Origin of the sequence: Leptospira selangorensis (assembly GCF_004769405.1) — a bacterium.
Lineage (GTDB): Bacteria > Spirochaetota > Leptospiria > Leptospirales > Leptospiraceae > Leptospira_B > Leptospira_B selangorensis.
In genome coordinates, this window is sequence record NZ_RQES01000005.1 from 519,044 (window position 1) to 634,386 (window position 115,343).

118 protein-coding genes and 3 tRNA genes (2 of these 121 running past the window's edge) are annotated in these 115,343 nt (G+C 39.9%); 74 read left to right on the forward strand and 47 right to left on the reverse strand.

Translation table 11 applies throughout. The features are described 5' to 3' along the window. Positions 1-862, forward strand: partial view of a nitrilase-related carbon-nitrogen hydrolase gene (locus tag EHO58_RS03985; RefSeq protein WP_135678722.1) — the 3' portion only. It extends 269 nt beyond the left edge of the window; 862 of the gene's 1,131 nt are visible here — the last part of the coding sequence; its start codon lies beyond the left edge, outside the window; its stop codon occupies positions 860-862. On the opposite strand, the gene EHO58_RS03990 is transcribed toward EHO58_RS03985, so the two are convergent. The 5 genes from EHO58_RS03990 to EHO58_RS04010 form a co-directional block, all read right to left on the reverse strand. After that, positions 859-1,275 carry a response regulator gene (locus EHO58_RS03990; RefSeq protein WP_135627633.1) on the reverse strand — a complete coding sequence of 139 codons (417 nt, stop codon included), beginning with the start codon at positions 1,273-1,275 and terminating at the stop codon, positions 859-861. The genes EHO58_RS03985 and EHO58_RS03990 overlap by 4 nt on opposite strands. Then, on the reverse strand, positions 1,272-3,179 hold the full coding sequence (locus EHO58_RS03995; protein WP_135678724.1) for an ABC transporter ATP-binding protein: 1,908 nt from the start codon (positions 3,177-3,179) through the stop codon (positions 1,272-1,274). Before EHO58_RS03995 ends, EHO58_RS03990 begins: the two co-directional genes overlap by 4 nt. A 6-nt stretch (positions 3,180-3,185) precedes the next feature. After that, positions 3,186-3,764 (reverse strand): anthranilate synthase component II, encoded by a 579-nt coding sequence (locus tag EHO58_RS04000; protein ID WP_135627631.1) that lies wholly within the window; start codon positions 3,762-3,764, stop codon positions 3,186-3,188. Further along, complete coding sequence (gene trpE / locus EHO58_RS04005; RefSeq protein ID WP_208653459.1) at positions 3,761-5,185, reverse strand: anthranilate synthase component I; 1,425 nt, start codon at positions 5,183-5,185, stop codon at positions 3,761-3,763. Before trpE ends, EHO58_RS04000 begins: the two co-directional genes overlap by 4 nt. An 86-nt stretch (positions 5,186-5,271) precedes the next feature. Next, positions 5,272-6,435 (reverse strand): acyl-CoA dehydrogenase family protein, encoded by a 1,164-nt coding sequence (locus tag EHO58_RS04010; RefSeq protein ID WP_135678726.1) that lies wholly within the window; start codon positions 6,433-6,435, stop codon positions 5,272-5,274. Between the two features lie 444 nt (positions 6,436-6,879). Here EHO58_RS04010 and EHO58_RS19505 point away from each other — a divergent pair, with 444 nt between their 5' ends. Continuing rightward, complete coding sequence (locus EHO58_RS19505) at positions 6,880-7,053, forward strand: hypothetical protein (RefSeq protein WP_167483178.1); 174 nt, start codon at positions 6,880-6,882, stop codon at positions 7,051-7,053. Positions 7,054-7,394: 341 nt separating this feature from the next. Then, a complete protein-coding gene (locus tag EHO58_RS04015; RefSeq protein WP_135678728.1) occupies positions 7,395-7,604 on the forward strand; it encodes a hypothetical protein in 210 nt (69 codons plus the stop codon). An 89-nt stretch (positions 7,605-7,693) separates the two neighbouring features. On the opposite strand, the gene EHO58_RS04020 is transcribed toward EHO58_RS04015, so the two are convergent. Further along, on the reverse strand, positions 7,694-8,542 hold the full coding sequence (locus EHO58_RS04020) for a patatin-like phospholipase family protein (RefSeq protein WP_135627627.1): 849 nt from the start codon (positions 8,540-8,542) through the stop codon (positions 7,694-7,696). 123 nt (positions 8,543-8,665) lie between these two features. Between EHO58_RS04020 and cutA the strand changes: the two genes are divergently transcribed. Together cutA and EHO58_RS04030 are read left to right on the forward strand one after the other, a co-directional pair. Further along, positions 8,666-8,983 carry a divalent-cation tolerance protein CutA gene (gene cutA, locus EHO58_RS04025; protein ID WP_135627626.1) on the forward strand — a complete coding sequence of 106 codons (318 nt, stop codon included), beginning with the start codon at positions 8,666-8,668 and terminating at the stop codon, positions 8,981-8,983. A gap of 94 nt (positions 8,984-9,077) precedes the next feature. Then, positions 9,078-9,692, forward strand: coding sequence for a hypothetical protein (locus EHO58_RS04030; RefSeq protein ID WP_135627625.1), 615 nt, complete (start codon positions 9,078-9,080; stop codon positions 9,690-9,692). A 48-nt stretch (positions 9,693-9,740) separates the two neighbouring features. Here EHO58_RS04030 and EHO58_RS04035 read toward each other — a convergent pair whose 3' ends face one another. Next, positions 9,741-11,438, reverse strand: a complete 1,698-nt coding sequence (locus EHO58_RS04035) for an alpha/beta fold hydrolase (RefSeq protein WP_135679105.1) — start codon at positions 11,436-11,438, stop codon at positions 9,741-9,743. A gap of 207 nt (positions 11,439-11,645) precedes the next feature. Further along, a complete protein-coding gene (locus EHO58_RS04040; protein ID WP_135628455.1) occupies positions 11,646-12,680 on the reverse strand; it encodes a helix-turn-helix domain-containing protein in 1,035 nt (344 codons plus the stop codon). Positions 12,681-12,879: 199 nt separating this feature from the next. Between EHO58_RS04040 and EHO58_RS04045 the strand changes: the two genes are divergently transcribed. Beyond that, positions 12,880-14,205 (forward strand): OmpA family protein, encoded by a 1,326-nt coding sequence (locus EHO58_RS04045; RefSeq protein WP_425269425.1) that lies wholly within the window; start codon positions 12,880-12,882, stop codon positions 14,203-14,205. Between the two features lie 34 nt (positions 14,206-14,239). On the opposite strand, the gene EHO58_RS04050 is transcribed toward EHO58_RS04045, so the two are convergent. Together EHO58_RS04050 and EHO58_RS04055 are read right to left on the reverse strand one after the other, a co-directional pair. Beyond that, positions 14,240-14,467, reverse strand: a complete 228-nt coding sequence (locus EHO58_RS04050) for a hypothetical protein (RefSeq protein ID WP_135627623.1) — start codon at positions 14,465-14,467, stop codon at positions 14,240-14,242. Between the two features lie 112 nt (positions 14,468-14,579). Continuing rightward, on the reverse strand, positions 14,580-16,979 hold the full coding sequence (locus EHO58_RS04055) for a sulfatase family protein (RefSeq protein ID WP_135678730.1): 2,400 nt from the start codon (positions 16,977-16,979) through the stop codon (positions 14,580-14,582). Between the two features lie 245 nt (positions 16,980-17,224). Between EHO58_RS04055 and EHO58_RS04060 the strand changes: the two genes are divergently transcribed. The 3 genes from EHO58_RS04060 (at position 17,225) to EHO58_RS04070 (ending at position 18,583) form a co-directional block, all read left to right on the forward strand. Then, positions 17,225-17,677 carry an FAS1-like dehydratase domain-containing protein gene (locus tag EHO58_RS04060; RefSeq protein WP_100708333.1) on the forward strand — a complete coding sequence of 151 codons (453 nt, stop codon included), beginning with the start codon at positions 17,225-17,227 and terminating at the stop codon, positions 17,675-17,677. Between the two features lie 13 nt (positions 17,678-17,690). Continuing rightward, positions 17,691-18,107, forward strand: coding sequence for a MaoC family dehydratase (locus EHO58_RS04065; protein ID WP_100708332.1), 417 nt, complete (start codon positions 17,691-17,693; stop codon positions 18,105-18,107). A gap of 119 nt (positions 18,108-18,226) precedes the next feature. Continuing rightward, the gene (locus EHO58_RS04070; RefSeq protein WP_135678732.1) at positions 18,227-18,583 is read left to right on the forward strand and encodes a hypothetical protein; all 357 of its coding nucleotides are present in this window, start codon (positions 18,227-18,229) and stop codon (positions 18,581-18,583) included. Positions 18,584-18,588: 5 nt separating this feature from the next. Here EHO58_RS04070 and EHO58_RS04075 read toward each other — a convergent pair whose 3' ends face one another. Continuing rightward, positions 18,589-20,682: a PP2C family protein-serine/threonine phosphatase gene (locus tag EHO58_RS04075; RefSeq protein WP_135627620.1), complete on the reverse strand. Its 2,094-nt coding sequence runs from the start codon at positions 20,680-20,682 to the stop codon at positions 18,589-18,591. A gap of 354 nt (positions 20,683-21,036) precedes the next feature. On the opposite strand from EHO58_RS04075, the gene EHO58_RS04080 reads away from it, so the two are divergent. The 3 genes from EHO58_RS04080 to EHO58_RS04090 all read left to right on the forward strand — a co-directional run bounded on the left by EHO58_RS04080 (position 21,037) and on the right by EHO58_RS04090 (position 23,498). After that, on the forward strand, positions 21,037-21,822 hold the full coding sequence (locus EHO58_RS04080; protein ID WP_135627619.1) for a tetratricopeptide repeat protein: 786 nt from the start codon (positions 21,037-21,039) through the stop codon (positions 21,820-21,822). An 11-nt stretch (positions 21,823-21,833) separates the two neighbouring features. After that, positions 21,834-22,442, forward strand: a complete 609-nt coding sequence (locus EHO58_RS04085) for a DUF2062 domain-containing protein (protein WP_135678734.1) — start codon at positions 21,834-21,836, stop codon at positions 22,440-22,442. A 123-nt stretch (positions 22,443-22,565) separates the two neighbouring features. Next, the gene (locus tag EHO58_RS04090) at positions 22,566-23,498 is read left to right on the forward strand and encodes a DUF2167 domain-containing protein (RefSeq protein ID WP_135678736.1); all 933 of its coding nucleotides are present in this window, start codon (positions 22,566-22,568) and stop codon (positions 23,496-23,498) included. Here EHO58_RS04090 and EHO58_RS04095 read toward each other — a convergent pair. After that, entirely contained in the window at positions 23,495-24,532 is a 1,038-nt protein-coding gene (locus EHO58_RS04095; protein WP_135678738.1) for a 2-dehydropantoate 2-reductase, read from the reverse strand. The two genes, EHO58_RS04090 and EHO58_RS04095, sit on opposite strands and share 4 nt — an antisense overlap. A gap of 123 nt (positions 24,533-24,655) precedes the next feature. Continuing rightward, on the reverse strand, positions 24,656-25,579 hold the full coding sequence (locus EHO58_RS04100) for a lipase family alpha/beta hydrolase (protein WP_135678740.1): 924 nt from the start codon (positions 25,577-25,579) through the stop codon (positions 24,656-24,658). 726 nt (positions 25,580-26,305) lie between these two features. Between EHO58_RS04100 and EHO58_RS04105 the strand changes: the two genes are divergently transcribed. Further along, positions 26,306-28,102, forward strand: coding sequence for an N-acyl-D-amino-acid deacylase family protein (locus tag EHO58_RS04105; protein WP_135678742.1), 1,797 nt, complete (start codon positions 26,306-26,308; stop codon positions 28,100-28,102). Positions 28,103-28,129: 27 nt separating this feature from the next. Here the strand turns inward: EHO58_RS04105 and EHO58_RS04110 are convergent, their stop codons facing one another. From EHO58_RS04110 to EHO58_RS04125, 4 genes are all read right to left on the reverse strand, one after another. After that, on the reverse strand, positions 28,130-29,143 hold the full coding sequence (locus EHO58_RS04110; protein WP_135678744.1) for a zinc-dependent alcohol dehydrogenase family protein: 1,014 nt from the start codon (positions 29,141-29,143) through the stop codon (positions 28,130-28,132). A 71-nt stretch (positions 29,144-29,214) separates the two neighbouring features. Then, positions 29,215-30,462 carry a crotonyl-CoA carboxylase/reductase gene (ccrA, locus tag EHO58_RS04115; RefSeq protein ID WP_135627613.1) on the reverse strand — a complete coding sequence of 416 codons (1,248 nt, stop codon included), beginning with the start codon at positions 30,460-30,462 and terminating at the stop codon, positions 29,215-29,217. Between the two features lie 68 nt (positions 30,463-30,530). After that, positions 30,531-31,124: a TetR/AcrR family transcriptional regulator gene (locus EHO58_RS04120; RefSeq protein ID WP_135678746.1), complete on the reverse strand. Its 594-nt coding sequence runs from the start codon at positions 31,122-31,124 to the stop codon at positions 30,531-30,533. Between the two features lie 229 nt (positions 31,125-31,353). After that, entirely contained in the window at positions 31,354-32,046 is a 693-nt protein-coding gene (locus EHO58_RS04125; protein ID WP_135627611.1) for a hypothetical protein, read from the reverse strand. A gap of 149 nt (positions 32,047-32,195) precedes the next feature. On the opposite strand from EHO58_RS04125, the gene EHO58_RS04130 reads away from it, so the two are divergent. Then, positions 32,196-32,882, forward strand: coding sequence for an OmpA/MotB family protein (locus EHO58_RS04130; RefSeq protein WP_208728680.1), 687 nt, complete (start codon positions 32,196-32,198; stop codon positions 32,880-32,882). A 97-nt stretch (positions 32,883-32,979) separates the two neighbouring features. After that, a complete protein-coding gene (locus tag EHO58_RS04135; RefSeq protein WP_135627609.1) occupies positions 32,980-34,626 on the forward strand; it encodes an ATP-binding cassette domain-containing protein in 1,647 nt (548 codons plus the stop codon). Between the two features lie 2 nt (positions 34,627-34,628). Here the strand turns inward: EHO58_RS04135 and EHO58_RS04140 are convergent, their stop codons facing one another. From EHO58_RS04140 to EHO58_RS04160, 5 genes are all read right to left on the reverse strand, one after another. Further along, a complete protein-coding gene (locus EHO58_RS04140) occupies positions 34,629-35,189 on the reverse strand; it encodes an LA_3696 family protein (protein WP_135627608.1) in 561 nt (186 codons plus the stop codon). Positions 35,190-35,308: 119 nt separating this feature from the next. Beyond that, positions 35,309-35,896 carry an RdgB/HAM1 family non-canonical purine NTP pyrophosphatase gene (gene rdgB / locus EHO58_RS04145; protein ID WP_135678748.1) on the reverse strand — a complete coding sequence of 196 codons (588 nt, stop codon included), beginning with the start codon at positions 35,894-35,896 and terminating at the stop codon, positions 35,309-35,311. After that, a complete protein-coding gene (locus EHO58_RS04150) occupies positions 35,893-36,231 on the reverse strand; it encodes an STAS domain-containing protein (protein ID WP_010514772.1) in 339 nt (112 codons plus the stop codon). Before EHO58_RS04150 ends, rdgB begins: the two co-directional genes overlap by 4 nt. Positions 36,232-36,424: 193 nt before the next feature. Then, a complete protein-coding gene (locus EHO58_RS04155; RefSeq protein WP_135678750.1) occupies positions 36,425-37,672 on the reverse strand; it encodes an acyltransferase family protein in 1,248 nt (415 codons plus the stop codon). Further along, entirely contained in the window at positions 37,669-39,168 is a 1,500-nt protein-coding gene (locus EHO58_RS04160; protein WP_135678752.1) for a hypothetical protein, read from the reverse strand. Before EHO58_RS04160 ends, EHO58_RS04155 begins: the two co-directional genes overlap by 4 nt. Before the next feature lie 244 nt (positions 39,169-39,412). Between EHO58_RS04160 and EHO58_RS04165 the strand changes: the two genes are divergently transcribed. From EHO58_RS04165 to EHO58_RS04190, 6 genes are all read left to right on the forward strand, one after another. Continuing rightward, positions 39,413-42,550, forward strand: a complete 3,138-nt coding sequence (locus tag EHO58_RS04165; protein WP_135678754.1) for a SpoIIE family protein phosphatase — start codon at positions 39,413-39,415, stop codon at positions 42,548-42,550. A gap of 178 nt (positions 42,551-42,728) precedes the next feature. Next, a complete protein-coding gene (locus tag EHO58_RS04170; protein WP_135678756.1) occupies positions 42,729-44,519 on the forward strand; it encodes an ATP-binding protein in 1,791 nt (596 codons plus the stop codon). A 6-nt stretch (positions 44,520-44,525) separates the two neighbouring features. Next, complete coding sequence (locus EHO58_RS04175; RefSeq protein ID WP_135627602.1) at positions 44,526-44,969, forward strand: response regulator; 444 nt, start codon at positions 44,526-44,528, stop codon at positions 44,967-44,969. Between the two features lies 1 nt (position 44,970). Continuing rightward, positions 44,971-46,104 (forward strand): hybrid histidine kinase/response regulator LvrB, encoded by a 1,134-nt coding sequence (gene lvrB / locus EHO58_RS04180; protein ID WP_135627601.1) that lies wholly within the window; start codon positions 44,971-44,973, stop codon positions 46,102-46,104. Positions 46,105-46,172: 68 nt separating this feature from the next. Then, positions 46,173-46,520, forward strand: coding sequence for a CsaA family protein (locus tag EHO58_RS04185; RefSeq protein ID WP_244241054.1), 348 nt, complete (start codon positions 46,173-46,175; stop codon positions 46,518-46,520). Positions 46,521-46,677: 157 nt separating this feature from the next. Continuing rightward, positions 46,678-47,910 carry an esterase/lipase family protein gene (locus EHO58_RS04190; protein WP_135678758.1) on the forward strand — a complete coding sequence of 411 codons (1,233 nt, stop codon included), beginning with the start codon at positions 46,678-46,680 and terminating at the stop codon, positions 47,908-47,910. Positions 47,911-47,915: 5 nt separating this feature from the next. Here the strand turns inward: EHO58_RS04190 and EHO58_RS04195 are convergent, their stop codons facing one another. Beyond that, on the reverse strand, positions 47,916-48,371 hold the full coding sequence (locus EHO58_RS04195) for a DUF1801 domain-containing protein (protein WP_244241055.1): 456 nt from the start codon (positions 48,369-48,371) through the stop codon (positions 47,916-47,918). A 318-nt stretch (positions 48,372-48,689) separates the two neighbouring features. On the opposite strand from EHO58_RS04195, the gene EHO58_RS04200 reads away from it, so the two are divergent. The 12 genes from EHO58_RS04200 (at position 48,690) to EHO58_RS04255 (ending at position 58,173) form a co-directional block, all read left to right on the forward strand. Beyond that, positions 48,690-49,967 (forward strand): phosphoinositide-specific phospholipase C-related protein, encoded by a 1,278-nt coding sequence (locus EHO58_RS04200; RefSeq protein WP_244241056.1) that lies wholly within the window; start codon positions 48,690-48,692, stop codon positions 49,965-49,967. Positions 49,968-50,163: 196 nt separating this feature from the next. After that, positions 50,164-50,835, forward strand: coding sequence for a response regulator (locus EHO58_RS04205; RefSeq protein WP_135627597.1), 672 nt, complete (start codon positions 50,164-50,166; stop codon positions 50,833-50,835). Between the two features lie 57 nt (positions 50,836-50,892). Next, positions 50,893-51,345, forward strand: coding sequence for a Spy/CpxP family protein refolding chaperone (locus EHO58_RS04210; protein ID WP_208728686.1), 453 nt, complete (start codon positions 50,893-50,895; stop codon positions 51,343-51,345). Positions 51,346-51,369: 24 nt separating this feature from the next. Beyond that, positions 51,370-51,927: an RNA polymerase sigma factor gene (locus EHO58_RS04215; protein WP_135627596.1), complete on the forward strand. Its 558-nt coding sequence runs from the start codon at positions 51,370-51,372 to the stop codon at positions 51,925-51,927. Next, positions 51,912-52,214 carry a hypothetical protein gene (locus EHO58_RS04220; protein ID WP_135678762.1) on the forward strand — a complete coding sequence of 101 codons (303 nt, stop codon included), beginning with the start codon at positions 51,912-51,914 and terminating at the stop codon, positions 52,212-52,214. Before EHO58_RS04215 ends, EHO58_RS04220 begins: the two co-directional genes overlap by 16 nt. Positions 52,215-52,375: 161 nt before the next feature. Then, on the forward strand, positions 52,376-52,729 hold the full coding sequence (locus EHO58_RS04225; protein WP_135678764.1) for a single-stranded DNA-binding protein: 354 nt from the start codon (positions 52,376-52,378) through the stop codon (positions 52,727-52,729). Between the two features lie 87 nt (positions 52,730-52,816). Continuing rightward, positions 52,817-53,362, forward strand: coding sequence for a phosphoribosyl-AMP cyclohydrolase (locus EHO58_RS04230; RefSeq protein ID WP_135678766.1), 546 nt, complete (start codon positions 52,817-52,819; stop codon positions 53,360-53,362). 52 nt (positions 53,363-53,414) lie between these two features. Then, positions 53,415-54,434, forward strand: coding sequence for an endolytic transglycosylase MltG (gene mltG, locus EHO58_RS04235; RefSeq protein ID WP_135678768.1), 1,020 nt, complete (start codon positions 53,415-53,417; stop codon positions 54,432-54,434). A 12-nt stretch (positions 54,435-54,446) separates the two neighbouring features. Next, positions 54,447-54,707: a hypothetical protein gene (locus EHO58_RS04240; RefSeq protein WP_135627592.1), complete on the forward strand. Its 261-nt coding sequence runs from the start codon at positions 54,447-54,449 to the stop codon at positions 54,705-54,707. A 69-nt stretch (positions 54,708-54,776) separates the two neighbouring features. Then, positions 54,777-55,655 carry an ankyrin repeat domain-containing protein gene (locus tag EHO58_RS04245; protein ID WP_135627591.1) on the forward strand — a complete coding sequence of 293 codons (879 nt, stop codon included), beginning with the start codon at positions 54,777-54,779 and terminating at the stop codon, positions 55,653-55,655. 240 nt (positions 55,656-55,895) lie between these two features. After that, positions 55,896-56,321 carry a hypothetical protein gene (locus EHO58_RS04250; RefSeq protein WP_135678770.1) on the forward strand — a complete coding sequence of 142 codons (426 nt, stop codon included), beginning with the start codon at positions 55,896-55,898 and terminating at the stop codon, positions 56,319-56,321. Positions 56,322-56,502: 181 nt separating this feature from the next. Next, positions 56,503-58,173, forward strand: coding sequence for an acyl-CoA dehydrogenase family protein (locus tag EHO58_RS04255; protein WP_135679113.1), 1,671 nt, complete (start codon positions 56,503-56,505; stop codon positions 58,171-58,173). 58 nt (positions 58,174-58,231) lie between these two features. On the opposite strand, the gene EHO58_RS04260 is transcribed toward EHO58_RS04255, so the two are convergent. Then, positions 58,232-58,843 carry a hypothetical protein gene (locus EHO58_RS04260; RefSeq protein WP_167483180.1) on the reverse strand — a complete coding sequence of 204 codons (612 nt, stop codon included), beginning with the start codon at positions 58,841-58,843 and terminating at the stop codon, positions 58,232-58,234. Between the two features lie 108 nt (positions 58,844-58,951). Beyond that, positions 58,952-60,808 (reverse strand): dihydroxy-acid dehydratase, encoded by a 1,857-nt coding sequence (gene ilvD / locus EHO58_RS04265; protein WP_135678774.1) that lies wholly within the window; start codon positions 60,806-60,808, stop codon positions 58,952-58,954. A gap of 96 nt (positions 60,809-60,904) precedes the next feature. Between ilvD and eat the strand changes: the two genes are divergently transcribed. The 5 genes from eat (at position 60,905) to EHO58_RS04290 (ending at position 65,405) form a co-directional block, all read left to right on the forward strand. Beyond that, complete coding sequence (gene eat, locus EHO58_RS04270; protein WP_135678775.1) at positions 60,905-62,215, forward strand: ethanolamine permease; 1,311 nt, start codon at positions 60,905-60,907, stop codon at positions 62,213-62,215. An 84-nt stretch (positions 62,216-62,299) separates the two neighbouring features. Next, a complete protein-coding gene (locus EHO58_RS04275) occupies positions 62,300-63,694 on the forward strand; it encodes an ethanolamine ammonia-lyase subunit EutB (RefSeq protein WP_135678777.1) in 1,395 nt (464 codons plus the stop codon). Next, complete coding sequence (eutC, locus tag EHO58_RS04280) at positions 63,691-64,473, forward strand: ethanolamine ammonia-lyase subunit EutC (protein ID WP_135678779.1); 783 nt, start codon at positions 63,691-63,693, stop codon at positions 64,471-64,473. Before EHO58_RS04275 ends, eutC begins: the two co-directional genes overlap by 4 nt. A gap of 88 nt (positions 64,474-64,561) precedes the next feature. Then, positions 64,562-64,792: a hypothetical protein gene (locus tag EHO58_RS04285; RefSeq protein WP_135678781.1), complete on the forward strand. Its 231-nt coding sequence runs from the start codon at positions 64,562-64,564 to the stop codon at positions 64,790-64,792. 157 nt (positions 64,793-64,949) lie between these two features. Beyond that, positions 64,950-65,405 (forward strand): TIGR04452 family lipoprotein, encoded by a 456-nt coding sequence (locus EHO58_RS04290; protein ID WP_135678783.1) that lies wholly within the window; start codon positions 64,950-64,952, stop codon positions 65,403-65,405. 2 nt (positions 65,406-65,407) lie between these two features. Here the strand turns inward: EHO58_RS04290 and EHO58_RS04295 are convergent, their stop codons facing one another. Further along, a complete protein-coding gene (locus tag EHO58_RS04295; RefSeq protein WP_135678785.1) occupies positions 65,408-66,346 on the reverse strand; it encodes a hypothetical protein in 939 nt (312 codons plus the stop codon). A gap of 21 nt (positions 66,347-66,367) precedes the next feature. Beyond that, complete coding sequence (locus EHO58_RS04300) at positions 66,368-66,874, reverse strand: tellurite resistance TerB family protein (protein WP_135627581.1); 507 nt, start codon at positions 66,872-66,874, stop codon at positions 66,368-66,370. 116 nt (positions 66,875-66,990) lie between these two features. Here EHO58_RS04300 and metG point away from each other — a divergent pair, with 116 nt between their 5' ends. The 4 genes from metG (at position 66,991) to EHO58_RS04320 (ending at position 75,311) form a co-directional block, all read left to right on the forward strand. Further along, positions 66,991-69,024 carry a methionine--tRNA ligase gene (metG, locus tag EHO58_RS04305; RefSeq protein WP_135678787.1) on the forward strand — a complete coding sequence of 678 codons (2,034 nt, stop codon included), beginning with the start codon at positions 66,991-66,993 and terminating at the stop codon, positions 69,022-69,024. A gap of 30 nt (positions 69,025-69,054) precedes the next feature. Continuing rightward, the gene (locus EHO58_RS04310; protein WP_135678790.1) at positions 69,055-71,688 is read left to right on the forward strand and encodes a [protein-PII] uridylyltransferase family protein; all 2,634 of its coding nucleotides are present in this window, start codon (positions 69,055-69,057) and stop codon (positions 71,686-71,688) included. A gap of 14 nt (positions 71,689-71,702) precedes the next feature. Beyond that, on the forward strand, positions 71,703-73,424 hold the full coding sequence (locus EHO58_RS04315; RefSeq protein WP_135678792.1) for an alpha-glucosidase: 1,722 nt from the start codon (positions 71,703-71,705) through the stop codon (positions 73,422-73,424). Between the two features lie 159 nt (positions 73,425-73,583). Then, entirely contained in the window at positions 73,584-75,311 is a 1,728-nt protein-coding gene (locus EHO58_RS04320; protein WP_135678794.1) for an acyl-CoA dehydrogenase family protein, read from the forward strand. Between the two features lie 155 nt (positions 75,312-75,466). On the opposite strand, the gene trxA is transcribed toward EHO58_RS04320, so the two are convergent. After that, positions 75,467-75,772 (reverse strand): thioredoxin, encoded by a 306-nt coding sequence (trxA, locus tag EHO58_RS04325; RefSeq protein WP_086447225.1) that lies wholly within the window; start codon positions 75,770-75,772, stop codon positions 75,467-75,469. A gap of 147 nt (positions 75,773-75,919) precedes the next feature. After that, entirely contained in the window at positions 75,920-76,831 is a 912-nt protein-coding gene (locus EHO58_RS04330) for a TIGR01777 family oxidoreductase (protein WP_135628452.1), read from the reverse strand. A gap of 135 nt (positions 76,832-76,966) precedes the next feature. Here EHO58_RS04330 and EHO58_RS04335 point away from each other — a divergent pair, with 135 nt between their 5' ends. The 3 genes from EHO58_RS04335 to EHO58_RS04345 all read left to right on the forward strand — a co-directional run bounded on the left by EHO58_RS04335 (position 76,967) and on the right by EHO58_RS04345 (position 79,369). Then, positions 76,967-77,563, forward strand: a complete 597-nt coding sequence (locus EHO58_RS04335; protein ID WP_244241057.1) for a hypothetical protein — start codon at positions 76,967-76,969, stop codon at positions 77,561-77,563. Positions 77,564-77,578: 15 nt separating this feature from the next. Next, positions 77,579-78,382 carry a CPBP family intramembrane glutamic endopeptidase gene (locus tag EHO58_RS04340; RefSeq protein WP_135678798.1) on the forward strand — a complete coding sequence of 268 codons (804 nt, stop codon included), beginning with the start codon at positions 77,579-77,581 and terminating at the stop codon, positions 78,380-78,382. A gap of 81 nt (positions 78,383-78,463) precedes the next feature. Continuing rightward, a complete protein-coding gene (locus EHO58_RS04345; protein WP_135678800.1) occupies positions 78,464-79,369 on the forward strand; it encodes a bifunctional helix-turn-helix transcriptional regulator/GNAT family N-acetyltransferase in 906 nt (301 codons plus the stop codon). 68 nt (positions 79,370-79,437) lie between these two features. On the opposite strand, the gene EHO58_RS04350 is transcribed toward EHO58_RS04345, so the two are convergent. From EHO58_RS04350 to sppA, 7 genes are all read right to left on the reverse strand, one after another. Continuing rightward, positions 79,438-79,513 (reverse strand) — tRNA-His (locus EHO58_RS04350). Positions 79,514-79,519: 6 nt separating this feature from the next. Continuing rightward, positions 79,520-79,596 (reverse strand) — tRNA-Arg (locus EHO58_RS04355). 19 nt (positions 79,597-79,615) lie between these two features. Then, positions 79,616-79,687, reverse strand: a tRNA-Pro gene (locus tag EHO58_RS04360). Positions 79,688-79,722: 35 nt separating this feature from the next. Continuing rightward, entirely contained in the window at positions 79,723-80,436 is a 714-nt protein-coding gene (locus tag EHO58_RS04365; RefSeq protein ID WP_135678802.1) for a tetratricopeptide repeat protein, read from the reverse strand. Beyond that, the gene (gene surE / locus EHO58_RS04370) at positions 80,437-81,189 is read right to left on the reverse strand and encodes a 5'/3'-nucleotidase SurE (RefSeq protein WP_135678804.1); all 753 of its coding nucleotides are present in this window, start codon (positions 81,187-81,189) and stop codon (positions 80,437-80,439) included. 8 nt (positions 81,190-81,197) lie between these two features. Next, positions 81,198-81,800: a hypothetical protein gene (locus EHO58_RS04375; protein WP_135627571.1), complete on the reverse strand. Its 603-nt coding sequence runs from the start codon at positions 81,798-81,800 to the stop codon at positions 81,198-81,200. A gap of 4 nt (positions 81,801-81,804) precedes the next feature. After that, positions 81,805-82,770: a signal peptide peptidase SppA gene (gene sppA / locus EHO58_RS04380; RefSeq protein WP_135627570.1), complete on the reverse strand. Its 966-nt coding sequence runs from the start codon at positions 82,768-82,770 to the stop codon at positions 81,805-81,807. A gap of 136 nt (positions 82,771-82,906) precedes the next feature. On the opposite strand from sppA, the gene EHO58_RS04385 reads away from it, so the two are divergent. From EHO58_RS04385 to ompL47, 6 genes are all read left to right on the forward strand, one after another. Beyond that, entirely contained in the window at positions 82,907-83,626 is a 720-nt protein-coding gene (locus tag EHO58_RS04385) for a hypothetical protein (protein ID WP_135678806.1), read from the forward strand. Between the two features lie 238 nt (positions 83,627-83,864). After that, positions 83,865-84,488 carry a hypothetical protein gene (locus EHO58_RS04390; RefSeq protein ID WP_244241058.1) on the forward strand — a complete coding sequence of 208 codons (624 nt, stop codon included), beginning with the start codon at positions 83,865-83,867 and terminating at the stop codon, positions 84,486-84,488. 144 nt (positions 84,489-84,632) lie between these two features. Then, positions 84,633-85,094 (forward strand): SAM-dependent methyltransferase, encoded by a 462-nt coding sequence (locus tag EHO58_RS04395; protein ID WP_135678810.1) that lies wholly within the window; start codon positions 84,633-84,635, stop codon positions 85,092-85,094. 51 nt (positions 85,095-85,145) lie between these two features. Then, positions 85,146-86,321, forward strand: a complete 1,176-nt coding sequence (locus EHO58_RS04400; protein WP_135678812.1) for an Acg family FMN-binding oxidoreductase — start codon at positions 85,146-85,148, stop codon at positions 86,319-86,321. A 36-nt stretch (positions 86,322-86,357) separates the two neighbouring features. Next, a complete protein-coding gene (locus EHO58_RS04405) occupies positions 86,358-86,876 on the forward strand; it encodes a hypothetical protein (protein ID WP_135678814.1) in 519 nt (172 codons plus the stop codon). 96 nt (positions 86,877-86,972) lie between these two features. Beyond that, positions 86,973-88,010: a multi-beta-barrel domain surface protein OmpL47 gene (ompL47, locus tag EHO58_RS04410; protein WP_135678816.1), complete on the forward strand. Its 1,038-nt coding sequence runs from the start codon at positions 86,973-86,975 to the stop codon at positions 88,008-88,010. 91 nt (positions 88,011-88,101) lie between these two features. Here the strand turns inward: ompL47 and EHO58_RS04415 are convergent, their stop codons facing one another. Together EHO58_RS04415 and EHO58_RS04420 are read right to left on the reverse strand one after the other, a co-directional pair. Next, positions 88,102-89,340 carry a hypothetical protein gene (locus EHO58_RS04415; RefSeq protein WP_135678819.1) on the reverse strand — a complete coding sequence of 413 codons (1,239 nt, stop codon included), beginning with the start codon at positions 89,338-89,340 and terminating at the stop codon, positions 88,102-88,104. Beyond that, positions 89,337-90,236 (reverse strand): FecR family protein, encoded by a 900-nt coding sequence (locus EHO58_RS04420; protein ID WP_135678821.1) that lies wholly within the window; start codon positions 90,234-90,236, stop codon positions 89,337-89,339. Before EHO58_RS04420 ends, EHO58_RS04415 begins: the two co-directional genes overlap by 4 nt. A gap of 173 nt (positions 90,237-90,409) precedes the next feature. On the opposite strand from EHO58_RS04420, the gene EHO58_RS04425 reads away from it, so the two are divergent. The 10 genes from EHO58_RS04425 to EHO58_RS04470 all read left to right on the forward strand — a co-directional run bounded on the left by EHO58_RS04425 (position 90,410) and on the right by EHO58_RS04470 (position 97,464). Then, positions 90,410-91,108, forward strand: coding sequence for a hypothetical protein (locus EHO58_RS04425; protein ID WP_135678823.1), 699 nt, complete (start codon positions 90,410-90,412; stop codon positions 91,106-91,108). Positions 91,109-91,194: 86 nt separating this feature from the next. Next, positions 91,195-92,013, forward strand: a complete 819-nt coding sequence (locus EHO58_RS04430) for a hypothetical protein (RefSeq protein WP_244241059.1) — start codon at positions 91,195-91,197, stop codon at positions 92,011-92,013. A gap of 456 nt (positions 92,014-92,469) precedes the next feature. After that, positions 92,470-93,030, forward strand: a complete 561-nt coding sequence (locus tag EHO58_RS04435; protein WP_135678828.1) for an acyl-CoA thioesterase — start codon at positions 92,470-92,472, stop codon at positions 93,028-93,030. Further along, positions 93,012-93,524, forward strand: coding sequence for a MarR family winged helix-turn-helix transcriptional regulator (locus tag EHO58_RS04440; protein ID WP_135627558.1), 513 nt, complete (start codon positions 93,012-93,014; stop codon positions 93,522-93,524). The genes EHO58_RS04435 and EHO58_RS04440 overlap by 19 nt, the downstream gene beginning before the upstream one ends. 69 nt (positions 93,525-93,593) lie before the next feature. Then, complete coding sequence (locus EHO58_RS04445; protein ID WP_135678830.1) at positions 93,594-93,992, forward strand: MORN repeat-containing protein; 399 nt, start codon at positions 93,594-93,596, stop codon at positions 93,990-93,992. After that, complete coding sequence (gene bla / locus EHO58_RS04450; protein WP_135678832.1) at positions 93,989-94,699, forward strand: subclass B1 metallo-beta-lactamase; 711 nt, start codon at positions 93,989-93,991, stop codon at positions 94,697-94,699. The genes EHO58_RS04445 and bla overlap by 4 nt, the downstream gene beginning before the upstream one ends. A 66-nt stretch (positions 94,700-94,765) precedes the next feature. Further along, positions 94,766-95,356: a glutathione S-transferase family protein gene (locus tag EHO58_RS04455; RefSeq protein ID WP_135678834.1), complete on the forward strand. Its 591-nt coding sequence runs from the start codon at positions 94,766-94,768 to the stop codon at positions 95,354-95,356. 138 nt (positions 95,357-95,494) lie between these two features. Then, positions 95,495-96,022 (forward strand): hypothetical protein, encoded by a 528-nt coding sequence (locus EHO58_RS04460; protein ID WP_135678836.1) that lies wholly within the window; start codon positions 95,495-95,497, stop codon positions 96,020-96,022. A gap of 10 nt (positions 96,023-96,032) precedes the next feature. Then, the gene (locus EHO58_RS04465; protein WP_135627553.1) at positions 96,033-96,626 is read left to right on the forward strand and encodes an RDD family protein; all 594 of its coding nucleotides are present in this window, start codon (positions 96,033-96,035) and stop codon (positions 96,624-96,626) included. A gap of 79 nt (positions 96,627-96,705) precedes the next feature. After that, positions 96,706-97,464: an amidohydrolase family protein gene (locus EHO58_RS04470; RefSeq protein WP_135678838.1), complete on the forward strand. Its 759-nt coding sequence runs from the start codon at positions 96,706-96,708 to the stop codon at positions 97,462-97,464. A 1-nt stretch (position 97,465) separates the two neighbouring features. On the opposite strand, the gene EHO58_RS04475 is transcribed toward EHO58_RS04470, so the two are convergent. Then, positions 97,466-98,281: an SDR family NAD(P)-dependent oxidoreductase gene (locus EHO58_RS04475; protein WP_135678840.1), complete on the reverse strand. Its 816-nt coding sequence runs from the start codon at positions 98,279-98,281 to the stop codon at positions 97,466-97,468. 115 nt (positions 98,282-98,396) lie between these two features. On the opposite strand from EHO58_RS04475, the gene EHO58_RS04480 reads away from it, so the two are divergent. The 6 genes from EHO58_RS04480 to EHO58_RS04505 all read left to right on the forward strand — a co-directional run bounded on the left by EHO58_RS04480 (position 98,397) and on the right by EHO58_RS04505 (position 103,458). Further along, a complete protein-coding gene (locus EHO58_RS04480; protein ID WP_135678843.1) occupies positions 98,397-99,029 on the forward strand; it encodes a low molecular weight phosphatase family protein in 633 nt (210 codons plus the stop codon). Positions 99,030-99,103: 74 nt separating this feature from the next. Then, the gene (gene map, locus EHO58_RS04485) at positions 99,104-99,850 is read left to right on the forward strand and encodes a type I methionyl aminopeptidase (RefSeq protein ID WP_135678844.1); all 747 of its coding nucleotides are present in this window, start codon (positions 99,104-99,106) and stop codon (positions 99,848-99,850) included. Positions 99,851-99,858: 8 nt separating this feature from the next. After that, complete coding sequence (locus EHO58_RS04490) at positions 99,859-100,389, forward strand: hypothetical protein (protein ID WP_135627548.1); 531 nt, start codon at positions 99,859-99,861, stop codon at positions 100,387-100,389. 3 nt (positions 100,390-100,392) lie between these two features. After that, positions 100,393-101,229: a bile acid:sodium symporter gene (locus tag EHO58_RS04495; protein WP_135678846.1), complete on the forward strand. Its 837-nt coding sequence runs from the start codon at positions 100,393-100,395 to the stop codon at positions 101,227-101,229. Then, positions 101,199-102,356 (forward strand): metallophosphoesterase, encoded by a 1,158-nt coding sequence (locus tag EHO58_RS04500; protein WP_244241060.1) that lies wholly within the window; start codon positions 101,199-101,201, stop codon positions 102,354-102,356. Before EHO58_RS04495 ends, EHO58_RS04500 begins: the two co-directional genes overlap by 31 nt. Before the next feature lie 28 nt (positions 102,357-102,384). Continuing rightward, entirely contained in the window at positions 102,385-103,458 is a 1,074-nt protein-coding gene (locus EHO58_RS04505; protein WP_135678847.1) for a lipoprotein LipL41, read from the forward strand. 18 nt (positions 103,459-103,476) lie between these two features. Here EHO58_RS04505 and EHO58_RS04510 read toward each other — a convergent pair whose 3' ends face one another. The 5 genes from EHO58_RS04510 to EHO58_RS04530 form a co-directional block, all read right to left on the reverse strand. Further along, positions 103,477-103,836, reverse strand: coding sequence for an LIC11213 family lipoprotein (locus tag EHO58_RS04510; protein WP_135627544.1), 360 nt, complete (start codon positions 103,834-103,836; stop codon positions 103,477-103,479). Positions 103,837-103,903: 67 nt separating this feature from the next. After that, the gene (locus tag EHO58_RS04515; RefSeq protein WP_135678849.1) at positions 103,904-105,847 is read right to left on the reverse strand and encodes a PhoX family protein; all 1,944 of its coding nucleotides are present in this window, start codon (positions 105,845-105,847) and stop codon (positions 103,904-103,906) included. A 279-nt stretch (positions 105,848-106,126) separates the two neighbouring features. Next, positions 106,127-107,314 (reverse strand): cell division protein FtsZ, encoded by a 1,188-nt coding sequence (gene ftsZ / locus EHO58_RS04520; protein WP_135678850.1) that lies wholly within the window; start codon positions 107,312-107,314, stop codon positions 106,127-106,129. 10 nt (positions 107,315-107,324) lie between these two features. Further along, positions 107,325-108,551 carry a cell division protein FtsA gene (ftsA, locus tag EHO58_RS04525; protein WP_135614208.1) on the reverse strand — a complete coding sequence of 409 codons (1,227 nt, stop codon included), beginning with the start codon at positions 108,549-108,551 and terminating at the stop codon, positions 107,325-107,327. Positions 108,552-108,555: 4 nt separating this feature from the next. Next, complete coding sequence (locus EHO58_RS04530; protein ID WP_135627541.1) at positions 108,556-109,299, reverse strand: cell division protein FtsQ/DivIB; 744 nt, start codon at positions 109,297-109,299, stop codon at positions 108,556-108,558. Between the two features lie 136 nt (positions 109,300-109,435). Here EHO58_RS04530 and EHO58_RS04535 point away from each other — a divergent pair, with 136 nt between their 5' ends. From EHO58_RS04535 to kdsB, 7 genes are all read left to right on the forward strand, one after another. Next, positions 109,436-110,239: an MlaD family protein gene (locus EHO58_RS04535; RefSeq protein WP_100722750.1), complete on the forward strand. Its 804-nt coding sequence runs from the start codon at positions 109,436-109,438 to the stop codon at positions 110,237-110,239. A 64-nt stretch (positions 110,240-110,303) separates the two neighbouring features. Then, complete coding sequence (locus EHO58_RS04540) at positions 110,304-111,407, forward strand: glycosyltransferase (protein WP_167483181.1); 1,104 nt, start codon at positions 110,304-110,306, stop codon at positions 111,405-111,407. Beyond that, entirely contained in the window at positions 111,404-111,628 is a 225-nt protein-coding gene (locus EHO58_RS04545) for a flagellar FlbD family protein (RefSeq protein WP_100706477.1), read from the forward strand. The genes EHO58_RS04540 and EHO58_RS04545 overlap by 4 nt, the downstream gene beginning before the upstream one ends. A 6-nt stretch (positions 111,629-111,634) precedes the next feature. Then, positions 111,635-112,417 carry a motility protein A gene (locus EHO58_RS04550; RefSeq protein ID WP_100722752.1) on the forward strand — a complete coding sequence of 261 codons (783 nt, stop codon included), beginning with the start codon at positions 111,635-111,637 and terminating at the stop codon, positions 112,415-112,417. 21 nt (positions 112,418-112,438) lie between these two features. Continuing rightward, positions 112,439-113,266 (forward strand): flagellar motor protein MotB, encoded by an 828-nt coding sequence (gene motB / locus EHO58_RS04555; protein ID WP_135627539.1) that lies wholly within the window; start codon positions 112,439-112,441, stop codon positions 113,264-113,266. A 21-nt stretch (positions 113,267-113,287) separates the two neighbouring features. After that, entirely contained in the window at positions 113,288-113,812 is a 525-nt protein-coding gene (locus EHO58_RS04560) for a flagellar basal body-associated FliL family protein (protein WP_008591739.1), read from the forward strand. After that, positions 113,812-114,555 (forward strand): 3-deoxy-manno-octulosonate cytidylyltransferase, encoded by a 744-nt coding sequence (gene kdsB / locus EHO58_RS04565; RefSeq protein ID WP_135678852.1) that lies wholly within the window; start codon positions 113,812-113,814, stop codon positions 114,553-114,555. Before EHO58_RS04560 ends, kdsB begins: the two co-directional genes overlap by 1 nt. Here kdsB and EHO58_RS04570 read toward each other — a convergent pair. The 3 genes from EHO58_RS04570 to EHO58_RS04580 all read right to left on the reverse strand — a co-directional run. Then, positions 114,552-114,890 carry an STAS domain-containing protein gene (locus EHO58_RS04570; protein ID WP_020769614.1) on the reverse strand — a complete coding sequence of 113 codons (339 nt, stop codon included), beginning with the start codon at positions 114,888-114,890 and terminating at the stop codon, positions 114,552-114,554. The two genes, kdsB and EHO58_RS04570, sit on opposite strands and share 4 nt — an antisense overlap. Before the next feature lie 89 nt (positions 114,891-114,979). After that, on the reverse strand, positions 114,980-115,192 hold the full coding sequence (locus EHO58_RS04575; RefSeq protein WP_086447183.1) for a hypothetical protein: 213 nt from the start codon (positions 115,190-115,192) through the stop codon (positions 114,980-114,982). Positions 115,193-115,284: 92 nt separating this feature from the next. Then, a protein-coding gene (locus EHO58_RS04580) for a c-type cytochrome (RefSeq protein ID WP_135678853.1) crosses the window boundary here: on the reverse strand, positions 115,285-115,343 show its 3' end. It continues 355 nt past the right edge of the window; only the last 59 of its 414 coding nucleotides appear in the window; its start codon lies beyond the right edge, outside the window; it ends in the stop codon at positions 115,285-115,287.

A 115,343-nucleotide genomic window follows, 5' to 3' on the forward strand; every position in this document is an offset into this window, starting at 1 on the left:
CGTTTTCCCCGAATATTATGGTACTTGGCTGGTTGTCTCAGGAGAGAAATCATCTTTATATACTTCTCCTGACTTGAAATCCGGAATGATATATTTCATTCTTCGAAATCCTTTTTCATTTTTATATTATCTTCTTATTTCTAAGGAGAATGATAAGGTGCAGGCGGCTATATTTAAGATCAAAGCTCACGAGATGAAAAAGATCTATGAGAGTATCTTCTCTGCTCTTGCTCAAAAATACCAGGTAACTATTTTAGCCGGCTCTATCGTTTTGCCTTCTCCTTCTGTTCAGAATGGAAAAATAGTTTTAGGTCCTTCTTCTTTATTTAATACGAGCTTTGTGTTCGGAAAGGACGGTTCTGTTTTAGGAGAACCGATTCGCAAAAAGTTTTTAACGGAAGAAGAGAAACCGTTCTTAGATTCTAATTTGAAACCGGGGACAGTTATAGATACGCCTGCAGGTAAAATGGGAGTTTTAGTTTGCGCGGACTCTTGGTATCCTGAATCTTATTCGAATCTGAAAGAATCTGGCGCGGATTTTATCGCAGTTCCTTCCTATATAAATCGAGGAGAGGTTTCGGTTTGGGACCAGGCTTGGGCAGGATATAATGGAGAAAAAAATCCTTCCGATGTGGATCCAAAAGATATCGGGAAGATCACGGAAGGGCAGGCCTGGAAAAAATACGCGTTGGAAACTAGAGCTGCCAGATCCGGATTTAAGAACGGTATTAATGTTTTTTTACAGGGAAAACTTTGGGATCTGGAATCGGACGGCCAAGCTTTTATTTTGAGGAATGGAAAGCCTGAAAACGTTTCGGTTCCCGAACATAATAAAAATAGAATATATAATCTTTGGTTTTAGGACTTCAGTTTGTTTAAAAAATCCGAGGAGACTCCGCTTGTAGGCAAAAGTATAACTTCTCCTTTTTTTAAAGGAACTTTTGGGACCATATATTCTACTCCCGCAAACCAAGGAAGAAAATATTTACTTATAGCCATTACACCGGAAACATCAAAGCCAGTCGTGGCGATTACCTTTATTCCTGGGAATCCATCTTGGTAGATCTTGCGGATCATCCAAAGTCCGGATGTTTGGGTTTCCATCGTGATATCGGTAATAACCGCTTTAAGTTTTTGTTTATTCGCAAGATAAAGATCCCAACCTTGGGAAGCATCAATAGCGCGAAGAACTTCGCATCCGTTTTCCTGCAGATAAGTTTTTAAATTATTCGCATAACGATCATTATCATCTACTACGAGAACTAATGGTTTCAAGGCAGCATCCCCGCTCCGGCGTATTGGTTGTCCGTAAGTTTTCTATAAAGACCGTTCATTTCCATTAGAGAAGTATGATTTCCTTCTTCTATGATCCTTCCGTTGTCCATAACAAGTATGCGCGGAATATCTTTGATTGTGGAAAGTCTATGAGCTATCACGAATGTAGTGCGGTTCGCAAATAATCTGCGGAATGCATCGCTGACTAATCTTTCCGACTCGGCATCTAATGCGGAAGTAGCCTCGTCCAAGATCATTATTTCAGGATCTCTTAATAGAGCTCTTGCGATCACAAGTCTTTGTCTTTGTCCGCCTGAAAGATTTAGACCTCTTACTCCCAAGATACTATCGTATCCGTTATCCATTTGTTTGATGAAGTCATGAGCATGAGCAAGTCTCGCGGCTCGGATCACATCTTTGCGAGTAGCTCCCGGTTTCCCGTAAGCGATATTATCTGCTACTTTTCCATGAAATAGAAAAATGTCTTGGGTTACGATCCCAATCTTATTACGAAGGTCTGCAAGAGATAGGTCTTTGATATTCTGCCCATCGAACTCAATTGATCCGACACTTGGATCAAAGAATCTAGGAATTAAGTCCATCAATGTGGACTTCCCACAACCGCTTGCACCGACGATCGCGACTGTTTCCCCTACTTTCACGTTTAAATTAATATCTTTCAGGACTTCCGCATTTGTTCCCGGATACGCGAAGTTGAGTCCTTTGAATTGGATGGAGTTTGTGACTCTTTCTACTTTTACCTTTTGTTCTTCGCTATGATCTTCCGTTTCTAGATCAATGATCTCGAAGATCCTTCTTCCTGCGATGATTGCTTGGGAAATTTTTCCCACCATTTGTGATAATTGTGTTAAAGGGCGTAGAAGGAAAAGGAGGGTGAGTAGGAACACCATGAACTGCCCAACTGTGAATGGAGAGCCTACATTTCCTGCGAGAATGTATCTCGCGCCTAATGCGAAAAATCCAAGAGCTACTAAGGAAGAAGTTAATTCTACCAAGCTTGGTGCGATTTGAAGATAATATTGTCCCTTAAAATTCCTGCGATAAACGTTCTGGTTGATCTTCTGGAATTTTTCTTTCTCGTACTTCTCCGTATTAAAAACACGGATCACTTTGATCCCGGAAATCATCTCCTGTAAATTTGCGTTTAGATCCGCTAGTTTTTCTTGGAATCTTTCCGTAGATCTTGTGATCTTTTTTGTGAACAATGTCACTGGCAGGATGATCAAAGGAACTGTTCCACATGCTATAAGAAGAAGTTCCGTATTCAGATAAAGTAATACTAGAAGGTGAGTGATCACATAGAAAAAGTTGATGGTAGCATCTCTAAAATTAGAAGAGATCACAGCTGCCACAACTTCCACATCGTTGATGATCCTACTCATCAAAAGCCCCGTTTTTTCCTTAAAGAAAAAGGTAAGAGGGAGCATTTGATTTTTTTCGAATAATTCCTGTCGTATATCCCGAACGGCCCAATAGCCTGCGGTCGCAAGACAATACACTGAGGCAAGATATGTGATTAGTTTAAGTCCATATAAAGGAAGGATCAAAAGACAGACTGCCCAGACCACTTCCTTAGGTTCCATATACTTGGTGCGTCCGTTAGACCATCTTTTAACGTCGATAAGAACTTTCTTAGCCCTTTCTACCGGGTTTAAACGGATCTCAAGATTGGATTCTTCTTTAGCGATGATCTCTTGTTCTGCTTCCGTGAATTCAAATTGAAAGCGGGTGTTCGGATCCGCCGCCATAGTATCGAAAAGAGGAATGATAGAAGTTAAAGAGACTGCGTTTAGAACTGCGGTAAGGAGGGCAAACGCAATGCCTAATGAAAATCTGTACTTATAGCGTACTGAATAACTCATTAAACGGAAGAAAATTTTCATTTGGTTTTATACTTCTGAAACGATTCGAGAAAAGTTTCTCACCAGTTCCAATCCGTTTTGGGTCATGATGGACTCCGGATGGAATTGAACTCCATATAAATGAGGTTTTGTTTTATGACGTACTCCCATGATAATCCCATCTTCCGTTTTAGAGGAAACTTCTAAAACATCGGGAAGACTTTCAGGTTGGATCACAAGAGAATGATATCTGGTAGCTAAAAATGGAGAAGGCAAGGACTTATAAATGTCCTTACCATCATGTTCTATCAGGCTTACTTTACCGTGCATAATAGTCGGAGCGTTTACGATCTTTCCGCCATGGACAAGACCGATGGCTTGGTGACCTAAACATACACCTAAGATCGGTAATTGTCCCGCCAGTTCTTTTAAAATATCAATACAAACCCCTGAATCTTCGGGACGTCCCGGACCTGGACTTAAAATAATCCCTTTGGGAGCTAATCTTTTGATCTCGCTTAGGTCTATCTTATCGTTTCGGAAAACTTCTACCTGATTGCCGATCTGCGAAAAATACTGATACAGATTGTATGTAAAAGAATCGTAATTGTCTACGAGAAGGATCATCTATTCCATTCTCCTTTCAATCCGTTTCTTGCGAAGTCCACCGCACGGAGTAATGCGGCCATTTTGTTTTTGGTCTCTTCTAGTTCGCCTTCAGGAGAAGAATCGTAAACCACTCCGCCACCTGCCTGCACGAATGCTTTCTCTCCATAAAAAGAGATGGTGCGGATCACGATCGCCATATCGGTATCTCCTTGGTAGGAAATATAACCTAAGGCTCCTGAATAAATACCTCTTCTAGTCCTTTCCAGTTCGTCTATGATTTCCATAGCTCTGATCTTAGGTGCACCTGAAACTGTTCCTGCAGGAAGAGTAGCGCGGAGAAGATCATAAACCGATTTTTCTTCTTCCAAAATTCCGGAACATTGGCTCACGATATGCATAACGTGGGAATATTTCTCTATAATTTTAAAATCTTCTACTCGAACGCTTCCCGCTTCGCAAACCCTACCCAAGTCGTTTCTTCCCAGGTCTACGAGCATGATATGTTCTGCGATCTCTTTAGGATCCGCTAAAAGATTCTCTTCCAAAAGTTTATCCGCTTCCGGATTAGCTCCTCTCGGTCTTGTTCCTGCAATCGGTCTTAAGTAAGTCTTTCTATCCTTACATTTCACCATGATCTCAGGAGAAGATCCGACCAAGGAAATATCATCCAACTTTAGGAAATACATATAAGGACTCGGATTTACAGTTCTTAATCCACGATATACTTGAAAAGGAGGGACACCTGGTCGGAATTCCAGCTTTCTAGAAGGAACTACTTGGAATATATCTCCTGCGTAAATATATTCCTTCGCTTTCTGGACAGCTTTTTTATAATCTTCGTCAGGAATATTAGGAGTGTATTCTAATTTCTCTTTGGACTCTAACGGATGTTTGACCCAACCAGGAAGTTCTCCTTCTCTGATCTCTTTTTCAATCGCATCAATTCTTTCTAATGTAGCTTCGTAACAAGCTTTTGGATCTTCGTATTCGGAAAGACGAGCATTTACAACGATCCTCAAAAGACGATCCACATGATCGACCACAAGAACCTCGTCATATAATGCGAAGTATGCGTCAGGAGCCGGTTCATCTTCCGGTTTAGTATCCGGAATATTTTCATAATAACGGACTGCGCCAAAGGAAAGAAAACCTACTGCTCCTCCTTGGAAAGAAGGAAGTCTATGATCCGGAACGTATTTGTCATCTCCCATGGAATATTCCAATAGGAATAACGGATCGTATGTGATTATCTCCGTCTCAGGTTCTTTTCTTTTGGAAACATAGAATAGACCATTCTTACCATAGAGCAGCCTATAAGGATCTTTTCCTAAGAAAGAATTCCTACCGACATTCTCTCCACCTTCTACTGATTCTAGAAGAAAAGAATGTTTGGCCTCAGTGCCTCCCCATTTTGCAAAAAGAGACACCGGGGTTTCCAAATCCAAGAAGACTTGTTTGAAAACCGGGACCAGATTCCCGGATTTTGTTTTCTCCAGGAATTCTTCGTATGTTAAGGAAAATTCCTTCAGAGGTTCGGTCCTTCTATCCCTTTACCTTCTGTTAGGTAGCGAGAGATGATCAATCTTTGGATTTGAGAAGTACCTTCGTAAATTTGGAAAATTTTAGCGTCTCTCATCAGTTTTTCAACCGGGTATTCAGAGTTAAAGCCGTAACCGCCTAATACTTGTACTGCGTCAGTCGTAATTCTCATACAAGCATCTGCGCAAAAAGCTTTAGCGATAGAGGCTTGGTAAGTATTTCTGTAACCGTTGTCGATTAACCAAGCTGCTTGGTGGCAAAGAAGTCTTCCTGCTTCTATATCTCTCGCCATCTCTGCGATCATAAAGGAAATAGCTTGGTTCTCTACGATAGGTTTACCGAAAGCAGTTCTAGTTTTAGCATATTCTAATGCATGTTCCATAGCTGCTCTTGCAACGCCAACTGCCCCGATCGCAACACCTGGGCGAGTATGATCGAATGCTCCCATCGCGATCTTAAATCCATCACCTTCTTGACCGATCATTTGGCTTTTGTGGACTTTCACTTCTTCGAAAGTGATCCCTCTGGTGTCGGAACATTTTTGTCCCATGTTCAATTCTTTTTTTCCAACGACTACACCCGGACTTTTGGAACTAACTATAAATCCTGTGATACCTTTATGACCCGCAGCAGGATCAGTTTTAGTAAGAACGAAGAACCAATCCGCATAACCTGCGTTAGTGATCCACATCTTGGAACCGTTAATGATATATTCGTCTCCAACTTTTCTTGCAGTAGTACGAATACCTGCAACGTCGGAACCTGCGCCTGGTTCCGTAACTGCATAAGCACAGAGTTGGAATTGTTCAGTCATAGGCTGAACCCATTTTTTTAGGACTTCGTCACTTGCTCCGATAAGAACCGGTGCTAATGCAAGGTTATTTGCAAGGATGGCAGTTGCCATCGCAGAACAACCCCAAAACAATTCTTCTCCGATGATAACGTCATCTAATTCGTGCATTCCGGCTCCGTTATATTTTTCCGGAATATGGATATTCATTAAGCCGATTTCCCAGGCCTTTTTCAAGATCTGAAGAGGGTATTCTCCCGTTTTATCATGATGTTCCGCTTTTGGGCGGATCTCATTTTTTGCAAAATCTCTGGCAAGACCTCTAAGCGCTTTTTGATCGTCTGAAAGAGCGAAATCCATTATAACTATAACCTTAATTGGAATGAGGGTAATCAGCGGGAGACGCGATGTATGAACCCTGGGAACAGGTTCTAAGCGGAAGGGTACCGAGTCAAGAACGTACGATTGGATTAGAAGAGACGAGAAAAATCCGGAAATCGTTTAAATGCCGGGAAAAGGGCACCGGCTTCAGGGGTTGATTTTGGAAATAAATTTCCAACGAAGATTTACTTAGGGAAAGACTCTCTTCCTCTGAGACCCAAATGGGTTTTAATTTAGTTCCAGGTTGGAGGTTTCAAATCCTTCTTTTAAATATGTTTTATAAAAAAAGAAGAAGGCTAGATTAGCGAAATTTTATATAAACTTTTGAATTTTGATTGTGGGCGATCTGAACTTTTCCGGATTATCTTTAACCTCGGCCCCGGGATTTTTACCCAGGCCAAAACAATCAAAAGGATAATTTCCATGAAAAAACTAGTATTAGCGCTTACTACTCTTGCTCTTGTTGCTGCGTTTGCTCTAAGCGCAGAAGAGAAAAAAGAGGCTCCTAAAAAAGAGGAAGCAAAGAAAGAAGCTCATAAGGCTGACCACAAAACTGAGACAAAAAAAGAAGCACACAAGGCTGACGCAAAAAAATAATTCCGAAAGGATTTATAACGTCGGCACTGGATATAAGAGTGCAGCGACAAAAAGGGCCTCCCGTAAAGGAGGCCCTTTTTATTTTCAATATAGCTAGAAGAACTATGTATCAATCGGCTTTCAAAAAAGGATCCGGCTAGGTTTAAGCCGCACCGGATATAAGAGTGAAGCGACGATAGGAGTCCAAAGACTCCTGTTTCTTATTCATAAGATCATCCCCTCATTGTCAGCTATTTTTTCCCATTGAGGCCCTTATGCGCTTTCGAGTCGGCCATGCGTAATTGCGGAATTTTTATCTGTTATAACATAATTTTTGCTTGTAAAACAGACAGGCCTCTGGTATGGTCTTTTGCACACCGGAAGCGAAAACGGAAGGTGTAATTAAGGAAAAGGAAGAATTCCAGATGAAAAAACTAGTATTAGCAATCACCACTTTGTCTCTTGTAGCAGCTTTTGCTTTAAGCGCGGAAGAAAAGAAAGAAGCTCCTAAAAAAGAAGAAACAAAGAAAGAAGCTCCAAAAGCTGATCCTAAAAAAGACGCAAAGAAATAATATAAGAGCGGAAAGAACATTTCCGAACTTCGATTATTCTCTAGATCATTTCTCCGGGCCGTCCGAATCTCATCGGGCGGCTTTTGCATTTAGGCCCCTAATATTTGGGATTTCATAAAATGAGCGGACCTTCTTCCTAACTCTAAAGCTAATCTTCCGTTTTCCATTTTGTTCGGATGAAGATAAGGGGTATTGGTCACCACTCTGATAATTTTTTTGCCATACTTCTTAGCTAATAATTCTTTAAGATCTCTTGTTTCACTCGCGATTACACTTACGCAAGAATCGAAAGCCCTCATCAGTATTTTATCCGAAACAGGTTTGCGGTTTTCAATATCATGGATAACGATCCTTTTGATACTTGGATCCAATATAAATTCTTTGATCGGTTCCGCATCCGCAACTCCGCCGTCTAAAAATTCCTCTCCTTTTAGGTTTGGAATTTCGAATAGAATGGGGAACGTCATGGAGGCCATGATCATATCTACGATATTACCTTCGGATTTTAATTCTCGGATACCTTTGGTCAGATTAGAGACCGCGATCCCCATCTTGATAGGCATTTCGGAAATATCCTTACCTCCCAAATAAGGTTCTAATAAGGCCCTGATCTTTTTTCCGGAAAGAATGCCTGAATAATTTTTAAGACCTTTTCTAAACGGTTTTAGGAACTGGCTGAAGAAGTTCCCGTCCCAGAAATCGCTTTTCTGCAAAGTAAGAATGAATCTTGTGATTTCTTCCGGAGGAATTCCCGCTGAAATTAAGGAGCCGATCAAAGCTCCCGAGCTAGAACCAGCGATTGCCGCAGGTTTAAAACCGATCTCTTTTAAACCGAGAGAAAAACCTGAATGTGCATAGAAGCCGAAAAACGCTGAGTTCAATGCCAGCGCGTCATACGATTTTTTAAAGATAAGATTCGGCGATTTTTTGGAAGCCATTGCGAATTTCTTAATTCGGAGGGTAACTTTGTCCAGGATTTTACCTCAACTTTTAGGACTTTCGTTTTGCGAATTCGGAAGAATCATCTTGAAACAATTCAATTCTGGGAGTATCACTATGGTATGAGCTATCGAACTTTTTACGTCACCACGAAGAACGAGACCGAGGCTTTAGAGATCGCGGAAACTTTAGTAAACGAGAGACTGGTTGCCTGCGCCAATTTGATCCCAGGAATGAAATCCATTTATAGATGGCATGGAAGATTGGAGCATAATCAGGAAACGGTTCTTTTGTTAAAAACCAAAGATTCTGAGGCGGAAAAAGTCGTAGCAAGAATTTCGGAACTACATAGTTACACTGTCCCATGTATTGTTTCCTGGGAAATTAAAGAGGCGAATGAAAAGTATTTACGTTGGATAGATTCGGAAATCGGAAAATAATTCTTTCCCTTTAAACATTCTTTCCATACATTCGGATATTTTTATCGAGTCTCTTGGTTTGAAATTCCGACAGATTCGTGACTGAGGCGGATGAATGGAAGAAAAAGCGGAAAAGTTTTGGACCTGGTTTTCCCAAAACAGCCGGTATTATACTAAACTAGATGACCTGGATGATAAAGAAAGAGATCGCCTTTTGGACGATCTAATGGATCGACTCCAGGAAGTGAATTCCGAGTTTTTTTTCGAGATCGGTGGGGGAGATGAAAGTCCTCACGAATTCACAGTTGTCACAGCAGGAGACGAGGATCTGTACGCAGATGCGGAAAGATTTGTAGACCTCGCTCCCGAAATTTCAGGCTGGGACGTATATTCCGTCGACCAATACCAAGAAAAAGGCACAGTCATATTTCACGAAGGTCTGGAATTAGACTCGGAAGAGATCTGGTTTTTACCTTTAGAGAACACAAGTCTTCCCAAAAGTTTCGGAGTTCGGATCTGTTTCCCTGATTTCCCGAATGTAGAATCGAGTCCTCATCTTAAAAAAGCAGTCGGCCTACTATTAGAAGCACTTCTCGGCGAAGATACTTATACTAAAGAAATAGGATATTACGAGATTGGAATGCTTCCCGACGATCCGGAAGAGGAAGGATTTATAGAACTAGTCGAATTGCCTGACTATATCCAGTGGAGAAAGGAAAGAGAGGCATAAAAAAAGGCGGGCAAGCCCGCCGCTAAAGAGGGGAATGGAAATCCGAAATTAATTCTCCGATTGGATCACTAAGGTGGACTGTGGGGTTTTGGAGTGTTTCACATCCAGACCATAAATCAGCACAGTAGGCACCGAATATTGTGAATCGAAAGTATCGATTGCAATCGCGATCTTATTTCCTGCAGGAACATCATACGCTACCGCATTTAGGTCGATAGACATATCTTTTGTTTCATACCATCCCGCATCAAAAATAGTCCCGGTACCATGAGTAATCAAAGTAGCGGTTCCATATTTATCTACATCGTAGAAGTAAACGTTCACGTTAGCCTTTCCTAGGCTGGAAGAAATTCTTCCGTTCCAGAACATTTTACCTCTGATCTTTACTGTAGAACTTAGATTAGAAGATTGGTAAACGATACCATTCACTCTGCTTACTAAACCTAAATTGGTTGTTACAGGAATATCTGCGTGAGAAGCAAGAATATCCGCAAGTAAAGGAAATCCAGTGCTTGCAACAGTATCCGCTCCGGAAAGAATTCCAGTGTTAGTGACAGTAGTGTTTTGGCTGGTTCCGATTTCTCCGTTAGTGAATAGACCTCTAGGTTTCAGATAAAAAGTTTTATCGGAAACAGTAGGAGAAGGCCAAGAAGGAAGAGTTACTCTAGGTCCGGCAAAACGTTTTTGGAAAGTAACCTGAGGTTTGTCCATGATCCCATTATTGACACCTTTCAACCAATAATCGAACCAATCGTATGCGTTATCCCAAACTGTACCGGAAAAACCGAGGATACCACCGATTTCCGCGGAAGCATGAATTCCTTCGTTCATTAAAAGTTTTTTAGGAACAGTGATCTTAGCATAATAATCTAAAACCGCATTCGGGTTAAATAAGTAATCCTCGAAGTTATTCGAGATCATTACGGACTTACCTGCAGAAGCATTCAATTGTCCTACAAAAGTTTCTGGAGAACGATCTGCTGCCCATGTGGTCACAGAATCGATATCCGTATGTTGTAGAAGTTTTCCGAAATTCTGAGCGATGATCGGATCAGGTCTTCCGGTAATATAACTAGAAGCAACAAGCAATAATCCCCAGATCAATCTAGGAGTATCGTTGCCATAAAGAGAACGTTTGAGATTTCCCCAACCACTCATTGCAACAGCAGTTTTAATTCTAGGTTCAGTGCTCACACCTGCTAAAGAAATTCCGGCACCATAAGATATACCTGAAATACCGATATTTGCAGAATCGGTTTGGGTGTTTGCAAGTAACCAATCGATAATTTTGCTAAGATCTGCCCTATCTTTTGGACCAGCAGTATCAATGAGTCCTCCGGAAGCTCCGAAACCTCTTGTGCTATAAGAGAGAACAATATATCCCTTTTTAGCGAGTTTCGCAGCAGGAACCAGATACTCATACTTGTTCAATGCCCAGCTATTAACGAAAATTACTGTTGGGTATTTTCCGGTAGGGGAAGGGGTAGAAGGTGTGAAAAGACTAGCTTCTAACACAACTCCGTCGTTTGCAGTTACCTTAATGGTATTGTCGAAAGTGAAACTTCCGTCGCTCTCTTGCGCGAATGCATTTTGGATCTGACCGCTTGAATCTTCTAACTCGGAAACACCTTTGTTTCCGGAAGTTTGAGCCAGGCTTGGATCTAAGGAAGCTAAGAGGGCCGCAGCTTCCGCATTTTGAGAAGAATCACTTTTACAAGAGTAAAAAGATCCTCCTACGATCATCATTAGTATGCAAAATCGCATAACTAACGTTCGGTATATTTTTCTCATCACTATTCTCCATACGCTTTTTCAGTCTTTGACTTTTAGCTAATTTATGAAGAGGGAGTATAAGACAGTTATCAGTGAGGGTCGTCTTGGATTCGAATCTTGGACAAATTAAAAGGTCTTAATTTTTTATTTAAACAAATTTAGAAGAAAACGTTCGTTCAATTAAGAGACTTTAGATTTTCGCAGATACTCTCTAGGGGAAACACCCTGTATGGATTTGAATGCAAGATTGAAAGTCGCCTTTGAATTGAAGCCGGATCTGTATGCGACCGAGAGAATATTGGCTCCTTCTTCTTTTTGTAATATACGAACTGCTTCTGCTACTCTGAAACCGTTTACAAACTTTGCAAAGTTAGTTCCTTTTCTTTGATTCAGAAATTCCGAAAGTTGATATGGTTTGATATCTAACTGATTGGATAGTATAGAAAGAGAAAGATCTTCTTGTAGATAGATTTTTTCTTTTGACATCAAACTTTCTAAACGGTTTTCCAGATCGTTTGTGTCCACACCTTCTAATCTGGAATTACGATATGCATCTCTCATAGAAGGTCCCATCTCGCTAAAAACTTCCGGAGAATAAATTTGAGCCAGATAACCTGCGACCGCGTAGATTACAGTGCTTAGAACAGAAATGAATAATAAATTAATATCTCTGATTAAATAAGAAATAACAAGGACAGAAGTTACACTTCCGCTTCCGATTATAACGAAAAGAAGTATCCTAGCACCAGCATCTTTTTTCAGTCTTTCCAATTGGAAAGCTGCTCTTGTTTGCCAAACGATAGAAGAATAAAATACTAAATTTGCAGAATATGCACCTAACAGTAGGATATCCGGCCAACTTGTAGATCCTTTTTCGAAATAATCTATAGGATGACTTAGAAAGATTTGAGGTAAAACTAAATGCAAGATAGGAAATAAGATAAGAAGAAGTATTCCGGGAAGATAAAAGCTTCTTTCGAAGGCTGTGAACTTCTCCTCTCGAACCGTAACAGAATACAAACTGTACATTCCTGGCCCTAAAAACCAAGCTAATGGAATATGAAGATGATTTAAAAACGAAGGTTCGAAATAAATCCCCTTCAAAAGAAAATAAACATAAAGGAATTGGATAGAAACACAAAAAGATAATAAAGATAAGATCTTTAAACCGGCAGATTTTTCCGGTCGGAGTAGGCATGCCACAGATAGAAGCATACAAAACAACACTCCGAAGAATACGATCTCATGGAAATGAGGAACCACGAACTAATTGGATGAATTTTTATCGCCTACTTGTCAAGTTCTTACGTTTGGAATTGAAGCCCCCAAATCACTTTTCAGGAGGAAAACTTGGGCCGTTTTAGTCTAAATATCCTGGAAAGAGGCCTGTTTTTTAGGATTCCTTTCTAAGTTTTTGGGGAAATTTTTCGAAACTATTAGTATGGCATTCAGAGGGCTCCTCATTCTATTCTTCTTAATACCCTCTTATATATTTTCCGAAACTCCAGTATTGTTCAGATGGAAAATGAAATCCGGAGATGATCTGGAATTAAACGAATACCATAGAGTAAAGGCCAGACAAGGTCTTAGAGTTATTAATAGAGAAGATAAAAATCGAATTTTGTTAAAGGCCACTGCCTGTAAAAAGGAAGGCTGCGATTTTTCGGCTATATTCGATACCTATATTAAATTTCCTGAATTAGATCCTGCCTTTTATAAAGACAAAACTTTTAAGAGTAAATTTAACATTTCGGAATTGGGCCAATATACCGTTCCTCCTGAATATAGTATGCCCAATCTAAGATCATTGCCTAGTTTTTCCGCGAAAGAAGTAGGTGTGGGAGAAGAATGGACCAAACCTGCCTCTGAAAGTTTTCAGTTCCCTACAGCCAGGATAGAGATCCCAGTCCAAGCAAAGTATATTTACCAAGGCAAAGGAGGCTGGGAATATGCAGGTAAAAAAGGGAACGCGGATCTGATAGAATATAATTATAATTTAATGAAGGAATCCGATCCGATCGCTCAGAATATTCCTTACAAAATTTACGGTTTTGCAAAAGGAAAAGTATTTTTTGATTCCGAACAAGGTGTTCCTCAATATAAGTATGTCCAACTTGCTTATACATTCGTTTTTCCGAATGGGATTGCACAAGAAATGTCTTTCGAGATCCACGGAGTGTATTCTAAACAAAACTCTGTTACGGAAAACGATAAGGATAAAATTGCAGAAGAAGTCAAAAGGATCCTGGGACCTTTCCCGGAAGGAACTTCTTATCCCAAAAAGAAACCTACAGGTAAAAAGGGGAATGGTTTAGAATGGCCTGAATGGGAAGGAAATCCGGAAGAAGAAATTGCAGATCGTGCACCGGTGGAGATCAGAAAATCGAATGAGGGGGTTGTACTTTCTTTAGATAACCTTCTTTTTGATTATAATAAATCCGAATTAAAACCGGAAGCCAAAAAGGTTTTAGAAAGGATCGCAGACGTTCTTAAAAAATATCCTGACAGAGAAATTCGGATCGGCGGACATACGGATGATAAAGGAAGCCAAGAGTATAATCTCAAACTTTCTCAAGATAGAGCCTTATCGGTTCTGCAAGAGTTAAGAGATTCTCATGGAATAGAAGAAACTAGAATGTCTTATAGAGGTTATGGAAAGTCTCAACCCGTGACTGAAAATTCCACGGAATCTGGCAGAGCTAAAAACCGAAGAGTCGATATCACTATCGTTTTAGAATAATATCGGTTTTTGCCCTTCTGCAAAAAGTTTAGAATTAAAAGTAACCTTCACTTTCGCATTCGTTAAAATGATTATTTTCCATTAAGCAGGAAAGAAGGATGCTATTATAGGATTCTGTTCCGGGTTCGTGAGCGCCTACTGCTTGGCACACTGCATCTCTCATAACTTTTCTTCTGTCTTGACAACGTTCTACAGGATTAGTTCCGCAGGATATGAAACCGAATATTAGAATAAGACAAAATACAAGATTTCTAACTTTCATTCTTTTCACCTATTTCTGTTTGGATTAGCAAGCGGATAACATAACGAAGGATATGGAAAAAGCAAGGAGTTTTGGCAAAAACGAGCGGAGAAACTTTTATATAAAACGGATTCTATTCATGGATATAACCCCAGCTTTCCAAAACTTTTCGGACTTCTTTTCCTAACGCAGCTTGCTCTGAAGATTCCGAATTTCCAGAAAGTCCAGCATCGTTATAAAAATAAGGTATTTTAGAAGTTTTAAATTCATAAGGAAGTTTTGCAGAAGCCACTGATTCTGGAGAATCTCTATAAATTTTAGAACTCGCATCCGATAAAATTCCCCATTTTCCGGATTTATAATCTTCCGGTTTTCCATCTTTGGAAATGGACAAACGAAATCCGAAAACAGGTTCTACTGTATAAAAGGAGAGGATACTTTCTTTACCAGGGGTTTGTTTTACGGTTAGAGATGCGGACTTCGTTTCTAATCTATTTTCAGTAACTGGAGTATCAGATTGTATTTTATAAATTCCGGCTTGGATACCGATCTCTATCCTACGTATACATTCTTTTTCACATGCAGGTAATCTGAGTTTAAAAACATTTTTCTTTAAGCTGTGAGAATCTAAATCCTGTCTTGCTTTCGTGAGAAGTGTAGAATTACTTTCGGAGAGATTTTGTAATTCTCCGGGATCTGAAACCAAGGAATAAAATTCCTCAGACATCTTATGAGGTTCTCCTTCTTTGGTTCTTCTTACAAAATCATAACCAGGATATCTTCGAATCAGTTTGTATTCTTTGGTTCGAATGGATTCTGAAAATCTTCCTTCGGTATATATAAAGTTTTCGGATTGCGGACCTTCTTCTCCATATATGGCTCTGGAATAATCATTTCCATCGCAGGAACTCGGATCACAAGGTAAACCTAATGCTCCTGCTAAAGTAGGGAAAAGAGAAAGTAAAGAAACCTGATCGGAGAAAATTCTTTTTTCAATATTCGATTTTTCCGAGACGGGAGGATGAATGATCCAAGGAACTTTAATTTCTTCGTCGTAATGTGTTTCTCCGTGTGCATGTAAATTTTCTGCCACGAAATGATGATGATAATAATGTTCCATGGATTGTAATTCTCCATGGTCTGCAACTACTGCGATCCAGGATTTATCGAAGGCTCCTGTCTTTTTAGCCTCTTCTAAAATTTTACCTATGACCTCGTCCGTATATAAGATCTCAGCCATATATTTTCTTACGTAAGGATCATAACTGTTCCAGATCTTTGGATCAGTTTTTTTTGCCAGAATATCCATATACTTTCTTTCAGGAAGATAAGGATAATGAGGGGTATTGATATTTATATGAAGGAAAAATCTTCTGTTTTTGTTCTCTTTTAAGAACTTTATGGATTCTGCAAGTATTAGCTCAGTATCGTCTTTGTCTTTTCCAGGTTGAAATAATTTATGAAATCCTAGATCGACTCCCACGCCAGTATAATCCAGGAGGAAAACATTATTCATAAGGCTTGCAGTTAGGTAACCTTTGGATCTGAGATGATTCGGTAATGTTTCCGGTTTTTTGGAATAGAATATTTTTCTATGAAGGTTGGTGGAATAAAACCAAGCATTTCCAAGACCTAATTCGGATGTGATCTTAGAAGTGAAAAAAGAAATCATACTTGGCTTGGTCCAATTCCCGTTAGAGAAAGCATTTTCAAAAACGATAGAATCGGAAGCGAGCTCGTCCAGATAAGGACTGGTAGGGATGGGAGAACCGCCAAATCCTAAACGATCCGGCCTCAGAGCATCCACCACGATCAATATTACATTCTCTTTAGGTCCCCAAAGTTTTGGATCAGCCACAGAAGCGTATAATGTAGGTTGTCCTACAAATAAAAGATCGTTCTGATTTTTAGGGATCCATTCAAAGTTCCAAGTAGTAGCAGGTTCTTCTTCTAAAGATTTAGAAATGGATTCTTGGACCTTGATCTTATGATCGACCCATTCTCTTCCTTGGCTTTGTATATCTTCGGAGAATACGATAGCATCTCCTAACTTCACGATCAATTTTCCGGAACTTGGAACATTCTCCCCCGAGGAAGAAAGTGCTGTAGTGGAAAAATCCAAAACAACATTTTGTAGATCATAAAGTTTTGCTCCTGGGATAATAAACTCCGAGGAAATATCACATCCGCCATTTTGGAATAGGAGCAAACTATCTCTGGATTCATTTAGAAGAGTCTGTTTATCTTTTAAGATAGTAAGCTGAGTGTTTCTCCATTTTTCATTTAGAGGAAGTTCCGAATAACGGGATGGATTTTTTTTATAATGATAAGAGATCTTTTTAATGGCTTCTTCTGAATTTCCTCTACATACACTTCCGGATTTTTTTAAAGAACGAAGTCCGTCCCAAACAGGGATTATTGTCTCTTCTTCTTTTGAAAACGATCCTGGAAAAATTTGCCTACAATCCTGTAAAAGATAACAAAGCAGGATCGGGATCAATATCCTAGAAAGTTTGGGACCAAAAGAAATCATGAGGAACAAGGACAGAATTTTACTTGAGGGGTCCGCTTACAACACTTATAGTCCGCCCGCGGGCTTCAGGAGCGAAGCGACTATCATTCCGGATGAACACCATTCAGTGAACAGTTGTTTGAGCGAACAGAACGTTCGTTACTAAAAATTCAATGGACCTGTGAGATCGGTGTCTAAAAAATAGGGCCATATAAACGATCTTCGATCCTTCGAAGGTTTTTAAACCAATCCAAAGGAAAAGGATTATGGCAGAAAAAGGCATTTCAAAAGACCTGATCGGCACAAAACTCGACTCCTACGAATTCGACGTAGAAAGAGGAAAGATAAAAGAGTTTTGTCTAGCGATCGGCGAAAGCAATCCGATATACTTCGATTTAGAAGCGGCAAAAAAAGCGGGATATGAGGACATTCCAGCTCCTCCTACATTTCCCACTGTGATCCAATTTTGGGGATATCCTAAAATTTGGAAAGATATGGAGAACATGGGAGTTGATACTTCCAGGATCTTACATTTAAAAGAAAAATATAATTATGTTAAAACTCTTTATCCTGGTAAGGTTTCTTCTCAGGGAGAATGTGTTAACGTAACTGTCGGTAAAATGGATACTATGACTTTCCGCACTACAATTCGTAATGCGAAAGGTGAAACTGTGATCGAAGCAGAGATGTCTATTTTTATCCGTAAACCGGAACAGTGATAGGAGGATTAAGATGAGTAAGATTGAATTCGACAAGTACGAAGTAGGACAAGAGCTCCCTCCTTTAAAAGTGGATACTATCACGCATGCGCATCTAGTGCGTTATGCGGGAGCGAGCGGTGATTTTAATCCGATCCATAACGATCCGGATTTCGCTCGTAAGACTGGATTGGATGGAACCATCGCGCACGGTATGTTCGTCATGGCTCAGATCGGAAGACTTTGCACTTCTTGGGCAGACCAAAAACAGATCAAAGAATTCGGAGTCACTTTCAAAGCGATGACCAAGCCTGGACAAAAACTAACTTGTTCCGGTAAGATTAAACGTAAGAAAGAAGAAAACGGAGAAAAACTACTTACAGTAGCTGTAGAGGCTTCTGATGAGTCCGGAGAAGTAAAAGCTTCCGGAGAATTAGTGGTTATCTGCTAATCTTTTCGTTCACCCGAATAATAAAAAGCCTCCGGTCTCGGGGGCTTTTTTTATGTCTGAGGAAAATTTAACTTAAAAATGGATTGTTCTTCCTTTCGATTTGGATATGCCTATTGCCCATGATAAACTCAGGTAAAAGTGTACAATATTTCGGGATATTTTTATTGATCGAAGGATTTCTTTTGATCACAGTTCCGAATTTTTTCTTAGGTCTTTTCTTATTAAGTGCAAGTGATGTTTGGGTGAGAGTAGTGGGGCTGACTCTTATCATATTAGGATATTTTTATTTTAAAATGGGACAAGGGAATATTCGTCCTTTCTTAAAATTAACCACTCATTCGAGAACGTTTCAGTTTATAGTCTTGGTTATCTTTGTATTGCTTGGTTGGATCCATCCTATGATCTTATTGCCGAGTGGGTTTGAATTTTTATGCGGGGTTTGGACCTTCTCCCTTTTAAAAAAGGAAAGGGCATAAATCTTTTAAGCAGGATATTCGGGAGTTTCTCTGGATTCGATCGCGATGATAGTGATATCATCGTATCTTTGTTCGTCTCCCCTGGATTTTTCTTCCATTACTACTAATTCTTCTAATAGTTTTTGGAGGCTTACATTTGAAAGTGTGGAAGCCCTGGACGCAATTGTCTCGACGGTGCTCCATCTATTTTCCTTTCTTCTGTTCTCGATGAGTCCATCAGAGAAAAGTAATAAACGGCTTCCTGTAGGAAACTTATAGGTTGAGAATTCGATCTCTAAGTCATCAAATAGTCCTAATATAGGCCCTGTTTTATGGAGTAATTCGTAATTTCCGCCCGGTGAAAGTAAAACCTGGTCCGGATGTCCGGCGGAAGCATATAGAACTTCTTTTTTTTCCAAATAGATATCAGCTACAAAACAAGGGAAGATACTTTCTAAGGTATCGAACTTTCTTAAAAACCTTCCATTCAATTCTTTTAATACAAGAGTAGGGCAGGCTAATTTTTTTAACTCTTCGTATTCGGTTTTTAAAGCCATGGTCATAAGACTTGCTTGCACCCCATGACCGACCGCATCCGCCAATAATACTCGAACTTGGCCGGGATTGATCTCCGAAATATCTAAAAAGTCTCCACCCACTTTTTCTAAAGGTTTGTATACGTAATCGAAACGAATTCCTTTGATCTCTCTTTCCGGAGGAGTGAGTATTTTTCTTTGTACGTTCTGGGCGATCTCCAACTCTCTATTGATCTGTTGGAGAGTATCGTTTAGAGTTCTGGTCCTATCTTCCACCTTTTGAACCAACTTTTCTTTCATTTCGAAAAGTTCTAAGTTCATAGTTTGTAGATCTTCGGTGAGAAGTTTTGCTTCTTTATATTTGGAAGAACGATCCGAAGCGATTACCAAAGATTGTAAGAAAACGAAAAGTACGAGTGCAATATGCGAAACCTGATGAGAAGACACTTTTAGAATATAAGTATAGAATAGATCGATCGCTACTCCTAAGAATAGTATCCCCGAACCGTATAAGATATAAGAAGAGTTATTCTCTTTATCAAAGTCTATCCCGAAGATTACATAGATAACATAACCGATCGTGACACCTATAAATAAATGGAAATAGGCAACCTTGCTACTATTAAATTCCAAAGAGCCGAATAAGGTCATTAGAATGAATAGAGAGATGATTGCTAAAGAAATTCTAATATATAGTTTAGATGCGTAAACGGAAAAGGTTTCATAGAAGAATAGCAGATATAATCCGGTGGCACACATCATGGAAATCTGTTCTATCATCTGTATTCCGTTCTGGTTGATAGAAGGGAAAAATTCCATTAGAAGTCTAGTATTCGTAACCAGAGTCCTAATACCGATCGCCATACTCATAAATCCGAAATACAAAGGAGCCTTGCTGGATCTTAAATACAAATACAGAGAGATATGATAGAGCCCCATAATCACTAAACTGGAGAATGCAAAAATATCTGTGAAGATTGTCCTTGTTCTCGTGGACAACATTACTTCGGAAGGACCTAATTTAATAGGAGAGCTGATCCCACCTTGTCTTGCGAAATTATTCGTAACAAAAATTGAAACTTCTATCTGACTGGAACTCGGAACAAAAGAAAAAGATCTGGGTTGAACCCTTGCTACGCTTGATTGAGTAGAAGTAGATGGACCTCCGGATTCTCCTTGGAACTCTCCATCCAAGTATAATCTATAGGAACTCCAAACGGTGCCTAAGCCTAGAGTAAGAACCTTCCCTACCCAAACGTCCGGTAAAAGGATCTTGAGCCTATAGGTTGCATACCCTAGTCTTTCATAAGATGGATGTAATTCGGTTTCTCTATTCCAAGAACCTGGAACAGTCATATTCCCGTGAAAGGATTCTAAAATTTTTCCCGGCTCTTGGCTCCAGAAAAATTCCCATTCTCCGGAAAGATCTACCGGGCCGGAGCTTGCACTTTGGATGCCTCTAAGATCGATTACACCTTTATAGGCGCGTAAGTTTTCTTCCTTATGCCATGGGGTGAGGGACAAAAGGAAAATGAGGAAGCCGATGGGTCCTAATAAAAAGAATAAGTATTTTGCCGTATGCATTGAGCAGGAAGGTTGGGACCATCCTCCATCGGTTTATATTTTCTCGTCAATCTTTCTCCGACTAACAAGAGTATTCGGGAGAATTTTTGGAAAATAAATAATTTCCAAACTCGACTCCGGAATATTTGACCTTCTACTTTTTGCTTGGATTCCGTAAATACGAAAGAGCGTCCCAAAGTGTAAATTCGGGGAACTTCAAAGGCTATTAGAGGAAAAAAATCGAAGAATTATACGTCCAATCCAGGCGTTTTTTGGAAAAAAGAAGTATTTTGGCAAATAGACTTAAAAACCGGAAATTCATGTTGCCATGTCGATCCTTTGGAAGAGCATGAAAAAGACCGATACGAATCAGATATGGACCGTTTTCATTTTTTTAGAAACTATTCTATTTTAGCTAGCGTTACACTTGTATTGGCTTCTTATTCAGCTTGTTCAGGGGAGAAGGATGAGCCTTCCATTCTGGAAATCAGAGATTTATTGGACTCTGGTCATTTAACAGAATCCGTTCAGAAGGCTAAGGATAAGGCACTTATTACGGGAAAAATGGACCAAGTCCATTATTTGAGGGGATGGATCCATTATTTACGCAAAGAAGATTCTTCTGCGGAGAAGGAATATAAACTTTGTTTAAAGGAAAATAAAAACTCTATCGATTGCCTTAGAGGTCTTGCTCAAATCGAAAAACATAAACAAAATTATGAAAAGGCAGAAACAAGATACAAACAGGCCTTAGTAATTGCTCAGGCAAGTAAAGACCAAGAATACAGTTCTATGTTACTTACTGATCTTGGAAATTTAGCTCTTTCTCAAGATGAAAGGGAAGAAGCAATGGATTGGTATAATAAATCCATCCAAGTAAAACCGGAAGGTTCCGCTTATTACGGACTTGGTTTTGTACATCTATTGAATCGAGACAAGCTTGCTTCTATCCAATCCCTAAAAAAAGGATTAGGAATCGAATATAGAGATCTAATTATCAAAGCGGAAACCTATTATCTTCTGGCAAAGTTACAAAATGATTTCGAAAAAAATCCTCAGGCAGCTAGCGAGTCGGCAAAAAAAGCCTTCGAATTATTTCCTGCAATGGAGAAATACTCAAAATCCTGGGAACATTATTCCAAACTTTCCAGTTCTAAATAAAACAGGACCCAATGAATTTTCTCAGAACGATCTGGCGTGTCATCCATAAACAAATTATCTTACCTTTCCAAGAATCTTATGCCCCTATTCACGAAGTTTGTTTAGGTACTACTATCGGTCTGATCTGGTCTATGACTCCTCTTGTGGGAGTTCAAATGTATTTGGGATTAGGGACCTGGTTGGTACTTCGATTATTCCGAATTCGTTTTTATCTTCCTATTGCAATTGCAATGATTTGGATTACTAATCCGGTCACTCTTCCGTTTTTCTATTCTCTATTCTACTGGATAGGAAAACAAGTTCTACTATTACTTGGGATTCCTTTCCAGCAGATAAGTTTCGACACGTTATTGGCCATCTCCAAAGAATCGGAATCTATGGATTTGATCAGCGGGCTTTATCATTGGACAATTTTCTTATTCGATAAGATGGGGCTTCCTATGTTCGTAGGTGGATTTGCTTTCGGAATTCCTCTGGCCCTACTCGGTTATCCGATCACCTACCGTTTGCTAAATTCTTATAGATCCAGAAGAGCTCATGAAGAAGGTATCAGCCTACAGGAATGGGAACTAAAACACGTTAGAAAAGATGTGGGATTGTTCGCGGCCAAAACACCTTAGGGTCCGCCTTGTAACCTTCGTTCCCTTCCATATATTTTTTCCGATTTAAACATAATTAGTTGTCCGAATTTCTTTCGGATCAGCATAGTATTTGTTACTCGAATTCAATCCGGGAGAATATATATGATTCGTCGATCCTTGGCCTTTTTCTTTTTTATGGCCATCTTATGGAGCCTTCCCGTTTCTGCTCAAAAATTTGAAACAGATGCGGATTTAGCTAAATGGATTAAATCCTTAAAGTATGAAACTAATCTAGTTCCTCTTTCAAATAAGGATGGAAAACTGATCGCAAACATTCAAGTCCCGAAGGGTTATAAATATCTAAATCCAAAAGATAGTAAGATTGTATTGGAAGATGTTTGGGGAAATCCACCTAGCGATCCGGGACTCGGAATTTTATTCATCGCCAACGAAACACCTTTGGATCTCGGATCTTATGCGATTACTATCGACTATGTGGAAGAAGGTCACGTAGATGATGAGGACTCAAAAGAGATCAAATACGACGAATTACTATCCGAGTTGCAAGAATCCGCAAAAGAAGAAAGTGAGCAAAGAAAAAAAGACGGATATTCCGGATTGGAATTAGTAGGTTGGGCTTCTTCTCCTTATTATGATTCCGCAGCTAAAAAATTGCATTGGGCGAAAGAATATAAATTCGAAGGAACTGAAACAAATACTCTCAATTATAATATTCGAGTTTTAGGAAGGACCGGTTATCTATTACTCAATGTACTCGGAGACATTAACGTTTTGAAAAGAGTAGAAGGGGATGTGGGCAGAATACTCAAGAGTGTGGAATTCTCCGAAGGAAATCGTTATGCCGATTACGATTCTAAAATAGACAACTTAGCTGCTTATGGGATCGGAGGTTTGATCGCGGGAGGACTTCTGAAAAAAGCAGGATTGTTTGCAATGATCGGGGGATTTTTACTTAAAGGTGCAAAATTACTGATCCCGGCTGCGATCGGTTTATTCTATGCAATCAGAAGATTCGTTTTCGGAAAAGGGAAACCGGAAGATACTGCTTCCGGACCGGGTGATAAAGAAACCTAAACAACTCCTAAAAGATTAGAAAGCGTTTCCGCATCGTATTTAGATTTGCCGGAACCGCTTTCTGCTTCTGAGATCAAAGAAACAATCTTACGATTGATTGGTGCCTTGTGACCGATCTCATCCGCTAAATTTACAATCTCTCCGTTCAAATAAGAAATTTCAGTAGTTCTTCCATGATGTAGGTCTTCCCACATTGAGGATCTTGCTTCCGGATCAATTTTGACCATGGAAGAAGCCACTCTGAAAAATAGAAAATCAGGCAAACCTAAAATGATTGGCGCAAGCCAAGGGATCATTTTTCCGGCACTTGCGGGTTGGATCCCGGAAAGTTTAAGTATTTCTAAACCTTCTAAGATCATAGAGGCTAAAATTTTTCTGTATGTTCTTTGGGATAATTCTTCTCTGAGAGGAACACCGGCGAGTGCATTTAAACTATTATTCAAGTTGAAAAGTAGTTTTCCCCAAAGCACACCTTCCATGTTTTTATGTACGATAGAAGGTAAACCTGCCTTTCTAAGACAAGAATGGATCTTGTTCCCAAATTCGTTTGATTTGATTACAAGTTCTCCACTTGTTCCCTGGTGAAACTGTCCCTTTCCTTTTGCAACCACATTGAATGGAACCATACCCGGTAAATTCCTGTCGTTTAACTCAGGTAATACGGAGGCTAACTCTTTTGAGTTTCGAACCCCATTCTGAAAACTAACTACTATAATTTTGGATAATTCTTCCGGTGAAAAAAGAGAACGAATGGATTTGCCCGCTTCTATCGTATCTTTACTTTTGACTGTGATCAAAAATACGTTAGAGTCTTTGGCTTCTTTTATATCCGTAACATAACGAACTTGGCTTGGAGCGAGTGTGAAAGAATTTCCTTTATAGTCGCTGATCCCCAAACCGAATAATTGGATCTCTTGTTTTAATCTTTCTCTACCTACAAATACTACAGGATATCCTGCTTTTACCAGGTATGCTCCGATGTACGTTCCGATACTTCCGGAACCTATGATTGCAAATTTGGGGAAAAAACTCATAAGCGGAAAGAATGAAGAATATTAGAAAAATACCAACTAGAAAATCGATATTCTGTACTTAGATTTGGGCATAAAAAAAGCCGGGAGATTAACCCCGGCTTTTTTCAGACTCAACGTTCGAAATTATTGGTTAGATTTCGCGTTGGAAGCCATTTTCAGGAAGTAACCTTCTACATCGTACCAAGGTTTTCCGGAATTCAAAGTGTTGGAAGCTTGTAAGTGATCCACACCGGTAACGAAAAGTCCGTAATCTGGTCCACCGTTGAAAGTTCCCCATTTCAAAGAAGTATAAGGAACGAGTCCGTCACAAGTTCCACCTTGTCCATTGAACAATCCACCAGCAACACATGCAGGTTGAATGATCCCCATAAGAGGGTGTTGGATCAGGTCAGGAATAGTGATGTAAGATCCGTAAGAGAAATACTTAACGGAAGAAACGTTTGGAGTGCGGGTGTTGAAAGCAGCAGTTCCGCTGGTAGTTAAGGAACCGAGTGCCGCAAGAGCGTCTTGGTTTCCGCCACCATATACTAATTGAACCACAGCTCCTAAGATACCGCTAACGAAAGGTTTGATCCAATCAGGAAGAACAGTAGTTACGATATCTGCTATTGGAGATCCTCTGTGAGGAGTATTCAAAGTAGTTAAAGTAGAAACTTTAGAAGAAAGTCCTAGATTGGAGATAGCATAGCGGCTATCTAATCCACCTTGGGAGTGTCCAAGGATATGCACTTTGCTAAAGCCGTTTGCAGCTATATAAACAAGAACTTTGTCTTTTAGCTGAACACCACGAGTCTCATTAGATTGAGCCGCAGTTTTAGTAGGAGCATATACTGTTGCACCTTGGGATGTCAGATAGGAATCCATTCCGCCCCAATAGTTAACGATGCTGATGATGCCGGATGAATCAGTTCCCCAACCGAAAAGTCCGTGGGAAAGAACGATTGGATATGATCCAGCTAATGGTTTGGAGGAAGATCCTCCCCCTGAAGCGAACAACGTGCCGCTACACAAAAATAGGAGTAATACCGCTAATCCTAATTTACGCATTTGAGTTTACCTCTTCACTATTCTCTTGCTGTCTATATGGTCTCAGATTGAGATTCGCTTAGTTTTAACTTGTTCGCTTTTTTATCTGTATCACTCGGTACAAAACCGAGCTTTTGAACATTAATTCCAGAGGCAAAGCTGTCAAGATAAAACGTTCGAAAAAAGTGATGATAAAATAACGTTTGATATGGAACTAATTTCTTTTTATAACGGTCGGTTTTTTATGGATATTCCTTTAGGGATGGATTATGGGCAGAAGGTCCCAAGTTGAAAAACCGGCCTTTTTAAGTATGACTAACGTGTTTTAGATAGAAGGTCTATTGGTTTGGAAATTTTTTTCTGACTACTCCGTATTTTTCCGAATAACCGGTCCAGAGCTGCACATAATTATCCGCGTTATTTGACTGACTTTTTGAGCATGTTCTAATTTTGGCTACTGGATTTTCCAAGGAGCATCGGAGAATATCCGGTGCTTGGTAGTAACTCAAAAGATCAATATTCGTATCGTCCTGCGGTAAGTTAGTCTTCGGGCGCATGAACGAAGGTTCGCATATTCACCAATACCAAAGTGAAGTGCCACAAGATAGATAGCATCTTACATATAATTTTTCTTCCTCCATGAACAATTGTTCATCTATATTCAAAAAATTTGAAAAAGATTGACTATGGGTTATTATACACTTTTGTAGCGAAGCTCTAAGAGATAGAATAGAGAAGAGGAATCATATGAAGTACGATGTTCTGATCAAAAATGGAAGAATATTCGATGGAGAAGGAAAAGAATCCTTTATAGGAGATATAGCAGTCTTGGACGGAAAGATTGCTCAGATCTCCAAATCAATTCCAGGCGACGCAAAAAAGATCTACGATGCAAAGGGACTTTGGGTCACTCCAGGATTTATAGATTTTCACACACACTATGATGCAGAGGTGGAAGCTTCTCCGGGACTAAAAGAATCTGTGATGCACGGAGTAACAACTATTACAATGGGAAGTTGTTCTCTTAGTCTTTGTATCGGATCGGCGGAAGATCTTGCAGACATGTTCAGTAGGGTAGAAGCCATTCCGAGAGAACAGGTGCTTCCTCTATTACAAAAAAAGAAAACTTGGAATTCGATGAAAGAATATGCGGATCATTTGAATTCTCTTCCTTTGGGTCCGAATGTTTCTACATTCTTGGGACATTCTGCTATTCGATCTTATTCTATGGGATTAGAAAGGTCTCTTTCTTATGGCGTGAAACCTACGGAGCAAGAGATGTTGCAAATGGAAAAACTTCTGCAAGAGGCGATTGATTGTGGATACCTAGGGCTTTCTATCAATACTCTTACTTGGGATAAGATGGATGGTAGTCGTTTTAGAAGTAAACCGCTTCCTTCTACATTTGCTAAATGGTCCGAGATTAGTAGATTAAATAAGATCGTTCGGAGAGAAGATAGGATCTTCCAAGGAGTCCCGAACGTTTCTACCAAATATAATGTTCTATTATTCTTTAAGGAAAGTTTGGGGATTTTTAGAAAGAAACTGAAAACCACGATCATTTCCCTTATGGATCCAAGATCCAATCGTTCTATTTATAGGCTTGTTGCGTTTCTAACTCGGATTGTGAATACAATTCTGAAAGGAGACGTACGTTTGCAGGCTGTTCCTGCCGTATTCGATCTTTATGCGGATGGAGTAGACGTAGTAGTTTTCGAAGAATTTGGCGCGGGAACTGCGGCCATACATTTAGCTGACCTTGCAGAACGAAGGAAACTTCTCCTGGATAAAGGATATAGAAAATGGTTCCGAAGACAATGGACGAATTGGTTTCTGCCTAGAGTATTTCATAGAGACTTCAACGAATCTAAAATTGTAGAATGCCCCGACCAAAAACTAGTCGGTAGATCTTTCTCTGAATTAGCTAAAGAAAGAAAACAACATGTGGTCGAAACGTTTTTGGATCTATGTGCGGAGTATGGGAATGATATCCGCTGGTATACAGTAATCGGAAATGATCGAAAAGGCCCTTTAAAATATATAGTCAGTCATCCTGATGTGTTGATCGGATTCTCCGATGCGGGCGCTCATTTAAGGGGAATGGCACATTATAATTTTCCATTACGCTTTTTGAAATTAGTCAGAGATGCGGAACTGGAAGGAAAACCTTTTCTTTCTGCGGAGAAAGCAGTTTGGAGAGTTACGGGAGAGATTGCAGATTGGTTCGGTTTGGACACAGGCAAATTGAAAGTAGGCGCCCAAGCGGATCTAGTTCTTTTAAATCCGAACGGTTTGAATGAAAAAGTAGAAACCATCCAGGAAACTCCAATGCCCGAATTTGGTGGAATGGTTCGTTTAGTTCGCAGAAACGAAGAAGCAATTCGTGCAGTGTTGATTAATGGGAAAATTGCAGTGGAGAATGGGATCGTTCTTCCTGAGATCGGAAAAGAAAACGGTTTCGGAAGATTTATGGCCTATAAGGAAAAAGATTATCTTTATAATTCTAAAAAGGAATCTAAACGAGTGCCTGCGTCGGTAGCCTAACCTGCTAAATTATAAAGGCGGAAGATATTAAGGAATTCTAACTACGATCTTTCCGAAATGTTTTCCGTCTTTAAGATATTCTAATGCATCTTTGAATTCGGAAAGCTCGTAGACTTTATCTACTACAGGTTTTAGTTTCCATTCTTCAATCGCCTTGTTCATAGCAAGGAAACCTTCTCTATGACCTACTACGATCCCTTGGACTTTGATTTGGTTCATAACTAATGGAAGAAGGTTCAGATCCTTGATTGCTCCTGCTAAAATCCCGATCAAATGGATTGTCCCGAAAAGTTTGACTGCTTTGATGGATTGCTCCAAGGTTCCAGCTCCACCTACCTCAACGATATGATCTGCGCCTTCTCCGCCTGTGAGTTCTCTGATCTTTTCTCCCCAAGAGGTAATATTTCTATAATTGATCAGATGGTAAGCGCCTAAGGATTTTCCTCTTTCCAATTTTTCATCCGAGGAAGAAGTAAGATAAACGGTAGCTCCAACTGCTTTAGCAAATTGTAATGCAAATAAGGAGACTCCGCCGGTTCCTTGTATAACTACTGATTCTCCTTTTTTGAGTTGGTTCTCCACAAAAAAAGAAGACCAAGCAGTAAGTCCCGCGCAAGGAAGAGTAGCGGCTTCTTCAAAGCTAAGATGAGAAGGCATCGGAACTACGCCACTAGCCGGAAGAATTGCGTACTGTCTTAAGGTCCCGTCTAAAGGGCCGCCTAGTGTAGTTCTAAGTTCTTTTTTATTAGCGTGTCCTGATAACCAGTAGGGAGCAAATGTAGCATTGATCTTGTCTCCAGTCTTGATACCTGTGACATTCTCTCCTATATCTACAATTTCTCCCGAGCCATCACTGCAAGGAACCATTGGTACCGGAAAATTCGGATTGTACTTTCCTTGGACAACAAGATAGTCCCTGAAATTTAAGGAAGCCGCTCTAAAACGGACTAAAACTTCTCCCGGGCCCGGTTTGCCTGGGTCCGGTAAATCGATTAAGGAGAGATTTTCTTTTCCGAAAGAGGAAAGTTGGACCGCTTTCATTTGATTATACTTTTATAATGTAGTTCGGAGGGTAGAAGGACTCCTGGGATCAGGAGCCCTTCTGCGGTAGATTATTTTCTACCGAGTCCTAATTTGTCAGCACCTACAAGGATACTCATGTTTCCTGCAGGGTGTTTGTTTTCTTTCATCAATTGGTGAGCTTGCGCAGTTTCATGGAACTGGAAGGTTTGAGAAAGAACTGGATCCACTTTTTTATCGATCACTAATTGATTGATACCAATTGAGTTCTCGTCATTTGCAAAGTGAGAACCTTGGAGACGTTTTTGGCGCATCCAAAGATATCTTAAGTCAACAGTTGCATTATAACCTGTGGTTCCAGCACAGATAACTACCATTCCTCCAGTTTCACAAACGAATACTGAAGTCGGGATGGTGGTTTCACCTGGATGTTCGAATACGATCTTAGGATTGTTTCCTTTTCCTGCGATGTCCCAGATAGCCTTTCCGAATTCTCTGGCTTGTTTGGTCCATTCTACAAATACTTCAGGCTTATTAATATCTGAAGTTAGAGCGCCCCAATGTTTGAAGTTATTTCTGTTAATAACTCCTGCAGCGCCAAGATTCTTACAGAACTCGATCTTATCATCGGAAGAAACTACTGCGATTGGAATTCCACCGGCAGCTTTTACGATCTGGATCGCCATAGCTCCGAGTCCACCCGCTCCTCCCCAGATAAGAACTACGTCTCCTGGTTTTACATCATTCGGTTTCCAATGGTGAAGCATTCTATATGCAGTCGCTCCAACGAGCATGTAAGCAGCTGCTTCTTCCCAAGAAAGATGTTTTGGTTTAGGAAGACATTGGTGGTCTTGGACTTTACAGAACTGTGCGAAAGATCCCCAGTTTGTTTCATATGCCCAAATCAATTGGGAAGGTGCAAACATAGGATCTTTTCCTTCTTTTACCCAAGGATCATTCTTGTCCCAGATACCGCAGTGTAGGACTACTTCATCTCCTACTTTCACGTTCTTAACTTCGGAACCTACTTTATATACGATCCCGGATGCGTCTGAACCACCGATATGGAATTTTTCAGGTTCGCCTTTTTTGTTTCTCGCGCCGATCACATCGACCGGAAATCCAAGACCAGCCCATACGTTATTATAATTAATTCCGGCTGCCATAACTGCAACCAGCACTTCGTCAGGTTTAATTTCAGGAACGTCGATCTCTTCGGGTTGGATAGACTTTATCGGGTCTCCAAAACGCTCTGGTCGGATGACCTGTGCATGCATTTTTTTAGGGACCACTCCTAATGGAGGGAGTTGGCCGATTGGTACGATTTCAGGTGCGCTCATGGGGACCAGAAAACCTAACCGACCGAGGCTTACGAGAAAAAAAAGAGTCCTAAACTTAGCTTTCGGGCTTAAGTAAGAAGGATATGATCGATCCTTTCTTCCAAACCTCTGACCCTATCCTCAAAAAAACGCTCCGAGGAGATAGAAAGTATCAAACTATGCAGCAGGTCCACGAGAAGGGAAAGCTTTAGTTCCGCATTTTTGGCTGGAGGATTACGATCTACGGCCGCATCCAATAACTTTCTATACTGAGCACCATAATGATTCGTATATTCTTGGACCAGATTTTCGGGTGCAGAATATACTAAGCTGAATGGAAGTTTGGCCCTATCAGGAAACTGTCTCGCGATATCCGAAATTGCTCGGAATACTGAGACAACTTCTTCTCTTAAACCTTTGTCTTTTACCAATCTGCTTCGGATATCGTTCAATATCATCAAATGAGTGGCGACCAATGCTTTTCTGAAAAGGTTCTCTTTGGAATGGAAGTGATGGTAAATGCTAGGCTGCTCCAACCCGCATTCTCTGCTGATCTCTCTCAGAGAAGTTCCATGGAAACCTTTGCGAGCAAAAGCTATCGCAGCGCCTTCTAAAATTCTCTCTCGAGAATTTCTGAAAACTCCGTTTGTGGGGTAGACAGGGCTACCGTCCTTCTTTTTCACCGATCCGACCTCTTTTAGGAGGATTCATTCGGCGATATTATTTTTTTGTTTGAAGATCGAAGATCTCGAAATCGCCGGATGATCTATCCTTTAGGATAGAAATTTCACTATATTAGCGAAGATATAACAAACGCCAGAATTCCGCAATTCATTAACTTAATGGCATTAGTTATTTAAGTCAAACTTGCCTGAATGATCGTCTTACCTGATTGTAATCAAGTTCAAAGGATCAGAACTCTTTTTTAAAAACTTCGAAGTAGTTGTTCAACTCACTCGTACCAGGAAGCCTTCCTTCTGCTCCTGGTTGTTTTTTACCGGGAGAACCAGGTTGGTTCAGGTTTTGATCTTTTTCTTCTCGCCCGAATGCAGCTGCGGGAGTGTATAATTGGCTGCCGAATAATAGTTCGAAGTTCGCTACGTTAGACTCTGATTCATCTAATCTGATCTCTACTAAGAAATGATTTTCTCCGAATCTTGCTTCCCATTCATATACGAAAGAAGGTTCTACAAATCCTGTGAATAATGGAGATAATTTTCTGTCTTCGCTATCCGATTGGAAGATATGTACCATAACGGATTGGTCCGGATTTTCATGAGCGAGGCCCACTCCTAATTTGCGGACGATTTTTCTGTCCTTACCTTCCGGGAATTGAAGTTTGAAAGATACTGTGTTCCCTTTGAATACCGAACCGGTAAAATGTGATTTTCGATCTACGACATATCCTCTGTCTTTTAGAGAAACTTTAACTTCTTCTACTAACTTTTTGAATGTTGGAGGTCCTCCTGCTATGGACTCTTTAGAGTTAGTGGGGGGATTTGTAGTAGAAGTTTGGGAATACAAGGCGGATTGGATAATTAAGAATAAAAACAAAATTAAGGGAAAGAATCCCAGTCGGGGAAGTTCTAATAGAAAGGATCGCATGATTACTAACAGACTAACTCGGATCGAACTTTCTCGCCAGGTTTTTTCGAAAATATTTCGGAAAATAGACGAGAATCTCTCGGGAAAAGTCAGAAAAAAACGATAAATTAATTATGCGCCCTTGTTCTAAGACAAAACTCGGAGGAATCATGAAAACGAATCTGGGTATTCTCACCTTAGCTATTGTTTCGATTTCCATTCTATCTAATTGCGTTTCCCAATCCAAGTATGACGCCTTACAAGCAATGTACGATCAGAAAGCAAAGGATCTTTCAAATTTAGAAAAAGATAAGTCTTCTCTCCAAAGATCCGTAGAGGATATGAAAAGGATCCAGGAAGAAACAGAAAGAAGGATCGCTGATTATAGGAGCCTATTAGAAAGTTTTAAAGGAATGATCGATTCCGGAAAACTTAAGATCAGGATCGTTGATGGAAGAATGGTAGTGATACTTTCTTCCGATATATTATTCCCTCCCGGCTCTTCAAGTTTATCATCCAAAGGAACGGATGCAATTAAAGAAGTCACAGGGATCTTATCTTCTCTTCATGGAAGGAGATTCCAAGTAGAAGGCCATACGGACGATGTTCCTACCGGTATCAAAGGATATTCTAACTGGGAACTTGCATCTGCAAGAGCTTTGACTGTATTGCATACGATGGTGAAATCCGGAATGCCGGAAGAAAGGATCAGTGCAGCTTCTATGGGATCTTCTCGTCCTTCTGTCCCGAATACAAGCGTGGAGAATAGAACCGCGAATCGAAGGATAGAAATTGTAATTGTTCCTGACTTATCTAATTTACCTGGAATTGAAGAATTACGTAAATTGAGCGAATAGACCAAGCCTAGGATTCGCTTGGCGAATTCTAGCACCTTATAAACTATGGTCCTATCCCCTCTTTTAATAAGATCCCTTCGGTGTTTAGGTAGGTTGTATGATCAGCGTTTCGGGTTTATCTCTGAATTTCGGAAAGAAAATTCTTTTTGAAAACGTTACTGTTAAGTTTAAGGAAAGCTGCAGATACGGTCTGATCGGAGCCAACGGTTCCGGTAAATCCACCTTCATGAAAATCCTTGCTGGAATGGAACAGGCTGCTGCCGGTTCCGTTGCTATTGACGTAGGAGTCAAAGTAGGTTACTTAAAACAGGACCATTACGAATACGAAAACGAAACAGTATTGAATACTGTGATGATGGGGAATAAAGAACTTTGGACAATCGCCAAAGAAAGAGACGAAATTTATTCCAAACCTGAAATGTCCGATGAGGACGGGATCCGAGTTTCCGAATTAGAGGAAGCTTTCGGAGAAATGGGTGGATATGAAGCCGAGAGTGTCGCTGGAGAATTATTAGAAGGTTTAGGAATTCCTACAAACATCCATGGCCAGACACTTTCTTTTTTAACGGGCGGTTTTAAACTTAGAGTATTACTTGCTCAAGTCCTATTCCAAAAACCGGATGTTTTACTTTTAGATGAGCCTACCAACCACTTGGATATCAAGACGATTCACTGGTTGGAATCCTTCCTATTGAACTATAAGGGAGTAGTTATCGTAATCTCCCACGACCGTCACTTCATTAACTCGGTTGCTTCTCATATTTGCGACTTAGATTATCAAACGATGACCGTTTATCCTGGAAACTATGACGAGTATATGGAAGCTTCTCAGGCCGCGAGAGAAAGAGCCCAGTCGGATAATAAAAGATCAAAAGAAAAAATTGCAGAATTACAAGAATTCGTAAGTAGATTCAGCGCAAACGCTGCAAAATCTAAACAAGCTACTTCTCGCCAAAAGATGATAGAGAAGATTAAAGATAATATGACGGAGATCAGACCTTCTTCCAGATTATTTCCGTATATAGTTTTCAAAATGAAACGAGTTCTCGGTAAAGACGTAATTCTTGCGGATAATATCTCCAAAGCTTACGAAGACAGAACTATCTTTAAAGATTTTACGATCAATATCACCAAAGGGGAGAAGATCGCGATCATCGGAACAAACGGTGTCGGAAAAACTACTCTTTTAAAAACTCTGATGAAACAGATTGACCCTGATGCAGGAGCGGTTGCATTCGGAGATTCCGTTGAGTCTTCTATCTTTCCTCAGGACCATAGAGAAGGGATCGGTGAAGACGCTGACTCCATTATAGAATGGTTATACAGATACGCACCTCCAGGCACCGAGATGGAAGAGATCCGAGCTATTTTAGGAAGAATGCTCTTCAGCGGAGACATGGCCAAAAAACCAACCCAGGTACTTTCCGGAGGAGAAAAATCCAGGATCATTTTAGGAAAGATGATCATGGCTCAGGACAATCTTCTGGCTTTGGACGAACCTACAAACCACTTGGATTTGGAATCCATCGAGTCCTTGAACTATGCATTAACCAAGTTCGAAGGGACCATCTTATTCGTTTCTCACGATAGAGAGTTCATAAGTTCGATTGCGACCCGAGTTTTGGAAGTCACCACAGAAGGTATCAGAGATTTCAAAGGAACTTACGAAGAGTTCTTAGAAAGAGAAGGCCAAGAATTCTACAAACGTCTGGCAGGCGGACCTGTTCTTACAGAAGCCGAGTAAGATCAGATATATTTATCCAGAAGTTTCATTAGTATTGGCATAAAAACGGTTATAGAAACCCCAGTTGCTAAGATCCATTTTGTTTGAGTGGATATCAACTGGTGGATTTTAGCGATTTCTTTATAAATTCCTAAAAATCCGGAATGCATTTCTTCTTTTAATTCCAGTTTCATTTCCGTCATTTCTGTTCTGAGTTCGAATTTACAAATTGCGATCTCGGACTTGATCTCTGATCTGACTGCGGCAAATTCCGATCTAACTTCCGTTTTAAATCCTTCGAATTCAGAACGGAAGATTGCAAGTTCCGTTTTAACATTTGTAAGTTCGCCTTTTAAACTAGTAGAAGTCTGGCCAGTATTATTTTTAAATTCAGACAGCTCAGTTTTAATCTTTCCGACTTCTTCAGTAAGTCTTTTCTCGAATTGGTTACTTGATTCTTCCAAAAGTATCTTGCTCCCTAAATTCCAATTGAAATTTACAAAATCTAAAAACTCATCCCTTCCTTTCGGACCTAAAACGTCCTCTAATCTGGCCGGAACTTTCTTATAGATTGGTACCTTCATTTTAACCTCCGACGGTTGTTTGGCAACTCGTTCTTTAGTTTCAGGTACTTATTCAACCTTAATGCTTGCGTTTTTTGTTAAAAATTTCCGGAATATCTATTCGGAATCTATATTCATTTTTATGAATATGTTTTTAGATACTTTACTAACTTATCTAAGGCTTTCTTTCGGTGAGAAACTGAATTCTTTTTCTCATCTGAGACTTGGGAAAAATGAGCGGAGAAGGGAGGGTAATAAAAAATAGGATCGTATCCGAATCCATTTCCACTAGTATCATAAGTATCGGAGATCAATCCGGGGCATTCTCCTTCGAAAGTAAATTCTCCTTCCGAAGTGACTAACGCGATCACACATACATACTTCGCGTTTCGGTTTTTTTCTCCTTTCATTTTTTCCAGTAGAAGTCTGGCTCTTCCCTCGTCGTCTAAACCTTCTCCGCCAAAACGAGCCGAATAAACTCCAGGTTCTCCACCTAGGGCTTCTACACAAATTCCGGAATCGTCCGCTAAGGAAGAAAGTTTAGAAAGAGAGAATAATTCCCTGGCTTTGAGAAGTGCATTGTCGGTAAAAGTTTTACCGGTTTCTTCCGGACCGAAATCGATCCCTAACTCCTTTGGGGTGGATAATGTAAACCCTAAAGGAGAAAGGATGGCTCGAATTTCGCGAACTTTATGGGAATTGTTGGAGGCTAAAGAAAGGGATTTCAATTTCCCAATTTGAACTCGTCAAAAGCATCTTCGATTGTAGGAAGAACTTTGAACACTTTGTCCAACATTGTGATCTCGAATAATTGGAGAAGATCATCGTCGTTCACTACGATGATGATATCACCTTCTGCTGAGTTGAACTTTTTTTTGTAGGAGACTAGGATCCCCAACGCAGTTGAGCAAATATGACTTACCTCTGTAAGATCGATTATGATCTTAGGAGAAGGTTCGAAATTATGGTCGCTCAGGTTGCGGTCCAGTTCCTCGCTGTCGGATTGCAGAATGGATCCGGAAATTTTAATGATGTGGATGTCGCCTTGAACCGTTATTTCCATGTGGGTAACGAACCTTGTGTGCATATTCGATTTTTTTATAGCAAGCAAAAAACGGCCTTTCACGAACTTCTTTGCACCCTTCTTCCCGAATAATTTTAGAAAAAGAAGAGAATGAGACTTTTTTGGGTAATTTCTCCCGAAAAAACTTCGTTTATGTCCTATTACTTGAGATATCTCAAGTCACTGTTCTAATTTACGATTGAGAAACCTTCTGCAATTGCTCGCTGAAAACTTGAGAGGTCATCTTGACTTTGTACTTTGCGATCAGTTTATCTTTGAGAATCGTAAACGGTTTTTCAGTGATTAGATGATAAAAATACGCGAAGAAGAAAACCGCAAGTCCGACCGGAATAGTATAAAGCAAGAATTCATGCTGTTCTAATTTTTTATCTGCAAAAAGTAATCTTCTGGAAAGAGGTGTCATCACAACGATATGGATAATATAAGCACAGTATGATAATTTTGCAAAAGGAGAGAATCCTTTCCAGGAGAGGAATTTTCCGATCGGATCTCCTTTTCTCATGGAGAGAATAAAAATTCCAATCCACAGTAATGCAAAACTTGGGAACCGGATGATCTGATGAAATCCCATCTTGAATTCGTCCACTAATGCTGTATAAGTAAGAAGTCCGATCCAAAGTCCCGCATGTAAATAATTCGCCCAAGGTCCTAACTGAAGAGCCTTTTCGACCCATGATTTATGAAAATTGAATATATATGCGAATATAATCCCATAGAGAACCGAATCTATATGTCCATGAAATGGATAATAGATATTTGCATTATATAGATCTACAGATGTGGATCCGCTTGTCTTTAAGATCACCGTATACATGAAAATTGCACGGTAGATCAAAGGGATAGCAGTAAGAATGATCAAAAATCCTAATCTAAAACGTTTAGGAACATATCTAAAAATAACTAAAAGAAAGATTGGGAAAGCAATATAGAATTGTTCCTCTAAAGAAAGAGACCAGCCATGGAACATGGTTCCTTTGAAATAATCGGAAAGATATAAAAAGTCGAACCAGATCTTACTTTTAGCTGCTTCGATTTGGCTTGCGAATTCAGGAGGGGTGCTTTTCAAAATAATCGGGATAAATATGAAATATTGCAGTATTAGGAAAATATAAAACGGAGGAAAAATTCTTAAAGATCTTTTTAAATAGAAAAACTTCCAGTTAATCGTGCCTTTGGATTCTAATTCGGCGAACAAAGGACTTGCGATCAGAAATCCGCTCAACGGGAAGAATAGATCTAAACAAACGGATCCATTATTTAAGAAGTTTCTTAAGTAGGGGTCTATGTCCGGAATAAAGGTATAAACAGTGCGGTACATATGCCCGTAGATCAGCATAAAAAAACCCAAGGTTCTTGCCCCGTTAAAAGGTGCGATTTCCCTTTCGTCAGGTCTAAAAATTCCCAGGAAATATTCTTTCATTCAATGATCCTTACTACTGTGGATTTATAGTGGAAAGAGTTCTTGTTTAGAATTTGAAACTCTTCACTTTCTTTTTCCGGTGTTTCTAATGTGATCGTAATTGCAGGTTCCGAATCGCCACATCGGAAAGATTTTGGAACTAAAAAATGCCATTCTTCATTTAAGCAGGAATTATATCCTTCTCTTGTTAATCTGAGAAGAATTCCCAAACTAAGATCTCCTTGTCCGAAATCTTTCGGATCGGATTTCCAACGAATTCTATATTTGGCCTCTTTTTGAGGTGAGATAGCGGCTATAAATTTCTCCGGTCTATCATCGTATTCGAATTCCGTGTTTTTGCCGTAAATTGCAATACATAGGAATATTATAGAAATGAAATAGATTTGGAAGTTTCTGGTGTTCGGAAATTCAAATTTGGATAGAATGATCTTTAGGTTCAGATAATAAAGAAGGCCCGCTAAAACATAAGTGAACCAATAGATATGGGAGATCTGCCCCCCTTTCATCTTGAATGCACCGAATAGTGTAATGAAAAACGCCCAAATCAATATTCTGAGCAAAGATCTATCAAATTCTTGTAATTTATCTTTCCAGAAACTAGGAATTCCGAATAATAATCCCACAATCAAAAGTGCAGGGATCTGCTTTGGAATACTTAAAGGAGAAACATAATAAGAGAGAACATATTGTAAAGTAGGGCCTAATTTATGAAAGGTAGAATTCTTAAGTGCTAATCCTATAATTTTACTTAAGTTTCCCGGAGAGTTTGTGAATTGTTCAACTAACGGTGGGATCCAACAAATGATCGTGAATATGGCTGCAAGAAGGAGGCTAACTACGAATTCCTTTGTTTTGTATTGAGAAAGTCCTTTGTTCTTATAAAAATAAAAACATCCGACTGCAAACATCGGAACTATAAAGGAAATCCCAACGATCTGGTTTTGAACGATTATATTGGCACAAACTATAAACCAGAAAAAATTCCGGATAGAACCGTTTGAAAAATCAGTTAAAGAAAGGATCAATACTAAGGTTGGTAAAAGAACTACTCCCGGTCCCCAGATATTTGAAAATGCATTCGGTAAAAGAGGAGTTAATCCTAAGACCAAAGATGCAAATAATAGAACTGTAGATCTGTTCTCCTGTAATTTCGAATAAAGAATTCTTAAACCGATCAGAAGGAAAAAAAGATTATAAAGAACGATCCCGATTGAATGTGCTCCATGAGGAGACTTCACGAAGAAAAATATTTTTTCTGCAATTGCCAGATAATAGAATACGATTGGTCCGGGATGATTTACTAAAAAGCGAGAGTATGCTCCTAAACTTTCTTCGAATTTTCCCGCCTTCCAGATTTGAAGAGCATTGGCGGCATAATCTCCAGTTTCTTGATAAGGTTGGCTAAAAAATCCTGGGTTCGCTAGTAAATATGCTAAGCAGAATACGATCGGGAAAAGTATATAAAGTGAAAGTTTGTTGTTAGGAGAGGTTTGCATGAATCGGAGAAAAATGGTTGGCCGATATTTCCAGTAAGCTTCTGTTTTTCGATTCCTGGGTCAAGTAGATTCCTTTTTAGAACGTGCTTTATGCAAAGAAGGAAAGCTTATAAAGAACCTTAAATAATTTATGTTAGAATTCCGACAAATCTAAGAAGTCCAACAAAATTTTGGAAATAAATTACGCTTGATCCGAGTCGGATCGTTACTCTAAGCTTCCGGGACTTACTTTCTATACCAATCAATGGATCCGTTATTTTTTAACTTCTACTCTTTCGGTTCGATCTTAATCGTTCTGTACTTCTTCTATGCCGGCTTCTTCTTCCTTACGATTAAAGAGAGAAGTATGGCCGCCTTTCATTTGGGAGTCTGTGCCTTAACCACAGTTTTCCATAATATAGGATATTTCTGGGGCTTTATTTCTTTCGAAGAGAGCACAATTTTTCATAGGGTCATCGCAGTTGCGGGACCATTGATGAGTTTTACCCAATTAGTTGGATTTTTCATCTATTTCCCTGAGCCTAGGAAGAAAGGGATCTTACCAGGTTTGATCTTCTATTGGCTTCTTTATCTAGGAGTATTAGTAGTCACAGGATATTATGTTTTCATTTGTTGGGACGCTCCTAGATCTTTTGTTCCCGGAAGTCATTATTGGGATTATGAGGTCCATGTATTTTACAGTTACTTCATATACATAATTTTATTTTATGAAGTATGCTATCTGGTGATCGGTATTTGGAAGGCGATCATAGAAACCGGAAAAGAGAGAAGGTCCGTAATTTATATTCTTCTCAGCTATGCCGTGATCACAGTAGTTCCTGGAATTTTAAACGCACTTAGTCGAAACGGAACAGTTGCGCGAGCTACATACCAACAGTCCTTTAATCTTGGAATGGTTACCGGAATGTTCTTGATCATGATCGTGTATGTGAACGCCACTAAAGAAAGAACCACGATCTTGAATCGGATCATCGGAGTCTCTTTAGCTACATTCTTCGTATGTTATCAATTGGTGGGTTATTCTATCCTAAATGGATATGAGAGAACTTACGATGATATGAAAAGAAGAGATAGCTCTATTGCGGTTCAGGAACAGAGGGATCCTCAAGGTTTGGCATATATAGTTTCTTATGATCCGGAAAAGAATGAGTTCCGATCGGAAAGAGGAAATAAAGATCCTAGATTTAAAAAAGAGGACGAGTTAGAAGTCCGTTTCTTTAGGGAAAAACAAAAGATCTCTAATATAGGAAGTTTGCCTGCAAAAGAAAGATTAGAAAGAACGGAAAAAATTCTGGAAACTTCTCCGAATGACTTTAAAGCCTATGCTGCAGGTATTCGCGCCTTTCTAAAGTCAAAGAATGATGAAACGATAAAAGATTCGGATATGGAGGGTTATTTCCGAGGAATATACGGAAAACTGAATATTATCCGAAATAAATACTCCAGGCTTCCTGATCGCAAAAAACAAAAATCTATCGAAGGATTGCTTGTTTCTACTGATATAGGATTGTCCGAGACCCTGGCTTATGTAAAACAATCCGCAATTCATGCTGTAAATTCGGATAAATCCGCCGAGCAAGTATCTAAGATCGTACTTAATTCTCTTGCCCCGATTCATTTTGCGGGAGAAAGGATCTATCGAGGCACTAGGATCTATTCTCCTTCTGATCCTAAGCCTGTAATGTATCTTTCCTATTATTTTGCTCCGAACCTAAGCGGAAAAATATACGAGGTAGGATTCGAATATAAGGACTATAGAATATTCCACCATGATCCAAGTTTTATCTTAGTCGCGTCTATGGTCCTGACATTCTTTGTTATTGTTATAGGATTTAGGTTTTTCTTCCAAAATGCGATCGTAGTTCCTATGGATGAAGTGGTCGTGGGATTAACCGAAGTAAACTCAGGGAATTTAGAATATAGGCTGACTCCTAGAGTAGAGGACGAGATCGGATTTATTGCTAGATCATTCAATAAAATGGCAAGAAGTATCCAAGCTGCCAGAAAAAGACTCGAGCAATACGCAGACGAATTGGAAGAGAAGGTAAAAGATAGAACCAAAGAATTAGAAAAGACTTTGGAAGAAGTGAAAGAACTCAAACAACAACAGGACGGAGATTATTTCCTTACCTCACTTCTAATCAAACCTTTAGGGGCAAACAAGGCTTCCTCTGAAAACGTCAAAGTAGACTTCTTAATAGAACAAAAGAAAAAATTCAGCTTCAGAAGATTTAACGACGAGATCGGTGGAGACATGAATATCTCTAACCAGATCACGCTCAGGGGCCAACGTTATATAGTGTTCTTAAATGCGGACGCAATGGGAAAATCTATGCAAGGAGCAGGGGGAGCCTTGGTTTTAGGAGCCGTTTGCGAATCCATCATAGAAAGAACTAGGATTGTAGGATCTATGAAAGAACAGTCTCCGGAAAGGTGGCTTAAAAACGCATTTATAGAATTGCATAAGGTATTCGAAAGTTTTGAAGGTTCGATGCTCGTATCTTCGGTGATCGGGTTAATAGATGAAGACTCTGGAACATTATATTATATTAATGCAGAGCATCCTTGGACAGCGCTTTATAGAGATGGGAAAGCGGACTTTATAGAACAAGATCTTATGTTCAGAAAATTGGGAACCACTGGAATGGATGGAAAAATTTCGGTGAAAACATTCCAATTATTACCTGGCGATGTGATAATTGCAGGCTCGGACGGGAGAGACGATATTCTCATTGGAAACGACGAAGAAGGTGCAAGGATCATCAACGATAATGAAAAACTTTTCTTAAAGTTGATAGAAGAAGGAAACGGAGAACTTTCTAATATATATGAATCTATAAAAAAAGTAGGTTCCCTGACGGATGACTTATCTTTAGTCCGAATCTCTTTCAAAGAAGAAGGAGGGATAGAAAGGACCCAAGAGAAGGAAAAGATCAGACAACTTCTTCGAAAAGCCAAAGAGAAATCTCAAGATAAGAATATCAAAGAAGCATTATCTTTCTTAGAAGAAGCTGACTCACTAGACAATCGTCTACCTGAAGTAAAAAAAGGATTACTTAAGTATCATATTCGATTAAAGAATTATGCCAAGGCCGCACAATTTGCAGAAGAATATTTGAATATTCGTCCGGTGGATAAAGAAATACTATTTATTGCTTCTTACGTAGCAAGAAGAGCCAGACAATTCCAAAAAGCTCAAGATTTCGGCGAAAGATTACTCTTAAGAGAACCTGATCATGTTAGAAATTTGATCAATTTGACTAGGATCTCAATCGCTTTAAGAAATTATGAAAGAGCAAAACATCTTTTGAGAGAAGCTCAAAGACTGGAGCCGGAGAATTCTCAGGTTTTAAAGATCAGACAAGCATTAGATAAAATATAATTCTTTCTATCTAATGTGACTTAATCAAGAGACTAAAAGACTAAAATCGGTTTAGGAAATTAATTTTGTCCAAACTATGTAAATATCTTGCAAAATGGGGTCAAAAAATTTAAAATACGCGGATAAAACATGAAATAGATTAAAAGATTATAAACTTTTAATCTATGTTTTCCTTATCATGCTCTCATATGATTCTAAACTAAGATTCGGAATTGTCGGAATAGGTTTTTTAGGCCTATTGATCGGCGTTTCTTCTTGGGTTAGCAATAGGAATCTAACCCAATCTAAAGACTGGGAATCTCATACTTTTGGTGTTCTTTCCAGATTGGAAAGTTTAGCTTCTTCCGTAAAAGAAACCAAGATCCGATTTTTGCTCTTTTTATCATCTGGAAAAAAAGAAGACCTGGAATATTATAAAACTGAAAAGCAGAATTTGTTCTTTAAGCTAGGTGAACTTAAATATATCACCAGAGACAATTCTATCCAACAAAGTGGCCTCTTAGAGTTGGAAAAATTACTTACTAAACGAGACGAGCTGGTCCAGAAAATAGGCCATTCTAATTTCAAAAACAAAGAAACAGAAATTGAAAATGCGATATTAGAGAATGAGATCGATCGCCAAATAGACAAGCTGAAGGAAAAAGAACTCTCACTGCTTTCGGAAAGAGCCTACGATTCTAAAATAAAAGAGAGGATTACGGATTGGGTCCTATTCTTATCGATCTCCTTTAATATACTCATCTTAGCTGTACTTTATAGATTCTTGAGGAAGGAGTCTGATCGCAGAATAGATGCGGAGAATATACTTTTTGACAAGAATAATCTTCTGGAGCATACACTTTCCGAAAAGGAAAAGTTTTATAAAGAAATTTTAATGATCAAGTCCGCTTTGGATTGTGCTTCCAGCAATATCATGATTGCTGACAACGATCTTAATGTTGTCTACACGAATCGTTCCATAGTGAGCATGTTCCAAGCGGCAAAGGAGAATATTCGTAACCAATATCCGAATTTTACTCCTGAGGCATTGATTGGATCATGTATAGACTCCTTTCATATTGCTCCCGAAAAACAGAGGCATATACTTTCTACATTTACCGATACGTATAAAAGTTCCGTTTCCATTGGCGGAAGACAGTTTAATCTAAGTGCCGATCCCGTGATCGATTCTTCCGGAGAAAGATTGGGGAGTGTGGTGGAATGGTTGGATGTGACTGAAAGGAATTTGAAAGAATTTCAGATAAATCAATTGAACCAAGATCTTGAAGATAATATTCGAAAATTAGAATATGCAAATCGGGAATTGGAGGCATTCAGTTATTCCGTGTCTCATGATCTACGGGCTCCTATCCGTGGAATAGACGGATTTACAAAGATCATGTTGGAAGATTATTCCCCAGTTCTAGAGCCTGAAGCTTTGAGACTTTTGAATGTTATAGCTTCCAATTCTAAATTTATGGGCCAGTTGATAGATGACCTGCTGGCATTCTATCGTGTCTCCAAATTGGAACCGAAATCGGATTCAATAAATATGAAACATATGGTTTCCGATTCGATAGAGATCATTAATCAGGAATACGGATCCAGAAGCCCGATAGTGGAAATCTCGGAACTTCCTCCGGTGAGAGGGGACGCTTCCATGCTAAAACAGGTTTGGTTGAATCTAATTTCAAACGCATATAAATATTCTTCCAAATCACAAAACCCTTTCGTGGAGATAGGATTTTTAAGCGGAGAAGGGAATCGTACATTCTTTGTAAAAGATAATGGAGTTGGTTTCGACGATCAATATTCCCATAAACTTTTTAAAGTATTTCAAAGATTACATTCCAACGAGGAATTTACCGGAACAGGAATTGGGCTTGCGATCGTAGATAGGATTGTCCAAAGACATGGCGGAAAAGTTTGGGCAGAAGGAAAAACGGGACAAGGCGCCACATTTTATTTTACAATACCGAACAAGGAATAGAGAAGAATGAATCAATCGGGAAACTATGATATACTTTATGCGGAGGATAATCCGAACGATGCAGAACTTACTTTGAGAGGTTTCAGAAAAAATAATTTAGTAAATCAAGTCTTTCATGTTAAAGACGGAGAGGAAGCTCTAGAGTTTTTATTCTGCAGAGGAAGATACGAAGGCAGAGAATCGGGTGGGAAACCTTTATTCGTATTATTGGATCTTAAAATGCCGAAAGTGGACGGCCTCGAGGTGCTGAGAGAGATCAAGTCCGACGAAAAATTGAGAACGGTTCCAGTGGTAATGTTAACCTCTTCTGCGGAAGAGAAAGATATAGTAGAAAGTTATAAACTAGGCGTAAACAGTTATATAATTAAGCCTGTAGAATTTGAAAAATTAATCGTAACAGTATCTGAAATAGGACAATATTGGTGTATATTAAATAAATCGGTGCATTAACATGAAGACGCTAAAGTTCCTTTTTTTAGAAGATTCTTCTACCGATCTAGAGCTAATCCAAAGGGAGTTAAAAAGAGCAGGCGTGGAATATATTCCTGTCCATGTTCAAGATAGAGAAGAATATCTAAGGGCGATCGAAGACGAGAAGCCTGACTTTATTTTTTCGGACTACTCACTTCCTAATTTTGATGGATTATCCGCATTAACCATCGCAAAAGAACAATGCCCTACTACTCCTTTTATATTCGTTTCCGGAACGTACGGAGAAGATGCAGCCATCCAAACTCTGACTAGAGGAGCAACCGATTATGTTCTTAAGGACAGATTGGTAAAACTTGTCCCAGCATTAAGAAGAGCCATCCGAGAAATAGAAGAACATAAAGCTTTAAGAAGGGCGGAACAAGAGAAGTTTGAAATAGAAGAACAACTCAGACAAAGCCAAAAAGTAGAAGCGATGGGGTTTTTGGCCGGAGCAATGGCCCATGAGATCAATAATCCGATCATGGCTATCATAGATTATGCTCAATTGATCTCTAAAGGGGAAATGGATATAGATAAGGCTCAAAAGATCGCTTCTAAGATCAAACAAGAAGGGGAAAGAATTTCCGTAATGGTAAAGGATCTACTTAGATTTGCCAGACAGGAAAAAGCTGCCTTCGAACCTGTGAGCGTTTTTGCATTAATATCTAAGACTCGTTCTATCGCAGAACAAAGATTAAAGATGAGCCGCATCCAATTGGAGTTGGATATACATACTAATCTTCCTTCCGTAATGTGTAAAGAAGGGCAGATACTTCAGGTACTTTTGAATTTGATCAATAATGGAATAGATGCGTTGAACCAACGTTATCCGGAATACGATGAAAACAAAAGGATGATCATCTCGGCCAAACCTGAAGAGATCGGCGGTAAGTCCTGGGTCAGGATTGCTGTGGAAGATTTGGGTTCGGGAATTCCTCAGGAAATCGGTAAATCCATCTTTAATACATTCTTTACTACTAAAGGAGCAGATAAGGGAACCGGTTTAGGACTTTCTGTCAGTCTTGGGATTGTGAAAGAGCATGGGGGATTTCTTTCTTTCGAAAGTTCTACCAACGAATACACCAGGTTTTTCCTGGATTTACCTGCAGTCTAACAACGATTTTTGGATCTTCTTTGTAATTTTTTTGTCAAATAATTATCTGCGAGTGGTTATACTAGATAATGGAATCGACTGAATATACAAACTTAGTTTCGGAAAAACCTTTTGCCGATCTAGACCTAAGAGTCGGTAAAGTAATAGGTTTTGAATTGCTTCTCGATCATGGGGAAAAGGCATATAGATTGATCTTGGATTTCGGCGAGAATTCCGGTGTCCGCAAATCGAGCGAACCCATACTCTCTCTCGGGGAAGAGAAAGATTTCTTGGGTAAACAAACACTTTGCGTGATGGACTATCCTTCCGCTCATGTTGCAAGAATGAGAGCTCAAGCTTTATTCTTAGGCTTTGTAGAAGAAGAGGAAGAGTTCAGCAAGTCTGACGCAATCAGCTTCGTTCAACTCGCTTGTTAATCTAATCTTAAAAATTCAGAAGCCTCGACTCTCAGGCTTCTGAATATATAATTTCTTCTATCTTTCTCCCTTGACGGCCCGCGGTTTTTACGTATAGTGAGGCGGCGCTATCCAGTTAAGAATTTAAAATATGCCATACAAACCAACAGAACCCAGCATGAAGTTGGGAAAATTCGCAGTTTCATTTGCAAGGGATACTTCTCTCGGGGTTTTATCCGGAGTTAAATCCGCACTCACAGGTTCATTCGAATGGTGTGCAAAAAGTTTATCCGAAATTTCGGAAACACCTACAGTAAATGGGACTCGCCTCGGAGAATTTCTGAAGGACGCGGGAAAATCTTTGGGAGAAGCAGGAAATAAAACGGAGGAAGGTCTATCCAAAGCATTCGAGTCCACTGCACAAGCAATGCATACCGCACTAGAAGCATTGAGTGAAACAGAATCTTTGATACAAAGAAAGGTATTCGAAAATATTTCCGTTTCCAGTGTAGTGGGGGAATCTTTCGCAGGAATGATCACCACTTCTGAGATCCAAGCATCTTTTCGTTTAGAGGGAAAAGATGTAAGCCCTGAAGAAGTATTGGCGGATTGGAAAAAATCAGGATCTAAAAAACCGATCCTTTGTGTGCCCGGTCTATTTTGTGACGAAGGTCTTTGGATTAAGAACGGAGAACCCTCCTTCTCCGAAATTTTAATAAAAGAAAATTATTATCCTTTTTATCTTAGATTCAATCCTGGAGCTCATCTGTCCGAGAACGGCGCCAAACTTTTGGAATTGGTGAGAAAGGTTCTGGAAGATCCGGATTTAAAGAATCAAAAATTCGATGTCGTGACCTATAGCCAGGGCGGACTCGTTTTTAGAAGCGCTCTTTATTCTTCTCAAAAAGAAGGAAATCCGCTTTCTTCCAATATTAAAAAAGTATTATTTATCAGTTCTCCTGACGGAGGTTCCTATATCGAAAAAGTAGGATTCTGGTTGGGACTCGGAGCCGAAGCTCTGCCTGTATTTCCGGTGCAATTAGTCGGTTATATTGGAAATCAGAGAAGTGAAGCAATGAAGGATCTTTCTCACGGGATTATACGGGAAGAAGATTGGAAAGAAGGATCACATCTAGGCAGATACGGAAAAGATAAATATTTCGGAGAACTAGACGAGATAGATGCCTATCAGATTTATAGTTTTGTTTCGGAAGAAGAAGGAGACTGGTCTTCTTGGATCGGTGATGGTATCGTAGAAAAACCAAGTCTTACTTTGTTTAGTGATTCAGTATTTCGTAAGAAGTCCAATCCTGAAAACAGGGTTAAGATCTTAAAAGGATTATCTCATTACCAGATCATGCCTTCCGCCGAGTTAAGAGAATACTTCTTAAAGATCTTTCTCGGAAAGTAAGGACTTTATTTTACCCAGCCCTTCTTCTTATAATCTTCGTATCCTAATTTTAAGGCATCTTTGATTTGAGAGAGAAGGATTGGGTCCTTCTTCTTTATATAAAAACAACTTTTGCCTTTTAAACATTTCAGAAGTTCTTGAGGCAAAACTTTTTTCAATTCTGGCTCCGAATACACAGGCATAAAATAAAATCCCACATATCCTTTTTGAACGAGTGCGCCAACGAAATAAACTTCCGGCTTTTTTTTGCCGTTTACCTCGATCTCCATCTCACTTACCAAGCCGTATTGGCCTTTTGAATCTCCTCTTTCTTTGATACTTCCCTTTATATAGGGTTTCATTAGCTTTTTTATCTCATTAAAAATCGGAACTAGTTCTGGTTGTCCCGGGGATTTGTCTTCGTATTTGATCCCACGTTTAGGGGAAGAGTTATTCTTTGTGGACTTCTTCTTGGCTGGCATATCTCGCATTTTGGGGACTTTCTTCCAATGAAACAAGTTGTTTTCATTCTATTTATTCGGAGAAAAACGAAACCGTACGCTTAAATATGAGTTATGGATCGAACTTGTGTTGAAAATATATTAAATAAATATAATATATGAGTGACTGCTCACTTAACTCTGTTTGTTTGTGTTCCCACTAATTCATTATTATATTTTAAATAACGATCGTTCTTCATAAAAAGAAACATATATAAGCCACTTATAAGAAGAAGCTTGTTACGAGTTAAGCCCTCGAAATATTATGCTTTCACAGAAGTAAAAAAGGTGAATGGAAATATGAAGAGAAAATTAATCATGCTTACCGTTTTGTTCATAAGCTTGTCTTCGACTAGTTTATTTGCAAGTAGGGGAGCAGTAACTGAAAGTCCAATCGATATATTCGAAAAGTCTGCGGAAGCAAAATCACTCGCGGTGCAAAGACAAGTGCAAGTAGCGGCAAACCTACCGGTGCATAAGGCTTTGTTTTACGGCACACATAACTCCTATAATAGCAAAGCGTATGCAGGACCTTTCTTTTCTTACGCTTTCCCGAACCAACAGGTCTCTCTTACGGACCAGTTGAGATTGGGAGCTAGGTTTATAGAATTGGATATTCATTATTATCTAAGCACAAATTTCAAAAACGATTTCCTGCTTTGCCATGCTCAATCCAACGATCTAGGATGTAACGTATTCGATCGTCCTGCGAGCAAAGGATTAGAAGAGATCCGTAACTGGATTTCCTCTCCTCAAAACAGGAACGAAGTTTTAGTCCTTTATTTTGAGGATTATCTGGACGGAAGACAGGATGAGTTCTTAGGGATTGTAAGAAGTTATTTAGATCCTTATCTATACAGATACAGCGGTTCTTGCGGAGATATTCCGAATGCTGCAAACATGCCTAAACTCAAAGATATGGTTTCTTCTAACAGAAGGATCTTGATGATGAGTAACGGTTGTTATGACGGAGCTTGGAATCAATACTCAAAAAGGATCTTTTTCGGAAGTAATACGATCAGCCCTAAAGCTTTCCAAGGATATCCTAGCTGTAACTGGTCCAGAAGTGTATACGATAACACCATGACTCGCGTTTTCAACGATAGCACCAACTACTTTGGCGTTTATGATGGCGTGAAAGAAAGTGGAGTATTCACAAACGATAATATTGCTCAGATGTTGGCTTGCGGGATCAGCGTATTCGGGATCGATCAATTCAGTCCTGATTTCGCAAAACAAGGACTTTGGTCTTGGGATAATGCGGAGCCTAACGATTATGGTGGAGCGGAAGATTGTTTACAGATCGTCGGAAGCGGCCGTTGGAATGATAATAAATGTTCCAATAGCTATCGTTATGCTTGTAAAGACGGAAGCGGAAACTGGGCAATCACAGATGCTTCCGGGAATTGGGCAAACGGAAAGAGCGCTTGTTCTGCAAGAGGCTGGAACTTCTCCTCACCTGTAACTCCATATGAGAACAAAAAACTCCAAGAGGCAAAAAATGCTAAGGGAGTTTCAGAAGTATGGGCAAACCTTACGGACCAGTATTCAGAAGGATATTGGGAAGCCGGAAGATAATCTAATATACTTTCAGTTTGAATATAAAAGCGGGATCTTCGAGAAATCGGGGGTCCCGTTTTTTTATTTTTGGCCAAGTTCACCGAAATTTTATCGTCGACTAAACATTATAAAAACGGATGATTTACGAAGAATAAAAGTTTTAACCGGCCTTTTTAAGGGCCTCGGTGCTTAATTAAGGAAATATTTCAGATTTATGGTCCAATCTTTCTTTAAGATCTTATTTGCCGAAGATAACGAAAGTTCTGCAGAATTACTCATTCATTTTTTGGAAAGGTTCAATTTCGAAGTGGACCATGTGGTGGATGGAATGGCCGCGGAGCTCAAATTAAGAAAAACGAAATACGATTTTATCCTATTGGATAATATGATGCCTGTGCTTTCCGGAGTCCGCCTGGCAAGTAAGGTCCCGGACCTGAACAAAAATACCCCGATTGTATTCCTAACTGCAAGTAACGAAAAAGAAGATGTAATGGCTGCGGCTCATAGCAAACAACTTGTGGGTTATATCCTTAAACCTTTCGATCCGGATAAACTTCTGCAAAAGATAGTCTCCGTTCTTAAGATCCCGGATGATATGATCGTGGATAAAAAGAAATACCCATTCTCCATTGAAAGGACCCAAAACGTATCTTACGGAAATGGAGTGAAACTCATAGGTTGTCCTTTCCAAAAAAATGCGGAGAAGATTGCCCAAGAGATCGCATTTGTTCTCAAAGAACTCCCCGGAGTCCGTAAGTTCTTCATCGAAGTGGGAGAAGAATTCTATTATCACAAAAAAGCCCAGGAGCTCCTGGCTTCTCTCGTGACCCGTCTGGCTTCTAAATACGAGATCAAGGAAGAAGATATTCTCATACTTTCTTCTTAATTTTTTTGGAACCGACTTTTTAGGCTCCGGTCCCAGGAGCATAAAGAGGAGAAATGAATGTTTCGCAAAATTACGAAAATAACCGCGATTTTGTTGGTGCTGGGGACTACCGCCCTACTGACTCAGGGTTGCCATCATAAATGGATGTCCCATGAGAAAAGAGCCAATTATATCGTCAAAAAACTTAAATCAGAATTGGATCTAACTGATACACAAGCTGCGACCCTTGATAAAATTAAAGAGGACGTGCTTGCAAAACGTAAAGAGCTAAAGATGGGCGGACACTTCTTCCCTAAGGAAGCAGTAGAAGAACTTCGTGCAGACAAATTGAATCCTGAAAAATGGAACAAGTTGGGCGAAGAAAGAGAGAAAAAGATCGCAGCTCTTAGAGTATTTTTCACCAAAAAGGCAGTGGAATTCCACGCGGTATTAACTCCCGAACAAAGAGGGAAACTGGCGGATCTAATCCTTAAGTTCCAGAGTAAATTCGATAAGGAAGACGAGGATTAATTTCCAAAGTCTTTCGGAGGTAAAATGGGAGAGGCAGAATTTTCCCGCTTCGTAGAAGAAACCAGGGAGATCGTCTTAGCGGCGGTCTCCCGTTACTTGTATGAACGCTTTGCATATGCGATAGACGATGTCGCACAGGAAACATATCTTCGCGCTTATAAGGCATTACAAAAAGGTCAATTTAGAGGAGACTCAAAATTGACCACTTGGTTGTACACTATCGCCAGAAATGAATCCATTCGTATGAATGAAAATCTGATGAGAGAAGAAACCAAAGCAGAGAAGGCTGGAAAAAGATCGGAAGAAGATTCCAGAAGTTTCGCTTTTGATAAAGAACTTCCCGAGGATAGAGAAGATCTTCCTACTTGGGAAAAAGCAAAACTTTGGATCGGAAATCTACCGGAAGCGTATAGAAGTGTGATCCAATATTATCTTTCCGGATATTCCGAAAAAGAGATCGCTGAAGTTCTGGGAGTTCCAGCTGGAACGGTAAAATCCAGAGCGGCTAGAGGAAAGGAAATGTTACGAAGAATGCAGAACTCCGAAAAAAGAGAAGGAGGAGAAGTATGGGGAAAATATTGAAAGATTGTCTACCAATGAAGGAAGAGATCGAAAAAAGAAAATTAGATCCGAACTGGTCTAAAAATTTAGCTTCTTGTGTGATCGACAGATACACAAAAGAAGAAAGTTCTAAAAAATTAGTCCAGTTCCCGATCAGAAATGTATTAGCGGTAGCGGCCGCACTCCTCTTGGGCATTTCTATCGGCTGGTATTCTTTTGCCGGACAATTCAACACAGAAGATGAATATTATCTTGGTGTTTCTTCTATTTTAGAAGGCGACTCTTACCTTACCACTCTGGAAGAATAAACAGATCGGGCCCAAGTTTTTGGGCCCGTCATTCTCTCTATCCAAAACGAATCTCGCGGAATCAAAATTCCGGGAGAAGGTCCGCTAAATCCAAAAAAATCACGAGCACAGTAAACATTCTACTACACGTAGCTCCTATATTCCCTAGGAGGAAAATGTTTATGAAAAATTTATCACTCACGGTTCTGGACGGTTTTTTAACCGGTGATCCGGAATTAAAGAGGACCCAGGCCGGAAAGTCAGTCACGAATTTTACTGTGGCAGTGAACCATAATTACAAAAGAACGGAAGGAGAAGAGTCCGAGGTCTCTTACGTGGATGTGGAAGTCTGGGAGAAGCTTGCGGAAAATTGTTCCGAGTATCTTAAAAAAGGGAAAAAGGTAACAGTAATCGGGCATTTAAAACAAGATCGATGGAAAAATCAGGAAGGCCAATCCCGTTCCAAGGTCAAAGTAATAGCGGACGAGGTCCGGTTCGACAGCTTCGGAGATAGAAGAGAAAAAGAAGCGGCATAACATCCTACTAGGTGCGGCCTTGGAGGATTTTCAAGGTCTCACCTTTCTTGACGGTTCCGGTCGGTCCTTGGTTTATGTAGGAAAAGAATGCTTACTATTATTTGGGCCGGGGGACAACCCGGAAAAATTTCGGAATTGAGAAGGATGACTCAAGCAGAATGGGACCTTCTCCGCAACGATCTTCCGACTAACGTGAAAACTTATATAGACTGCGACGAAGATACGATACTAATTTCACATCCCGATTTTTCGGAAAAGGAATTGTTGGACATCTCCAATTTCGATGGCCTCAAATTCTCGGACGGTTTGGTTCCTGTGATCACTAAAGATGAGAATGGTCTGTTTTTGATGCAGGCATTCTCCAATTTAGAAAGTTTAGAGCTCAGTCAGAAAGAATCCATGGGAATTTATTTCAGCAGATCCAGAAACCAGCTTTGGAGAAAGGGAGATACTTCCGGACATATCCAAAAACTGAAAAGGATCTTATCACCCAAAGACGGAAGTTTTGTTGTGTACGAAGTGGAACAGGAAGGTGCAGCTTGTCACGAAGGGTATTATTCCTGTTTTTTCAGAGAGCAGGATAGAAGCGGGACGAAAAACTTAGTTCCAGAGATCCCTTTTTTAGGGAAGTAGAGGTTCCGTAAAAAGGAATTTTCGCCGATAGAAATACGAGGCAGATGCGGTTATGATTTTTAAAAATACATTCGTGAGAAGATCCGTTGTTTTATTAGGCATACTTGCACTTTCGGGTGCGGTCGCCTTCTTTGTTGTAGATGAGATCAAAGGAGGAGCCGTAGGTGCTGGCCAAGTAAAGGTGGACATTATCGTTGAACCGGGCGATTCTCCTGCGGAAGTTACTGAAAATCTTTCCAAGAACGGTTTGTTAAAATCTTCCAAATATTTCCTTTTTCTAATTAAGGCAACCAGATCCGCAGGAAAGATCAAAGCCGGCCTATATGAGATCAATGACGGAATGGATGCGCGTAAGATCCTACAAGTGATCACGGAAGGAAAAGTTAAACTTGTAACTTTTACAGTTCCGGAAGGTTATAATAACCGCCAGATCGGGGATCTGTTAGTTAAGAAAAACTTAATTAAGACCAGGGCTGATTTTTTAAATGCTGCTTCCAGAACCGAACTATTAAGAGAGTTTAAGATACCTGCAAATAATGCAGAGGGTTATCTGTTCCCTGAGACTTACAGCGTTCCTGTGAATTTTCCTGCGGATAAGATCGCGAGAATGATGATCAAAAGATTTTATGTTAGATTGGAGAAGGTTCCCGGCGCAAAGGAATTAGATCCTAAAAAATTACATGAGATCGTCGTGCTTGCTTCGGTGGTAGAAAGAGAAGCTAAAAAAAATGAAGAAAGGCCTTTGATGGCGGGCGTTTTCTTAAATCGTCTCAAGCAGGATATTCCTTTGGAGTCTTGCGCTACTATCCAGTATCTTTTTGATAAACCACATCCTCGTATTTTCGAAAAGGATCTGAAGATCGTTTCTCCTTATAATACTTATATGAATAAAGGATATCCGCCTGGTCCAATTTCCAATCCGGGACAACCTTCTTTGGAAGCTGCACTCATGCCGACTAAGACAGAGTATTTATTCTTCTTATTAAAACCGGACGGATTTCATTACTTCTCTAAAAATTTTAAAGAACATGCCGAAGCTAAGAAAAAGTACATCGACGTTCTTTACGAATAGAGGATTGCAATCATGAGTTCCCCTGTAGAAGAAATCGTTTCGGTCACAGAACAATTAAAAGAGGTCCAAAAGGCTTTGGATCTTTTTAAAGAAAAGCAGCAGAAGAGAGAATCGGCTAGCGATGCGGCTATTGAATTCGTGGAAAAAGCGAGTTTGGTTTTAGATAGGGCAGAAAGAAAAGAAATACTTCTGACTGATGACCAAAGGAGAAGGATCAGGAATAATCTATTAAAGATCAGATCTTCTCTCGTTCGAAATATAGAAAACAGTTAGTTATCCCATAACAATTTTTCGCTTCCTTTTTGAACTTTACATATTGCCCATAACCTTCAATTTTTCGCCATGAAAAATATAATTTTAGCCTCGTTACTAGCGACTAATGTAGCTTGTGCAACGGCGACCATAGTTACCGACACTGTGGATGGTAAAACAGACAAGGTAATAGAACGAATTCAAAACGGGGAAAGTTTGGAATCCAATAAATGTGGGACCCCGTTATACCATGCGGCAAAAGCAGGAAACAAGGAACTTGTCCTGCTCCTTTTGCAAAAAGGGGCTAATCCAAATTCAAGATCTTCGGAATGTATCATGTCCAATGAGTCAGGTGTTATTCGAAAAGTAGGCGATAGAACTCCTTTAATTGGTGCAAATGGAAAAGAAATTGCAGATATACTTTTAAAGGCCGGAGCGAAGATAAATCAAGTCGCTTACTTGATCGCATCTAAAAACTCTCATGATGAAGATTTGAGTTATGGACTTCCAATTTCACCATTATTTAATGCAGTTCTTTCTGAGGATTATGATCTGGCTGAATTCTACTTAAGTAAGGGAGCGAAAGTTAATTTATATTTAACCGATGGCGAGAATATGTTTTTGAAATTCCTAAAAGAATTTTCGAAAAGTAATCCAAAAGCGAAATTGTTAACTGATAAGCTGATTGCTCATGGGGCTAAAAATTTAGATGTCTCTGTCGAATCTCAGAAGAGGATTGAAAAGATAAAATTATCCGGAACTTTTCATTTAATCGATAACTCTACGACCAGGTTTCCGTTAAATATAATCGAAAGTATTGACAGGGATCCTACTCAGTTCGGTTTTTTAACCGATGACAGTGTGGACGGAATGTCGCATCACGCAGTAGAATATAACGTTAGCGGCACGCAGCAAAATTTTCACGAATGGCATATCATAAAAATGATCTCTTTTCGTAATAAGAAATAATGGCCAAAAATATTCTTTTTATTGCATGAAAAAGCTGAAAGAGATTATTGTTTTTGAAATTTATATTTAAGAGGTTTTATGAATAAATTGAAATTTTGTTTTTTATTTTTACTTACGGTCGGGTGTTCGAGTTTTGTCGTTATAGATCCTGCGAAGGATATTGATAAGCAAATATCGCAGGATAAAACACTGTATTTTTTTAAAGCGAATTTTGACGTAAGTCCGGCGAACCTTTATAACGTGACCTTGAATAATTTTGATCTTACCAATAGTCAGATTAGCGGTCATGAGATCGATTTGGGAGGAGGTTCTGCCGAAAAACCAGGGTTAATATCTGCTTGTTATCTAGTTGCCGGTAAAGATGTTATTTATGCGCTGAATGCAGTAGATATTAATGCATCGAACGGAAATCTTTCATTAAAACTTCCGGGTGGCGCAATATTTAATCTCATGACAGGTGGCTCTAAAAATCCGATCTTTGGGGGAACTCTTTCTTACACGAAAGGAAAACTCGCTACATCTGATGACGGTTTCGAAGAATGCAAAAAGGAAATTTCTGGGAAATATCCAAGTTTAGCTGCGAGTATTGCGAAATCGGAAGAACTTTCGAAAATTTTTAAAAAAATCAGAGAAGCAAACCTTAAGAAGGGAAACGCTAAGAACTAAATTAAATTGAGTGTACAAGGAAAAGGCCAATGGTAAATACTTCAGCTTTCCGTTGCCTTTTTCCTTGATTCTGTCTCATTTCTACCCGAGACTTGGGTTCAAAAACTTAAATGACAGGCCGAAACGGCCCCAGGTTATAGTATTTTGAGTAATATTTCCCAATAATCGGTAGGAACAAATGATGGCAACGAAAGCTCCGACGGACTCTTCGGCGGCAAAACAGGCTTTAAGCAAGTCTTCAGCAATAATCGAACAAGTAACCAAGGCCCTAGCGGCTAAATGTAGCTCCAATGGAAAAGTTTCCGTTTCCAAAATGGACCAAAACCAATTCGTACAATACCAAATCGCTTGGTTGACCTCAGAACAAAAGATCGCAGAAAACTTTATCGATTACGCTTGGAACGATTCTCTCGGAACAGGTGAGCTTGAAAAATTAATGGCTCAGGTTTTCGCAGCAGAAGTTGTTTCTCATATCCGCACAGAGTTTAGTTCCAGAACTTCCGAATATGGTATTTCTACTCAGGACTTAATTTCTAAATTATTCGATGAATCTACGAACAAGTTCTTAGAAGAAGCAAGCGCGATCGAGAACTATAACCATATCGCTGATCTTATCGTTTCATTAGGACATTTCGGTGCTTATGGTCTAAGCGAAGACCATGAAATGTTCCGCCAAACTTTCAAACAATTCGCAGAAGAAGTTGTGGCTCCTAAAGCAGAGCATGTTCACCGCCACGACGACATCGTTCCGGAAGAGATCATCCAAGGTTTAAGAGACATGGGATGTTTCGGTCTTTGTATTCCTGAAAATTACGGCGGATTACAACCGAACGATAAAGCGGATAATATTTCCATGCTTGTCGTAACTGAAGAACTTTCTAGAGGATCTTTGGGGATAGCAGGATCTCTAATCACTCGTCCTGAAATTCTTTCCAAAGCATTATTAAAAGGTGGAACTGACGCTCAAAAAGAGAAGTGGCTTCCTTTGATCGCTTCCGGTGAGAAAATGGGCGGTATCATGGTAACTGAACCTAATTACGGTTCTGATGTTGCCGGAGTTTCCGTAACCGCTAAAAAAGTGGACGGGGGCTGGTCCATCAATGGAGTTAAAACCTGGTGTACTTTTGCAGGATATGCAAACCTTCTTTTAATTCTTGTAAGAACTGAGTCCGATCCTGAGTTAAAACATAAAGGTCTTTCTATCGTTCTTGCAGAGAAGCCAAGCTTCACCGGTCATGAATTTGATTATAAACAAGACGGTGGTGGAAGAATTTCCGGTAAAGCTATCGGAACTATCGGTTATCGCGGTATGCACTCTTTCGAAGTTTCTTTCGAAGACTATTTCGTTCCGGAAGAGAACCTGATAGGTGGCGAACCTGCAAGAGGAAAAGGATTCTATTTCCAAATGGAAGGTTTCTCCGGTGGAAGAATCCAAACTGCAGCTCGTGCAAACGGTGTAATGCAAGCGGCTTTAGAAGCTGGTCTTCGTTACGCTCAAGAGAGACAAGTTTTCCAAAAACCAATCTTCGATTATAACCTAACTAAGTATAAGATCGCTCGTATGGCGATGATTGTTCAGGCTTCTCGCCAGTTCACTAATACTGTAGCAAAACTTTTAGACAACCACCAAGGACAGATGGAAGCGACTTTAATCAAGTTCTATGCTTCTAAAGTTGCTGAATGGGTAACAAGAGAAGCGATGCAGATTCATGGTGGAATGGGTTACGCGGAAGAATACGCAGTTTCTCGTTATTTCGTAGATGCTCGTGTATTCTCCATCTTTGAAGGTGCGGAAGAAGTTATGGCTCTTAGAGTAATTGCAAAATCTCTAATGGACCAATATTCAGCTTAAAAGATCCTTCTTAAATTCTGAAGAATAAAAAAGGAAGTCGAAAGACTTCCTTTTTTTATCAACTGGCGAGTTGTTCTACAAAGGCGAGAATGTCCGAATTGTCCCTTTCTAAAAACTCAAGAGTCCTTTCTACCAGATGATCCAAGTAATAGCTCGGATTATGATAATCTCTTAGGAACGATTTTACTTGTTCTATCTTTTCTTCAGGGATCCTGTCTTCTAAAACGATCTGGGCCAGTGCATAGATTCCAAATGCAGATTTGAATGGGTCATTTAGAGAAGAGATGGAAATGATCTCATCTATATCAATTTCTTTGAATGTAGGGATTAGATCCCCGATCAATTCTAAAGCGCCTGTCGGAATAGTCCTATCCAAGGATTTAACATAATTTATGAATAATCTATAAGACTGGGAATCTCCGATCCGAGAAAGCATATGAAAGAGCCCGGAAAGAAGTCTTTTGTGAAATCCCCAGGACAATCTGCCCGAATCCGCCTCTCTAATAGCTTGGTATAAAAAACTCCAAACCAGTTTGTCTCCGGATCTTGCTCTTTCGGATAATTGGTCCAACCAAAGATCGAAGTTCGGATTATCTGATTCCTTTTTGAGGAAATCCATCAGCTCAGAGGGAGTTTGTACAGAAGGGAGAGTAAGGGCAATTTTCGACATAAGTAGAAGATACTCTCTTTTAAGATCGGTTTCCAGTCTTTTTATCAGGCATCGACTTTTTATTCTTTTACAATTCCCTTACTCGAGGAATAGTTCTGTCTCATTAAATTATTGATGTTCTACCTGGCTAACGTCTCTAACGGCTCCGGTATGTGCAGAAGTAGTCATAGCGGCGTAAGCTCTTAATGCCGCGGAAACCGTTCTTTTTCTGGACTTAGGTTTCCAAGCATCTTTGCCTTTATCGTTCATTCTATCTCTACGATCCGAAAGTTCTGCGTCACTCACTCTTAAGTGAATGGATCTGTCAGGAATATCTATTTCTATAATATCACCCTCTTCTACGAGGCCGATGATTCCTCCGGCTGCTGCTTCCGGAGAAACATGTCCGATAGAAAGTCCGGAAGTTCCTCCCGAGAATCTTCCATCGGTTAGAAGTGCGCATGCTTTTCCTAAACCTTTGGATTTTAGATAAGAAGTAGGATATAACATTTCCTGCATTCCAGGTCCGCCTTTTGGACCTTCATAGCGGATTACGACTACGTCACCTTCTACCACTTCGTTGCCTAGAATTTTGGCCACAGCTTCCTCTTGGCTTTCCATTACTCTGGCTTTGCCCTTAAATTTCCAGATGGACTCGTCTACTCCTGCAGTTTTTACGATACAACCTTCAGGCGCGATATTTCCATAAAGAACTGCAAGTCCTCCGTCTTGGGAGTATGCATGTTCTACATCACGGATACACCCATTCGCTCTGTCCAAGTCCAGCTCAGGCCAACGTTTGTCTTGGGAGAATGCTTCGGTTGTAGGAACTCCACCAGGTGCCGCGGAGAATAATGCGTATGCTTTGGAGTTTGCATTCTGACGAACGATATCCCATTCTTCTAAAGCTTTTCCTAATGTAGCAGAATGAACAGTAGGTACATCCCTGTGGAGAAGACCAGCCCTGTCCAATTCGGAGAGGATTCCGATGACTCCGCCTGCTCTATGAACATCTTCCATATGATATTTTTGAGTGGCAGGAGCAACTTTACAAACGCAAGGAACTCTTCTGGAGATAAGATCTATATCATGCATTTTGAAATTGATCCCAGCTTCGTGGGCAGCGGCAAGAATATGGAGAACGGTGTTTGTGGATCCTCCCATTGCTACGTCTAAGCTCATCGCATTTTGGAAAGCTTCATGAGTTGCAATATTTCTAGGAAGAACTGACTCATCGTCTTGTTCATAATATCTTTTTGCAAGATCTACGATCAATCTTCCTGCAGTTAAGAATAATTGTTTTCTGTCTGCATGAGTAGCTAACGTGGAACCGTTGCCAGGAAGAGAAAGTCCTAATGCTTCCGTAAGACAGTTCATTGAATTTGCAGTGAACATCCCCGAACAAGATCCGCAAGTAGGGCAAGCAGAACGTTCGATTTGTTCTACAAGTTCATCTGGAACATTTTCGTTGGCGGCCTCTACCATTGCGTCCACCAAATCCAATTTTCGAATATCACCGTTCCAATTTACTTTTCCAGCTTCCATTGGTCCGCCGGAAACAAAAACGGTAGGTATATTCAATCGTAAGGCTGCCATGAGCATGCCCGGCGTAATCTTATCACAATTGGAAATACAGATAAGTGCATCCGCAGTATGAGCATTGACCATGTATTCGACTGAGTCGGCGATCAGGTCACGGCTTGGCAAAGAGTATAACATTCCGCCATGCCCCATGGCGATACCATCATCCACTGCGATGGTATTAAATTCTTTTGCGACGGCTCCCGCCTTCTCCACTTCTCTTGCGACCATTTGCCCTAGGTCTTTTAGATGAACATGTCCTGGAACGAACTGAGTGAATGAGTTTGCAATTGCGATGATCGGTTTTCCGAAATCACCTTCTTTCATACCGGTGGCTCTCCAGAGTGCTCTGGCTCCGGCCATATTGCGTCCGTGGGTGGAAGTACGAGATCTTAACTGAGGCATATTGAATGCTCCCTGGTATAAGTTTAGACGTCGAGTTTTTTCCTAAAGAAGAAACGAACTTGGAATAGGCACAGTTTTTGCTATTTAAGTCCAGAGATGGAATCAAAAGAAGAATTCAGTCGAACCTTAGGTCCTTGGCTACTTTGGGGTTTAGGAGTCGGATACGTTATTTCAGGCATGTATTTTGGTTGGAACCTGGGTCTGCCAGTTGGTGGAACCTTGGGGTTAGGAATTGCCACCTTACTGATCATTCTGCTATATGTTTGTTTTTCTTTCAGTTACACTGAACTCGCGTGTATGATCCCGAAAGCGGGAGGGGCATTCGACTACGGTAGGGAAGCTCTCGGAAATGTTTGGGCCTATATCGTCGGCACCGCTCAGTTAATAGAATTTCTATTTGCACCTCCTGCGATTGCTGCGGCAATCGGAGCTTACTTCTCCTTATTCTTGCCGGGAATTGATCCGATTTGGATTGCAATCGTAGCTTATTTACTCTTTACAAGTTTGAATATACTTGGAGTAAAATTTGCAGCATCATTCGAGTTTGGAATTACTATATTAGCAGTTTTTGAATTACTTTTATTTTCAGGACTTACACTTCCTAGTTTTTCTTGGGAGAAGTTCTCTTCCAATCCATTGCCAAACGGTTGGGGTGGCGCCTTATCTTCCTTACCTTTTGCTGTTTGGTTTTTTCTGGCGATAGAAGGAGTAGCAAATGTCGCAGAAGAAACTAAAGATCCTCAAAAGAATATACTGATCGGATTCGGATCTGCATTAGCCACCTTAGTTGTACTTTGTGGATTGGTATTTTTTTCTTCCATAGGAGTGGGCGGTTGGGAGATGATCGTGTATCCGGAGCCTGGCGCTGTTGCTTCTGATTATCCTTTGCCACTCGCATTACGGAAATTATATGGAGAATCTGGTTGGGCTTTTCATCTTTTGATCACAATCGGGCTCTTCGGTCTGATCGCTTCTTTTCACGGGATTATTTTGGCGGGGGGAAGAGCCAGTTTCGAATTTGGAAGAGCGAATTTTCTTCCTAAATTTTTCGGAAAGATCCATCCTAAATTCAAAACTCCTGCAAATGCTTTGATGGCAAATACTGCATTCGGGATCGCCGCATTATGCACAGGTAAAACATCCGAACTGATCACATTGTCTGCATTCGGAGCTTTACTTTTGTATTTCTGTTCCATGATCAGTTTTTTTGTGCTCCGAAAAAAACAACCGGATAGAGAAAGACCATTTCAGGTCCCAGGAGGGAAAATTCTACCTTCTATCGCGCTTGTTTTGTCTGCGATCGTATTAGGGGTATGTGCTTGGCAGCATCCAATTCTATTCGGGATTTTTGTTTTGATCTTGGCAAGCGGATTGATCTGGGCAAGAGCTTCTATTTTTGGAAAATGAAAAGGCAATTTTCTTGATTTGGGATTTTTCAGAATTAGAGTAAGTAAGATCCAAGATCCTGAATGATATTAATAGGAAATCAATATGGGTTATAAAACCGTTCTTGGTAGGAAATCCTACGTTTTTCCTGATCTAAAAACTTTATTGGCTAAGGCAAGTCCACTTCGCTCAGGAGACCAATTGGCAGGCATCGCTGCTTCTACTCAAGAAGAAAGGGTGGCTGCTCAAATGGCTTTGGCGGATCTACATCTATCAGAATTTTTGAATATAGAATTGATCCCCGGTGAAAAAGACGAGGTCACTCGACTAATTTTAGATTCTCATAACCGGTCTGCATTTTCTAAAATTTCTTCCCTTACTGTGGGAGAATTCCGCGATTTTCTTTTAAGAGAAAATACCGACTCGGAACTGATTTCCGAGATCCGAGATGGGATCACTCCTGAGATGGCTGCTGCCGTTTCTAAGTTAATGTCTAACCAGGATCTAATCCTGGTTTCTAAAAAATCTCCTGTAGTGACCAAGTTCAGGAACACAATTGGTCTTCCTGGGAGATTGTCTGCACGTTTACAACCAAATCATCCTACCGACGATCCGAAAGGAATTGCCGCAAGTATTTTGGATGGACTTTTATTAGGAAGTGGGGATGCAGTCATCGGTATTAATCCTGCGACAGATAACGTTCCTACCGTTATTGCACTTCTTAGGATGTTGGATTCTATTATCCAAAAATATTCTATTCCGACCCAATCTTGTATTCTTTGTCATGTAACTACTTCTATGAAAGCAATGGAAGAAGGTGCTCCTCTTGATCTAGTATTTCAATCCATCGGAGGAAGTGAAGCTTTGAATAAAAGTTTCGGAGTGAATTTAAGTATTTTAGAAGAATCCAGACAGATGGCTTTAGAGTTAAACAGAGGGACTGTCGGGAGTAATGTAATGTATTTTGAAACAGGACAGGGGAGCGGGTTGTCTGCAGGCGCTCATTTTGGTGTGGACCAACAAACTCTGGAAGCGAGAGCCTATGCAGTGGCAAAAAAATTCGATCCTCTACTCGTGAACACTGTAGTTGGTTTTATCGGACCTGAATATCTATATAATGGAAAACAAATATTAAGAGCAGGGCTGGAAGATCATTTTTGCGGAAAACTTTTAGGCCTTCCTATGGGCGTGGATGTGTGTTATACAAATCATGCGGATGCGGACCAAGATGATATGGATACATTGCTTACTTTACTTGGGGCAGCTGGATGTAATTATATTATGGGAGTTCCGGGTGCTGATGATGTGATGTTGTCCTATCAAAGTACTTCTTTTCATGATGCATTATATCTGCGCCAGATTTTTGGATTAAGACCTGCTCCCGAATTCGAGAACTGGCTTTTGGAGAAAGGTTTATTCGAGACCACAAAACAATTTTTGCCTAAAGAAAATCAGAACAAGGTTTTACTCGAAGAAATTTTAGAGGATAAGGCCGGATGAATCCTAAAGAATTTTGGAAAAGTTTAACTTCTGCAAGAATTGGTATAGGAAGATCGGGTGGTTCTATTCCAACTTCCGAACTACTAAAATTCAGATTGGATCATGCAAGAGCAAGAGATGCTGTCTTAGCTGAACCGGATTTTGATACGATAAGTATAGACCTCGAAAAAATTTTCCAACCGTTAGGACTTGATATCGTTGGAGTGGAAAGTTTAGCAAAAAGTAGAGAAGAATATTTGCTAAGACCGGACTTGGGCCGTAGGATCTCGGAGCCTTCTCGGTCTAGATTGGAATCCAAAAAGGGAAAATATGATCTTGTATTGATCGGGGTAGATGGGCTTTCCGCAAAGGCAGTCGATTCGAATTTGGTTCCATTCTTACAAGTGCTGGTCCCTATTTTGTCCGAACAAAAATATAAGATCGCACCGTTTATCTTAGGAAAATTAGGAAGGGTTGCGATCGGAGATGAGATAGGAGAAATTTTAGGTGCCAAGGCAATTGTATTACTCATAGGGGAAAGGCCAGGGCTTACTTCCGCGGATAGTTTAGGAATGTATCTGACCTTCGATCCTAAGTTAGGCAAAACAGATGAGAGTCGAAATTGTATCTCTAATATACGCCCTGACGGCTTAGATTTCCGGAAGGCATCCTTAAAAACCGCTTATTTACTTTCAGAATCTCTCAAACGAGGTATCTCAGGAGTGGATCTAAAAGATGAAATGACTCCGGACTTTTTAGAAAATTCGATAAATCTTTCGAATATTGCAAATTCGACTTGAATCCTTGTCCTCAAAGGAATAGATTTTATACAATGAACTAAGTTGAGAAGGGGTCGGATACTTCTCAATAGGCGAAAAGGGAAAAGAGATGTATAAAAATAATATAGAGTTTATCATTAACTCCACAAACAAAGATGAGCCTATGTATGGCATTCTTGCTCTGGTTAGTGATACATTAGAATCTATGAAGGCGGATATTTCTTCCCAAAAAGCGGATGAAGAACAAAAGAAAGCATTTCGTTCCGCTATGAAAGATATGATCTCCGGTTTGATTAAATTGAACGGGATCGTAGAGGGGATGGGCCAAAGAGTTCGATAAGCGGCCTGGTATTTCCCCCACAAATTTATTACGAGCCTGATCCAGGCTCGTGAAGTTAATCATAAATAATATTCTCACTTTTTATTTTTTAAAATAGATGGTTGTTCAATCGTATTAGATTGATTAACTCGCAATTACGCTATTTTGGGAGAAATAAATGGGAAGGTTAGGCACCATACTGACAGTATTGTCGATTGGTTTCATAACAAATTGTCTGATTTGGGACGCTGTCGGACTTACTGAAACTTACAGAGGAGACGAGGCTAAAAAGAAACTGATTGGTGCGGCCAAGGTAGGCGATTACCTTATGGCTGATACTATACATAAAGCGGACGGGTATACCGGTGACGAATTGATATCTCGCACACTTGTTGATGTGATTATGGCATCTCTTATCAACGAAACGGTGATAAGCCTTAATGAATCTAGATATTATAGAAAGCGAGATGTAAATGAGTGCGCAAAAATGCTGAGTTATTCAGGTCCGGTATTTGGTTTTGATTCTTATGTGATGTATTCGTTTAATACTACTTGCAGCTTACGTCCTGATAATGAAATTATAGATCTTCGTCCAAAAAAAGGTTCGGATAGCGAATCTAAAAAGGATAATTGATATCAATCCTTCCCTAAAAACAATCGTATACCTTTCGCAATCGTCTGCAAGGTTCTCGCCATCAAACCTTCTAACTTGGTCTGAAGGAATAATTCCATAATCAATTTCCTAAGTGCAAGATCAAAAGGAAGGTTGAAATCGTTCCAATCTACTCCGAAACGGAAAGGATAAGTTTCGGATTCCTCTTCTTCTCCAATACCTGTATGCAATAGGGTTCCTTCGAAGTCGGTATGATGTTCATCTATATGTCTGAATTCTAAAGTTAGGTGAACTTGCTTTTTGAATAAAGGTAAGGGAATAATTTCCAGTCCGGCTAATTCTCCCCAAGTGATCCCGCTCAATGTGAGGTAACCTCTGTCTCCACCTTTGAGTGTTCCGGTCCTGACTAGACCTTCTCTGCCTAACCTGCAAGAACCTATTCTACTTCTAAAAAGAATTTCTAATGGAGAACCTGCATCTAAAACACCGTTCTCTATTTTGATGTCCCGTATCTGGATATTAAATACCGGAGTTAAGGTCTTGTCCTCAATATCTATACTGGAATGGGAAACCTTCTCCAATTTAAATTGGATCCTTCCTCTTTTAGGGAGATATTCTATCTTCTTCCTGGATTCTACTCTATTCGTATAATCCATATGAAAGGAGCGAACATTCACTCCTCTGAATATTAATTTTCCTTTAAATAGATTGGAGAACGAGATCCTGAAATGTACGAAACTTCCTTTTGCATGTACTATATCTGTTCCGAGTTCCCCCGGAAAGAATATGGTAAAATGTCTGGCCCAGACCCAAAGCCCCGGAAGTATGATGCCTGGGGTCAACCAACGGAATTTGAATAGTCTAAAGGATATTATATTTACTAGAACTTGTATGAAAGGCCCGCTGAGCAGAAATTGCAGGCCTATATAGCCGAATAAAAGTAATAGGATCGGAAAAGGCATGAGAAGGAGGCGACTAGAAGTTCAGTCTTCGTCGCCGTCCGTATATTTATTATCTATGTTTTTCTTGTCCATGGAAGAAATTTCTAGCTCCTTTGCCAGATCTTCCAAAAATTCTTTTTCTCTATCCGTAAATTTGCCGTCGCTAGTTACGATACATACTGCATCTTCGTAGAAGTTCACTGCTAATACAGGATTTCCTTCTGCAAAGTCTGTGATCATTTTAACAGGAAGAGGGGATTCGAATACTTCGGATAATTCTTCGATGATCTCTCCTTTTTGATCTTGGTGATGATCGAAGATACAATCCTTATCGAACATAGCTTTTACCATTTGTCCGACTAGATTCCCTTCTTTCCTATGAAAGACTCCGTCTGCATGACAAGAATAAGACCAAAGACTAACTAAGACCTTGGCGTAATTCATCTTGAGTTGAAAAATCTCGGTTTCTCTATCCAGACTTTTCTGAAACTTTTCGTAAAACTCATGACCTGGTAGAACTTTGCTAGCCAAGGATGAAACCCTTTCCATTTTCAATGCCTTCCCTTTAAGGGTGTTCCCGTTTTTCCGATGTATTTTAACCCAACCTGCGGTTTTGCAATGAAAATCCATGTTGATTTTGGGGGAATTTTTCTCAACCTGACTATGTGAGTTCCGAAACAAAACGAAAGATCCTCGTTACTTCTGCTTTGCCTTACGCGAATGGTCCTATTCATTTAGGCCATGTTTTGGAAGCGATTCAGACTGATGTTTATGTTCGTTATCAAAAATCTTTAGGTAATGAGTGTTATTTTTTCTGTGCGGACGATACGCACGGCACGCCCATCATGCTTGCAGCAAGAAAAGAAGGGATCAGCCCGGAAGAATTGATCGACCGTGTTAGAGCAGAACATTACCGGGATCTATCTGGCTTTTTAGTAGAATACGATAATTATTATACCACTAACTCTGAAGAAAATCGAATCCTTTCCGAAGAAATTTATCTTTCTTTAAAGGGTAAAGGTCATATCGCGGAAAGAGAGATAGAACAAGCTTATTGTGATACAGATAAGATGTTCCTTCCGGATCGTTTTATTAAAGGGACTTGTCCTAATTGTGGGACCCAAGATCAGTATGGAGATAGCTGCGAGAATTGTGGAGCCACTTATTCTCCTAAAGATCTGAAAGATTCTCATTGTTCCTTATGTGGAAATCCACCCGTTAGTCGAAATTCTAAACATATCTTTTTCAAATTGGGAGATTTCGAAAGTTATCTTTCCAATTGGGTGGAGAAGGGCTCGCATGTTGCGGAAGGTGTTCGCAAAAAATTGAAAGAATGGTTCGAAGCCGGACTCCAAGATTGGGACATTTCTCGTGACGGACCTTATTTCGGTTTTAAGATACCTGGAGAGGTCGAAAAATATTTCTACGTTTGGTTGGATGCTCCAATCGGATATATGGCTTCTAGTTTGAATTATTTCAAAGGGGATCGTAAAAAATTCGATTCTTTTTGGAAAGATGAGAAGACAGAGATCTCTCACTTTATCGGAAAAGATATATTATATTTTCATACTTTATTCTGGCCTGCTACATTAGAAGGAGGAGGATATCGTTCTCCTACTCAAGTCCATGTTCACGGTTTTATTACTGTCAATGGTGAAAAGATGTCCAAGTCCAGAGGGACCTTCATCAAGGCGGAAGGCTATCTGAAACATTTGGATCCGGAACATCTTCGCTTTTATTTGGCGGGAAAACTAGGACCTGGAATGGACGATCTGGATCTTTCTTTCGATGATTATACCGCAAAAGTAAATTCGGATTTAGTGGGTAATTTCGTAAACCTAGTTTCCAGGGTCGCTACTTCTATATTAGATAAGCTAGATAGAACTTTGGGAAGTCTCGATCCGGAAGGGAAGAAGATCCTGGATGAACTTAGAAATTCCGAATCTAAGATCAGAGAATGGTATGAGACTCGAAATTATACCAGAGTGATGAAAGAATGTTCCCGCTTGGGCGATATTGCAAACAAGTATGTGAACGATCTTGCACCTTGGATCCAAATCAAAACGGATGCGGAAGCTGCTCGTAAAACGGTAACTGTTGCTTTGAATGCAGCAAGGATCCTCTCCATTTATTTATATCCTGTTCTTCCTAGATCAGGGGAAAAGGTGTATAAAATTTTAGGCTTAAACAAAAAGCCCGAGTTCTCGCATCTTGCTTCCGATCTGGAAAAAACAAAAGTATCCGCTTATGAAATGATCACCAAACGTGTAGAGGAAAAATCGATTCAAACCATGTTAGAAGAAAACACTTTGGAAACTAAATCCGCTCAACCTGCGACTACTGTCGCTGCTGCTCCTAAAACAGAAGGAGTTTTGGAAATTTCTATCGAGGATCTAAGTAAAGTAGATCTGAGAGTAGGTAAAATTATAGAAGCCGGTCCTGTAGAAGGTGCTGATAAATTGGTCCAAGTAAAATTGGATCTGGGCCCTCTTGGAACTAAGAATGTTTTTGCAGGTATCAAGGCTTCTTATCAACCTCAGGATCTTCTTGGGTTAACCATTGTTGCGGTTGCTAACTTGAAACCAAGAAAGATGAAGTTCGGAGTTTCAGAAGCTATGCTTTTGGCTTCCGGAGAAGGTGAGAGCCTCAGCCTTTTTGTGCCTCATAGAGGCGCTAACCCTGGCGATAAATTGAAATAAACTCAGTCTAACAGCTAGTAGGAACCGACCTTGCCTTTAGAATTAGACATCTCCTATAGTTTTCAAAGGCTTTTGGAAAAGAGTAGGACGGTCTCAGGCCGTCTGGTTTCTCGCCAGCTCACATTTATCATAGATTCTTTTTTAAGGACCAGATTCGAAAAGTCTTCGGGTATCTTAAAAAAAGGGGAAGAAGTAGCGGTAATCGCGTTAGGCGGTTACGGGCGTATGGAAATGGCCCCTCATTCGGATGTAGATATATTATATTTGCATAATGGAGTTCCTGATTCCAAACTTTCCGAGATCATTTCTTCCATAAATACGTATCTTTATGATTCCGGGAAGGAAGTTGGCCATACCTGTAGAACTATCAAAGAATCGTTTCGTTATCTGGATGATATGTCCAGCTTTCATGCGGTCTTAGACAGTCGATTCCTAACGGGTTCCAAGGAACTATTCAAAAAATACCAAGAAGAATTTTTAGCAAAACTTCCTCCTAAGTTTGCAACCAGATATAACCAAGCAAAAGAGGATCAACTTTCGGAAAGGTTTCTAAGAGAAGGAAGACCTATTCTTCTTTCGGAACCGAATTTAAAAACGGACCTATGCGGTTTGAGAGATATTCAATATTTATATTGGACCGAAAAATCCAGAAGTCCTATCCGTTCTCTTGGTGGACTTGCTGTTCTTCCTGTTTTCCAAAGTGGAGAAGTTCAAGCCTTGGAAGAAGCTTATGATTTTCTGATCCGAGTCAGAACTGCGCTTCATATTCTTACCGGAAGAAAACATGATCGTTTGGATCTGAATCTTCAACCGGAAGTGGCAGAGTATCTAGGTTTCGGTAAAAAAGAAGATATGCAAACCATAGAGAAGTTTATGAACACTCTCTATAGCCATCAGAAGAATATATTTTTTATCGTTCGCGTTTATTTGGATTCTTTATTGGCGGCTCAGAAAAAAGGAGAAGCCCAAAACTTCGACTATGAGGGTATTCGATTCTTAAAAATAGGAAATACGATCTTTCCTCCAAGCGAAGGAAATCTTTTTGCGGACCCTCATACTTTATACAAAGATATTTTACTTACTTTCAGAATGATCCAGGAAACAGGTTTCGAAGTTTCCGGCGGATTATTGAGCGAGATCAGATTCGCTTCTCATTTTTTGGATGATGACTTCAGATATTCTGCGGAAGTAAACGGCGGTTTTATCAGCATTCTTCAGAACAAAAAAGACAGAGGAAAAATATTAAAATTAATGCATGAATGTCAGGTGCTTGGAGAACTTCTGCCTGAGTTTGGTGCATGTACGAATTTTCCTTTGTTCAGTTATCATCATGAGTTCACTGTAGATGAGCATACTCTTCTAATCCTTCATGAATTGGATCGTTTAGATAAAGGAGAGTTCGAAGACAGAGAAATCTTAGAAGTTTACGGTGAATGTGAAAAGACAGAAATTTTGGCTTTGGCAATTCTTCTTCATGATGCCGGAAAAGTAAAAGAAGGAGATCATTCAGAATACGGAGCAGAACTTGCGGTTTCTGTTGGATCTCGTTTGGGCTTATCGGAAGAAGATACGGATCTATTTCGTTTTCTCGTTGAGAAACATATCCTGATGTCGGAACTTTCTTCTAAAAGGGATATTTCCGATAAATTATTAATACGTAATTTTGCGAGAACTGTTTCCAATCCGGATAGACTTAAACTTTTATATATTCTTACTATCATTGATACTAAATCAGTGGGCACGAATGTTCTTACGAATTGGAAAAAAGCAATCTTAAACGTACTTTATAAAAATTCAATAGACTTCTTTAAGGATAAAAGAACCGATTCGGAAGATCCTCATGGGGAAGAGGAAAGAGTTGCTCTTGCTAAGGACTTAGTTGCTTATCTTACAGAAAAAGAAGGACAGGATCCTAAAATTTCTAAAACGATCGCTTCTTTTGCATATTCAGTGATCCCTGAAAGTTTTTTAAAAACAGTTTCGAACCGGAAAATATTAAAATATTTTAAATCAATTACTTCTTTAAGCCAGGATGAAAATTCCGTCTTACTCTTGGATTCAGAACAAGATCCCGCTTTCGTAACAGTAGAAGTAGTAAGTCGTAATATTCCTGAGATCTTATTAGATTTATGTTGTTCTGTTTCTTCCGAGGGTTTGAGTTTAGTTGGGATGCAAAGTTATACTTTCGAAGAATTCCAGATCCATATTCTTCAAATAACGGATTCCCAGGGTAGTGGGAATATTTCTTCTGAAAAACTTTCCAGGATGGAAGGTAAACTTAGATTGATGGCTTCCGGAGAATTGCAAAGAGACAGTATCGCTTTCGAGAGAACTGAATGGAATCCACGTAAGACGATACCGGAAAGTATAATCAATCGTTCTGTTCGCTTTTCTAACGAAGATATTACAGATACTACCATCATGGAAGTCCGTATGCCTGATATGGTCGGTTTAGTGTATAGGATCTTAAGAAAAGTATTTGATTTTGGTTTAAAAGTTTCTCATTTAAGGGTCTCTACTTCTGCAGATTATGCTTATGACTCATTCTATCTCCAGACTAAGGACGGGGAACAGGTCAAAGATGCAGAATTGTTAAAATCCCTGGAAGATAAGATCTTGAGAATCCAGCCAGTGGAAAGGATGACAGGGGAACTCGTTTTTTAAAAATGGTTCCCAGTATGGATTCGGGTAGTCGTTCCACAGTTACTTCTAAAAGAAAAAAAGAAGCCGCTACATCTGTCAGGCAGATCAAAAAGCCTAGTCATCCTCGCCGCAGCAAAAAGATAGATGCGGACTGGTGGAAGAACGCGGTAGTTTATCAAATCTATCCTAGAAGTTTTAAAGATACCAATGGGGACGGGATCGGCGACCTAGAAGGTATCATCCAAAAACTGGATTATCTAAACGACGGAACTCCGAACTCTCTAGGCATTGATGCCATCTGGCTTTCTCCTATTTATCCATCTCCTATGTATGATTTCGGATACGATATTTCGGATTACGAAAGTATCGATCCTGTATTCGGGAATTTGGAAACATTCAAACGTTTATTAAAAGAAGCTCATAAACGTAAGATCAGGATCATCATGGACCTGGTTGCAAATCATACTTCTCATCAACATCCTTGGTTTTTAGAATCTAAATCTTCCAAAGACAATCCTAAGAGAGATTGGTACATTTGGAGAGATCCAGTCGGCGGAAAACCTCCAAATAATTGGATGGGAACTTTCGGTGGAAGAGCTTGGACCTTAGATAAGACTACAGATCAGTATTATTATCATTCTTTCTTAGCGGAACAGCCCGACTTAAACTGGAGAAATCCAGAAGTTAAAAAAGCGATCTTCTCCATGGTCAAAAATTGGCTAGATCTAGGAGTCGATGGTTTCCGTTTAGATGTCGTGAATCTATTCGTTAAGGATTCAGAGTTAAGAAGTAACCCTCGTAAGAGATGGATCGCTAGACCTTTCGATCAACAAAATCATATTTATGATCGTGATCGTCCTGAGATGCATGATATCTTAAAAGATCTCAGAAAACTTTTGGATTCTTACGGAGACAGAATGTCCGTAGGTGAAGTGATGATGGAGCCTCCCGGCACTAGCGCACTTCCTGCTTCTTATTATGGCGCTAAAGGTGACGAGCTTCATTTAGCATTCAACTTTGCTTTCTTTTATACTCCTTGGAAGGCCGAAAAATTCAGGGATGTGATCAAAGAATGGGAGAAGTATCTCCGGGATAAGGGCTGGCCGAATTATACATTAAGTAATCATGATTTCCGCAGGCATATCACCAGATATTCGAAGGGAAGAGAGACAACGGCTAGAGCAAAGATAGCAGCTCTAATGCTTTTAACCCTAAGAGGAACTCCGTTCTTATATTACGGAGAAGAGCTTGGGATGATGGACGAAAGAGTCCCTAAAAATCGCATCCAAGATCCTGTCGGAATTAGATATTGGCCTGTGTATCCAAGCCGCGACAATTGTAGACTTCCTATGTGTTGGTCCGGAGATGTGAACGGCGGATTCAGCAAGGGAGAACCTTGGCTTCCTGTTTTTTCCAGATACGAATCCGTAAACGTGGAAACTCAATCCAGATCTATCGAAAGTTTATTAAATTTTTATAAAAAGCTAATATGGCTTAGAAAAGGGAATGAGATCCTGAAAAAGGGAACTCTTGCCTTGGATTACGATTCTCCTCCTGGAGTTCTGCAATACACCAGAGAGTTTGAAAAGAAAAAATGTCTGATCATTTTGAACTTTGAGAATGAATCCAAAAAGATCGTAGCAAACGCGAACCGTACCGCTCAGATACTTATCTCCACTCATAGAAAACCTGAGAAGATGGAAATCCCGGTGGTATTCGAGATCGCACCTTATGAAGGTTTGGTTTTAGAATATTAAGAAAAACCTGTTTTTCTAGTTCTATAACCTTTGCTATACTTTTTCTTCCAAACAAACGATGTTCGATGTATAGTATCCCGAATTAAAAAGTTCTGGCAGTCGAGTTGTATTCGCTTATGATAGTGGTATTCAGGTCGCCGTTCTTTAAAAGGAAATATTATGAATCATCCATTACGTTTAGCCGAGAACCCGGGTTTATCTTCTTACGACTTAACCGGTTACAAAGGAAATAGAGGTAAAAATTTTTATGATGAGGATAAGATCCTCCAAAGAGTAGTAGAAAGATACTCTTCAGATTACAAACCGGATCATAAAAAGGCGATGGTCGATCATCTCAAAGGTTATGGAGAATTGGTCGGTGGCACCTTAGACGAACTCACAGAAGCAAGTCATAAAGAGGGCAAATACGGAGAAGTAGTCAAATACGATCGTACAGGAAATCGTATAGATCAGATTGTTTATTCCCACGAACAAAAACTCTCCAGAAAGATCTCCTACGATTACGGAATTGTTAATTTAGATTTTCATGATGAATGGAGATTTCCTTTTACAGATCTTCATAGACAAGCTCTAACTTATCTTGCCAACCAAAATGGAGAAGGTGGAGTGACCTGTCCGTTAGCGATGACTGAAGGTATGATACGAGTTCTTCAGGGTATAGGAACGGAAGAACAGAAAAAGAAGTATCTTCCTCTAGTTGCAGGAAAGGGTTCCTTCTCTCATTTTATGGCGGGACAATATGTGACCGAAAGAGTAGGAGGGAGCAATGTAGGTGCCAACCGCACAATTGCACGCAAGGGCGAGAACGGAAAATGGATCTTAAACGGAGAAAAATGGTTCTGCTCCAATCCGGGAGATCTTTGGGTTACTACAGCTAAGATAGAAGATACCGAAACAGTAGGTTTGTTCTTGGTTCCTAGGATCAAGGACGATGGAGAATTAAACGGCCATCATATATTAAGAAAAAAAGATATTATAGGTTCTAAAGGAAAACTCACAGTAGAGATTGTATACGAGGATTTGGAAGCCGAGGCTTTAGGAAGACCAGCTCATGGAATTGCAAACCTCATTCGTTATGTGATCAGAACGTCTCGCGTTCATGTGGGTCTTGCCGCTTCCGGAATGTCCCGAAGAGCATTTATGGAAGCAAGAGAATATTCCAGATATAGAACAGCTTACGGGAAGAAGATCCAAGATTTTTCTGCGTATTCCAGAGAACTTGCAGAAATGAGAATTTTGTATGCCGGTTTGGTTATGCCGATCTTCCGTGGGATTGATTGGACTCAAAAAGGAATTTTAGCGGAACAGATCTCCACTCCTTTGATGAAATACAGATCTTCTTCGCTTTCTTCTCAGATTACTCATAGAGCGATTATGGCCTTGGGTGGTTCAGGGATTATCGGTGATTATACTTGTTTGCCAAGACTTCATAATGATTGTATTATCAACGAGACCTGGGAAGGAACTCATTTGATTATCACAGATCACGCGCTTGGAGCAATGAATCGTGCTAAGATCAGAGATTCTTTCGTTTCAGAATTAAAGAAAAATTTTGATTCTGCTAAAAAATACCCAGAGTTAAAGGCAGCTGCAGAATTTGGAGAAAATCTTCTATTAGATTGGAATAAGAGTATTGAAGAAAAACCTAGAGAATGGAAGGAAACATTTAGAGTGGATCTTTCTGATCAGGCTTATGGAGCTTTGGTTCTTTCTGAGTTTTTAGAGCAGGCAGTTTTTGATAGAACATCCGGTTCTAAAAAATCTAAATTCGATTCTTTTGCGAAAGGTTTTGGTGCTTTCTTGTTTAGAACATTGCCTAAAACTTTTGGAGATTATGAATCTTTCCGTTTGGATCAGGAAGAAGTAGACGAGATCGTAAATTGGTAATCGCGACAGCGATATGTAGGACGCGGAGCGGTCACGGCCGATAAGGATTATATTCAGGATATTGAATATGTTTTGCCGGGACCGGAGCGTAAGCGTAGTCCGGAGTAGCGCGGTCCGAGCGAAGCGAAAGAGTCGCCCAGATCGCGCGTAAGAAGTTAAGCCAGTTTAGGGGCAAAAACTTTCTCCATTTGTGCCTGTGGAATTGCTCCCACCACCTTTTCAGCGATTTCTCCACCTTTGAATAACATCAGAGTCGGAATGGACTGAACTCCGTATTGTTGAGCCAATTCAGGTTTTTCGTCTATATTGACTTTTACTACGGTGACTTGCCCTGGGTGAGCTTGTGCAAATTTCTCCAGCTCAGGGGCTACCATTTTACAAGGACCGCACCATTCGGCCCAGAAATCTACTAGGATGGGTTTATCATGTGTTTTGAGAAGTTCGTTGAATGAACCAGGCATTGTGTTTTCCATACGAAGATTAGACTCATTCTAAATCGGATGGGAAGCCGTTTTTGGAAGTTTGTAGAATTTTTCGAAAAACTTTATAGTCCGCACGCAGCGCGGGCTTCAGGGGCAACATGACTATAGTCCGTGCGCAGCGTGAGACTATCCCAGTAAATTTCGAAGCGCTGATTCCAGATTCGGGTATCTGAATTTATAACCCAGTTCTTGGAGTCTTTTTGGCACCACTCTTTGGCCATGGGTTGCCACGATGGCACCTTCGCCCAATGCAAGTGAGAGTGCAAAAGAAGGAACTCTTGTGAATGAGGGGCGTCCTAAAGTTTTTGCAAGTACCTTGCTGAACTGCTCATTGGAAAGAGGTTCAGGAGATACAAGGTTGAATGCTCCTTTTGCTTCTTCTTTTCTGATCAAGAACATGATAGCTGAGAGTTGGTCTTCGATATGGATCCAAGATAGGATTTGATTTCCGCTTCCGATCGGTCCGCCTGCAAATAATTTAAATGCGGGAAGCATGGTTGCGAGTGCACCACCTTCAGTTGTTAGAACAACTCCTGTTCTTAAGAGGATTGTTCGGATTCCTGCTTGTTGTGCTTCTAAGGCTTCTTCTTCCCAGTCTTTGCATAAGCTGCCTAATTCATCGTCTGCAATAGGACTATCCTCGTCGAATGGCGGGGTTCCTGCATCATAAGATCCGTAGATCCCGATTGCAGAAGAGTTGAAAAATGTTTTGGGCGCAAACTCTCCCATGGATATGAGTCTTGCAACAAGGTCCTTTGTGAAATCTACGCGAGAAGAGCGGATCCTTTGTTTGTATTCTGGGGTCCAGCGAACTCCTGCGATTGGTTCGCCCGCGAGGTTTATTAGAACGTCTACTCCTTCAAGATCAGCTCTGGTTGGGAGTGAGCCGATTCGAACATCCCATTCTGAAATTCTTTGGAGTCTGGGCGGCAATTTTCCACTTCGGCTAAAAATGCGGACTCTATGTCCTTCTGCCTTCAAGCGGATCGCCAACATGGATCCTATAAGTCCCGTGCCGCCGGTAATTCCAATAAGCATTTCGCGAACCGCCTTGTAAGAAATTTCTTTCCGGATCATCATTCGAAATCGGTTTTCTTTCGACAAGAAGAAAGGAAATCCTTCTTGATTCCGTGTTAGGAAATCGACATACTTGAATGAGTGGATTTTTTTAAATTGAACGCCGTTTCAAAAATTTGGGCAGCAGTTTTCGTTGCCGGATTGGTTTTTTCCAATTATTATCTGTATTCTACCACGAATTCCAAATTGGAATCCTATAAATCCGAACCTCCTTTTTTACGTTTCGATTTCACTGATTCTTATTTAGTGGATCGTTCTTCTCAGGCACCTTATTTAGCCGACGGAAATTTGGATACTGAATGGAAAAAGTTAAGACCTTCTTCCATGAAAACGGATTTTGATCTGGAGTTAAGACTTTCTCATCGATTGAAGTCGGGGATTTATGTTCCGACTAACTGGAAAGGCCTGAATATAATTGCTTGTTCTAAAAATACTCCTCCTCTCTCTCTCAAAATTTTAGAAAGAGAAGCGATCAATGTGGATAAGGAATCCAGACTCCCGGATGATACTGAATATAGTTCTATCGTTTTGGATTTTTCAGGATCTGAAACAGCTACAATTTATTTGAAGAAGGACGCGGGTCCTGTTCCTCAAAAAGAATATCCGAAAGGAATTTGGATTTGGGCAGTTCAGGGGATATTCGAAAATATCGGTCCTGATTCTTGTATTAAAGATATCCAGCTCTTCGAATAAGAGATTAGGTGCTGAATGAATTTTTCGGAAACCGGCAGAATCGATTTACCTGAATACAAAGCCGGTGGCCGAGAAAGATTTTTCATCTTTTTATCTATCACAACATTCAGCATTGCGGTTTTTGAAGAAGTTCGAGTCTTATATGTAGTTCCTATACTTCTACTTCTATTTTTACTGATCGGATTTCAATTTAAATGGAAATCCTTGTTCTACCTGAATATTCCGTTATTCGTATTATCTTTTATTAATATATTTCCTTATGCCAAAAATCTTTGGCCTGGGACGTTGATTCTTGCATTAGTTTTTTACTTCTTTGCTTTTTCTAAAATTCGCGATGCCGGGTTATTACGCTGGTTAGTAAGGGGAGAAGTTTCCAAACAAGTTTTAGGACTTTCCGCTCTATTTGTCCTATCCGCTAGTATCGCTTTGTTTCTTTGGTTTTATCTTTTGGATCCTGATATCAGCGATATCAAAGAGAATTTTCCTAAAGGGGATATCCCTCTGTTAATCGCAGCAGGAATTGGTTTTGCGATCATTAATGCTATTGCAGAAGAGTTTTTGTTCAGAGGGATTTTGCTCGAGGCTTTATTGACTGCCAGGTGTTCTCTTTTTTGGGCCCTTGTTTTCCAGGCTTTGAGTTTTGGGATTTTACATCTGCATGGATTTCCACGCGGTTGGGTGGGAGTAGGGCTTGCTGGGATCTACGGTTTGATGACCGGGCTGATTCGGATCTTGAGTAAGGGAATTTATTATCCGGTGTTAGTGCATATCTTTGCGGATATTACAATAGCTGGGATTGTTTTGTTTTTTGCTAAATAATCCCGGGTCGATCTAAGTTTCTTAGCTGCTTCTGTGGAATTATAGTTGCTTTTAGCAACTATAAGGAATACTATTTTTTTTATGAAAGATTATGTAGATTCTATTCGTGAATTCAACAGGTATTATACGAACGCTTTAGGACTCTTAAATAATCATTTTTTGAATAGCGAATATTCTCTGACGGAAGCAAGATTACTATACGAGATCAGACATTCTAAAGATATTACAGCCCGCGAATTGGTCCGTTTATTAAATTTGGATAAAGGTTATCTAAGTAGGACAATCCAACAATTTGAGAAGAAGGGAGTTTTAAAAAGAACTCCAAGCCGAAATGATTTCCGCATTCTTCATTTGGAACTTACCAAAAAAGGAAGAGATATCTTATCCAAATTAATCGTAGCTTCGAATTCACAAATTTCAGGTTTGCTCAAAGATTGTTCTGATCCGGATAAAAATGAATTAGTCTCTTCTATGAATTTTATAATGAGAGTCCTTTCCAAGGAAGTATCTCCCGTGATTTATAGGGAGGCAAGTATTGGAGATTTAGGTTATATGATCCATAGACAAGCTGTGTTGTACCGAGACGAGTATAAGTTCAATGATTCCTTCGAAGAATATTTGATACAAGGGATGTTGGAATATCTAAAAAATAAAACCGAATTTGATAAGGTATGGGTAGCGGAATCGAATGGAAATATTGCGGGCGCCATCTCGATCATTCATTCCGGAAAAAAACTTTCTCAAATTCGTTGGTTCTATACCGAACCCAAATTTAGGAATTTAGGAATTGGAAAAAATCTACTGAATCTTGCGGTGGATTACGCAAAATCAAAGAATGTTTCGATTTTTCTTTGGACCTTGAGTAATTTAGATGCTGCAAGAAATTTATATAAACGTTTCGGCTTTGTTCTTTCCGAATCTAAGCCGAATCAAATTTGGAGGAAAGGCTTAACAGAAGAGAGATGGGAATTGGGAGAAGTGGGCTGAACGACAGGCTTGCTTCAAGCCCATCACTATATTAAGTTGAATTGAGTTTTAAGGATAAGAGGAAAAAGTGGGGTGAACGACGGGGCTTGAACCCGCGACAGCCAGAACCACAATCTGGAGCTCTACCAACTGAGCTACGTCCACCATATTTGGTGACCCGAGAGGGATTCGAACCCCCGACCCACTGCTTAGAAGGCAGTTGCTCTATCCAACTGAGCTACCGAGTCATGCGTGATAAGGAAGGATTCGGGATGACAGGATTTGAACCTGCGACCCTCTGTACCCAAAACAGATGCGCTACCACTGCGCTACATCCCGGATCGAAGTCCATGATTTCGCGGAAGGGCGAGGTGTCAAGTCGCTTGTCTATTTGTTTGAGATAGTTTTTTCAAGTGTTCTAAAATGATATCTTCGGTCGGAGCTTTGGTAATTGCTTTTTCGAAGGCTTTTCTGGCTTCTTCCTGTTTTCCCAATTTGGAAAGCAGAACTCCGAAAGAATCCAAATAGGCTGGATTATCCGGGTCCAATTGCAGAGCACGTTTGATATTTTCCATTGCCAGTTTGAGCTCTTCCGGATTTGGTTCTTTTCCTTCTAAAAGCAGATATGCTACCGAATTTAGGCTGTTTTTTTGCTCTGGCCTCAATCGTAAAATTCTCAAGTGAGTTTCGATTGCGGTTTTCGTGTCCCCGGACTTTTCTAATGCGGAGGCTTTTAAGGAAAGAAGAATGATATCATCCAGTGAAAGTTTGAGACGTTCTTCCGTTTTTGCTAGAGCGGATTTATAATCTCCGGTCCGGATCAAAGAATAGATCATCATCCTAAATGCGTTATCTCTTTCCGAGAATTTTGGGAATTCCTCCAAGAGTTCTTCGATGATGGAAACACATTTTTTATGATTCCCTGTCCTGGAACAACATATTGCGAAATTATAAAGTAGCTCCGGATCTTTTCCAGTCTCGGACATTTCCCGATCGATCAAGGTAAGCGCGATCGTATAGTTCTCTTTTAGAATTTCAGTGAAAATTCTTCTTTTGGCTGGGATCTTTCTGGAAGTTTTCTTTTCCATTTATTTCGATTTAACCCGGATCTTTTTTTTAAATTCTTCTAATTCAAGCTGAGAAGTTTGATCTAAACCCAAAGGTGTGATCGGGATTTTTCCCCGGAAGAATATATCAAAATCGGTACCTTCTTCAGGGACATGTCCAAGATCCGAGCCTCCTAAGAAGAAGTCTGAGATCCCTCCTATGATCGGTTTAGCCTCGTAAGTATCTACATAGGTCCTTCTGCCCAGCTTGGCTAATTCTATAGAAGAAAGTGAATTTTCGAATTTTTCAGGAATATTGATATTATATACAACCCCAGGAATAAATTCATCTATCCAAGAATTTAGGATTTCACGGACCAACTCTGCTTCTTTGATATAATCATAATTCTTGTCAAAGTTTCCGGAACTAACAGCTACACTTTTTTTATTATGTATGGCTCCATGTCTTGCTGCTCCAACTGTTCCCGAGTAATGAACGTCATGTCCCATGTTCACTCCTCGGTTGATCCCGGAGAGCACCAAATCGATTTTTGGGAAGATGTTTCCGTGTAACCCTATGTTTACGCAGTCTACAGGGAATCCGTCTACGATATAATGATTCTCGTTCACTCTTTCCACTCTCAAAGAATCGTGAATGCTCAATGCCATAGAAGTGGCAGAACGTTCTTTTAAGGGAGCGATTAGATAGGTATTATGCTCTTTTCCTAAAACTTTTTCCAAAGCAAGGATCCCGTTGGAAGAGATCCCGTCATCGTTGGTAATTAGAATATTCATATTATATGTTATGGAAGAGAAGGGTTGAACGATGTGATCATCGCTGAGTACATAGCCAATGGCAGGAAGAAGGTCACAATAAAGGTGATAATATTGATACGAAATGAATCTTTAAACTTTAGATCATAGATGTAGGAAGTCCCACGAACCAATACCGTCATAAACAATCCGTAATGGATCGAATATAATGTAATCACTCCGAATCCACCTTTTACTCCTAGTTGCGCAAGAAGGATTGCCCAAGCAGCGTTGGAGATAAAAAGTGAAAGGGAGAGATTCACGAACCTAAATGTGGTATTTGCATTTCCTTTTTTTCCGCTGGACTGAGCAAGTCCGTCCACAATGAATGCGATCGCGTAAGGTAAAAGCATGAAGAATAATAAGTGAGTCAATGCCGCTATTAGAAATTGTCCGAAACTTCTGCCCGTAAATGGAGGAGTGATGAACACATAACCAGCTCCCGCACTTAATGCTGCAAGTATCAGGACCAGGCCGCCTACTAGTTTAAGCGGATAAATTCCCCAAGAAGAAATTACATTTTCTACTCGAAACGGCTCGAATAGCACCGCGTCTAAAAGATCTATAAATCTGCTGAATAATTCTTTCAACACAGGATCACCACGCCATAGAATGTGGATATAAAACTAAAACAGGAGAACGTTTGAGTTCTTGAAGGAATACTTTTTCCCCACTGAAAAATCCGCCTGACTTTGCCTGCATCAATTGGAAAAATCTATCCCAAGGGTTTACTTCTTCTTCGAATAATGGAAGAGTTCCGTCGTAGTTGCAAAGTTTGGAAAGTTCAGCTAATGCTTCTCTTCTGCCACCGATATCATCTACCAATTTGTTTCTGAATGCGTCTTGTCCGGAATAGATCCTTCCTTCTGCCAAGGCCTCTACAAATTTTACCGTTTGGTTTCTTCCCTTAGCTACATCTTCGATAAATTCTTCGTATGTATCCGAGAGCATTTTTTGGATCATCGCATCTTCTTCAGGAGTATTGTCTCTGAAAAGAGAAAGTGAATCTTTATACTTTCCTTCTTTAAAAGTGCGTACTTTGACTCCGTATCTTTCCAGAAGACCTTTGATATTTGGTGCGATCGCGATCACTCCAATTGAGCCGGTCAAAGTTCCGCCTAACGCGAAAATTTTATCCGCAGCCGAGGCTATATAATAGCCCCCAGAAGCAGCGATGTCCTTCATGGACACTACGACCTTTTTGTTTTTATCTTTTCTGAGATACATTAACTCTTTATAGATCTCTTGAGAAGCGCCAACGGATCCACCTGGAGAGTTGATCTCCACTAAGATTCCTACAATATTAGAATCGTCTTCTATTGATCTGAGTTGTTCCAATACGGTTTGGGCTCCGGCGGAATCATAGCTGGAACGTCCGGAGTGGATCTCTCCTTCTATCTTGATCAGAGCTGCTCCTAATCTGTCGGTCCCGAATCCGGAACCTGCATCTACTTTCGTTAGTTTGGAAGAAGACACATTGGATACTAAATTGATAAGTCCTACAAACAAGGAGAGAATGGTGACTACAAAGGTGACTGCTAATGCGATACGATTTCGGTCCACAATTAGAGTGGATCTTGGTACCGATCCCCTGTCAATGAAATAGCGGGGTTTGGTTTTGCTCAGGAAAACTGGCCGGTTTCTCTTGACGAGGGGATATGTTTAATATGTGTATCAATATAGGTGCAGGAGTGTGAATTTGTTTAGGATTTTTACCATCGTTTGGTTTTTTATTTTTGCTCTACTTTTTGAAGGTTGCCTGACTTTTCGTTTTGGGCACGTAAATATTATTAAAGACAATTTTAAGAATACTCATATCGTAAAGATGAAACTAATGCTTTTATCAGATGAACCTTATATAGATTATTTTGGTGCACCGACTTCTTTAAAGTATTACTTCTTTTTCGATCTTACAAGGGAAATAGGGCCAGATAATAAGGCGATCCCTACTTCTATTAGATTTTCGTACCATGGAGAGACCGGCGACGCTTCAATTGCAAAAACCGGCTTTTTAAAAATAGGGGAGAAGATCAGTCCTCTCGTGATCGGCAACTCTGATAGCCAACTGGTTACAAACAGCTCTGTTACTACTACAACTTCTACTAATTCCGCAAATACAGGATCTGCAAATGCAAATGCGATCATGAATGCGAAAGGTGGATTCGTAGATTTTACCAAAGTGCAGCAATCTGGCGGGACAAATACCCAAACAAGAACTTCTGTTAGCACACATACACATAAAGAACAGAGTGGAATGTTTTTACTGAAAAGAGAAGATGAACAAGCTATTTTAGAAGGCAAACCTTTCAGTATTCGCTTATACATGGGATCTTATCCTCTGACATTCAGTTTTAATGAGGAAAATTCAAAACATCTGAAGAACTTTCTACTAGCAAAACCTGGGATGGAGCAGAAATAACGCTGTTCTATATTATTAGTTTCGAATAAAATACAAATTTAAATATAGCTTCCCTTAAGGGAACGTTATCCAAAATGAGATAACGTTCCCGGTTCAATTTATTATCATAAACTCCAAAAATACACTCTTGACCTGTCGCAGATTTACAGTTAATTGGATTCTATATATAAATTGGAGAATTAACTTGTTAAAGAGAATATTCATTTTGTCTATTTTTCTATCCCTTGTGACGGGATGTATGTTTGGTACCGTAAGGATTACAAAGGATAATTTCAAAAACTCCCATACTGTTAATCTTAAGTTAAAGCTTAATGCAGATGAATCGTATCCAGGTACTCTTATCGATTCTTTTCTAACCAAATATGTAGTTGAGATGGATTTTACTAGAGAAATCGGCCAAGGAACTCTAATTCCAACGGTTGCGAGAGTAAAAGTGCATGCAACAACTATGAATAATCCGATTGAACGTAGTGGTTTCTTGAAAATTGGTGAAAAGAACATACCATTAGCTTTTGGAAATGTCTCAGCACAATCGGTAACTACTGTTTCAACTAGTGCTACCTCGACCCCCAATTATGGATACGGTTCAACGAACACTAACTCGACTCCTAATTATGGATATAATCCAGCAGGATCAACTTTGACTTCCGGAGGAGTCAAAACTAGTGTAAGCACTCACGCAAGCACTGTAGTCCATCTTAACGCGACCTTCCTTCTTAAAAAGGAAGACGAGGAAGCGATATTAAAGTCTAGAGGGTTTTCGATTCGTTTATATTCGGGAGCCGAGCCGATTACTATCCAGATTGCAGAAGACGATCTGGAAAAATTCAAAGAATATCTAAACGCAAGACCTGAAGACTGAAACTAAACCTACCTAACGCGGAGCCGAGTTATTAGTCGGCTCTCATATTCTTTCGATATTTTAAACGACTTCGCTTATTAATTTCTTGCCTAAGAGTATTTTAATTCGTCTCCTAAAGTATCTTTTAGGATGAAAGAGGCTTTTATGGAATTTACGATTCGGTCCATCGCAAAGGTCTCGAACTCAAGATCAGAGATCCAGGATGATTACTGGGCTGAAATTGTTTCCGAGATCGAGTTAGAAGATAATATTCCTGCTGAGTCCCTGGATGGGATCGAAACATTCTCTCATTTGGAGATCATCTATATTTTTCATAAAGCTTTCGGATCAGAGCCCGTATTCGGAAGTGAACATCCTAGGGAAAATAAAAGATGGCCTAAGGTTGGGATCTTTGCCCAAAGAAAGAAAAATCGCCCGAACCATATCGGTTCTACGATAGTGGAACTCCTAAGAAGGGACGGCAAAAAACTTTTGGTGAAATATTTGGATGCGATTGATGGAACTCCGGTCGTGGATATTAAACCAGTGATGAGAGAATTCCTACCGATGTCCGGGATCTCTCAACCGGATTGGTCCAAAGAATTGATGATAAATTATTGGGAGTAATTTATTCGAATTAGATTGACTGGAACTTAATCTCGCTTAGGTTTTTCGGCCATGGCCTCGATCAGTCGAAAAACATTTATCAAATACGGCATTAGTTTTGGTGTTATTCTTTCAACTTCTCAAATTTTACAATATTGTAAAAGTTCTTCCAAGGAAAGATATGATTATGAAAGAAAGGATCCATTCGATCCTGAATTTCTTTCCGAAAATATTTCTCCGATACTAAAGGCGATCCGCATCGGTATCACTGCTCCGAATCCGCATAATGTTCAACCTTGGAAATTCAAAATTATAAATGATCATTCTGCACTTTTGTATGTGGATGAAAAACGTTTATTAAAAGATACGGATCCAACGTATCGGCAGATCCATATCGGGCAAGGAACCTTTTTGGAAAATTTAAGTATAGGAACTCAGGTGTTGGGATATTCTTCCGAAGTTTCTCTTTTTCCAGAAGGAAAATATACGATTGCAGATATGGGAAAAAAACCGATCGCTAAAATTATTTTAAACAAACAAGAAGATCTGGTCAGAAATCCTTTGTCGGAATTTATTTCAGAAAGAGTCACTCAAAGAAGTGTTTACGAAGGAGAAGATCTGACTCAGGAAAATTTTGAGAAGATAAGAAAAGATTCTGCCGTTCTATATTCGGAATTGAAATTTGTTCCTAAAGCAGGTTCAGAAGAATTAAGAAAACAATTAATCGCTGCGATGCAAATGGAAACGGACACATATAAAACCTACGAAGAATCTAGGATTTGGTTTCGTTATAATGATGAAGAAATCGGCAAATTCGGGGATGGGATCTCTCTGAGAGCAAACGGGACTTCCGGTCTGAAATATTATATTGCTAGAAACTTTTTCTTAAAACATGGTCCAGAAAGTTGGCATTCACCTGAGAATAAAAAAGCAGGTATGGATATGTTTGCTTCCATGGTAGAAAGTTCTAAGGGATTTATTTTTCTGAAAACGGATCATAACGAGGTCATCGATTGGGTCCAAGCGGGAAGGGATTATCTTCGTTTACATTTGGCCGCGACTAAAAACGGGTTTTCTCTTCATCCAATGAGTCAGATATTGCAAGAATATCCGGAAATGGATCCTATTAGGAATGAATTTGAATCTTCTTTAAAACCTGGAGAGAAGATCCAGATGCTTGCTCGCTTGGGTAAAAGTGATTATCATTTTTATAGCCCTAGAAGAGATCCGAAAGAGTTTATCTTATAATAATGCGTTGTTTTAAAGGAATTTTTGTCGAAATAAATGAATATACTTAAGAAAATCCTGTTCTGGCTTGGAGACCTTCTATTCTTACTTATTCCGTTATGCATCATTCTCGCGGAATCGGGAACCTGCACGCAAGGAGACGACAGTATTTATTTTTTATTTACCCAGGCGTCTTTTGTAGTTTCGGTATTTTGTCTTTTCTTAATATGGTTCGGGATCCCTTCCGGAGGTTTGGTGGGACAGGCGCTTGTCACTTTTCCATTCTTACTCTGCTTGTATTTTTATATCGCATATATCCCTGTTTATTTCGTATATTCTACATTACAAAATCAAGATTTATGCGCAGTGGTTATTTCCGATCTGACCTTATATAACTCTACGACTGCGGTCGAGAATGCGGCCACAAGTTTGTTTTCTCGATCCTACGCTATTTTGATGTTATTGCCTGTTTTAGGCAGTTTTTTGCCTGTTTATAAATTTTGGAAGTCAGGGTCTTTCACCCAAAAAAGAAAAGAAATAGCTGATTCTATCTCCCGGAAAGTTGACGAAATTTAGCCGGAATTTTTTCGAATTTCTTACATAGAGTGGGAAGATTCCGTGGATTTTTTGTCGTCAAACAGTGATAACACTAATTTTCCATTGGAGAAAAGAATGAATCGCAATCCCTTATGGGTCCTTCTAGCAAGTATGCTAGTCTCCAGCGCTATTTTCGCTCAAAGTTCGCCAGGCACGACTGCTCCTCCGAAATCTACCACACCTAAGGCGGAAACTACTAAACCTTCCGGAACGGAAAGAGAATCATCTTCCGGAGAAAAACCGGATCTATACATTAACTCTCAATCATCCTTCGAGTTCAACTCCAAGGACGAAGGTTCCACTGTGGATTATATCGAGTATAAGATCGGGTCCGGAGATTATACTAAGTATGTTTCCTCTATCACATTGGTAAGAGAAGGTTTGACAAAGATCACTTATAGAGCGGTAGATAAAGCGGGAAATAAAGAACCGGAAAAACATTTTAACGTTTTAGTGGATAATACTCCTCCTTCTACCAAGATCACTCCAAGTTCGGCATTGATAGTTCATGAAAATACGAACTATGCTACAAAAACTTTAACTTACTCGATCACTGCTCAGGATAACCTGGCCGGTGTTCAGGATATCAAGATCTCCATCAATGGTTCTGAACCGAGAGTTTATGACGGTAAGCCGATCCAGTTGGAAAAAGCAGGAGTGAATACGATTAAGTTTTCTGCAACTGATAAGTCTGGGAATACCTCCACTGATTCAGTTTTAGCAGTAACTGTGGACCAAGAAAAACCTTTGGTTGAACTTTTCGGTTCTGCACTTGTAACTGTAAAAGATAAAATTTTCGTAAAAAGTGGGAACGCATTTACGATCAAGGCTTCCGATACGTTGTCCGGAATTAAACAGATCTTTTATAAATTGGATTCCGGAGAATGGAAATCATATGCAGATCCTGTTTCCGTGGAAGCACAAGGAAATCATACGATCGAAGCTAAGTCGGTGGATTCGGTAGGTAATGAAAGCGAAGTTAAGAAGATCGCTTTTATAGTGGATACTACTCCTCCTGAAACTAAGATCCAAAAAGTGGATAATAAGCCGAGCGCACCAGCTCCGGCAGCTAAACCTGCAAGTTCTTCTGCTTCACCAAGCACAGAAAATTAGAAATCGCCAAAAGGGATCCGTTGAAGATACGGGTCCCTTCTTCTTTTTTATAGTCCGCAGTGCGGCCTCTTCCTTATAATAATCTAATAAACTATTTTTCTTGGAGTTCGGATCCGGTCTTTTGCCAATCCGGCTTTATTGCATTTACTTTGATCTTAAACTCTGCCCGGTTCCCGACTCTATCTGAAGTATAAACAGTAACAGTATGAATTCCGGTATTGAATCCGATCGGAGTTTGATAAGGTAGAATAGAACCATTTCCGATCTTATATTCCAATTTAGAAAGTCCTGATCCTGTGCCTGGATCCTCACATCGAATTGCAATGAGTCCGTTTTCTTTTAGATAATAAATACCATCTTCTCTGAGTTTACCTTCAGTAGGAGCGAATACGCAGACTGGATGTTTTGCATCTATCAGTAATGGGATCTCTGATTGGATATAATTTCCCGCTTTATCGTTTGCTTCCCAACGAAGGATAGAAAGTCCATCTATACCTGAGGAAGAAATTTTGATCGGTTGTTTTGTTTCTTCTCCGGAAAGGGTTAGGTTCACTTCCGCCCCGCTTCCATCTCTTGCGGCAAGATTGATGGTGATCTCTTCCATTCCGGAACCTTCTTCAGTAACTTGTAATGTAAGTTCCGCTCCGGATTTGATCTCTATTAGTCCTGATTGTCCCTTCTTCTCTCCTATTAAACGGACTTGAGGTGCGGTTGTATCTTTCAGATATTTTGTCTTTTTAGGTGTTTCTTTATTTCCTAATATATCTTCGGAATAAAATTCAACCTCGTTCCAACCTTCTTGGGAAAGAGAAATGGAACCATCATACCTTTGCCATTCTCCTCCATTCACTCTATAATATGTGGAGACTGGGACTTGTTTCTGCGAATTCGCAGATCCGGGAGTATTGGAAGAAGGTCCGCTGGTTTTAGGATCACCCAGTGAGATCCGCAACTCTTCCGAAGAAGCGACTACTGTAGAAGGTCTTTCCACTTTTACTTTAGGTGCAGCAGCGAATTTATCCGCCAAAGAAATTATAGGAGAAGAAACTCCTCTTCCTCCATCCACATTGATCCCGACTACGCGAACATAAAACTTAGAATCTTGTGAATTAAATTCATAACGAAAATTTTTGGTCTTATAAAAATGGTGTACTCTTAAAAAATCCCGGTCTTCTGAAAGTTCGATCAGATAACTTTCTGCGCCTTGGCTGGGCTTCCAGCGAAGGCTTACTCTTTGTTGTTCGGAAAATGCCTCTCCAGAAAGAAGAAGCAGTAAAGATAATAAAAATGAAAATTTATATTTTATAATATTCCGATCCAGAATTCTCACTCTAACTCAACCTTTTCGGGAAGTTTTTCCGGTTTAGAAGGAGCCTGTCCTTTTACCACAGTAGTTCCGAATCCTGCAGGGACCGCCACTGTTTTTCCTTCTGCGGAGACTTCTAATTCTCCTTTGTAACATCCTACTGTAGTATTTTCAGGATCAGGTGCACTTACGTATAATTCTGTTCCTCTTACTCCTACCACTGCTGTAGGAGTTACTACCATAAATTTGCGAGTATCATCTCCCGGTTTTTTAGGAGGGACCTTAGCTTCCAGATATCCTGATTTGAGTTCCAGGATTCCTCCGTCCTTATTCAGTTTGTATTCCGATATGGATTCAGAAGTCGTTTTTACGATCTTGGTTAAGGTTTTTTCTCTTAACTCTACAACTGTTCCGTTTTTAGTGAATATAATTTTAGAAGAAGAGCCTTGTCCTGTTTGGACCCAATCATCCATATTCAATAATTGGTCTTTGGAAAGTTTAGACCAACTTGCAGGAAGTCCTGTAGGAGTGAAATCTCTAGAAAATTGAACCTGTCCTCTTTGGAAGTCGGCAACTGCCACAGGACCGGCATTCGGTTTTATAATTTCTCCCGTTGCAGAGATTGTGTCTTTTCTTAAGAAGCCTGGGATAAAGAGAGTAGTGCCTTCTCTAATCAAAGAAGGGTTTGGAATTTCATTATATTTTAATAATTCTTTCCAGTTCCTCGGGTCTTGTAGGAATTCTTTTGCAATTTTGGATAAAGTATCATTCTTCTTTACCTTGTATTCGAAGACGTCTTCATGGACCCCTTTTTTGGGTTCGGCAAGAAGACTTATCAAAGATACGGAAATAAGTAGGACTGCAAAAAATTGAAACAGTTTAAATCGAGAAATCGAAAACGGGAAATTCTGAGAAGCCATGGTTTATCCTGGAAACTAGTTCTAACCTAGTATTAGAAGAGAATCTTGGCGGAATTCCAACAAAATACGGCGCTTAGGCGAAAAAGGAGAAGAAAGAATTGGGCGGAATTTCGAGGAAAATGATTGCCTTATTTTCTAAAATTCCAATGATTTGGGCCTCTTTTTAAGATCGTATGTCGGCCCATCTTCCACCACTTGTTCCAATAATTTTCGGTTCTACGGTATTTGCTATTTTAGGATATTTTTTCTCACTAGTCCTAGGTTCTCGAAAAAATTGGATCGGTTCTTCTTTAATCCTTTTGGCTTTAGCGGCTTGGCTTGCTTTGCAAGGGATCTTAAGTGGGACTGGATTTTATCTAGTCACTGATTCTTTTCCTCCTAGATTTTTATGCATGGTGGCTCCACCGATCTTGTTCTTGGTTTTACTTTTCATTTTTCCTTCCAGTAGAACTTGGATAGATCAAATCCCCGGAGAGAATTTAACATACTTACATTTGGCAAGAATACCGGTAGAACTTGTCTTATACTGGTTGGCAATGTATGGTTGGGTCCCGATCAGTATGACATTTGCAGGTTGGAATTTCGACATTCTGATCGGGTTGACTGCTCCGATTGCGGCTTATTTCATTTTGAATAAGCCCACATCTTCTAAAAATTGGATTTTGTTTTGGAATATAGTAGGCCTTTTATTTTTATTGAATATAGTGATCTTGGGGATCTTATCCGCGCCTGGACCTTTTCAAAAACTATCTTTTGAAAGGCCGAACACTGCGGTGCTCCAATTTCCATATGTATGGCTGCCTTCTTTTATAGTTCCTTCCGTTTTATTTGCTCATCTTGTTTCCATTCGAAGAAGATTCGTTGCAGGTTAATTTTGGATTTTTCTTTCGGAAAGTTTTATTCTAAATTACTAATTTCTGTTTTTTGCATATTTCTGTTTACATTTTGTTTTCCGGACATGGTCCGCAAAAAGAAAACCGAAAACGATTGGTTCAAGATAGAGAAGATCTTTTATAAAACCGAACCTAAAAAAATCGAGATCTTCCTCAAAGGAACAGTAAAAAATTCTTTTTTGGTTAGTATAGAAGGGTTTGAATTGAATGAAAATTCTTCAGATGTTTTGTTATTCCAACAGGAAAAGCCACTCCCGGTTGGGCCTATTCTTTTAAAATTTAAGGCAGAAGTTCCTGAAAACAAGGATTGGATCCGAAAAATAGGCACCACTCGTAAATGGATCCGGATCGCATTAAAAAATGATAATGGACAGTCTACTCATTTGCAAACCGAGATTTCTGTCCACGAATCTGATAAAAAACAATTCAGAAGAGACCTTTCATTAGATGCGGAAGGAGAATCAATTCGTTTAGATGGAAGGGAGTGGAAACTCGTCTCAGATGTGGACAGAATGGATCAGGCATTATTGCAGTATGTTCCTAAGTCCGAGTCTTTATTATTCTGGAATGAAATGCTTTCCATACATGTTTATAAAGTGAGGGCTTCCTCTCCTTCTGAAATTTATTCCTTATTGGAGTCCGGTAAGAAGAAGGAATGTCCAAATATTCTTTGGAACCTGGAATCGGAGAAGTCGGGTAAAATTTCTTATTCTTGGGAAAATTCGGGATGTGGTAAACAGTCTCTTTCTTCTCAGGTTTCTAAGTTGTATAGAGGAGAATTCGGAATTTATAATATTCGATACGATAGAAGAGATAAGATGAGCACTGAAGACAAAAAACGCTGGTCTGAACTATTGGATCTTCTGCCTTCAAAGTTGGATTGATCTTTTTGTAGGAGCTCCTACAAAAACAGCCGTAAAATTCGTTTGCCTAAATTTCAATTCTGTGATAGAGGAATGCGAGCTCTCCCACGGGCCACTCCCCCCAATCCCAACGCAGGGTGGGGGCCGTTTTTTAAAAAATGCCTTCGATCAAATTAGGCGAGCATTCAGAGTGGCTGCGTTTTATTCGCATGTAGAAACTCCTACAACGGAATCTTCGCTTACAATCCGCGAGAGATCGAGCCGGGGTCATAAAAATCGCGAATGCGATTTTTTGACCGGAGGTGAGAGCTCGGTCCGAGCTTCGCGAGGACGCGGCCAAACACTTTCCTTTTGGAATTCCAACAAGAAAATGTTATTTTTTACGTTGACTGAGATTCGGAGACGCCTAATTCCTGTAATTACACATGTGTAATTACATATATGTAAATGCACATTATTTCTCTTAGGAGATTCGTTATGGAATTGACGATTGATAAACCGGTGCTTTCCCCTCATAGTTTTGCCAGGATTCGTTTCCAGGATTGTGATCCTTTTGGCCATTTGAATAACGCGAGATATATGGATTACTTTTTGGAAGCTCGTTCTGAACAATTGAGGGAAACTGCTAATTTCGATTTTTACGAGTATGGATCCAGTTCAGGTAAATCATGGGTAGTGAGTAAGGTGGAGACTCAATATTTGGAACCGGTCAAACAGAATGATGTAGTGAAAATTGTAACTCGTTTGATCAAGCTGACTCCGGCGACGATCCATAATGAATACTTACTTTTGGATAGGGAAGGTAATCGTTTAAAGGCCGTTTTGAGAGCTCAGTTTTCCTTTATTGACCTTCAAAAGGGACGTCCTGTTCGTCATGACCAAGAGATGATGGCTTTTTTAGGGAGTTTTATTTTCGATGAGCCTGGTCTGGAAGAAGGTTCTTTCGAAGACAGGGTAAAACAGTTGCGAAAACAAGTGTCGGAGGGAAAATATTCCGAAGACCGAGTCTTTTTAATCCTATGTCCAAGAAGTCTCTAAATAGTACGGCTCGGAAGTCTGAAAAATTTCCGAGCAAAGCGGATATGCTTAGCGCAGGTTTAAGTTGTGTGAACTTTAATCTGCGCAGGGCTTCTAGAGCAGTTACTCAATTTTATGATAGAGAATTAGAGAAGGCAGGTCTTACTTCTCAAAGATTCAGTCTATTGCATACTCTTGGTGCTACTGATGGCCTTGGTCTTGCCGAGTTAGCGGACCTTCTCGTTTTAGATAGAACTACTTTGATCCGTAATTTGAATCCCTTGGAAGAGTTAGGCTATGTTGCGGATGTTCCTTCCGAAAATAAAAGAGCTAGAAAAGTGATCTTAACTCAAAAAGGTTTGGAAGCTTTGAGGGTCGCTTATCCGATCTGGGAAGAAGCTCAAGCTGCAGTCACGGAAGCGATGGGGGAGGACGATCTGAAAAGATTATTGAAAAGATTGAACTCAATCGTTCGTAAAAGAAATTTTAAAGAATTTTCCAAATCAGAAGATTAAATCCTAAAATTTATTAGTTTATTTTTCCATAATATGGAATTTTAGAGTTCGTATCAGTTTCCGAGAGTCATGAACAAAAACTTTTATCCCATCCTTTTTATCCCTATCGTTCTATTTTTCGCGTATTACTTTTTTTCTCCTAGTTGTGTTTCCGGTAATTGTAAGAACGGAGTCGGGACTAAGGTTTTATCCGGATCTTATCGTTATGAAGGTAGTTTTCAAAACGGTTTAGCACATGGTAAGGGCAAACTTGTATTAGGAGATGTGGAATCTTACGATGGGGATTGGGACCGAGGGAATAAGGAAGGCAGCGGGATTTATAAATACGCTGATGGTACCGTTTATGAAGGGGAATGGAAATCGAATAAGAAAAATGGTTTTGGTAAACTAACGGACTCGGATGGAAATCTGATTTTCGAAGGCCAATGGAAGGATGATGTTCAGGTTTTGGCTAAAAATTTTAAATGAAATACATTAGTTTTTTATTAATTCTATTTTCCTTTTCCGTTCATGCAGAAGAAGGCAAACTCCGGATTTCCGAGATTGAGAAAAACGTCTATGTTCATACTTCTTATAAACTTCTAAAAGACGGGTATTTCCCCTCTAATGGGCTTGTGATTGAAACGGAAGAAGGTGTAGTTCTTGTAGATACCGCTTGGGGAGAAGAACAAACTTCTCAGCTTTTGGATTGGGTTTCCGCAAATTTGAAAAAACCTGTGATTGCTGCTATTATCACTCATTTTCATGAGGATAGGGCAGGAGGGATAGGAATATTAAAAAAGAAGAATGTCCTTTCTTATGCAGGTAAAAGGACAATTTCTATCTTAAAAGAAGAAGGTAATTCTCTCCCTGAGAAGTCGTTAAAAGATAAAGATATTTTGGTATTCGGAAAAACTAAGATTGAGATTTTTTTCCTCGGTGCAGGTCATTCGAAAGATAATTTAGTCGTTTGGCTTCCAAAATCTAAAATTTTATTCGGTGGTTGTTTAGTTAAAAGTGCAGAAGCAAATGAGATAGGTAATACTAAAGACGCCGATCTTAAAGAATGGCCTAAAACTATTCATAAATTAGAAAGATCATTTCCTAAAATTTCTGTCTTAGTTCCAGGGCATCAGTCTTGGGGTGGGAGAGAAAGTTTGAAGCGCACCTTAGAGTTGCTAGAAGTTTCTAAATAATTTTTTCATTGCGAATCTTCGCTTAACGTTTAAGTTCGTTAGATCTTAAATCATAGGCAACCAAACATGAAAGTTTACGGTACTTCCGTTTCTGGGAATTGTTATAAAATTAAACTATTATTACATCTATTAAAAGTTCCTTATGAATGGATTGAAACCGATACCAGAAAGGGCGAAACCAAAACTCAGGAATTTCTTCTTAAAAATCCTGTGGGAAAAGTCCCTCTTTTGGAATTGGACTCCGGAGAATTTCTTTCTGAATCCAATGCGATCTTATATTTTTTAGCAAAGGATACCGACTTCTTCCCGAATGATCTTTTGGTTCAGTCTAGAATATTGCAATGGATGTTCTTCGAACAATATAGCCATGAGCCCTATATCGCCGTGAATCGTTGGTTAATTCATTTCCAAAATAAAAAAGATGATCCTAAAATCCAAGGAAACCATACAAAGGGACTGGATGCTCTTCGGAGCATGAACGATCATCTTTCTACAAATCAATTCTTCGGTTCCCAAAGGCCGAGCATTTCCGATATCTCTCTATTCGCATATACACATGTGGCGGAAGAGGGTCATTTTCCACTTTCTGATTTTCCAAACCTGAATTCTTGGGTAAGAAGGATAAAAGAGATCCCGGATTTTATTCCGATATACTAAGGGAATTTATATCAGAAGGAATACATTTTTGAATTGGGACAAAGGTGTAAGTTTGCTTTTCTAAATTCTCCTTGATTCCTCACTTTTGGTTTTCATATTCTACCGTTAAGATTCGGCCGATCCGATCCCGGCGAAAAAATGGCGAAATATTTCACTTCCAAGATCTTACTAACGTGTGGCATTGCGGCTATTCTTATCGTTTTGGGGATTTTTTTATATTTTTTCTTCCGAAATAGCTCTGGTCATCCGGTCTTTACGGATCGTTTTGAATTTAAGGACCTAACAAGAGCAGAGGCGGAGAAGTTGGGGATCCTAGGAATTCCGAATGGTGTATCTGATTATTTTATCAAACGTTGCGGATTTAGAGAGTCTTGGGTAGTTTTTTCAAAATATAAGGTAGAAGGTTCCGAATTTAGAAAATCAATTCTGGAAGGATTTAAAAATCATCCTGGTTTGAATCTCAGATTCGATTCTTATCCGAGTAGCTGGCCTAAAAATTTTGATCAGGGAAATTGTAGGCCAGATTGGTGGGAGCCTTGTTCCGAAGGTTTTTGGGCGGAAATTTCCAAGAACCCTAATGTTGTAGCTCATAAAGACGGATTCTATCTTTGCGAAAGCGGTAAAGAACTCAGATGGTTCGTTTTTCATTTTAGAAATATCCTATAATTGTTTATTAATGAAGAGTATATTCGAAAAAATTAATACTGAAGAAAAACATTTGGCATACGCGAGTTTAAGCAGGAGAGTTTACGCTCAGTTCTTGGATTTTTTGATCTTATGCCCCGTTTTGGCCCCTCAATTTATGGTTTTTTATTATCATAATAAAATGGTATATGAACTGTTTCCCTTCTACACTGCCTTACATTCTTTACTTTATATCGGGTATAGATTCGTAATGCATGCATTATACGGCAGGACCATTGGAAAGGCATTTGCCGGGATAATTGTTACCGATTCCTGTAAAGGGCGTTTGGGATGGGTTAGGTCTTTTATCAGGACCTTACCTGAACTCACTTTGTCCTTAATAACCATCATGAGCGCGGTATATGATTCCAGGATATTTATGGAACACCAAGCTGAGATGGAAGGTTTACCTTTGGCTGGTGTTCATAGGATCTTAAATAAATGGAACCCTTTGGACAATTTTACCTTTTGGGATTCGATTATATATTATGGGATTTCGGTGCTTTATATCCTCTTTTCTCACAAAAGGACCGCATTACACGATCTTTTTGCAGGGACCAGAGTGCTTCGTTTTAAAGCAGAATAAGGTTCTTAGTGCTTTTAAGGAAATAAATTTCCTCGCCACAATCTCTTGACTCATATTCCGGAAATGTTATACTAAGAAGATGCGGATCTTCGACTCTCATTTTCATATCATAGATCCAAGATTTCCTTTGGTGCCTAATCACGGCTTTTTGCCGGAACCCTTTACGGTTTCAGACTATAATAAGCAGGCGGATTGGCTTAGGATCAAAGGAGGCGCTGTCGTTTCCGGCTCTTTTCAAGCTTTCGATCAGACTTACTTGCTGGATACACTTTCCGTATTAGGAAAAAATTATGTAGGTGTGACCCAGCTTCCCGCAAATACCAAGGATTCCGAAATTTTATCCCTTCATAAGGCGGGAGTGAGAGCTGTTCGATTTAATGTAAGAAGGGGAGGTTCCGAGGAAATTTCTAAGATTAAAGAAATGGGAGCCAGAGTTTATGATCTTGCAGGTTGGCATGTCGAATTATATATAGATGCCAAAGAGATAGACGAATTTTTAGAAGAAGTGCTGCTGTCCCTACCTAAGGTATCCATTGATCATTTGGGATTGTCTAAAGAAGGATTTTCTACCACTCTAAGATTGGTAGAAAAAGGAGTAAGAGTAAAAGCGACCGGGTTCGGCAGAACCAATATTGATATACGATCTGCTTTGGTGGAAATTGCAGAAATTAATCCGGATGCTTTGTTGTTCGGCACGGATCTTCCTTCTACACGTTCTCCTGCTCCTTTTACCGAAGAGGACCTACATTTGGTTACGGATACGTTCGAAGGTGAGTTATTGCAGAAAGTATTATATTCGAATGCTTTGGAATTTTATGGAGTAAGCGTAAAAGTATGAATTATTCTTTTTTAAAGATCTGATCTGCGATTCTTTTAACGATCCAAGAAGGAAATATTTTCGTAGAATAATAATGTGCCTTATTCATAAATCCGGGAATAGATCTTTTGGTTTCATTTTGAATTGTATTAAATGCAACTTTGGCCACATCTTTCGGATCCATAGCGATTGAATAAGCAAGATTTCCTAAACTTCCTTTTTTATTTTCTTTATGGATCCCTGCGACTGAAAGGAAATTTGTCTTGGTTGTTCCCGGATATAAAATCCCAAGTTTGACTCCATAGGGAGCAAGCTCTGCTGCTAACGCTTCCGAAAAACTAACTACATAAGCCTTACTAGCTGCATAAGCTGCCATATAAGAAAGAGGCTGCAAAGAAGCAGTGGATGCGACATTCAATATGAAACCATTCTTACGTTCTATCATTCTCTTTGAAAATTCATTAGAAAGTCTTGTGATTGCGTTTATATTAAGTAAAAGCATTGAGTTTACTTTCTCCGGAGAAAGTTCCCAGGATTTTCCCCAAAGCCCGAATCCTGCATTATTGACTAGGACATCTATATCCAAATTTAGTTTAGTGATCCATTTTAAAATTTTAGGAATACTTTCGGATTGGGTTAGATCTGCTTCTAAGGTTTCTAACTTTCCGGAAGAGCTGATCTCTTTACACTCTTTATGAAGAAGTTTGAATTCTTCCTTGGAAACACTAACTACAAGTACGTTATAACCTTGTTTATACAATAAGATAGAAAGTTCTTTACCTATTCCGGAAGATCCTCCGGTGACTAAAACCGTTTTTGGAGTGTTATTCGTTTTCATTTATTTTCCTTTTAAATTTCGCAATAGATCCCTGATGATTTGAAATCTGTCAAAGCCTTTCAAAACATGAAAAATCTAGCTTGCTCCTTTGAAAAAGGAATTTAACCTTCCTGGAATGTCTCCCTTATTCCAACCTTTAAAAACATATTTGGATACTAAACTTTCTTTGATCGATAAGATCTCCAAGGAAAGAAAGGTGGTGCTTTCTTCTTTTGCGGATTTCATTCTACAATCTTTCGAAGCCAAACAAAAAGCGAATTTAGTTTTTATATGTACTCATAATTCGAGAAGGAGCCAGATCGCCCAGGCATTCGCAGCATGTATCCCTCATTATTTTGATTTTCCCGGCATTAAATCTTTTTCAGGTGGAACAAGTATTACCGAGTTACATCCAAATGCGGAGAAGGCTTTAGAGAATTGTGGGTTTCGTTTGGAGAACCAAGGACCTCCTCGTAATCCTAAATATTCAATTTGGTGGGCAGATGGAACTCCTCCTTTGATCGCTTATTCTAAAAAATTCCAAGATGCTCCTAATCCGAGCACTGAGTTTATCGCGGTCTTAGTATGTTCACAAGCAGATGAATCCTGTCCTTATGTTCCAGGAGCAGAAGCACGGATCTCTCTTCCATTTGAAGACCCTAAATCTGCGGACAATTCCGAAAATCCTTTGGAGAAATATTTGCAAACCTGCGATCAGATTGCTTCTGAACTTCTTTATACTTTCAGGGAAGTGAAACAGAAACTTTGAGATTCTTCCTATTCTTGTTGGAATTCCCACATTTATCGTTTGCCACCTAATTTCTTTCTGTAGAATTAATATTTATGACGGTTCGTAATAAGGAAGATCTGGAAGCATTACAAAGGATTGGCAAGATCACTGCAGAGACCTTGGTCAAGATGAAAGAAGCTGCTAAACCAGGGATCAGCACCAAAGAGTTGGATCGGATTGCGTATTCTTATTTTTCCAAATTTGGGGCGAGAAGCGCTCCTCAACTCATGTATAAATTTCCAGGTTATACGTGTATAAGTTTAAACACTGAGATCGCCCATGGAATTCCAAGTGATCGTATCTTGAAAGAAGGGGACCTTTTAAATCTAGATGTCTCCTTAGAGTTGAACGGATATTTTGCAGATACTGGTTTTACTCTGATCGTTGGAAAGGATGAAAAAGGTTTAAGCAAACTTTTAGACGTTTCTTCTGAAGCATTAAAGCTTGCTCTTTCCGGTGTAAAGACGGGAGAAAAACTGAATTCAATCGGAAGAACGATCGAGAATACTGCTAAGAAGAACGGATATAATGTGATCCGTACTTTATGCGGACATGGGGTAGGCAAATCTCTCCATGAAGAACCATTCGATATTTGTAATTATTACGAACCAAGAGATAAGCGAATTTTAAAATCGGGGCAGGTTATCGCGGTGGAAACTTTTGTTTCAACCGGAGCAGAAGACTTTGTAGAACAATCGGACGGTTGGACTTTAAAAACTCCTGATGGTTCCTTCACTGCACAGTTCGAACATTCAGTAATTGTTACCGAGAATGGACCGATTATTTTAACAGCGGCATAAAAACAAAGATGACTACTATAATTTTAAACGTACTCCCAATCCTAATTTTCATTCTAGTATTTATTGTTTCTCTCTGGGACAGAAAACAAAAAGAAACTTTTACCAAAAAATATTTCGGCTCCTTCTTCCCTGCTATTTTATCCGGAGAATTAAAAACGGATCTAAACTCCGCTTCTACTCAATTTGGAAAAGCAGGTTATTCTGTTGAGAAGGATGGAGATAAACTTCTTTTTCAAAACGCTTCTCAATTGGCAAAACATAGGAACTGGTTATGGTCTTTCGGGTATGCAAAGAAGTCGGAGAATGGATCCATCCGGTATAAATTATTCATTAATATAGGTTCTGTGCTCACTGTTCCTGCGGCCTTATTCGTAGTAGCATTCTATGGAATGTTGGTGCAGAATAATATTCCAAAAGAGCAAGTTTCTATCGCTCCTTACTTTTTCCTCGGGTTTGCATTTTTCTTTGCGATCGCTAGTTTTATTTCCCAAACGATCAAAGAGAGAAGTTTTCTTAAAAAAAGCCTTTCTCAGAATTAGAAAATGTTAATACGGATCGTACTCATCCTTCTTTCTCTTTCCTCAATGTATGGTTTGGGGTTGAGGATAGAAAAAAAAGAATTGGGCTCTTGGTCCAAATTTATTCCGATCTTAGTATTCGCATTCTTTTGGAATTTTGGGATACTTCCTGTTTGCGTATTTTTTTCAGGAAAACTTTTAGGAGTATCCGAACTTGCATTTGCGGCAATTTTTCTTTGTGCTGCTTCTCCCGGAGGAGCATCCGGAGGATTATTCGTTTTAAGGGCAAAAGGAAATCCCGCACTGGGCGGAATGTTGATCGCGTTATTGAACGGCGCGAATACGATTCTCACTCCTTTGATATTTTCTATCTACCAAGGTGGTTCGGGATTTAATTTCGATCTTTTTCTAAAACTTTTTTTGATCGGAACCTTTTTGCAAGGTTTACCATTGCTTCTCGGGCTTCTGAGCAAATATTTCTTTCCTAAATTTTTTGATCCGATTGCTCCTTGGGTGGAAAGGTTTAGCAGTTTTTGTTTAATATTATCTATCTTACTTTTGATCTTTCAATATGGCGAATTTGCGCTGAGTTTGGGCTGGATTGCTTGGATCGGAGCTTCTATTGCAGTTGGATTTTCTCTTCTCCCCGGGATCTTTTTATTTAATTCAACAAAAGAAGTTAGAGCTTCCTTGTCTATGGTTTCCGGGATCAGAAGTTTGTCCTTAGCTTTACTTCTTGCGGAGCTTCATCTCAAACAAAGTGAAACATTACTTACTGTTCTTATGTATGGAACTGTCATGTATTTATTGAGCGCTATCGCCGCGGAATTTTGGAATGGAAAGAAGAAGATCCAAATATGAATTTTTATTTGAATGCGTATTCTAAATCTAATTTTATAATAGATGTTTTAGTAATCGTCACTTTTACCCTGTTTCTTTTTGTATTCTTGGGAAATAAGAGAAAGTTTATATTTTCTAAAGAACGGGACCTTTCCTTTTATAAAAGAATTCTAATTCTTTTACTGATCTATCTAATCATTGCTTCGACTGTTCCTTTCTTTTTGGATGTGAGTTCTTTTATTCGAGTTAGGATCGCTTGGACAGTTTTGACGATTGCTCTTCCTGTATTTGGTCTCGTTCATTTTGCATTTTCCAAAAGAATTGTTTTCTTATTTGTTTCTATCTTCTTAGTTTGTATTAAATTTTATTCCGAAGTTTGGGAGCCGAATCATCTGGATGTGGAACGTATCCAAATCCGATCGGATAAAATAATTTCTCCTATTAAAATCGTACATATCTCGGATTTACAAACGGATGATATTAGAGACTTACATTTAGAAGTTAGAGAAGAAGCAAATCGTTTCCAACCGGATCTGATCTTATTTACCGGAGATGTGATGAATCATTCCTCCTTATATCCGATCGTAACTTCTTATCTGAAAAAATTTAAATATAATAATGGATTCTTCTTTGTTACAGGTGATGTGGATCATATCTTACGTTATACGGATTTTTCTTCTAAGAGCGGGTCGGTTCTATGGGATCGAAAATCAAAAGTCATTCAAGTCGGGAAGAATAAGATCGGTTTGATCGGATTAGGTTTGCCGGATTATAGGAATAAAACTTTGATCTGGAGTTTGAAAAGAGAGATCCCCGAAGATATTTATTCCATCCTGATCAGTCATTATCCTGATTCAGTTTTGCATCAACCGACTGAAAAAGTGGATTTGATCCTAGCCGGGCATACTCATGGAGGACAGGTCCAAGTTCCGTTTTTCGGTCCAATCCTAACTCTTTCCAGGGTTCCTCGACATATTGCGGCTGGGGGATTGAACGCTTATGAAAATACTGATATTATAGTTAGTAGAGGTTTAGGGGCAGAAGGTCACGTGGCTCCCAGAATTCGATTCGGTGCAAGACCTCATTTGATTTTGTTGGAGCTCCTACCTGCAAATTCCACAAAAGAAACCGTGAAAAACGGGATCTAAAATTTACCGAGAAAGGGTCCGATCCGATATGCGGTTCACTTTAGTCTTTCTATTCTGTTTGTTAGCGGTTTTTATTACCTGCCAATCCGTAACCGTCGAATACCCTAAGTATCCTGCTACAAAAGAGGGAAGAGACTTAAAACAATTTTTAAACGGAGTAAAAACAGTCGCGTTTACTTTAGAGCCGATGAATTCGGAGATATGGAGCCATGAAAGTAATCGTTCTTTCGTAATGATGGTTCCAGGAAAAATTTATGAAAGTTTTTCGAAAGATTCTTATTTTAAAATTTTGGATCTAAAAGACAGACCTGATGTTCTGGAAGCTAAGGATACTTCCTTAGAAGGAATACAAAAAAATAGAAAGAGGATCGGAGAAATATTGAGCGCGGATGCAGTCTTATATGTTTCCGTTAAACAACCTGAGTCTCAATGTTATGTAGAAGCTAAAATGGATTATCTTGCTCTTGGGCTGGCAGTTCTTAGAGCAGCTACCGCAGGAAAGGACAAGAATCGGCAATATAGTAGAGCGGCGGCTTCTCTTGTGAACGATCCGATTGTAAAGCCTACAGGTGTCCGAAAAGTTTATATCCCGATAGAAGCAAATTTGATCCGGATAGATTCCGGAGAAATGATGAAGACTGTCATTAGTAAACATTCTATCATCTATAATGGAGTAGGAGACGTTAGTTGTCCTAGTATACTTCCTTCACTTTCCACGGCCTTAGACGAGTCCATCTCTGAAATACAAAGAAGACTTTCTCCTAAAGTTGAATCGGAGGATATTTCTATTTTTACGGAAGATGAAAATCCCGAAGTAGAAGCTCTTCTTTTAGAAGGATACGAAGAGATTACAGGAGAAAATCCGAATTTCCATAGGGCTAAAATTTCTTGGGAGAAAGCGGATCTAAAAGCAAAGGGTAAGTCTTGGGCGGCCAAAGCAAATTTAGCTACGTATTATTTTTCGGAAGGGGATTATCAAAAGGCGACCCAATTTTATGATGAAGCAATCCGTTTAGGCGGCCCGGAAGATGATTATTTGAAAGAGTTGAAAGAATTGATGGCGCCTCCTCAAATAGAAGAAGAGGCAACCGAGGAAAAGTAAATTACCTTCGAAGATGGGTTAAGGCAGAGCTCCGTCCTTGATCCAGCGATACGTAGCTTTTTCGAAATGTTCCGTTCCGAATGCGTGCATCTTTCCACCTTTCGTTAAATATCTATATAATACGCTACTTTCCGGACTTCCCGGAACTACTCTTGCACTCACTTCTTTATAACTTAAAATATCGAAAGGCCCATCCCCTGGATGGCATTTGGAACAGAGGGTGACAGAACCGTAAGCCTCTAAAATACAAAAAGAAGAAGGTTTCGCATGTATGTCGCAAGGTTTTCTCTCTTCTCCTTGGTAGACAGGTTTTTTGGAACAATAAAATAGAAAGAATGATAAAAGTATAATTAATGTTTTTATGTTTGAATGGAACATTCAGTTCTCCGTGTGAATAAAAAAAGACCGAAGGAACGGTGTTCCTTCGGTCGAAGAGGATACGTCTTCAATATCTAAAGGGACCGATATAACCTACATAAGAAGGATATAAACTGTCTCCGTAAGTCGGAATTGTAGGAGATCCTTCATCCGAATTATGGGTGGACCAAGACTTTTTAGAATTGGTCATATCGTTTTCACCATACGGGTGTTGTGTCACTACTGTGAGATAACTCCAACCGTTTACGTTCTTATAGAAATATGGGGAAGTGGTTTCCGAACCGTATGGAGTGGTCCAAATACGTGTCAAAGTTTTTGTCCGAACATTATACGCAAAAGTCGCGTCGTTCTGGTGTTCTCCGGTATTTGTATCTTCTCCAATGATCAGGATATTCGAATTTTCCATAAAAGCTACGTTGTCCGGATTTGCAATGGAGCCTGCTTTGCATGTATTACTTAAGTCCGAACCGTAAGCTAAATATCCGAAATCGGAAACGGAAGCAAGTTCTCCCATCACTTCTCCAGCCATGGTGAATGCAACGTAAGAGCTATTGATATTGTTTCCTAATGTGTCTTTTTTTCCTCCGCCTAGATCCAAGGAGTAAACTCCTCCGCAAGGATTGGATGGAAGTTGTATATCTCCTGCTACGTCTATCATTCCCGCTTTTAAGCTGCTCATCGCAACATACAGTTTGGATGCGTCCGTATTATAGGTAATACCCTCTTCTTTATTGAATTCAATACTTGCACCTTTTAAAGCTGCGTATCTTCTAGTCTCCAATCTGGATGCGAGTATTTCTATACTTGCTCCGGTGCTGTAGTTACCTGTCTTTAATTTGAGACATTCTTTTCCGGAACCTTCTACTTCTATGTATTTGTAACCGCTTGCAACAGTGCAAGAACCAGGAGTAGAACCGTCAAAAGCAGAATCCGCTTCGAACATATCTATAAATGTGATTCCCGCGTTGATAGCAGCACTTATTTCAGTAGTTGTAGAATGTCCTAAATTGATCCAAGTAATATCCGCAGAGCCACCGTTAGTTGCCGATTTTTGGGTCCATTTTGCAGCGTAAAGAGTTCCGGCACTCAGGTCTTTTTTCAGATCGGCTACAAAGAAGAATAATCCTACGTTAGCTCCATCATCTGCTAAATAAACGGATCTTTCATCAGGCAATACTTTAGCCAATTCATGGGCAAATCTTCCCATTGCAAAATGTTTCGTAACGGAAGTGTCTCCATTGGAATTCAGGATCTTAATTTCTGGAATCCAACCGTAACGATACGGATTTGCTGCTTCGGCACCCAAATACGCAGGATAATAATTCATATTGGTTGCAGTATTCGCTTTTGCAGCGTTAGGTTCGTATTCTTCCGAACCTAAATGAGTGTTCCAAGGAGAAACACTTCCCGCGCATGGAATATAGATCCCTTTTACGCCGGACATATCCACATATCTTGTAGAAGTTGCGGTTAACGCACCGGTTCCCGAGTCCTGATTCAATTTTGTAATATACATACTTCCGACCACGTCCTCAAAATGAGTGATCATGAAGATGGATCCGGCTACTTCTATCAAAGAACTGAAATCAGAAGACATACTCGGACCGTTTTGGCCGGTTCCTCCGTTCCTGAAGGTATAACCTATGGCTGTTCCGTTCGGGATCGCTGTTCCAGTCTTATCTACAGGCAGTCCGAAAGTTCCTGTACCTAGTACATCTCCGGAACGTAACAAATTGACGTAAGAAATAGATTGGTCTATACCGTTAACCGTAATCGTAGCGGAAACCTGGTGAGTGGCTTTTTGAGCAGCTGTGGACGGAAAATTCGCTTCTTCAAAGGAAACATCCCTAAAAGAGTTCGTTCCTGCTCCCAAAAGCGCTAACGCAGCGCTATCTTCTCCTCTTTCAACGGCACAGTTCGCCATGAATAAGATTGGAAGAGTAAAACAAATTAAAAGAATCGAATTGTTTATTTTTGAAGATCTTTTCTTTTTACGAATTAAATCTTTCATTTTCGAAAACCTCCTGTTCGGTCGAAGAAATTTTCTTTTTCTAACTTCTCGCCTAATGATTATTTAATGAACTAGGATCGTTTCCGGGGGATTACAAAACGGGAAAATTTAGATTAGAGCTAAGGATCGTATTGTTACGATGTGAAATTCCGAAACAGGAAAATATATTACGAATTTATGAAATTTAAAATGAAAGAGCGGATCACGTTCCCGTTACGAAAATTCCTTTTTGTAATGGGAAAATTCGTGACGGGTGTAGTTTTTAAGAGAGAAGGAAGTTTAATTTCTCCCTTTTTCTCCTCTTCTTAAGAAAGCAGGAATATCATAATCCTCTTTCAGGTTTCCGGAAGGGTTTTTGGACTTGAGGGTTCTGTAATTTTCAGGGTCATTGCTGATCCTTTCCGGTTCCGTTTTGAAAGATGGACGAGACTCTTCCATTTCAGGAAGTCCTACCACTTTTCTTTGGGGTTGGGATTGTAATTTAGGAACAGATCCGATTCCTGCCGATCTTTTGTTAAAACCTGTAGCGATCACTGTGATACGAATTCTTTTTTCCAAATCAGCATCTTCAGTTAAACCAATAATGATATTTGCATTTGGATCTACTTGGGAAGTGATGATCTGAGATACTTCGTTCCAATCTGAAATAGTAAGATCGGTTCCACCGGTAACATTAATCAAAAGAGAAGTTGCACCTGCTATAGAGCGAGAATCCAATAACGCGTTATCTATCGCAAAGTTCACGGCTTCGGAAACTTTGTTTTCTCCGTAACCTTCTCCCACTCCCATAACTGCATCACCTGTGTCTCTCATGATCGCTTTTACATCTGCGAAATCCACATTGATGATTCCAGGATTATTAACGATATCGCTGATCCCTCTTACTGCATTTAGAAGAATATCATCTATCACTCTGAATGCTTGGTCGATAGGAGTATCTCTTTCTACTACTTGAAAGATGGATTCATTATTCACTAAAATTAAAGTATCAACATAAGAGCGAAGTTGTTCTATCCCTCTTTTTGCAAGTTCCATTCTTCTTTTTCCTTCGAAAGAAAAAGGAATAGTGACCACTCCGACTACTAAACATTTTTGTTCTTTTGCGATCTTAGCAACGATAGGTGCTGCACCAGTTCCGGTTCCGCCTCCCATTCCTGCAGTTACGAAAACCATGTCCGCACCTTGGATTACGGATGCGATTTTTTCTCTGTCTTCTTCTGCTGCTCTTGCGCCTAGTTCAGGATCTCCACCGGCACCCATTCCTCTTGTGGTCTTGGAACCTAATGCGATCTTACTTTCTATTTCGGAACGTTTTAATACCTGTTCGTCGGTATTCATGATAACGTATTCCACACCTCTTAGGCTGGAATTCGCCATTCTTGCGACTGCATTCATTCCGCCGCCGCCGATTCCTAAAACTTTAATAATAGCAGGGTTTGATTTATCTTCTTCTTCGAAACGTAACATGATCACTCCCTTAGAGGTTTTCCTCTATCCATCTCCGAATTTTTTTGCCCCAGGTTTCGCTTCTGTCCTGGGATTTTCTTTCCATGTCCCCTAATCTGGAGGCGTATTTGATAAGTCCGACTGCCGTAGCGAATTCAGGAGAAGATACTCTATCCGAAAGTCCGGAGAGTCCCGCAGGTCTTGCACGAGTTACCGTTAGGCGAAATACATCTTCTGCCAGGCTTTCTATTCCTTCCAGAAGGCTTCCTCCTCCAGTGAGAATGACTCCGCCCGCGAGAAATGATTTTTTTCCGGACTTAATAAGTTCTGCGTCCACCATTTCGAAAATTTCCCTCATACGAGGTTCGATTACATGCACTAGCTCTTCTCTCAGAACAGCTCTTGCAGGTCTTCCGCTGATCGGGGGGATCTCTACTGTTTCAGTTGGATCTATTTCTTCTAATGAACAATGACCGAATCTTTTTTTCACAAGTTCGGCAGTTTCAATAGTGGTTTTCAGACCGATCGAAAGATCGGAAGTAACATTATATCCACCGAATGGGATAACGGAAGAATAAGCGATCCCTCCGTCCACGTAAACGATCAGATCACAGATCCCTGCGCCTATATCCAATACGGCAGTGCCAAGATCCTTTTCTCCGGAAGTTAAAACAGCATCGGAAGAAGCTAAGCTAGAAAGAACTCTTGTCTCTTCCGCCAAACCTGCTGCTTCAATACATTTTTCTAAATTATGAAGTGCTGTTAGACCGGCTGTGACTATATGTACTTCCGCTTCTAAACGAACTCCTGTCATTCCGATCGGATCTTTGATGGAAGTTTGATCGTCTACCGAGAATTCTTTGGAAAGAACATGTAATATTTCTTGGTCAGCTGGAACTCGAACTGCTTGTGCAGCTTCTATCACTCTAACTATATCCGGCTCGGTTACAACTCTGTCTCTGTTAGTGATCGCAACAACTCCCTTGGAATTGTCTGCACGAACAGATTTACCTGTTACATTCACAACAACATAACCGATCTCTTGTCCACACATGAGTTCCGCTTCACTCACTGCTTCTATGATGGAACGAGTAGTCGCTTCTATATTGATAATGGATCCGTTTTTGATCCCGGACGAAGGGAACATTCCGGTTCCTATAATTTCAGTTTCGTATTCTGAGATAGGACGTCCTACCACCACTTTAGTAAGTGCTGATCCTAGATCCAGAGAAACTATGATTCTTTCAGAAGATTCCATATTCTTAATGGTAGACCGCGTCTTCTCCTCGTATGTCCACGAGTTTGGGGCGGACCTTTTCTTTTTCAAGATATGCTAATACAGCGTATAACTTTCTGACCTGTTCCGTTTGGAATAAGGTCCCAACTTGCACACGAACTGAAAGAGGAGTGTCTGCGTAGACAAAAATTTCTCCATCTTCATGCAAGGATACTTCTGAGATACGGGTCTTTAATGCTGGATAAGAACGAAATGCATTCTCTACGGAAGTGTGAAGGTCTTTGAACGCGGCACCGACCACTTCTCCTTTTTCTCTCGGGAATGTTCCGGAAAGAACAGTGAGCCCTTGGCTCCTAACATCATCCATGGAAAGTATCTTTAGGTCTGAATCAATTTCGAAAAGATGACCGTCCGAGTTCACAAGATAATTCGGTTTTCTTTCGGTGATCTCCACCAGTAATTGGTCGTCCGTTTTTTTTTCCAAATGAGCGGATTTGATTCTGGGATGTGAGGTAAGTCGGTGTTCCATTTGGCCGAGGTCGTAATTTTCGAAAGAGGTTCCCGGTTGGATACCCATGATCTGAACTATTTCTTCCGTTCTAAGAGTTTCGTGTCCTGTCAGTATGAGTTTATTCAACTCCTGGGGAAGGGTCCCCCTCCTAAATCCCCAGCCTAGAGTGCTCGCCAATAGAAAGAGGAAGGCCAGAAGCCACCAACTCGTTCTTTTTTGAACGGATTCTTTCAAAAAGTCAATTATATTATGTCTCATAGCTGTTTGGAGCAGGTTTTTTCTTCCTTTCCCTTAGAATTATCGGGAAATTCTTCAAAATTTCGCCCATCTATTTTTGATTTAGCAGGATTTAGTTGATCCGAATGGAAAGCCGAAGTTTCTAATAGAAGAAAGTATGAAATTCCCGATCCCTTCTCCCATTCATCTAGGTTTCGTTTTCTTTTGTGCTTTTTTCGTACTCTTATACCAATCTGTGATCGAAAGATCAGGTTCCGAAGAGGATTATCCTTATACTTTAAAAATTTATTATCCTAAGTCCCAAGGTATTCGCCCCGGAACTCCGGTCAGCATTTTAGGATTGGAGAGGGGAATCGTTCGAGATGTGGATGTGGTTGGGATAGAAGAAGTTCCTGACAAAAGATTTTTGGACAAGAATAGGACCAAGGCTGTAGAGATCACGATCCGTCTTGCAGAACCGATCACATTATACTCAAACTATGATATTAGTTTTAGGACGGCTACGGTACTTTCCGGAAGAACTATAGATATTAATCCCGGAAACGCGGAAGAAGACTCCAAGCAGGCATTCTTTAAACCAACATATAAGGAAGAAGAAGATTTCCGTCCTGATTTTGCTCCTTCTGCCAGATACTATGATGACTTCTTTGCAGCATCCACGGGTGTGATCCGAGAAAATAAACAAGATATCACTTTGATGTTCGCAAACATGGAAGAGATCTCTTATAAACTCAAAAGTAGTAACGGTTCCGTTCCAAGGTTTATAAATGATCCGGATACCTATGATAATCTGGCCGAGACATTGACAGATATGAGAATTTTGGGGGACGACGCCAGAAGGTATGTAGAAGGATACCGCAAATTAGAAAGAAGTGCTCCTATTCCTTTCTCCATCAATCTATATCGTAGGACCACCATCATCGGTGGGATTTCCAGCGATTTCTATTTGAATAGACTATAACTCAGGTTATAACCGCTTCGAAAAGGCGGGGACAAACTAAGCTACCCTGCCGATCCTAGTATCTATGAAAGTCGCAGTGATCCATGATTGGCTGAATGGAATGAGAGGGGGAGAGATCGTACTTGATTCTATCCTCAAAGTATTTCCGGATGCGGATCTATTTACCCTTTTTTATGAAAAAGGAAAGTTAAACGAAAGAATAGAAAATAGAAAGATCGTAACCGCGTTCACCGATAAACTTCCTTTCAAATCCAAGTACCGTTGGTATCTTCCTTTATTTCCTACTGCGATAGAGTCCTTGGATCTAAGAGGATATGATCTGATAGTGTCTTCTTCTCATTGTGTTGCAAAAGGTGTGATCCCGGACCCGGATGCGATCCATATTAGTTATGTACATTCTCCCATGAGATATGTTTGGGATCTTTATTATGATTATTTTCCTGCGAGAAGCGGTTTGAAATTTTTTGCGTTCGAGCTTGTCTCCAATTATCTTCGCACCTGGGATTCCGTTTCTTCTAACAGAGTGGATTCTTTTTTATGCAACTCCGAGTTTGTTGCGAGAAGGATCCAAAAGTTTTATAGAAGGGACTCTCAAGTTGTATATCCTCCTTGTTTGCCTAAAGGGTTTCAGGTAAAAGTCGGGAAGAAGGAAAACTTCGACCTGATCGTGTCCGCATTTGCTCCTTATAAACGGATCGACTTAGCGATAGAAGCATACAGAAAGAATGGAAGGCCTCTTAAAATTTTAGGAAGCGGCCAAGAATATAAGAAACTTATAAAAGATCTTCCACCTAATGTGGAGATCTTACCTCATAGGCCAAGAAACGAAGTGCAAGAGTATATGGCCAAGGCGAAGACATTCATTTTTCCCGGGATGGAAGATTTCGGGATCGCGCCTGTCGAGGCTCAGGGGTATTGTACACCTGTTCTGGCATACGCAAAAGGTGGAGCTCTGGAAACGGTAGTTTCCGGAAAGACCGGGCTATTCTTCAAAGAGCAGACAGCGGAGGCATTGAACTCCGCATTAGAGGAATCGGACCGAAAAGAATGGAAATCCAGGGACTTTCAGGCCTCGGTAAACCGTTTTACAGAGGAAAAATTCATCATCCAAATTCAAAAGACGGTCGAGACTATAAACAAGAACTCTGGAAAAAGGAGGGGCGTTTGATTACTTTGCATAGATTAAAAGGAAATGAATTCGTTCTAAACGCCTCTCATATAGAATGTATCGAGGCCAATCCGGATACTACGATCACTTTGTCTAATGATAGAAAATATGTGGTCCAGGAAAGTATACCCGAAGTGATCGAAAAAATTTTGGAGTTCAAAAAACGAGTGCTGGTGTTTCCTTTGGGTTCCGCGCCGGATCAATTTAAGAGGGCAGATTAAACTACAATGGATATAGCTACAATCATAGGTTTCGGCTCTGCAGTCGTAGTATTCGCTTTCGGGATTCTTTCCGCCGGTTTGAACCCGATCGATATCGTGGACGTACCTTCCGTATTGATCACATTCGGAGGAGCTACCGCTTGTACGGTGATGGCCGTACCTTGGCAAAATACTTTGGAATTGGGCAAGGTAACTCGTAAGGCTTTTAGAGAAGAAAAAAGCGATCTAATCGGACTCATTAAAACATTGGTTTCCTTCTCCGAAAAAGCAAGGAGAGAAGGTCTACTCGCGTTAGAAGATGACGTGAACGAACTTCCTGAAGAATTTTTAAGAAAGGGAATTACCCTGGTCGTGGACGGAACGGATCCTGAACTCGTTCGCAATATTATGGAAACTGAAATGAGTAATATTGCATCCAGACACGGAGCCGGAAAAGCTTGGTGGGAAAACTGGGGAGCGCTTGCTCCAGCATTCGGGATGATCGGAACTCTGATCGGACTCGTTCAGATGTTAAAGAACCTTGGATCCGGAGACGCGAGCGCGATCGGAACAGGGATGGCGGCAGCTTTGATCACCACATTGTACGGATCCATGGGAGCGAACATGATTGCGATCCCGATCATGAAAAAACTCATGCGTAAATCCGAAGACGAACTATTAGTAAGACAGATCATGATAGAAGGTACACTCTCCATACAATCAGGAGACAACCCTCGTATCGTGAAAGACAAACTCGCAAGTTATCTGCCACCTGGCGAACGCGGCGTATTGAAAGACGAAAACGATTAAGATTTATTTCGGAAGAAGAATATGGCAAAACAGAAATGTCCAGAGTGTATCCAGAATATTCCAGAGTACATGCTTACTTATGGAGACATGGTTACACTTCTTCTTTGCTTCTTCATTATGTTATACCGTACAGGTAAAACGAATGCGATAGAAATGCAGATCATTCTATCCGCATTCAAGACAACTACAGGATTTTTCGACGGCGGCCAAACTCTTTCCAAAGGAAAATTGGAAGAGATGGGAATGAATATAGAAAGTCTTCCTTCCATGACTACTGGAAAGGCACTTTCTAAATCCAAGAAGACCGCTACGGAATTATTTAAGCCCGAGATAGAAGCAGGGAAAGTGCGAGTAACTGAAGACGAAAGAGGTCTTGTGATCAGCTTAGTTGGAGCCGATTATTTTAATCCTGGCTCTGCAATTTTACAGGAACCGATCAAAGGCACATTAAAAAAAGCCAGCGGACTCATTAAGGGACTCGAAAGATTCGTACGGGTAGAAGGTCACTGCGACGCAGATGCGGTGCTCCCCGGCGCAAATCCTAGCAGGGAAGAAAGAACTTATTTAAATAATTGGGACCTTGCAGGAGCAAGAGCGATCAACTCCACGGATTATATCGTGGGAGTTGGGAAATTGGATCCGAGTTGGTTCCAAGCAGTGAGTTTCGGATCTTATAGGCCTTTGGTTGTGGAGAACCTAGGAACTCCGGAAGCAAAAGCATTCAATAGAAGAATTGATATCGTAATTTTAACGGAAAAATCCACCAAACGAAGCGACTACGAATCCAATTTCGGCCTACCAAAAAGCCGTGTTCCAGGTTCAGAAACTTCCACCGAAAGTGGATTATAGTAGAGTAAAAGGAGAATACCCATGGGCGATCCCGAAATAGACGAGGAAGAAGGCGGTTTACCCGCGGCGGATGCCGGCGCCGGCTCGTCTCCGCTCATCAAATGGCTGATCTATATTGCCGGTGCCGTATTCGGAATTATCATAGTTGTACTTGTTTCCATGTTTGTTGCGAAACAAGCGGCGACTAGTACTTTCCGTGAAATGAAAAACGTAGCCTTAGTAAAACCTCCTCCGCCATTAATGACCTTCCAATTTCAGGAAGAGTTCAGGATCAATACCGCGGATAAAGGGGAAACTCACTTCGTGAAGATGAAATTATCTTTCGGAGTTGCGAGAGACGATGCTAAGATCACTGCGGAACTTGCGGAAAGGATCGCTCAGATGAGAGACTTGGTGAACCTAATCATAGGAAGAAAAACCAAGGACGATCTGATCGACGTTGAAGATCAGTTAGATCTGAGAGAAGAGATCAAGGCTCAGATCAATCATATTCTCTCCGACGGAAAGATCCAAGAAGTTTACTTCACAGAATTTATCGTCAACTGATGACAAAACCGAAAATCCTAGGGGTCATACCCGCAAGATATGGAAGTTCCCGATTTCCTGGCAAACCATTGGCCAAGATCGGGGACCTTCCTATGATCGCCTGGACATATAAGAATTCCTTAAAATCTTCTCTCCTTCATGATGTAGTAGTTGCCACTGACGACGAAAGAATCTTACAGATCGTTTCGGAGAATGGTGGTAAGGCGGTAATGACTTCTCCCGATCATCCTTCCGGAACGGATAGGATCAGAGAAGTTGCACTCAAATATCCGGACTCAGGAATTATAATCAATATCCAAGGTGACGAACCTGGAATCGAATCCGAACTCATAGACGGAGTTGCAAAACTCAAATTGGAAAGACCGGATTGGGCGATGAGCACCGCAGCAGTTCAATTAGAAGAAAACGAGATCCAAGATCCGAACAGGGTCAAAGTGGTCTTGGACAAAAACGGAAGAGCGTTATACTTCTCCCGGTCTGCAATCCCTAGCCAATTTAAAAAAACAGTCCCGGCGTATAGACATCTGGGAATTTACGGATACGATAGAGACTTCTTACTTGGATATCCCGATCTTCCCCCAAGCGCATTAGAAGAATCTGAATCACTAGAACAATTGAGAGCAATGGAAGCAGGACATTCTATCGGAGTGTATATCGCAAATCGCGCCGCATTAAGTGTGGATACACCTGAAGATCTGGAATTAGTAGTGGAAGATTTTAAGAAGAAGGGACTGATCCCTTAACTAAGAGCTTCTTGCAGAGTGTTATGGATTAAAACGAAATCCGTAAGACCAACGATATCCATCACTTTTCTGAAATGATCGTTTAGACCTGCAAATTCAATTTTAGAAGAAGACTCACTTGCTTTGGTGATCAAACTGATCAAGGTAGCAAGTCCCGCCGAATTGATGTAAGACGTTCCGTGGAAATTCAGAATCACCCTGGTCCTACGTTGTTCGGGAATGGACTGGTATTTTCCCAAAATTTCGTCATCTGCCTCGGAGGTAATTTCTCCGGAGATATGGATCACCGGAACATTAGGTTCAAGATCCACGTTTATTTTGAATTCGTCAGACATCTGCCTTATTTAGCACAAAAGACCTTCCCTCTCGAAGACAGTCAATCCCGTTTCCTCGGAAAAACCGACCGCCTACTGGAAGTAATCCGTTAAACGTAGTGCTCTAGCTCCTCCGGAGAAAGTCTGTCGAAAATCTGGCCGCATTGGGAACATTGAAATGAAACAGTAGTAGGTTTGGAAGAAATCCCGAAAAGGATCAAAAACCAGGCCCAATTACCGTAAGTTTTCACTTCTCTGGAAAGAGGGGATTTCCTGTCCGTTCCGCAACTGTCGCAATGTGGTAAAGAAGAGGATTGGCTCACAAAGCTAGGTTGAAATGGGGGTGGAAAACTTCCAGAAGAAAAGTGGGAAAAAATCAAGAAGGGAGTCATTTCGGACTCCCTAAGAATTTGAATTAATTTTGGTTTAGGTGGATTACGTACTTAGCAATTTTTTTAAGTTTTTCGTCACCTA

Bases quoted from the DNA above. Each gene is read 5' to 3' on its own strand.
- EHO58_RS03995 (WP_135678724.1), bottom strand. From the start codon at position 3,179: ATGAAAATTTTCTTCCGTTTAATGAGTTATTCAGTACGCTATAAGTAC.
- EHO58_RS04000 (WP_135627631.1), bottom strand. From the start codon at position 3,764: ATGATCCTTCTCGTAGACAATTACGATTCTTTTACATACAATCTGTAT.
- EHO58_RS04010 (WP_135678726.1), bottom strand. From the start codon at position 6,435: ATGGATTTCGCTCTTTCAGACGATCAAAAAGCGCTTAGAGGTCTTGCC.
- EHO58_RS19505 (WP_167483178.1), top strand. From the start codon at position 6,880: ATGAAAAAACTAGTATTAGCGCTTACTACTCTTGCTCTTGTTGCTGCG.
- EHO58_RS04015 (WP_135678728.1), top strand. From the start codon at position 7,395: ATGGTCTTTTGCACACCGGAAGCGAAAACGGAAGGTGTAATTAAGGAA.
- EHO58_RS04020 (WP_135627627.1), bottom strand. From the start codon at position 8,542: ATGGCTTCCAAAAAATCGCCGAATCTTATCTTTAAAAAATCGTATGAC.
- cutA (WP_135627626.1), top strand. From the start codon at position 8,666: ATGAGCTATCGAACTTTTTACGTCACCACGAAGAACGAGACCGAGGCT.
- EHO58_RS04030 (WP_135627625.1), top strand. From the start codon at position 9,078: ATGGAAGAAAAAGCGGAAAAGTTTTGGACCTGGTTTTCCCAAAACAGC.
- EHO58_RS04035 (WP_135679105.1), bottom strand. From the start codon at position 11,438: ATGATGATCGTAGGAGGATCTTTTTACTCTTGTAAAAGTGATTCTTCT.
- EHO58_RS04040 (WP_135628455.1), bottom strand. From the start codon at position 12,680: ATGCTTCTATCTGTGGCATGCCTACTCCGACCGGAAAAATCTGCCGGT.
- EHO58_RS04050 (WP_135627623.1), bottom strand. From the start codon at position 14,467: ATGAAAGTTAGAAATCTTGTATTTTGTCTTATTCTAATATTCGGTTTC.
- EHO58_RS04055 (WP_135678730.1), bottom strand. From the start codon at position 16,979: ATGATTTCTTTTGGTCCCAAACTTTCTAGGATATTGATCCCGATCCTG.
- EHO58_RS04060 (WP_100708333.1), top strand. From the start codon at position 17,225: ATGGCAGAAAAAGGCATTTCAAAAGACCTGATCGGCACAAAACTCGAC.
- EHO58_RS04065 (WP_100708332.1), top strand. From the start codon at position 17,691: ATGAGTAAGATTGAATTCGACAAGTACGAAGTAGGACAAGAGCTCCCT.
- EHO58_RS04070 (WP_135678732.1), top strand. From the start codon at position 18,227: ATGATAAACTCAGGTAAAAGTGTACAATATTTCGGGATATTTTTATTG.
- EHO58_RS04075 (WP_135627620.1), bottom strand. From the start codon at position 20,682: ATGCATACGGCAAAATACTTATTCTTTTTATTAGGACCCATCGGCTTC.
- EHO58_RS04080 (WP_135627619.1), top strand. From the start codon at position 21,037: ATGGACCGTTTTCATTTTTTTAGAAACTATTCTATTTTAGCTAGCGTT.
- EHO58_RS04085 (WP_135678734.1), top strand. From the start codon at position 21,834: ATGAATTTTCTCAGAACGATCTGGCGTGTCATCCATAAACAAATTATC.
- EHO58_RS04090 (WP_135678736.1), top strand. From the start codon at position 22,566: ATGATTCGTCGATCCTTGGCCTTTTTCTTTTTTATGGCCATCTTATGG.
- EHO58_RS04095 (WP_135678738.1), bottom strand. From the start codon at position 24,532: ATGAGTTTTTTCCCCAAATTTGCAATCATAGGTTCCGGAAGTATCGGA.
- EHO58_RS04100 (WP_135678740.1), bottom strand. From the start codon at position 25,579: ATGCGTAAATTAGGATTAGCGGTATTACTCCTATTTTTGTGTAGCGGC.
- EHO58_RS04105 (WP_135678742.1), top strand. From the start codon at position 26,306: ATGAAGTACGATGTTCTGATCAAAAATGGAAGAATATTCGATGGAGAA.
- EHO58_RS04110 (WP_135678744.1), bottom strand. From the start codon at position 29,143: ATGAAAGCGGTCCAACTTTCCTCTTTCGGAAAAGAAAATCTCTCCTTA.
- ccrA (WP_135627613.1), bottom strand. From the start codon at position 30,462: ATGAGCGCACCTGAAATCGTACCAATCGGCCAACTCCCTCCATTAGGA.
- EHO58_RS04125 (WP_135627611.1), bottom strand. From the start codon at position 32,046: ATGCGATCCTTTCTATTAGAACTTCCCCGACTGGGATTCTTTCCCTTA.
- EHO58_RS04130 (WP_208728680.1), top strand. From the start codon at position 32,196: ATGAAAACGAATCTGGGTATTCTCACCTTAGCTATTGTTTCGATTTCC.
- EHO58_RS04135 (WP_135627609.1), top strand. From the start codon at position 32,980: ATGATCAGCGTTTCGGGTTTATCTCTGAATTTCGGAAAGAAAATTCTT.
- EHO58_RS04140 (WP_135627608.1), bottom strand. From the start codon at position 35,189: ATGAAGGTACCAATCTATAAGAAAGTTCCGGCCAGATTAGAGGACGTT.
- EHO58_RS04150 (WP_010514772.1), bottom strand. From the start codon at position 36,231: ATGGAAATAACGGTTCAAGGCGACATCCACATCATTAAAATTTCCGGA.
- EHO58_RS04155 (WP_135678750.1), bottom strand. From the start codon at position 37,672: ATGAAAGAATATTTCCTGGGAATTTTTAGACCTGACGAAAGGGAAATC.
- EHO58_RS04160 (WP_135678752.1), bottom strand. From the start codon at position 39,168: ATGCAAACCTCTCCTAACAACAAACTTTCACTTTATATACTTTTCCCG.
- EHO58_RS04165 (WP_135678754.1), top strand. From the start codon at position 39,413: ATGGATCCGTTATTTTTTAACTTCTACTCTTTCGGTTCGATCTTAATC.
- EHO58_RS04170 (WP_135678756.1), top strand. From the start codon at position 42,729: ATGCTCTCATATGATTCTAAACTAAGATTCGGAATTGTCGGAATAGGT.
- EHO58_RS04175 (WP_135627602.1), top strand. From the start codon at position 44,526: ATGAATCAATCGGGAAACTATGATATACTTTATGCGGAGGATAATCCG.
- lvrB (WP_135627601.1), top strand. From the start codon at position 44,971: ATGAAGACGCTAAAGTTCCTTTTTTTAGAAGATTCTTCTACCGATCTA.
- EHO58_RS04185 (WP_244241054.1), top strand. From the start codon at position 46,173: ATGGAATCGACTGAATATACAAACTTAGTTTCGGAAAAACCTTTTGCC.
- EHO58_RS04190 (WP_135678758.1), top strand. From the start codon at position 46,678: ATGAAGTTGGGAAAATTCGCAGTTTCATTTGCAAGGGATACTTCTCTC.
- EHO58_RS04195 (WP_244241055.1), bottom strand. From the start codon at position 48,371: ATGCCAGCCAAGAAGAAGTCCACAAAGAATAACTCTTCCCCTAAACGT.
- EHO58_RS04200 (WP_244241056.1), top strand. From the start codon at position 48,690: ATGAAGAGAAAATTAATCATGCTTACCGTTTTGTTCATAAGCTTGTCT.
- EHO58_RS04205 (WP_135627597.1), top strand. From the start codon at position 50,164: ATGGTCCAATCTTTCTTTAAGATCTTATTTGCCGAAGATAACGAAAGT.
- EHO58_RS04210 (WP_208728686.1), top strand. From the start codon at position 50,893: ATGTTTCGCAAAATTACGAAAATAACCGCGATTTTGTTGGTGCTGGGG.
- EHO58_RS04215 (WP_135627596.1), top strand. From the start codon at position 51,370: ATGGGAGAGGCAGAATTTTCCCGCTTCGTAGAAGAAACCAGGGAGATC.
- EHO58_RS04220 (WP_135678762.1), top strand. From the start codon at position 51,912: ATGGGGAAAATATTGAAAGATTGTCTACCAATGAAGGAAGAGATCGAA.
- EHO58_RS04225 (WP_135678764.1), top strand. From the start codon at position 52,376: ATGAAAAATTTATCACTCACGGTTCTGGACGGTTTTTTAACCGGTGAT.
- EHO58_RS04230 (WP_135678766.1), top strand. From the start codon at position 52,817: ATGCTTACTATTATTTGGGCCGGGGGACAACCCGGAAAAATTTCGGAA.
- mltG (WP_135678768.1), top strand. From the start codon at position 53,415: ATGATTTTTAAAAATACATTCGTGAGAAGATCCGTTGTTTTATTAGGC.
- EHO58_RS04240 (WP_135627592.1), top strand. From the start codon at position 54,447: ATGAGTTCCCCTGTAGAAGAAATCGTTTCGGTCACAGAACAATTAAAA.
- EHO58_RS04245 (WP_135627591.1), top strand. From the start codon at position 54,777: ATGAAAAATATAATTTTAGCCTCGTTACTAGCGACTAATGTAGCTTGT.
- EHO58_RS04255 (WP_135679113.1), top strand. From the start codon at position 56,503: ATGGCAACGAAAGCTCCGACGGACTCTTCGGCGGCAAAACAGGCTTTA.
- EHO58_RS04260 (WP_167483180.1), bottom strand. From the start codon at position 58,843: ATGTCGAAAATTGCCCTTACTCTCCCTTCTGTACAAACTCCCTCTGAG.
- ilvD (WP_135678774.1), bottom strand. From the start codon at position 60,808: ATGCCTCAGTTAAGATCTCGTACTTCCACCCACGGACGCAATATGGCC.
- eat (WP_135678775.1), top strand. From the start codon at position 60,905: ATGGAATCAAAAGAAGAATTCAGTCGAACCTTAGGTCCTTGGCTACTT.
- EHO58_RS04275 (WP_135678777.1), top strand. From the start codon at position 62,300: ATGGGTTATAAAACCGTTCTTGGTAGGAAATCCTACGTTTTTCCTGAT.
- eutC (WP_135678779.1), top strand. From the start codon at position 63,691: ATGAATCCTAAAGAATTTTGGAAAAGTTTAACTTCTGCAAGAATTGGT.
- EHO58_RS04285 (WP_135678781.1), top strand. From the start codon at position 64,562: ATGTATAAAAATAATATAGAGTTTATCATTAACTCCACAAACAAAGAT.
- EHO58_RS04290 (WP_135678783.1), top strand. From the start codon at position 64,950: ATGGGAAGGTTAGGCACCATACTGACAGTATTGTCGATTGGTTTCATA.
- EHO58_RS04295 (WP_135678785.1), bottom strand. From the start codon at position 66,346: ATGCCTTTTCCGATCCTATTACTTTTATTCGGCTATATAGGCCTGCAA.
- EHO58_RS04300 (WP_135627581.1), bottom strand. From the start codon at position 66,874: ATGGAAAGGGTTTCATCCTTGGCTAGCAAAGTTCTACCAGGTCATGAG.
- EHO58_RS04315 (WP_135678792.1), top strand. From the start codon at position 71,703: ATGGATTCGGGTAGTCGTTCCACAGTTACTTCTAAAAGAAAAAAAGAA.
- EHO58_RS04320 (WP_135678794.1), top strand. From the start codon at position 73,584: ATGAATCATCCATTACGTTTAGCCGAGAACCCGGGTTTATCTTCTTAC.
- trxA (WP_086447225.1), bottom strand. From the start codon at position 75,772: ATGCCTGGTTCATTCAACGAACTTCTCAAAACACATGATAAACCCATC.
- EHO58_RS04330 (WP_135628452.1), bottom strand. From the start codon at position 76,831: ATGCTTATTGGAATTACCGGCGGCACGGGACTTATAGGATCCATGTTG.
- EHO58_RS04340 (WP_135678798.1), top strand. From the start codon at position 77,579: ATGAATTTTTCGGAAACCGGCAGAATCGATTTACCTGAATACAAAGCC.
- EHO58_RS04345 (WP_135678800.1), top strand. From the start codon at position 78,464: ATGAAAGATTATGTAGATTCTATTCGTGAATTCAACAGGTATTATACG.
- EHO58_RS04365 (WP_135678802.1), bottom strand. From the start codon at position 80,436: ATGGAAAAGAAAACTTCCAGAAAGATCCCAGCCAAAAGAAGAATTTTC.
- surE (WP_135678804.1), bottom strand. From the start codon at position 81,189: ATGAATATTCTAATTACCAACGATGACGGGATCTCTTCCAACGGGATC.
- EHO58_RS04390 (WP_244241058.1), top strand. From the start codon at position 83,865: ATGTTTGGTACCGTAAGGATTACAAAGGATAATTTCAAAAACTCCCAT.
- EHO58_RS04395 (WP_135678810.1), top strand. From the start codon at position 84,633: ATGGAATTTACGATTCGGTCCATCGCAAAGGTCTCGAACTCAAGATCA.
- EHO58_RS04400 (WP_135678812.1), top strand. From the start codon at position 85,146: ATGGCCTCGATCAGTCGAAAAACATTTATCAAATACGGCATTAGTTTT.
- EHO58_RS04405 (WP_135678814.1), top strand. From the start codon at position 86,358: ATGAATATACTTAAGAAAATCCTGTTCTGGCTTGGAGACCTTCTATTC.
- ompL47 (WP_135678816.1), top strand. From the start codon at position 86,973: ATGAATCGCAATCCCTTATGGGTCCTTCTAGCAAGTATGCTAGTCTCC.
- EHO58_RS04420 (WP_135678821.1), bottom strand. From the start codon at position 90,236: ATGGCTTCTCAGAATTTCCCGTTTTCGATTTCTCGATTTAAACTGTTT.
- EHO58_RS04425 (WP_135678823.1), top strand. From the start codon at position 90,410: ATGTCGGCCCATCTTCCACCACTTGTTCCAATAATTTTCGGTTCTACG.
- EHO58_RS04430 (WP_244241059.1), top strand. From the start codon at position 91,195: ATGGTCCGCAAAAAGAAAACCGAAAACGATTGGTTCAAGATAGAGAAG.
- EHO58_RS04435 (WP_135678828.1), top strand. From the start codon at position 92,470: ATGGAATTGACGATTGATAAACCGGTGCTTTCCCCTCATAGTTTTGCC.
- EHO58_RS04440 (WP_135627558.1), top strand. From the start codon at position 93,012: ATGTCCAAGAAGTCTCTAAATAGTACGGCTCGGAAGTCTGAAAAATTT.
- EHO58_RS04445 (WP_135678830.1), top strand. From the start codon at position 93,594: ATGAACAAAAACTTTTATCCCATCCTTTTTATCCCTATCGTTCTATTT.
- bla (WP_135678832.1), top strand. From the start codon at position 93,989: ATGAAATACATTAGTTTTTTATTAATTCTATTTTCCTTTTCCGTTCAT.
- EHO58_RS04455 (WP_135678834.1), top strand. From the start codon at position 94,766: ATGAAAGTTTACGGTACTTCCGTTTCTGGGAATTGTTATAAAATTAAA.
- EHO58_RS04460 (WP_135678836.1), top strand. From the start codon at position 95,495: ATGGCGAAATATTTCACTTCCAAGATCTTACTAACGTGTGGCATTGCG.
- EHO58_RS04465 (WP_135627553.1), top strand. From the start codon at position 96,033: ATGAAGAGTATATTCGAAAAAATTAATACTGAAGAAAAACATTTGGCA.
- EHO58_RS04470 (WP_135678838.1), top strand. From the start codon at position 96,706: ATGCGGATCTTCGACTCTCATTTTCATATCATAGATCCAAGATTTCCT.
- EHO58_RS04475 (WP_135678840.1), bottom strand. From the start codon at position 98,281: ATGAAAACGAATAACACTCCAAAAACGGTTTTAGTCACCGGAGGATCT.
- EHO58_RS04480 (WP_135678843.1), top strand. From the start codon at position 98,397: ATGTCTCCCTTATTCCAACCTTTAAAAACATATTTGGATACTAAACTT.
- map (WP_135678844.1), top strand. From the start codon at position 99,104: ATGACGGTTCGTAATAAGGAAGATCTGGAAGCATTACAAAGGATTGGC.
- EHO58_RS04490 (WP_135627548.1), top strand. From the start codon at position 99,859: ATGACTACTATAATTTTAAACGTACTCCCAATCCTAATTTTCATTCTA.
- EHO58_RS04495 (WP_135678846.1), top strand. From the start codon at position 100,393: ATGTTAATACGGATCGTACTCATCCTTCTTTCTCTTTCCTCAATGTAT.
- EHO58_RS04505 (WP_135678847.1), top strand. From the start codon at position 102,385: ATGCGGTTCACTTTAGTCTTTCTATTCTGTTTGTTAGCGGTTTTTATT.
- EHO58_RS04510 (WP_135627544.1), bottom strand. From the start codon at position 103,836: ATGTTCCATTCAAACATAAAAACATTAATTATACTTTTATCATTCTTT.
- EHO58_RS04515 (WP_135678849.1), bottom strand. From the start codon at position 105,847: ATGAAAGATTTAATTCGTAAAAAGAAAAGATCTTCAAAAATAAACAAT.
- ftsZ (WP_135678850.1), bottom strand. From the start codon at position 107,314: ATGTTACGTTTCGAAGAAGAAGATAAATCAAACCCTGCTATTATTAAA.
- ftsA (WP_135614208.1), bottom strand. From the start codon at position 108,551: ATGGAATCTTCTGAAAGAATCATAGTTTCTCTGGATCTAGGATCAGCA.
- EHO58_RS04530 (WP_135627541.1), bottom strand. From the start codon at position 109,299: ATGAGACATAATATAATTGACTTTTTGAAAGAATCCGTTCAAAAAAGA.
- EHO58_RS04535 (WP_100722750.1), top strand. From the start codon at position 109,436: ATGAAATTCCCGATCCCTTCTCCCATTCATCTAGGTTTCGTTTTCTTT.
- EHO58_RS04540 (WP_167483181.1), top strand. From the start codon at position 110,304: ATGAAAGTCGCAGTGATCCATGATTGGCTGAATGGAATGAGAGGGGGA.
- EHO58_RS04550 (WP_100722752.1), top strand. From the start codon at position 111,635: ATGGATATAGCTACAATCATAGGTTTCGGCTCTGCAGTCGTAGTATTC.
- motB (WP_135627539.1), top strand. From the start codon at position 112,439: ATGGCAAAACAGAAATGTCCAGAGTGTATCCAGAATATTCCAGAGTAC.
- EHO58_RS04560 (WP_008591739.1), top strand. From the start codon at position 113,288: ATGGGCGATCCCGAAATAGACGAGGAAGAAGGCGGTTTACCCGCGGCG.
- kdsB (WP_135678852.1), top strand. From the start codon at position 113,812: ATGACAAAACCGAAAATCCTAGGGGTCATACCCGCAAGATATGGAAGT.
- EHO58_RS04570 (WP_020769614.1), bottom strand. From the start codon at position 114,890: ATGTCTGACGAATTCAAAATAAACGTGGATCTTGAACCTAATGTTCCG.